This is a genomic window from Streptomyces sp. CA189, from assembly GCF_056428985.1.
In genome coordinates this window covers 1-113,475 of record NZ_JBWJVM010000007.1, presented here as the reverse complement: position 1 = coordinate 113,475, position 113,475 = coordinate 1, and the positions used below count along the sequence as shown (strand labels likewise).

At 69.3% G+C, this 113,475-nt stretch carries 104 protein-coding genes and 3 pseudogenes (1 of these 107 only partly in view); 60 read left to right on the top strand and 47 right to left on the bottom strand.

Going from position 1 to position 113,475, the window contains the following annotated elements:
* From AC061S_RS08340 to dnaA (AC061S_RS08300), 9 genes and pseudogenes are all read right to left on the bottom strand, one after another.
* Window positions 1–441, bottom strand: the 5' portion of a protein-coding gene (locus AC061S_RS08340) for a DUF3566 domain-containing protein (protein WP_478685193.1). The gene continues 204 nt to the left of window position 1, outside the view; 441 of the gene's 645 nt are visible here — the first part of the coding sequence; its start codon is at window positions 439–441; its stop codon lies beyond the left edge, outside the window.
* 2 nt (window positions 442–443) lie between these two features.
* Window positions 444–3,059 carry a DNA gyrase subunit A gene (gyrA, locus tag AC061S_RS08335; protein WP_478685192.1) on the bottom strand — a complete coding sequence of 872 codons (2,616 nt, stop codon included), beginning with the start codon at window positions 3,057–3,059 and terminating at the stop codon, window positions 444–446.
* Between the two features lie 40 nt (window positions 3,060–3,099).
* Window positions 3,100–5,157: a DNA topoisomerase (ATP-hydrolyzing) subunit B gene (gene gyrB / locus AC061S_RS08330; protein ID WP_478685191.1), complete on the bottom strand. Its 2,058-nt coding sequence runs from the start codon at window positions 5,155–5,157 to the stop codon at window positions 3,100–3,102.
* 516 nt (window positions 5,158–5,673) lie between these two features.
* A complete protein-coding gene (locus tag AC061S_RS08325; RefSeq protein ID WP_478685190.1) occupies window positions 5,674–6,228 on the bottom strand; it encodes a DciA family protein in 555 nt (184 codons plus the stop codon).
* Entirely contained in the window at window positions 6,225–7,361 is a 1,137-nt protein-coding gene (gene recF / locus AC061S_RS08320) for a DNA replication/repair protein RecF (RefSeq protein ID WP_478685189.1), read from the bottom strand. Before recF ends, AC061S_RS08325 begins: the two co-directional genes overlap by 4 nt.
* A 103-nt stretch (window positions 7,362–7,464) precedes the next feature.
* Entirely contained in the window at window positions 7,465–8,340 is an 876-nt protein-coding gene (gene gnd, locus AC061S_RS08315) for a phosphogluconate dehydrogenase (NAD(+)-dependent, decarboxylating) (RefSeq protein ID WP_243331108.1), read from the bottom strand.
* A gap of 303 nt (window positions 8,341–8,643) precedes the next feature.
* Window positions 8,644–9,774: a DNA polymerase III subunit beta gene (dnaN, locus tag AC061S_RS08310; RefSeq protein WP_243331110.1), complete on the bottom strand. Its 1,131-nt coding sequence runs from the start codon at window positions 9,772–9,774 to the stop codon at window positions 8,644–8,646.
* A gap of 879 nt (window positions 9,775–10,653) precedes the next feature.
* A complete protein-coding gene (dnaA, locus tag AC061S_RS08305) occupies window positions 10,654–11,889 on the bottom strand; it encodes a chromosomal replication initiator protein DnaA (RefSeq protein WP_478685284.1) in 1,236 nt (411 codons plus the stop codon).
* Between the two features lie 281 nt (window positions 11,890–12,170).
* Window positions 12,171–12,471, bottom strand: a pseudogene (dnaA, locus tag AC061S_RS08300) (chromosomal replication initiator protein DnaA); the annotation flags it as partial.
* Window positions 12,472–12,833: 362 nt separating this feature from the next.
* Between dnaA (AC061S_RS08300) and rpmH the strand changes: the two are divergent.
* The 9 genes from rpmH to AC061S_RS08255 all read left to right on the top strand — a co-directional run bounded on the left by rpmH (window position 12,834) and on the right by AC061S_RS08255 (window position 19,293).
* Window positions 12,834–12,971 (top strand): 50S ribosomal protein L34, encoded by a 138-nt coding sequence (rpmH, locus tag AC061S_RS08295; protein WP_100597229.1) that lies wholly within the window; start codon window positions 12,834–12,836, stop codon window positions 12,969–12,971.
* 22 nt (window positions 12,972–12,993) lie between these two features.
* Window positions 12,994–13,368 carry a ribonuclease P protein component gene (gene rnpA, locus AC061S_RS08290; protein ID WP_267754555.1) on the top strand — a complete coding sequence of 125 codons (375 nt, stop codon included), beginning with the start codon at window positions 12,994–12,996 and terminating at the stop codon, window positions 13,366–13,368.
* Window positions 13,365–13,646, top strand: a complete 282-nt coding sequence (gene yidD / locus AC061S_RS08285; RefSeq protein ID WP_076043740.1) for a membrane protein insertion efficiency factor YidD — start codon at window positions 13,365–13,367, stop codon at window positions 13,644–13,646. The genes rnpA and yidD overlap by 4 nt, the downstream gene beginning before the upstream one ends.
* 3 nt (window positions 13,647–13,649) lie before the next feature.
* Window positions 13,650–14,756: a membrane protein insertase YidC gene (gene yidC, locus AC061S_RS08280; protein WP_478685188.1), complete on the top strand. Its 1,107-nt coding sequence runs from the start codon at window positions 13,650–13,652 to the stop codon at window positions 14,754–14,756.
* A 15-nt stretch (window positions 14,757–14,771) separates the two neighbouring features.
* A complete protein-coding gene (locus tag AC061S_RS08275) occupies window positions 14,772–15,281 on the top strand; it encodes a Jag family protein (RefSeq protein ID WP_243331117.1) in 510 nt (169 codons plus the stop codon).
* Window positions 15,282–15,364: 83 nt separating this feature from the next.
* The gene (gene rsmG, locus AC061S_RS08270; RefSeq protein ID WP_478685187.1) at window positions 15,365–16,126 is read left to right on the top strand and encodes a 16S rRNA (guanine(527)-N(7))-methyltransferase RsmG; all 762 of its coding nucleotides are present in this window, start codon (window positions 15,365–15,367) and stop codon (window positions 16,124–16,126) included.
* Window positions 16,127–16,390: 264 nt separating this feature from the next.
* Window positions 16,391–17,482 (top strand): ParA family protein, encoded by a 1,092-nt coding sequence (locus AC061S_RS08265; protein WP_478685186.1) that lies wholly within the window; start codon window positions 16,391–16,393, stop codon window positions 17,480–17,482.
* On the top strand, window positions 17,479–18,573 hold the full coding sequence (locus tag AC061S_RS08260; protein WP_478685185.1) for a ParB/RepB/Spo0J family partition protein: 1,095 nt from the start codon (window positions 17,479–17,481) through the stop codon (window positions 18,571–18,573). The genes AC061S_RS08265 and AC061S_RS08260 overlap by 4 nt, the downstream gene beginning before the upstream one ends.
* 102 nt (window positions 18,574–18,675) lie before the next feature.
* Complete coding sequence (locus AC061S_RS08255) at window positions 18,676–19,293, top strand: GNAT family N-acetyltransferase (protein ID WP_478685184.1); 618 nt, start codon at window positions 18,676–18,678, stop codon at window positions 19,291–19,293.
* Between the two features lie 108 nt (window positions 19,294–19,401).
* On the opposite strand, the gene trxA is transcribed toward AC061S_RS08255, so the two are convergent.
* The 7 genes from trxA to AC061S_RS08220 all read right to left on the bottom strand — a co-directional run bounded on the left by trxA (window position 19,402) and on the right by AC061S_RS08220 (window position 28,896).
* Window positions 19,402–19,740 (bottom strand): thioredoxin, encoded by a 339-nt coding sequence (gene trxA / locus AC061S_RS08250; RefSeq protein WP_243331126.1) that lies wholly within the window; start codon window positions 19,738–19,740, stop codon window positions 19,402–19,404.
* 57 nt (window positions 19,741–19,797) lie between these two features.
* Window positions 19,798–20,757, bottom strand: coding sequence for a thioredoxin-disulfide reductase (trxB, locus tag AC061S_RS08245; protein ID WP_478685183.1), 960 nt, complete (start codon window positions 20,755–20,757; stop codon window positions 19,798–19,800).
* 125 nt (window positions 20,758–20,882) lie between these two features.
* Window positions 20,883–21,833 (bottom strand): anti-sigma factor family protein, encoded by a 951-nt coding sequence (locus AC061S_RS08240; RefSeq protein WP_478685182.1) that lies wholly within the window; start codon window positions 21,831–21,833, stop codon window positions 20,883–20,885.
* Window positions 21,830–22,531 (bottom strand): RNA polymerase sigma factor SigM, encoded by a 702-nt coding sequence (sigM, locus tag AC061S_RS08235; protein ID WP_478685181.1) that lies wholly within the window; start codon window positions 22,529–22,531, stop codon window positions 21,830–21,832. The genes AC061S_RS08240 and sigM overlap by 4 nt, the downstream gene beginning before the upstream one ends.
* 25 nt (window positions 22,532–22,556) lie before the next feature.
* Window positions 22,557–24,284: a protein kinase family protein gene (locus AC061S_RS08230; protein ID WP_478685180.1), complete on the bottom strand. Its 1,728-nt coding sequence runs from the start codon at window positions 24,282–24,284 to the stop codon at window positions 22,557–22,559.
* A 117-nt stretch (window positions 24,285–24,401) separates the two neighbouring features.
* Window positions 24,402–26,579: a murein biosynthesis integral membrane protein MurJ gene (gene murJ, locus AC061S_RS08225; protein ID WP_478685179.1), complete on the bottom strand. Its 2,178-nt coding sequence runs from the start codon at window positions 26,577–26,579 to the stop codon at window positions 24,402–24,404.
* Window positions 26,580–26,625: 46 nt separating this feature from the next.
* On the bottom strand, window positions 26,626–28,896 hold the full coding sequence (locus AC061S_RS08220; protein ID WP_478685178.1) for a DUF6049 family protein: 2,271 nt from the start codon (window positions 28,894–28,896) through the stop codon (window positions 26,626–26,628).
* Between the two features lie 187 nt (window positions 28,897–29,083).
* Between AC061S_RS08220 and AC061S_RS08215 the strand changes: the two genes are divergently transcribed.
* On the top strand, window positions 29,084–30,550 hold the full coding sequence (locus tag AC061S_RS08215) for a CCA tRNA nucleotidyltransferase (protein ID WP_478685177.1): 1,467 nt from the start codon (window positions 29,084–29,086) through the stop codon (window positions 30,548–30,550).
* A gap of 61 nt (window positions 30,551–30,611) precedes the next feature.
* Here the strand turns inward: AC061S_RS08215 and AC061S_RS08210 are convergent, their stop codons facing one another.
* The 3 genes from AC061S_RS08210 to AC061S_RS08200 all read right to left on the bottom strand — a co-directional run bounded on the left by AC061S_RS08210 (window position 30,612) and on the right by AC061S_RS08200 (window position 33,732).
* Entirely contained in the window at window positions 30,612–31,892 is a 1,281-nt protein-coding gene (locus tag AC061S_RS08210; protein WP_478685176.1) for an MFS transporter, read from the bottom strand.
* Window positions 31,893–31,997: 105 nt separating this feature from the next.
* Window positions 31,998–33,080 carry an inositol-3-phosphate synthase gene (locus tag AC061S_RS08205; RefSeq protein WP_250738618.1) on the bottom strand — a complete coding sequence of 361 codons (1,083 nt, stop codon included), beginning with the start codon at window positions 33,078–33,080 and terminating at the stop codon, window positions 31,998–32,000.
* A gap of 49 nt (window positions 33,081–33,129) precedes the next feature.
* Entirely contained in the window at window positions 33,130–33,732 is a 603-nt protein-coding gene (locus AC061S_RS08200; RefSeq protein ID WP_478685175.1) for a PadR family transcriptional regulator, read from the bottom strand.
* A 274-nt stretch (window positions 33,733–34,006) separates the two neighbouring features.
* Here AC061S_RS08200 and AC061S_RS08195 point away from each other — a divergent pair, with 274 nt between their 5' ends.
* A complete protein-coding gene (locus AC061S_RS08195; protein ID WP_478685174.1) occupies window positions 34,007–36,538 on the top strand; it encodes a transglycosylase domain-containing protein in 2,532 nt (843 codons plus the stop codon).
* 89 nt (window positions 36,539–36,627) lie between these two features.
* On the top strand, window positions 36,628–38,088 hold the full coding sequence (locus tag AC061S_RS08190; RefSeq protein ID WP_478685173.1) for a glycosyltransferase family 87 protein: 1,461 nt from the start codon (window positions 36,628–36,630) through the stop codon (window positions 38,086–38,088).
* 1 nt (window position 38,089) lies between these two features.
* Here AC061S_RS08190 and AC061S_RS08185 read toward each other — a convergent pair whose 3' ends face one another.
* From AC061S_RS08185 to AC061S_RS08175, 3 genes are all read right to left on the bottom strand, one after another.
* A complete protein-coding gene (locus AC061S_RS08185) occupies window positions 38,090–39,121 on the bottom strand; it encodes an alanine racemase (protein ID WP_478685172.1) in 1,032 nt (343 codons plus the stop codon).
* Between the two features lie 66 nt (window positions 39,122–39,187).
* Window positions 39,188–40,306 carry a lipid II:glycine glycyltransferase FemX gene (locus AC061S_RS08180; RefSeq protein ID WP_478685171.1) on the bottom strand — a complete coding sequence of 373 codons (1,119 nt, stop codon included), beginning with the start codon at window positions 40,304–40,306 and terminating at the stop codon, window positions 39,188–39,190.
* 129 nt (window positions 40,307–40,435) lie between these two features.
* Window positions 40,436–40,750, bottom strand: a complete 315-nt coding sequence (locus tag AC061S_RS08175; protein ID WP_478685170.1) for a hypothetical protein — start codon at window positions 40,748–40,750, stop codon at window positions 40,436–40,438.
* A gap of 251 nt (window positions 40,751–41,001) precedes the next feature.
* Between AC061S_RS08175 and rpsF the strand changes: the two genes are divergently transcribed.
* The 4 genes from rpsF (at window position 41,002) to rplI (ending at window position 42,715) form a co-directional block, all read left to right on the top strand.
* A complete protein-coding gene (gene rpsF / locus AC061S_RS08170; protein ID WP_015034882.1) occupies window positions 41,002–41,292 on the top strand; it encodes a 30S ribosomal protein S6 in 291 nt (96 codons plus the stop codon).
* A 72-nt stretch (window positions 41,293–41,364) separates the two neighbouring features.
* The gene (locus AC061S_RS08165) at window positions 41,365–41,970 is read left to right on the top strand and encodes a single-stranded DNA-binding protein (protein ID WP_327253815.1); all 606 of its coding nucleotides are present in this window, start codon (window positions 41,365–41,367) and stop codon (window positions 41,968–41,970) included.
* A gap of 43 nt (window positions 41,971–42,013) precedes the next feature.
* Window positions 42,014–42,250: a 30S ribosomal protein S18 gene (gene rpsR / locus AC061S_RS08160; RefSeq protein WP_005315025.1), complete on the top strand. Its 237-nt coding sequence runs from the start codon at window positions 42,014–42,016 to the stop codon at window positions 42,248–42,250.
* Window positions 42,251–42,268: 18 nt separating this feature from the next.
* On the top strand, window positions 42,269–42,715 hold the full coding sequence (gene rplI / locus AC061S_RS08155; protein WP_243331152.1) for a 50S ribosomal protein L9: 447 nt from the start codon (window positions 42,269–42,271) through the stop codon (window positions 42,713–42,715).
* A gap of 131 nt (window positions 42,716–42,846) precedes the next feature.
* Here the strand turns inward: rplI and AC061S_RS08150 are convergent, their stop codons facing one another.
* Window positions 42,847–44,184, bottom strand: coding sequence for an MATE family efflux transporter (locus AC061S_RS08150; protein WP_478685169.1), 1,338 nt, complete (start codon window positions 44,182–44,184; stop codon window positions 42,847–42,849).
* Window positions 44,185–44,636: 452 nt separating this feature from the next.
* On the opposite strand from AC061S_RS08150, the gene dnaB reads away from it, so the two are divergent.
* Window positions 44,637–46,100, top strand: coding sequence for a replicative DNA helicase (gene dnaB / locus AC061S_RS08145; RefSeq protein ID WP_478685283.1), 1,464 nt, complete (start codon window positions 44,637–44,639; stop codon window positions 46,098–46,100).
* A gap of 10 nt (window positions 46,101–46,110) precedes the next feature.
* Window positions 46,111–47,496 carry a serine hydrolase domain-containing protein gene (locus tag AC061S_RS08140; RefSeq protein WP_478685168.1) on the top strand — a complete coding sequence of 462 codons (1,386 nt, stop codon included), beginning with the start codon at window positions 46,111–46,113 and terminating at the stop codon, window positions 47,494–47,496.
* Between the two features lie 10 nt (window positions 47,497–47,506).
* On the opposite strand, the gene AC061S_RS08135 is transcribed toward AC061S_RS08140, so the two are convergent.
* From AC061S_RS08135 to AC061S_RS08125, 3 genes are read right to left on the bottom strand one after another with little or no spacing between them, the layout of a single operon-like run.
* The gene (locus AC061S_RS08135) at window positions 47,507–48,682 is read right to left on the bottom strand and encodes a winged helix DNA-binding domain-containing protein (protein WP_478685167.1); all 1,176 of its coding nucleotides are present in this window, start codon (window positions 48,680–48,682) and stop codon (window positions 47,507–47,509) included.
* Between the two features lie 53 nt (window positions 48,683–48,735).
* Window positions 48,736–49,200 carry an N-acetyltransferase family protein gene (locus AC061S_RS08130; protein ID WP_478685166.1) on the bottom strand — a complete coding sequence of 155 codons (465 nt, stop codon included), beginning with the start codon at window positions 49,198–49,200 and terminating at the stop codon, window positions 48,736–48,738.
* 17 nt (window positions 49,201–49,217) lie between these two features.
* The gene (locus AC061S_RS08125; RefSeq protein WP_478685165.1) at window positions 49,218–50,105 is read right to left on the bottom strand and encodes a GNAT family N-acetyltransferase; all 888 of its coding nucleotides are present in this window, start codon (window positions 50,103–50,105) and stop codon (window positions 49,218–49,220) included.
* Window positions 50,106–50,240: 135 nt separating this feature from the next.
* On the opposite strand from AC061S_RS08125, the gene AC061S_RS08120 reads away from it, so the two are divergent.
* Together AC061S_RS08120 and AC061S_RS08115 are read left to right on the top strand one after the other, a co-directional pair.
* Window positions 50,241–50,891, top strand: coding sequence for an HAD family hydrolase (locus tag AC061S_RS08120; protein WP_478685164.1), 651 nt, complete (start codon window positions 50,241–50,243; stop codon window positions 50,889–50,891).
* Between the two features lie 58 nt (window positions 50,892–50,949).
* Entirely contained in the window at window positions 50,950–52,236 is a 1,287-nt protein-coding gene (locus AC061S_RS08115; protein WP_478685282.1) for a globin domain-containing protein, read from the top strand.
* Between the two features lie 29 nt (window positions 52,237–52,265).
* On the opposite strand, the gene AC061S_RS08110 is transcribed toward AC061S_RS08115, so the two are convergent.
* The 4 genes from AC061S_RS08110 to AC061S_RS08095 all read right to left on the bottom strand — a co-directional run bounded on the left by AC061S_RS08110 (window position 52,266) and on the right by AC061S_RS08095 (window position 54,911).
* Complete coding sequence (locus AC061S_RS08110; protein WP_327253807.1) at window positions 52,266–52,745, bottom strand: NUDIX hydrolase; 480 nt, start codon at window positions 52,743–52,745, stop codon at window positions 52,266–52,268.
* A 118-nt stretch (window positions 52,746–52,863) separates the two neighbouring features.
* On the bottom strand, window positions 52,864–54,027 hold the full coding sequence (locus AC061S_RS08105; RefSeq protein WP_478685163.1) for a cystathionine gamma-lyase: 1,164 nt from the start codon (window positions 54,025–54,027) through the stop codon (window positions 52,864–52,866).
* Complete coding sequence (locus tag AC061S_RS08100; RefSeq protein WP_478685162.1) at window positions 54,024–54,515, bottom strand: low molecular weight protein-tyrosine-phosphatase; 492 nt, start codon at window positions 54,513–54,515, stop codon at window positions 54,024–54,026. Before AC061S_RS08100 ends, AC061S_RS08105 begins: the two co-directional genes overlap by 4 nt.
* A gap of 12 nt (window positions 54,516–54,527) precedes the next feature.
* Window positions 54,528–54,911 carry a phage holin family protein gene (locus AC061S_RS08095; RefSeq protein ID WP_478685161.1) on the bottom strand — a complete coding sequence of 128 codons (384 nt, stop codon included), beginning with the start codon at window positions 54,909–54,911 and terminating at the stop codon, window positions 54,528–54,530.
* A gap of 90 nt (window positions 54,912–55,001) precedes the next feature.
* Here AC061S_RS08095 and AC061S_RS08090 point away from each other — a divergent pair, with 90 nt between their 5' ends.
* The 4 genes from AC061S_RS08090 to AC061S_RS08075 all read left to right on the top strand — a co-directional run bounded on the left by AC061S_RS08090 (window position 55,002) and on the right by AC061S_RS08075 (window position 57,278).
* Complete coding sequence (locus AC061S_RS08090; RefSeq protein ID WP_478685160.1) at window positions 55,002–55,319, top strand: cupin domain-containing protein; 318 nt, start codon at window positions 55,002–55,004, stop codon at window positions 55,317–55,319.
* Between the two features lie 164 nt (window positions 55,320–55,483).
* Window positions 55,484–55,702: a DUF5326 family protein gene (locus tag AC061S_RS08085; protein WP_243331368.1), complete on the top strand. Its 219-nt coding sequence runs from the start codon at window positions 55,484–55,486 to the stop codon at window positions 55,700–55,702.
* A gap of 291 nt (window positions 55,703–55,993) precedes the next feature.
* Window positions 55,994–56,731, top strand: a complete 738-nt coding sequence (locus AC061S_RS08080) for an IclR family transcriptional regulator (protein ID WP_478685281.1) — start codon at window positions 55,994–55,996, stop codon at window positions 56,729–56,731.
* A 97-nt stretch (window positions 56,732–56,828) separates the two neighbouring features.
* A complete protein-coding gene (locus AC061S_RS08075; protein WP_243331178.1) occupies window positions 56,829–57,278 on the top strand; it encodes an SsgA family sporulation/cell division regulator in 450 nt (149 codons plus the stop codon).
* Window positions 57,279–57,525: 247 nt separating this feature from the next.
* Here AC061S_RS08075 and AC061S_RS08070 read toward each other — a convergent pair whose 3' ends face one another.
* Window positions 57,526–58,965 (bottom strand): YibE/F family protein, encoded by a 1,440-nt coding sequence (locus tag AC061S_RS08070; protein WP_478685159.1) that lies wholly within the window; start codon window positions 58,963–58,965, stop codon window positions 57,526–57,528.
* A gap of 178 nt (window positions 58,966–59,143) precedes the next feature.
* On the opposite strand from AC061S_RS08070, the gene thiC reads away from it, so the two are divergent.
* Window positions 59,144–60,940 (top strand): phosphomethylpyrimidine synthase ThiC, encoded by a 1,797-nt coding sequence (gene thiC / locus AC061S_RS08065; protein ID WP_478685158.1) that lies wholly within the window; start codon window positions 59,144–59,146, stop codon window positions 60,938–60,940.
* 102 nt (window positions 60,941–61,042) lie between these two features.
* Here thiC and AC061S_RS08060 read toward each other — a convergent pair whose 3' ends face one another.
* From AC061S_RS08060 to AC061S_RS08050, 3 genes are all read right to left on the bottom strand, one after another.
* Entirely contained in the window at window positions 61,043–61,558 is a 516-nt protein-coding gene (locus AC061S_RS08060; protein ID WP_478685157.1) for an RICIN domain-containing protein, read from the bottom strand.
* A gap of 224 nt (window positions 61,559–61,782) precedes the next feature.
* A complete protein-coding gene (locus AC061S_RS08055) occupies window positions 61,783–62,268 on the bottom strand; it encodes a hypothetical protein (protein ID WP_478685156.1) in 486 nt (161 codons plus the stop codon).
* A 16-nt stretch (window positions 62,269–62,284) separates the two neighbouring features.
* Window positions 62,285–63,739: a helix-turn-helix domain-containing protein gene (locus AC061S_RS08050; protein ID WP_478685155.1), complete on the bottom strand. Its 1,455-nt coding sequence runs from the start codon at window positions 63,737–63,739 to the stop codon at window positions 62,285–62,287.
* A gap of 654 nt (window positions 63,740–64,393) precedes the next feature.
* Between AC061S_RS08050 and AC061S_RS08045 the strand changes: the two genes are divergently transcribed.
* The 4 genes from AC061S_RS08045 to AC061S_RS08030 are packed head-to-tail and all read left to right on the top strand — an operon-like array spanning window position 64,394 to window position 67,473.
* On the top strand, window positions 64,394–64,531 hold the full coding sequence (locus AC061S_RS08045) for a hypothetical protein (RefSeq protein ID WP_478685154.1): 138 nt from the start codon (window positions 64,394–64,396) through the stop codon (window positions 64,529–64,531).
* Window positions 64,532–64,545: 14 nt separating this feature from the next.
* Window positions 64,546–65,733, top strand: a complete 1,188-nt coding sequence (locus AC061S_RS08040) for a cupin domain-containing protein (RefSeq protein ID WP_478685153.1) — start codon at window positions 64,546–64,548, stop codon at window positions 65,731–65,733.
* A complete protein-coding gene (locus AC061S_RS08035) occupies window positions 65,730–66,638 on the top strand; it encodes an aldo/keto reductase (protein WP_478685152.1) in 909 nt (302 codons plus the stop codon). The genes AC061S_RS08040 and AC061S_RS08035 overlap by 4 nt, the downstream gene beginning before the upstream one ends.
* Window positions 66,619–67,473: a hypothetical protein gene (locus AC061S_RS08030; RefSeq protein ID WP_478685151.1), complete on the top strand. Its 855-nt coding sequence runs from the start codon at window positions 66,619–66,621 to the stop codon at window positions 67,471–67,473. The genes AC061S_RS08035 and AC061S_RS08030 overlap by 20 nt, the downstream gene beginning before the upstream one ends.
* A 1,603-nt stretch (window positions 67,474–69,076) precedes the next feature.
* On the opposite strand, the gene AC061S_RS08025 is transcribed toward AC061S_RS08030, so the two are convergent.
* Window positions 69,077–69,526: a GntR family transcriptional regulator gene (locus AC061S_RS08025; protein ID WP_478685150.1), complete on the bottom strand. Its 450-nt coding sequence runs from the start codon at window positions 69,524–69,526 to the stop codon at window positions 69,077–69,079.
* 158 nt (window positions 69,527–69,684) lie between these two features.
* Here AC061S_RS08025 and AC061S_RS08020 point away from each other — a divergent pair, with 158 nt between their 5' ends.
* The 4 genes from AC061S_RS08020 to AC061S_RS08005 all read left to right on the top strand — a co-directional run bounded on the left by AC061S_RS08020 (window position 69,685) and on the right by AC061S_RS08005 (window position 74,029).
* Window positions 69,685–70,080, top strand: a complete 396-nt coding sequence (locus AC061S_RS08020; RefSeq protein ID WP_478685149.1) for an SCO3933 family regulatory protein — start codon at window positions 69,685–69,687, stop codon at window positions 70,078–70,080.
* A 103-nt stretch (window positions 70,081–70,183) separates the two neighbouring features.
* Complete coding sequence (locus AC061S_RS08015) at window positions 70,184–71,608, top strand: FtsK/SpoIIIE domain-containing protein (protein ID WP_478685148.1); 1,425 nt, start codon at window positions 70,184–70,186, stop codon at window positions 71,606–71,608.
* A 45-nt stretch (window positions 71,609–71,653) separates the two neighbouring features.
* Window positions 71,654–72,430: a DUF2637 domain-containing protein gene (locus AC061S_RS08010; RefSeq protein WP_478685147.1), complete on the top strand. Its 777-nt coding sequence runs from the start codon at window positions 71,654–71,656 to the stop codon at window positions 72,428–72,430.
* A gap of 132 nt (window positions 72,431–72,562) precedes the next feature.
* Window positions 72,563–74,029 carry a replication initiator gene (locus tag AC061S_RS08005; RefSeq protein ID WP_478685146.1) on the top strand — a complete coding sequence of 489 codons (1,467 nt, stop codon included), beginning with the start codon at window positions 72,563–72,565 and terminating at the stop codon, window positions 74,027–74,029.
* Between the two features lie 129 nt (window positions 74,030–74,158).
* Here AC061S_RS08005 and AC061S_RS08000 read toward each other — a convergent pair whose 3' ends face one another.
* Window positions 74,159–75,718, bottom strand: a complete 1,560-nt coding sequence (locus AC061S_RS08000; RefSeq protein WP_478685145.1) for a recombinase family protein — start codon at window positions 75,716–75,718, stop codon at window positions 74,159–74,161.
* Between the two features lie 48 nt (window positions 75,719–75,766).
* Here AC061S_RS08000 and AC061S_RS07995 point away from each other — a divergent pair, with 48 nt between their 5' ends.
* The 3 genes from AC061S_RS07995 (at window position 75,767) to AC061S_RS07985 (ending at window position 77,268) form a co-directional block, all read left to right on the top strand.
* Complete coding sequence (locus AC061S_RS07995) at window positions 75,767–75,928, top strand: hypothetical protein (RefSeq protein WP_478685290.1); 162 nt, start codon at window positions 75,767–75,769, stop codon at window positions 75,926–75,928.
* Window positions 75,929–75,991: 63 nt separating this feature from the next.
* Window positions 75,992–76,138 carry a hypothetical protein gene (locus AC061S_RS07990; protein WP_478685144.1) on the top strand — a complete coding sequence of 49 codons (147 nt, stop codon included), beginning with the start codon at window positions 75,992–75,994 and terminating at the stop codon, window positions 76,136–76,138.
* Between the two features lie 80 nt (window positions 76,139–76,218).
* Window positions 76,219–77,268 (top strand): aldo/keto reductase, encoded by a 1,050-nt coding sequence (locus AC061S_RS07985; RefSeq protein ID WP_478685280.1) that lies wholly within the window; start codon window positions 76,219–76,221, stop codon window positions 77,266–77,268.
* Here the strand turns inward: AC061S_RS07985 and AC061S_RS07980 are convergent.
* Window positions 77,265–78,401 (bottom strand): tetratricopeptide repeat protein, encoded by a 1,137-nt coding sequence (locus AC061S_RS07980; protein ID WP_478685143.1) that lies wholly within the window; start codon window positions 78,399–78,401, stop codon window positions 77,265–77,267. The genes AC061S_RS07985 and AC061S_RS07980 overlap by 4 nt on opposite strands.
* Window positions 78,402–78,642: 241 nt before the next feature.
* On the opposite strand from AC061S_RS07980, the gene AC061S_RS07975 reads away from it, so the two are divergent.
* A complete protein-coding gene (locus AC061S_RS07975) occupies window positions 78,643–79,527 on the top strand; it encodes a hypothetical protein (protein WP_478685142.1) in 885 nt (294 codons plus the stop codon).
* A 21-nt stretch (window positions 79,528–79,548) separates the two neighbouring features.
* On the opposite strand, the gene AC061S_RS07970 is transcribed toward AC061S_RS07975, so the two are convergent.
* The 3 genes from AC061S_RS07970 to AC061S_RS07960 form a co-directional block, all read right to left on the bottom strand.
* The gene (locus tag AC061S_RS07970; protein ID WP_478685141.1) at window positions 79,549–80,367 is read right to left on the bottom strand and encodes a hypothetical protein; all 819 of its coding nucleotides are present in this window, start codon (window positions 80,365–80,367) and stop codon (window positions 79,549–79,551) included.
* Window positions 80,368–80,515: 148 nt separating this feature from the next.
* Complete coding sequence (locus tag AC061S_RS07965; RefSeq protein ID WP_478685279.1) at window positions 80,516–81,772, bottom strand: metallophosphoesterase; 1,257 nt, start codon at window positions 81,770–81,772, stop codon at window positions 80,516–80,518.
* A gap of 215 nt (window positions 81,773–81,987) precedes the next feature.
* The gene (locus AC061S_RS07960) at window positions 81,988–83,103 is read right to left on the bottom strand and encodes a LacI family DNA-binding transcriptional regulator (protein ID WP_214954921.1); all 1,116 of its coding nucleotides are present in this window, start codon (window positions 83,101–83,103) and stop codon (window positions 81,988–81,990) included.
* Window positions 83,104–83,465: 362 nt separating this feature from the next.
* On the opposite strand from AC061S_RS07960, the gene hisC reads away from it, so the two are divergent.
* Window positions 83,466–84,548, top strand: coding sequence for a histidinol-phosphate transaminase (hisC, locus tag AC061S_RS07955; protein WP_478685140.1), 1,083 nt, complete (start codon window positions 83,466–83,468; stop codon window positions 84,546–84,548).
* Window positions 84,549–84,579: 31 nt separating this feature from the next.
* Here the strand turns inward: hisC and AC061S_RS07950 are convergent, their stop codons facing one another.
* Window positions 84,580–84,948, bottom strand: a complete 369-nt coding sequence (locus AC061S_RS07950; RefSeq protein WP_243331197.1) for a cyclophilin-like fold protein — start codon at window positions 84,946–84,948, stop codon at window positions 84,580–84,582.
* Between the two features lie 188 nt (window positions 84,949–85,136).
* On the opposite strand from AC061S_RS07950, the gene AC061S_RS07945 reads away from it, so the two are divergent.
* The 4 genes from AC061S_RS07945 (at window position 85,137) to AC061S_RS07930 (ending at window position 93,104) form a co-directional block, all read left to right on the top strand.
* Complete coding sequence (locus AC061S_RS07945) at window positions 85,137–86,642, top strand: cytochrome ubiquinol oxidase subunit I (protein WP_478685139.1); 1,506 nt, start codon at window positions 85,137–85,139, stop codon at window positions 86,640–86,642.
* Window positions 86,643–86,660: 18 nt separating this feature from the next.
* The gene (gene cydB / locus AC061S_RS07940) at window positions 86,661–87,662 is read left to right on the top strand and encodes a cytochrome d ubiquinol oxidase subunit II (RefSeq protein WP_478685138.1); all 1,002 of its coding nucleotides are present in this window, start codon (window positions 86,661–86,663) and stop codon (window positions 87,660–87,662) included.
* A gap of 119 nt (window positions 87,663–87,781) precedes the next feature.
* Window positions 87,782–91,345, top strand: a complete 3,564-nt coding sequence (gene cydD, locus AC061S_RS07935; protein WP_478685137.1) for a thiol reductant ABC exporter subunit CydD — start codon at window positions 87,782–87,784, stop codon at window positions 91,343–91,345.
* A gap of 79 nt (window positions 91,346–91,424) precedes the next feature.
* Window positions 91,425–93,104, top strand: a complete 1,680-nt coding sequence (locus tag AC061S_RS07930; protein WP_478685278.1) for a sensor histidine kinase — start codon at window positions 91,425–91,427, stop codon at window positions 93,102–93,104.
* On the opposite strand, the gene AC061S_RS07925 is transcribed toward AC061S_RS07930, so the two are convergent.
* Window positions 93,105–94,040, bottom strand: coding sequence for an HAD hydrolase family protein (locus AC061S_RS07925; RefSeq protein ID WP_478685136.1), 936 nt, complete (start codon window positions 94,038–94,040; stop codon window positions 93,105–93,107).
* 136 nt (window positions 94,041–94,176) lie between these two features.
* Between AC061S_RS07925 and AC061S_RS07920 the strand changes: the two genes are divergently transcribed.
* Together AC061S_RS07920 and AC061S_RS07915 are read left to right on the top strand one after the other, a co-directional pair.
* Window positions 94,177–94,449, top strand: coding sequence for a hypothetical protein (locus AC061S_RS07920; RefSeq protein WP_478685135.1), 273 nt, complete (start codon window positions 94,177–94,179; stop codon window positions 94,447–94,449).
* A 124-nt stretch (window positions 94,450–94,573) separates the two neighbouring features.
* Window positions 94,574–94,705, top strand: a pseudogene (locus tag AC061S_RS07915) (LLM class flavin-dependent oxidoreductase); the annotation flags it as partial.
* Between the two features lie 141 nt (window positions 94,706–94,846).
* Here the strand turns inward: AC061S_RS07915 and AC061S_RS07910 are convergent.
* The gene (locus AC061S_RS07910; protein WP_478685134.1) at window positions 94,847–95,749 is read right to left on the bottom strand and encodes an LLM class flavin-dependent oxidoreductase; all 903 of its coding nucleotides are present in this window, start codon (window positions 95,747–95,749) and stop codon (window positions 94,847–94,849) included.
* A 51-nt stretch (window positions 95,750–95,800) separates the two neighbouring features.
* Between AC061S_RS07910 and AC061S_RS07905 the strand changes: the two are divergent.
* Together AC061S_RS07905 and AC061S_RS07900 are read left to right on the top strand one after the other, a co-directional pair.
* Window positions 95,801–96,171 (top strand): annotated as a pseudogene (locus AC061S_RS07905) (aminotransferase class I/II-fold pyridoxal phosphate-dependent enzyme); the annotation flags it as partial.
* A 191-nt stretch (window positions 96,172–96,362) separates the two neighbouring features.
* Window positions 96,363–97,313 (top strand): hypothetical protein, encoded by a 951-nt coding sequence (locus AC061S_RS07900; protein ID WP_478685133.1) that lies wholly within the window; start codon window positions 96,363–96,365, stop codon window positions 97,311–97,313.
* 252 nt (window positions 97,314–97,565) lie between these two features.
* Here AC061S_RS07900 and AC061S_RS07895 read toward each other — a convergent pair whose 3' ends face one another.
* From AC061S_RS07895 to AC061S_RS07885, 3 genes are all read right to left on the bottom strand, one after another.
* Complete coding sequence (locus AC061S_RS07895) at window positions 97,566–98,213, bottom strand: DUF4352 domain-containing protein (RefSeq protein WP_478685132.1); 648 nt, start codon at window positions 98,211–98,213, stop codon at window positions 97,566–97,568.
* A gap of 657 nt (window positions 98,214–98,870) precedes the next feature.
* A complete protein-coding gene (locus AC061S_RS07890; protein WP_243341543.1) occupies window positions 98,871–99,095 on the bottom strand; it encodes a hypothetical protein in 225 nt (74 codons plus the stop codon).
* Between the two features lie 181 nt (window positions 99,096–99,276).
* Window positions 99,277–99,720 (bottom strand): hypothetical protein, encoded by a 444-nt coding sequence (locus AC061S_RS07885; protein ID WP_478685131.1) that lies wholly within the window; start codon window positions 99,718–99,720, stop codon window positions 99,277–99,279.
* Window positions 99,721–99,969: 249 nt separating this feature from the next.
* On the opposite strand from AC061S_RS07885, the gene AC061S_RS07880 reads away from it, so the two are divergent.
* From AC061S_RS07880 to AC061S_RS07870, 3 genes are all read left to right on the top strand, one after another.
* On the top strand, window positions 99,970–100,191 hold the full coding sequence (locus AC061S_RS07880) for a DUF6245 family protein (RefSeq protein WP_478685130.1): 222 nt from the start codon (window positions 99,970–99,972) through the stop codon (window positions 100,189–100,191).
* 18 nt (window positions 100,192–100,209) lie between these two features.
* A complete protein-coding gene (locus AC061S_RS07875; protein WP_478685129.1) occupies window positions 100,210–100,854 on the top strand; it encodes a uracil-DNA glycosylase in 645 nt (214 codons plus the stop codon).
* Window positions 100,855–101,640: 786 nt separating this feature from the next.
* Complete coding sequence (locus AC061S_RS07870) at window positions 101,641–102,183, top strand: SMI1/KNR4 family protein (RefSeq protein WP_478685128.1); 543 nt, start codon at window positions 101,641–101,643, stop codon at window positions 102,181–102,183.
* Window positions 102,184–102,249: 66 nt separating this feature from the next.
* On the opposite strand, the gene AC061S_RS07865 is transcribed toward AC061S_RS07870, so the two are convergent.
* A complete protein-coding gene (locus tag AC061S_RS07865) occupies window positions 102,250–102,999 on the bottom strand; it encodes a transposase (protein WP_478685127.1) in 750 nt (249 codons plus the stop codon).
* 499 nt (window positions 103,000–103,498) lie between these two features.
* Here AC061S_RS07865 and AC061S_RS07860 point away from each other — a divergent pair, with 499 nt between their 5' ends.
* The 11 genes from AC061S_RS07860 to AC061S_RS07810 all read left to right on the top strand — a co-directional run bounded on the left by AC061S_RS07860 (window position 103,499) and on the right by AC061S_RS07810 (window position 113,310).
* Entirely contained in the window at window positions 103,499–104,128 is a 630-nt protein-coding gene (locus tag AC061S_RS07860) for a hypothetical protein (RefSeq protein ID WP_478685126.1), read from the top strand.
* Window positions 104,129–104,380: 252 nt separating this feature from the next.
* The gene (locus AC061S_RS07855) at window positions 104,381–105,085 is read left to right on the top strand and encodes a hypothetical protein (RefSeq protein WP_478685125.1); all 705 of its coding nucleotides are present in this window, start codon (window positions 104,381–104,383) and stop codon (window positions 105,083–105,085) included.
* 142 nt (window positions 105,086–105,227) lie between these two features.
* Complete coding sequence (locus AC061S_RS07850) at window positions 105,228–105,890, top strand: HAD-IA family hydrolase (RefSeq protein ID WP_478685124.1); 663 nt, start codon at window positions 105,228–105,230, stop codon at window positions 105,888–105,890.
* A gap of 89 nt (window positions 105,891–105,979) precedes the next feature.
* Window positions 105,980–107,182 (top strand): helix-turn-helix domain-containing protein, encoded by a 1,203-nt coding sequence (locus AC061S_RS07845; protein WP_478685123.1) that lies wholly within the window; start codon window positions 105,980–105,982, stop codon window positions 107,180–107,182.
* Between the two features lie 193 nt (window positions 107,183–107,375).
* Complete coding sequence (locus AC061S_RS07840; protein ID WP_478685122.1) at window positions 107,376–107,819, top strand: recombinase family protein; 444 nt, start codon at window positions 107,376–107,378, stop codon at window positions 107,817–107,819.
* A gap of 276 nt (window positions 107,820–108,095) precedes the next feature.
* Complete coding sequence (locus AC061S_RS07835; protein WP_478685121.1) at window positions 108,096–109,097, top strand: sugar-transfer associated ATP-grasp domain-containing protein; 1,002 nt, start codon at window positions 108,096–108,098, stop codon at window positions 109,095–109,097.
* Window positions 109,098–109,110: 13 nt separating this feature from the next.
* Window positions 109,111–110,016: a hypothetical protein gene (locus AC061S_RS07830; RefSeq protein WP_478685120.1), complete on the top strand. Its 906-nt coding sequence runs from the start codon at window positions 109,111–109,113 to the stop codon at window positions 110,014–110,016.
* A gap of 78 nt (window positions 110,017–110,094) precedes the next feature.
* Complete coding sequence (gene cysS, locus AC061S_RS07825) at window positions 110,095–111,471, top strand: cysteine--tRNA ligase (RefSeq protein WP_478685119.1); 1,377 nt, start codon at window positions 110,095–110,097, stop codon at window positions 111,469–111,471.
* Window positions 111,468–112,088, top strand: a complete 621-nt coding sequence (locus tag AC061S_RS07820) for a 2OG-Fe(II) oxygenase (protein WP_478685118.1) — start codon at window positions 111,468–111,470, stop codon at window positions 112,086–112,088. Before cysS ends, AC061S_RS07820 begins: the two co-directional genes overlap by 4 nt.
* A gap of 427 nt (window positions 112,089–112,515) precedes the next feature.
* On the top strand, window positions 112,516–112,842 hold the full coding sequence (locus tag AC061S_RS07815) for a hypothetical protein (RefSeq protein ID WP_478685117.1): 327 nt from the start codon (window positions 112,516–112,518) through the stop codon (window positions 112,840–112,842).
* A 255-nt stretch (window positions 112,843–113,097) separates the two neighbouring features.
* The gene (locus AC061S_RS07810; RefSeq protein WP_478685116.1) at window positions 113,098–113,310 is read left to right on the top strand and encodes a hypothetical protein; all 213 of its coding nucleotides are present in this window, start codon (window positions 113,098–113,100) and stop codon (window positions 113,308–113,310) included.
* Window positions 113,311–113,475: the final 165 nt, after the last annotated feature.

The following is a 113,475-nucleotide window of genomic DNA, read 5'->3' as shown; positions in this document are numbered from 1 at the left end:
GATCGTGCCGCCGACGCTGGAGAAGATGCCCATGGCGTCCATGACCATCCACAGCACCACCGACGCGACGATCGTGCACACGCCCAGCGCGATCGACAGCAGGAAGCTGACCTTCATCACCGACCACGGGTCGGCCTTGGCCACCCGGAGCCGCGCCTTGCGCGTCCTGGGCGCCATACGGGCCCCCGTGCGCGGCTTGCGCTGCGCGCCGGGGTCGCCCGCCCCGCGCGGCGCCCCGGGGCCCGGGGGCACCGAGTACGCCTGCGGCGGGTGGTACGGCGGCTGAGGGCCGGCCCCCGCCTGAGTCTGATGCGCCTGAGGCGACTGAGGCGGCTGCGGTCCTCGGGTGTCCGTCACGGTTCCCCCCTGGGAGTCCGCGGCGGGGCCACGGGCACCGTTCGCTCCAGTGTTGGCCGGTCCGGCGCCCGTGGCTCCGCTCACGCTTACTCCTCGTGCTCCCCAGCCGAGGGCTCCGTGCCCCCGGCGGCCTCGACGGCCTGTCCTTCGACGGCCGCCTCGGTCCCGATCTCGTTCTCGCTGTCGTCGACCTCGTCAGTTTCCTGACCGGCCTCCGCGTTGCGGGCGATGCCGACGACGGCATCCCGCTTGCCCAGGTTGATCAGCTGGACGCCCATGGTGTCACGGCCGGTCTCCCGTACTTCGTTGACGCGCGTACGAATCACACCACCGCTGAGCGTGATGGCGAGGATTTCGTCCGTTTCATCCACCACGAGCGCCCCGACGAGCGAGCCGCGGTCCTCCACGATCTTCGCGGCCTTGATGCCCAGGCCGCCACGGCCCTGGACGCGGTACTCGTCCACCGGCGTCCGCTTGGCGTAGCCGCCGTCGGTCGCGGTGAAGACGAACGTACCGGGCCGGACCACGCTCATGGAGAGCAGTTCGTCCCCTCCGCGGAAACTCATGCCCTTCACGCCCGAGGTGGCGCGGCCCATCGGGCGCAGCGCGTCGTCGGTCGCCGTGAAGCGGATCGACTGCGCCTTCTTGCTGATGAGCAGCAGGTCGTCCTCGGCGGACACCAGCTCGGCGCCGATCAGCTCGTCGTCGCTGCCGTCCTCCGTCTCCCGGAGGTTGATCGCGATGACGCCACCCGAACGGGGAGAGTCGTAGTCCTTGAGCGCCGTCTTCTTCACCAGGCCGCCCTTGGTGGCCAGGATCAGGTACGGGGCGATCTCGTAGTCGCGGATCGCGAGGATCTGGGCGATCTTCTCGTCCGGCTGGAAGGCCAGCAGGTTCGCCACGTGCTGCCCGCGGGCGTCACGGCCGGCGTCCGGCAGCTCGTACGCCTTGGAGCGGTAGACGCGGCCCTTGTTCGTGAAGAACAGCAGCCAGTGGTGCGTGGTGGACACGAAGAAGTGGTCGACGAGGTCGTCCTGCTTCAGCTTCGTGCCGCGCACGCCCTTGCCGCCGCGCTTCTGCGAGCGGTAGTCCTCGGTCTTGGTGCGCTTGACGTACCCGCCGTGGGTGATCGTGACGACGATGTCCTCTTCGGCGATCAGGTCCTCCATGGACATGTCGCCGTCGAAGGGCACCAGCTTGGAACGCCGGTCGTCGCCGAACTTCTCGACGATGGCCGCCAGTTCCTCGCTGACGATCTGGCGCTGGCGCTCCTCGGAGGCCAGGATCGCGTTGTACTCGTTGATCTTCGCCTGGAGTTCGTCGTGCTCGGCGACGATCTTCTGCCGCTCCAGGGCCGCGAGGCGGCGGAGCTGCATCTCCAGGATCGCGTTCGCCTGGATCTCGTCGATCGACAGCAGGCCCATCAGGCCCTCGCGGGCGATCTCGACCGTGTTGCTGCGCCGGATCAGCGCGATGACCTCGTCGATCGCGTCCAGCGCCTTGAGCAGACCGCGCAGGATGTGGGCGCGCTCCTCCGCCTTGCGCAGGCGGAACTTCGTGCGCCGGACGATGACCTCGATCTGGTGCGTCACCCAGTGGCGGATGAAGGCGTCGATCGACAGCGTGCGCGGCACGCCGTCCACCAGCGCCAGCATGTTCGCGCCGAAGTTCGTCTGCAGGTCGGTGTGCTTGTAGAGGTTGTTCAGCACGACCTTGGCGACGGCGTCGCGCTTGAGGACGATCACCAGGCGCTGGCCGGTCCGGGACGAGGTCTCGTCGCGGACGTCGGCGATGCCGCCGACCTTGCCGTCCTTCACCAGGTCGGCGATCTTCTGCGCCAGGTTGTCGGGGTTGGTCTGGTACGGAAGCTCCGTGACCACCAGGCACTGGCGGTTCTGGATCTCCTCGACCTCGACCACCGCGCGCATCGTGATGGAGCCGCGACCGGTCCGGTACGCCTCCTCGATGCCCTTGCGGCCCACGACCAGGGCGCCCGACGGGAAGTCCGGGCCCTTGATCCGCTCGATGAGCGCGTCCTGGAGCTCCTCGTGCGAGGCCTCCGGGTGCTCCAGCGCCCACTGGGCGCCGGCCGCGACCTCGCGCAGGTTGTGCGGCGGGATGTTGGTGGCCATGCCGACCGCGATGCCGGCGGAGCCGTTGATCAGCAGGTTCGGGAACCGCGCCGGCAGGACCGTGGGCTCCTGGTTGCGGCCGTCGTAGTTGTCCGTGAAGTCGACGGTCTCCTCGTCGATGTCCCGGAGCATCTCCATGGCCAGCGGCATGAGCTTGCACTCGGTGTAGCGCATCGCGGCCGCCGGGTCGTTGCCCGGGGAGCCGAAGTTGCCGTTGGAGTCCACGAGCGGCATGCGCAGCGACCACGGCTGGGCCAGGCGGACCAGGGCGTCGTAGATCGAGGAGTCACCGTGCGGGTGGTACGTACCCATGACGTCGCCGACGACGCGGGCGCACTTGTAGAAGCCCTTCTCGGGCCGGTAGCCGCCGTCGTACATCGCGTACAGCACACGGCGGTGGACCGGCTTGAGGCCGTCCCGTACGTCGGGCAGCGCGCGGGAGACGATGACGGACATCGCGTAGTCGAGGTAGGAGCGCTGCATCTCCGTCTCGAGCCCGACGGGCTCGATGCGTACGACGGGCTGCTCCTCCGCGGATTCCGCGGCGGTGGGGGTGATTTCGTCGGCCATTGCTGGTCAGAAGTCCTTTCGGGCGGTCAGCTGAGCCGACTCAGATGTCGAGGAAGCGAACGTCCTTGGCGTTGCGCTGGATGAAGGAGCGCCGGGCTTCGACGTCCTCACCCATCAGCACCGAGAACAGGTCGTCGGCCTGCGCGGCGTCGTCCAGGGTGACCTGGCCCAGCACGCGGTGGTCGACGTCCATCGTGGTGATGCGCAGCTCCTCGGCGTTCATCTCGCCCAGACCCTTGAAGCGCTGGATCGAGTCTTCCTTGATCCGCTTGCCGTTCTGCTTGCCGAGCGCCACCAGCGCGTCGCGCTCGCGGTCCGAGTACGCGTACTCGAAGTCGTCCCGGCCCCACTTGATCTTGTAGAGCGGCGGACGCGACAGGTACACGTGACCGGCCTCGACCAGCGGCCGCATGAAGCGGAACAGGAAGGTCAGCAGCAGGGTGTTGATGTGCTGGCCGTCGACGTCGGCGTCCGCCATCAAGATGATCTTGTGATACCGGAGCTTCTCGATGTTGAAGTCCTCGTGCACACCGGTACCGAAAGCACTGATCAGAGCCTGGACCTCGGTGTTCTGGAGGATCTTGTCGATCCGCGCCTTCTCGACGTTCAGGATCTTGCCGCGGATCGGCAGGATGGCCTGGTACATCGGGTTGCGGCCGGACTTCGCCGAACCGCCGGCCGAGTCGCCCTCGACGATGAAGATCTCGCACTTGGTCGGGTCGTTGGACTGGCAGTCCGACAGCTTGCCCGGCAGCGAGGCGCTCTCCAGCAGACCCTTGCGGCGGGTGAGGTCGCGGGCCTTACGGGCCGCGACGCGCGCCGTGGCCGCGTTGATCGACTTGCGGATGATGTCCGCGGCTTCGACCGGGTTGCGGTCGAACCAGTCGTTGAGGTGCTCGTGGACGACCTTCTGCACGAAGGTCTTGGCCTCCGTGTTGCCCAGCTTGGTCTTCGTCTGGCCCTCGAACTGCGGCTCGCCCAGCTTGATCGAGATGATCGCCGTCAGACCCTCGCGGATGTCCTCGCCGGCGAGGTTGTCGTCCTTCTCGCGGAGGAACTTCTTCTCGCGCGCGTAGCGGTTGACCAGGCCGGTCATCGCCGCGCGGAAGCCCTCTTCGTGCGTGCCGCCCTCGTGCGTGTGGATCGTGTTCGCGAAGGAGTAGACGCCCTCGGTGTACTGCGAGTTCCACTGCATCGCGATCTCGACCGAGAGCATGCGCTCCTTGTCCTCGGCCTCGACGTCGATGACGGTCGGGTGGATCATCTCGCCCTTGCGCGAGTTGAGGTACTTCACGAAGTCGACGATGCCGCCCTCGTAGTGGTACTTGACCGTGCGCGCCTGCTGGTCGTCGGTCTCCTCGGCGGTGTCCGCGCCCATCGTGGCCTTCGCCGACTCTCGCTCGTCCGTCAGCGAGAGGGTCAGGCCCTTGTTGAGGAAGGCCATCTCCTGGAAGCGGCGCGAGAGCGTCTCGAAGGAGTACTCGGTCGTCTCGAAGATGTCGCCGTCGGCCCAGAAGGTGACCGAGGTGCCCGTCTCGGACGTCTCCTCGTTCTTGGCGAGGGCGGCCGTCGGGACACCGAGCTTGTAGTCCTGGGTCCAGCGGTAGCCGTCGGTCTTGACCTCGACCGCGACCTTGGTCGACAGGGCGTTCACGACGGAGACGCCGACGCCATGCAGACCGCCGGAGACGGCGTAGCCGCCGCCGCCGAACTTGCCGCCCGCGTGCAGGACCGTCAGCACGACCTCGACGGCCGGCTTCCCCTCGGACGGCACGATGCCGACCGGGATACCGCGGCCGTTGTCGACCACGCGCACGCCGCCGTCGGCGAGGATCGTCACGTCGATGGTGTCCGCGTGCCCTGCCAGGGCCTCGTCGACCGAGTTGTCGACCACCTCGTACACGAGGTGGTGGAGCCCGCGCTCACCGGTCGAGCCGATGTACATGCCGGGCCGCTTGCGGACCGCGTCCAGGCCCTCAAGGACCTGGATCGCACTGGCGTCGTACGAGGACGTGACCTCGCCGTTCTGGCCGACTGTGGACTGGTTGTCGTTGGGGTTGCCGGAATCGGCCACGAAGCGCCCTTTCTGGCACAGCACAGGCCGTACTCCGGGCCGGCATGCATGCAAGCGGGAGCGGCTGCGTCGATCTGCGTTGTCAGCGGTGGTCAGCTTTACTCGACTGAATCCCGCGCGTGCGCGGGATTCTCGTTCAGTCTACCGGTATCACCCCCATGAATGGGCGTTTGCCGGTCCCTGAGTCCGCATGTGCCGCCCGGAAACTCCTCTCTCCGACTCCCCATATCCAGGGAGGGGCTCAAAGAGGCTCACACGGGCATTGAGCGCTTCGGGCTGTCAACCTCTCGCTACCGTGAGGGACACCACCCGCACAGCCGTCCGTACGTTCGTCCGCCGGATCCCTACTCACCCGTACGGGTGCCCGCGGCGTGCGGGCTCACGGGCATCGGGCACGGGCCGGCGCACGACCGGAACACGCACGGTCGAGCCCGCTGGTTCAAGCCCGCCGGTTCGGGCGCCCCGCGTTCGCCCCGCCCCGCGTTCGGGCGCCCCGCGTTCGGCGCGCGGAGTCAGGCCCGCGGGGTCAGGCCCGCCGGCTCACCCGTAGGTGTCGCCCGGGCCGGTGCTCCCCGGGGCCCGCCAGGGGCCGTACCGCTTCGGTCCGCCGCCCGGGCCGTGGACCTTGATCAGCCGGACGGTGCCCTGCCCCAGGTCCGCGTTGAGCCGGGCCACCAGCTGCGGGGCCAGCAGCTTCAGCTGCGCCGCCCACGCCGAGGAATCGCAGCGCACCACCAGTTCGCGGTCCTCGTACCGGTCCGGCACGCAGTGCGTGGCGATGTCCTGGCCGACGATCTCCGGCCAGCGCTCCATCACGCCCGCCACCGCCATCGGCATCTCCCAGCCGCGCTCCGTGCGCAGCCGGTCCAGCGCCGCCATCAGCGGCATCGGGTCCCGGCCGTCCGCGCGCGCGCCCGAGCGCAGGCCCGGCTGGTACCGGCCCTTCTTGTTCTGCGCCGCGTTGCCGCGCGCCCGCGCCTGCTCCCGCGCCGCCGCCAGCGCCTGGCGCGCCAGGTCCACTCCGGAGGGCTCGGCCGCCTTGCGCGGCGCATCCTGCGCCTGTTCCTGCGGCGGGTCCTGCTCCTTGCCGCTCACAGCCGGGTCACCTCCCCGCCGGACACCGCGAACCGGGTCCCGACCAGCACCCCGGGCACGTCGTCGTCGACCGCGGCCGTCACCAGCACCTGCTCGCCGGGCGCCACCAGCTCCGCCAGCCGCTCCCGGCGCCGCGCGTCCAGCTCCGCGAACACGTCGTCGAGGATCAGCACCGGCTCGCTGCCCTCCGAGCGCAGCAGCTCGTAGGAGGCCAGCCGCAGCGCCAGCGCGTACGACCAGGACTCGCCGTGGCTCGCGTACCCCTTGGCCGGCAGCTCCCCGAGGCGCAGCACCACGTCGTCGCGGTGCGGGCCGACCAGGGTCACCCCGCGCTCGATCTCCTGCTTGCGCACCTCCGCCAGCGCGCCGAGGAGGACCTCGTACAGCGCCTCGCGGGTGCGGGCCTCGCCGTTGTCCACCTGCTCGCCCGCGGAGGACTTGTAGGCCACGCCGAGCGGTCCGCCGCCGGGCGCGAGCTGCTCGTACGCCTTGTCCGCCAGCGGCAGCAGCGTCGCGATCAGGTCGAGCCGCTGGGCCAGCAGCTCCGCGCCCGTGCGCGCCAGGTGCTGGTCCCACACGTCGAGGGTGGACAGGTCCATGGAGCGGCCGCCGTGCCGGCGGGCCATCGCCGCCGACTTCAGCAGGGTGTTGCGCTGCTTGAGCACCCGTTCGTAGTCCGAGCGGACGGCCGCCATGCGCGGCGAGCGGGCCGTGACCAGCTCGTCGAGGAAGCGGCGCCGCTCGCCGGGGTCGCCCTTGACCAGGGCCAGGTCCTCGGGGGCGAACAGCACCGTGCGCACGATGCCCAGCACGTCCCTCGGCCTGACCTGCGAGGACCTGTTGATCCTGGCCCGGTTGGCGCGGCCCGGGTTCAGCTCCAGCTCGACGAGCTGCTGCCGCTCGCCCTGGGTGACGGCGGCCCGGATGACGGCGCGCTCGGCGCCCATCCGCACGAGCGGAGCGTCCGCGGAGACGCGGTGGCTGCCGAGGGTCGCGAGGTAGCCGATCGCCTCGACGAGATTGGTCTTGCCCTGCCCGTTGGGGCCGACGAAAGCGGTGACGCCCGGGTCGAGGGGAACCTCAGCCCGGGCGTACGAGCGGAAGTCGGCCAACGAGAGATGCGAAACGTGCATACGGCGCCGACCTCCCCCGGCTTCCTGCTGCTCTGCCGTGCTCCGCTCCACAGGCTGTGCACATGTGCACGTGTGGACTGTGGACCTGTGGAGCGGTTGTGGATTACTTCTTCTCGACCGCGTGGCCGCCGAACTGGTTGCGCAGCGCGGCGATCATCTTCATCTGCGGGGAGTCGTCCTGGCGCGACGCGAAGCGCGCGAAGAGCGAGGCCGTGATCGCCGGCAGCGGCACGGCGTTGTCGATCGCGGCCTCGACCGTCCAGCGGCCCTCGCCGGAGTCCTGCGCGAAGCCGCGCAGCTGCTGCAGGTGCTCGTCCTCGTCCAGCGCGTTCACGGCCAGGTCCAGCAGCCAGGAACGGATGACCGTGCCCTCCTGCCAGGACCGGAACACCTCGCGGACGTCGGTGACCGAGTCGACCTTCTCCAGGAGCTCCCAGCCCTCGGCATAGGCCTGCATCATGGCGTACTCGATGCCGTTGTGGACCATCTTCGCGAAGTGGCCGGCGCCGATCTTGCCGGCGTGCACGGCACCGAACTCACCCTCGGGCTTGAGGGCGTCGAAGACGGGCTGGACAGCCGCGACGTGCTCCTTGTCGCCGCCGTACATCAGCGCGTAGCCGTTCTCCAGGCCCCAGACGCCGCCCGAGACGCCGCAGTCGACGAAGCCGATGCCCTTGGCGGCCAGCTCGGCGCCGTGCTTCTCGTCGTCGGTCCAGCGCGAGTTGCCGCCGTCGACGACGATGTCGCCCGGCGAGAGCAGGCCGGCGAGCTCGTCCACGGTGGACTGGGTCGCGGCGCCCGCCGGGACCATCACCCACACCACGCGGGGGGCCTGCAGGCTGTCCACAAGTTCCGACAGGCTGTGGACATCGGCGAGGTCCGGGTTGCGGTCGTATCCGATGACGGTGTGGCCGGCGCGGCGGATGCGCTCGCGCATGTTGCCGCCCATCTTGCCGAGACCGACGAGACCAAGCTCCATCAGGTGGTTCCTTAAGCGTTGTGGCCGTCTGTGCCGGGGTGCACCCCTGCCCGGGGACATCCCTCCGTGCCGAGCCTACGCCGGGCCGTGCCGCCCGGCGCCACGGGCACTCCGGGTGTCGGCGCCGAGGCGGGCGGCGGGCCGCGCACGAGGCTCCGCAGGCCCTCCGTACGGGCTCCCGCGAGGCCGCTGCCGGGCTGCTACGGGGCTGCGCGGGCGGGTGGCGGCGCAACGCCCTCGGGCCCGGTCCCGCGGGAAGCGGGGCCGGGCCCGAGGGGCTGCCGCCGTGCCGGCCGGGCCGGCTCAGCCGGAGAGGCGGACCGGCATGATCAGGTACTTGTACGCCTCGTCGGCCTCGGCGTCGACCGCCGGGCGGCCGCTGAGCAGCGCCGGCTTGGTGGACGTGGTGAAGCTCAGCTGCGCGGCCGGCGAGTCGATCGCGCTCAGGCCGTCCAGCAGGAAGGTCGGGTTGAAGGCGATCGAGATGTCGTCGCCCTCCAGCTTCGCGTCGACGCGCTCCACAGCCTGTGCGTCGTCGGAGGAGCCGGCCTCCAGGATCAGCACGCCCTGCTCGAAGCTGAGGCGGACCGGGGTGTTGCGCTCGGCGACGAGGGCCACGCGCTTGACGGCCTCGACGAACGGCGCGGTCTCGATCACCGCGACGGAGTTGAACTCCGTCGGGAAGAGCGTGCGGTACTTCGGCAGGTCGCCCTCGAGAAGGCGGGTGGTGGTGCGCCGGCCGGCGCCCTCGAAGCCGATGAGGCCCTCGCCCTGGCCGGAGCCCGACAGCGCGATGGTGACCGTGTCGCCGCTGGTGAGCGACTTGGCGGTGTCCAGGAGCGTCTTGGCGGGCACCAGGGCCACGGCCGAGGCCTCCGGGTCCTCGGGCTTCCACAGGAACTCGCGGACCGCGAAGCGGTAGCGGTCGGTGGAGGCCAGGGTGACCTTGTCGCCCTCGATCTCGATGCGGACACCGGTCAGCACGGGCAGCGTGTCGTCGCGGCCGGCGGCGATGGCGACCTGGGCGGCGGCGGAGGCGAAGACCTCGCCGGGCACGGTGCCGGTCGCGGTGGGCATCGTCGGCAGCGCCGGGTATTCCTCCACAGGCAGGGTGTGGAGTGTGAATCGCGAGGAGCCGCAGACCACGGTCGCCCGTACACCGTCTGTGGAAATCTCCACCGGCCGGTTGGGGAGGGCGCGGCAGATGTCGGCGAGCAGCCGGCCGGAGACCAGGACGGTGCCGTCCTCCTCGACGTCCGCCTCGACGGAGACCCGGGCCGAGACCTCGTAGTCGAAGCCGGAGAGGGACAGCTTGCCCTCCTCGGCCTTCAGCAGCAGGCCCGCGAGAACGGGCACCGGCGGCCGGGCCGGGAGGCTACGGGCAGCCCAGGCCACCGCCTCCGCGAGTACGTCGCGCTCCACCCGGATCTTCACCGGAAACCGCCTCCTGCTGTTGCTCGCTCGTCTGCCGGCCTTCGTCGTCGGCTCGTCGATGCCTCGACCGATGCCGGGGACCAGTCTGACGTACGGCGCCGACAGTCGTTGCTGTTGCCGGTCAAGTCGGGAGCGAGGTGTCGGGGAGGGCGATCCACCGAGTTGTGCACAGGACCTGCTTGAAAACCGAAACCGGGCTAACTCTCTATGGGGGTAGTAGTAGGGCCTGTGGAAACGGTGGATAACAGTGTTTTTGCAGGTCAGCCCGTGTTTTTTATCCCCACACCCTGTGGGTGACACCGGTGGACAACCCGGTGTCTCTGTGGAGAACGAAAACTTCTGCACAGGCCGTCCCCAGGTGACCCCGATTACTCCACAGGTGCGTCCCCAGGTTTTCCCGAGTACTCCACAGCCCAAACGTCGACTTCGGTGTGACCGCTTTCACTCGGGGCGGTGACGGAGGGCTTCCCGTTGCCGAACAGTGGACAACGGTGTGGGGAAGTCGTCTGATCCTGTGCACAGGGCGCGGGAAGCTGTGGACCGCCGGTGGACAACGCGGTGGACAGACCTGTGGATGAAAATTTCGTCCACAGCCTGTGGATAGTCGTTGCGCACAATTCCACAGGGGTCTGACCAGCCCTGATGGTGCCTCACACCTGGGCCCTGTGGACAGTCTTGTGGGTAGCGCGGCCCGTCCCCAGGGTGTGGACGGAAGAAAGTCGCCCAATCTGTGGATGAGTTGCCCCCGAGGGGGCGTATTCGAACAGGTCAGGGGCGCACGCACGAAGAAGGGCGCCCCCGAAGTAACCCGGGAGCGCCCTCTTAAAGCGTTTGGAGGGGCTTCGACGGCGCCCGTACGGCACGTACACAGAGCCGGCGTCAGCCGTTCTTGATGCGGTTGGTGAGCTCGGTTACCTGGTTGTAGATGGAGCGGCGTTCCGCCATCAGAGCGCGGATCTTGCGGTCCGCGTGCATGACGGTGGTGTGGTCGCGGCCGCCGAACTGCGCCCCGATCTTGGGCAGCGAGAGGTCCGTGAGCTCCCGGCACAGGTACATGGAGATCTGCCGGGCGGTGACCAGGACCCGGCTGCGCGAGGAGCCGCACAGGTCGTCCACGGTCAGCCCGAAGTAGTCGGCGGTGGCCGCCATGATGTCGGTGGCGGTGATCTCGGGCGAGCTGTCCTCGCCGCCCGGGATCAGGTTCTTCAGGACGTCCTCGGTCAGGCCCAGGTCGACCGGCTGCCGGTTCAGGCTCGCGAAGGCCGTGACCCGGATCAGCGCCCCCTCCAGCTCGCGGATGTTGCGCGAGATGCGGGAGGCGATGAACTCCAGCACCTCCGGCGGGGCGTTGAGCTGCTCCTGGACGGCCTTCTTGCGCAGGATCGCGATGCGGGTCTCCAGCTCGGGCGGCTGGACGTCGGTGATCAGGCCCCACTCGAAGCGGTTGCGGAGCCGGTCCTCCAGGGTGGCGAGCTGCTTGGGCGGCCGGTCGGAGGAGAGCACGATCTGCTTGTTGGCGTTGTGGAGCGTGTTGAAGGTGTGGAAGAACTCCTCCTGCGTCGACTCCTTGCTCGCGAGGAACTGGATGTCGTCGACGAGCAGGATGTCCATCTCGCGGTAGCGCTTGCGGAACGCGTCGCCCTTGCCGTCGCGGATCGAGTTGATGAACTCGTTGGTGAACTCCTCGGAGCTCACGTACCGCACCCGGGTGCCGGGGTAGAGGCTCCGCGCGTAGTGCCCGATGGCGTGCAGCAGGTGCGTCTTGCCGAGGCCCGACTCCCCATAGATGAAGAGAGGGTTGTACGCCTTCGCCGGCGCTTCGGCGACGGCCACCGCGGCGGCGTGCGCGAAGCGGTTGGAGGCGCCGATGACGAAGGTGTCGAAGAGGTACTTGGGGTTCAGCCGGGCGGTCGGCTCCAGCGGGCCCGAGGTGGAGCCGCCGGACGGGGCCGAGGGCGCGGGCCGGCTGGGCGCCTGCCGCGCGGGCGGCTGCTCGTACTGCTGCTGCTCGTACTGGCGGGAGGAGCGCTGCTGCTGGCCCTCGTACTGCTGCTGCTCGTACTTCTGCTGTTCGTAGGAGCCCTGTTCGTAGGAGGAGGGCTCGGACTGCTGCATGTAGCCCGGCTGCGGGGAGGCGTACGGGTCGCGCTCGGGGAAGCCGCCGAGGCGGGGCTGCTGCCAGCCGTAGTCGTCCTGTTGGCCGCCGCGGGGCCAGGCGCCCGGCTCGGAGCGCTGCTGCTGGTAGTCCGGGTAGGCGGGGCGGGCGGTGGGGAGCTGGTCGTCCGCGGGACCGGCGTGGCCGGTATGACCGCCGGGTCCCGTGTGGCCCCCGGGGCCGGTGTGCCCGCCGGGGCGCTGGCCGCCGTACGGTTCGTAGCCGTCGCGCGCGGAAGAAGAGGACGGGGCCGGGGGCGAGGGCTCGCCGGCGGAGTCGTCGACGGTGATGGCGATCCGGATGGGGCGGCCGCACTCACGGCTGAGCGCGTCGCTGATGAGCGGGGCGAGCCGGCCCTCCAGGACCCGCTTGCCGTACTCGTTCGGGACGGCGAGCAGTGCGGTATCGGCCACCAGGGCCAGGGGCTGACAGCGCTCGACCCACTGCTTGTCCTTGGGCTCGATGCTGCTCTGTCCCTCCCCGAGGAGCTTTTCGAGCACCCTTGGCCACACTGCGGCAAGATCGGCAGGTACGTCAGCCACAGAGCACGCTCTCTCAGAGGGGGTCCCACGAATGTGTGGTTCTTTGGGACGGTCGGGACAAAAAATCCGGGGTCAGGCAACGGTAGTCAGGCCGACGGGTACGGTTCAAGTCGTTGTCCACAGCCTGTGCACAGTGTGGGGCACCGTCGGCTCGGTTTGACCGGATGGCGTAGCCGCGCGTACCGTAACGAGGTCGAGTTGTCGATGGCTGCTGCCGCCTGCCTACCGATGGGCGAAGATCACTGATTGTGATCGTTTTGCGGTGCCACTCGGGCGAACACGCGAGTTTTCATCTCCTCGTGGGCGCACGGTGACAGCCAGGCGATGTCCCGCCTAAACGATTTATTCTCTGGAGCCCTCGAGTGAGCAAGCGCACCTTCCAGCCGAACAACCGCCGTCGTGCCAAGACCCACGGCTTCCGTCTCCGGATGCGTACCCGTGCCGGCCGCGCCATCCTCGCGAACCGTCGTGGCAAGGGCCGCGCCGAACTCTCCGCGTAACTGACGGGCGGATCGTGACGTCGTGCTGTCTCCCGAAAATCGGCTGAGGCGGCGCGAGGACTTCGCGAGCGCGGTACGTCGAGGTCGCCGGGCCGGTCGCCCGCTCCTCGTCGTCCACCTACGTACAAGCGGTGCAACGGACCCGCACGCGCCGGGGGAGATCGATCCCTCGACGCGTGCGGGTTTCGTCGTCAGCAAGGCTGTCGGCATCGCTGTCGTACGCAACCGGGTCAAGCGCCGTTTGCGCCATCTCGTCCGCGAGCGGCTGTCTCAGCTGCCCGAAGGTAGCCTGATGGTGGTACGGGCTCTGCCCGGAGCGGGTGATGCCGGTCTCGACGAGCTGGCCCGGGACCTCGACGCCGCATTGCTGCGGCTCTTGGGAGGCGTGGCTCGATGAAGTACCCGCTGCTCGCATTGATCAAGCTGTACCAGTGGACGATCAGTCCGCTGCTCGGGCCGGTGTGCCGCTACTACCCCTCGTGCTCGCACTACGGGTACACGGCCATCGACCGGCATGGTGCGGTGAAGGGGACGGCTCTGACCGCCTGGCGGATCCTGCGGTGCAATCCGTGGTCCCCGGGTGGCGTGGACCACGTCCCACCCCGGAAACGCCCGCGTTGGCACGAGCAGCTGCGCAGTGCGTTGCGTAGATCTCGCAATGCTCAAGGAGCCTGATTAGTGGACACGATTGCCAGTCTGTTCAGCTTTATTACCACGCCTGTCTCGTGGATCATCGTCCAGTTCCACAAGGTGTACGGCGCCATGTTCGGCGCGGACAGTGGTTGGGCCTGGGGCCTGTCCATCGTCTCCCTGGTGATCTTGATCCGCATCTGTCTGATCCCGCTCTTCGTGAAGCAGATCAAGGCGACGCGCGGCATGCAGGCGATCCAGCCGAAGATGAAGGCGATCCAGGAGCGCTACAAGAACGACAAGCAGCGCCAGTCCGAAGAGATGATGAAGCTGTACAAGGAGACGGGTACCAACCCGCTCTCCTCGTGCCTTCCCATCCTGGCGCAGTCTCCGTTCTTCTTCGCGCTCTACCACGTGCTCGCCTCCATCGCCAACGGCACGCCGATCGGCAAGATCGACGGCCCGCTGCTGGAGAGCGCGCGTAACGCGCACATCTTCGGCGCCCCGCTGGCATCCAAGTTCACGGACAGCGCGGACAAGGTCGCCGCTCTCGGCGCAGACATCACCGACGTGCGGATCGTCACCGCGATCATGATCGTGATGATGTCGCTGTCGCAGTTCTACACGCAGCGCCAGCTGATGCAGAAGAACGTCGACCTCTCGGTCAAGACGCCGTTCATGCAGCAGCAGAAGATGCTGATGTACGTCTTCCCCGTGATCTTCGCGGTCATGGGCATCAACTTCCCCGTCGGCGTCCTCGTCTACTGGCTGACCACGAACCTGTGGACCATGGGCCAGCAGATGTTCGTGATCAGCCGGAACCCCACCCCGGGCAGCATGGCCCAGGACCAGTACCTGACGCGCCTGCTGAAGCAGGTCGGTGCGCACGGCGAGCTCAAGGGCCGGGGCAAGAAGAAGATCGTCGCGGCGATCGTGGCCAAGGGCCCGGACCGCAACGACAACGAGCGTAAGTTCATCACCGGTCTGACCAAGCAGGGCCTGGCCGCGCAGGCGGACGGCTCCGTGATGAAGAGCGTCGAGGCGACCGTCGATGCGGACGCGGCCGGCGGTGGTGGCCAGAAGCGCCAGCAGCCCAAGCGGCAGTCGAAGTCTCAGCGTCAGACGCCCCCCAGCAAGCCCTCTCCCAAGAAGTAAGAAGGAGTCCCTCCCGTGACGGAAGGCACCACCACCGCCGCCGCTGAGAGTGGCGACACCCTGACCCGCCTCGAGCAGGAGGGTGAGATCGCGGCCGACTACCTTGAGGGTCTGCTGGACATCGCCGACCTGGACGGCGACATCGACATGGACGTCGAGGCGGACCGCGCCTCTGTCTCCATCGTCAGCGAGTCCGCGCGCGACCTGCAGAAGCTCGTGGGCCGCGACGGCGAGGTGCTGGAGGCTCTGCAGGAGCTGACCCGCCTCGCCGTGCACCGCGAGACCGGGGACCGCAGCCGGCTCATGCTGGACATCGGCGGCTTCCGGGCGAAGAAGCGCGAGGAGCTGACGGCCCTCGGTGCCAAGGCCGCGGAGGACGTGAAGACGTCCGGTGAGCCCCTGAAGCTGGACCCGATGACCCCCTTCGAGCGGAAGGTCGTCCACGACGCCGTGGCGGCCGCCGGTCTGCGGAGCGAGTCCGAGGGCGAGGAGCCGCAGCGCTTCGTCGTCGTGCTTCCGGCCTGACCGGAAGCCTGTGTGTCCGGCCCCGTCTGTCTCGCAGGCGGGGCCGATGTTTGTCAGCCTGGCAGTGACGACGTGGTTTTTTCATGCGGTACGGAAGGACGGTCCCCGTGACGGAGGCAGCTGAGCTTCCCCCGATTCCCGAAGAAGCGCCCGAGGCACCTGAAGAGGCGCGTGTGGTGTTCGGTGAGCACTTCCCGGCCGCCGTGCGGTATGCGGAGCTGCTGGCGGACGCGGGTGTCAAGCGGGGCCTGATCGGGCCGCGCGAGGTGCCGCGACTGTGGGAGAGGCACCTGCTGAACTGTGCCGTGCTCTCGGAAGTGGTGCCCGAAGGCGTCACCGTGTGCGATGTGGGTTCGGGGGCCGGTCTGCCCGGCATTCCGCTGGCCCTGGTGCGCAGGGACCTGAAGATCACGCTGCTGGAGCCGCTGCTGCGCCGCACGAACTTCCTCCAGGAGGTCGTGGAGCTGCTGGGGCTCGACCATGTGACGGTGGTGCGCGGGCGGGCCGAGGAAGTCCTCGGCAAGCTCCAGCCGGTGCACGTGGTGACGGCGCGCGCGGTGGCCCCGCTGGACCGGCTCGCCGGCTGGGGTGTGCCCCTGCTGCGCCCGTACGGCGAGATGCTGGCGCTGAAGGGCGATACCGCCGAGGAGGAGCTGGTGGCGGCGAAGGCCGCGCTGACCAAGCTCGGTGTGGTGAAGACCTCGGTGCTGCACGTCGGTGAGGGAATCGTGGACCCGCTCTCCACCGTGGTGCGGGTCGAGGTCGGGGAAAGCCCCGGCGGGGTGCGGTTCGCGGCGAAGCGGGCCAAGGCCGCCCGGGTGAGCCGTACGCGCCGGCGTCGCTGAGCGCCTGCCGGGCAGTGCGCGCAGGCGTATCGCAGGGGTGTTGAGCCCTATAGGTATGGATTTCGGAGTGTCGTAGCGGCCGGATGACTCCGTCCGGGCATCGTGTTTCACGTGAAACGTCGCTCTCTGCTGCAGGGAATCATCAGCCGCGGTCGTGCGGCCACGTCCCCCCGTCTCCGCAAGGGCGAAGGGGGGACGGAGTTGTCCACATCGGTGGATTCATCCACAGGAGTACGGGCCCCGCTGGTTCGCGACCCCGGTGACATGGCAGGCTCTGTTCATCGCGAGCCTGATGCCGAGGAGAGTGACACCGTGCGGTCAGACGCCAACCTTGCGGGGCCGATGGCCGATCCGGTCCCCGGTCCCCGCTCCGAATTCCCGGGCGACGATGTTTCACGTGAAACATCGGCCCCGCCCCTAGTGGACAACGAAGACACGCCCATCGGCCGAGCCGCCCAGATCGCGGTCGAGGCCCTGGGGCGTGCGGGTGAGGGGCTGCCCAGGCCCCCGAAGACCCGGATCATGGTGGTGGCTAACCAGAAGGGCGGCGTGGGCAAGACCACGTCGACCGTGAACCTGGCCGCATCCCTGGCCCTGCACGGAGCGCGGGTCCTGGTGGTCGACCTCGACCCGCAGGGCAACGCCTCGACGGCGCTGGGCATCGACCACCACGCGGACGTGCCGTCCATCTACGACGTGCTCGTGGACAGCCGACCGCTGATGGAGGTCGTCCAGCCGGTGGCCGACGTGGAAGGGCTCTTCTGCGCGCCGGCCACGATCGACCTGGCGGGTGCCGAGATCGAGCTGGTGTCCCTCGTGGCACGGGAGAGCCGTCTCCAGCGGGCCATCCAGGCGTACGAGCAGCCGCTCGACTACATCCTGATCGACTGCCCGCCCTCGCTGGGCCTGCTGACGGTGAACGCCCTGGTCGCGGGGGCCGAGGTGCTGATCCCGATCCAGTGCGAGTACTACGCGCTGGAGGGTCTCGGACAGTTGCTGCGCAACGTCGACCTGGTGCGGGCCCACCTGAACCCGACGCTGCACGTGTCCACCATCCTGCTGACGATGTACGACGGCAGGACCCGGCTGGCCTCGCAGGTGGCGGAGGAGGTGCGCACCCACTTCGGCAAGGAGGTGCTGCGCACGAGCATCCCGCGGTCGGTCCGCATCTCCGAGGCTCCGAGCTACGGGCAGACGGTGCTGACCTACGACCCGGGTTCCAGCGGTTCCCTCTCCTATCTGGAGGCGGCGCGGGAGATCGCGCTGCGCGGGGCCGGATTCCAGTACGAGCCCCATCACCCCCATCAGGGTGCGGGCCTGAACAACACGCAAAGCATGGCGGAGGGGATCCAGTGAGTGAGCGACGTAGGGGTCTGGGGCGGGGGCTCGGCGCGCTGATTCCCGCGGCTCCCCAGGAGAAGGTGCCGCCGGTGATCGGGGCCGGATCGACGTCTCCGTCGGCGGTGCCGCTGCTGCCCTCGGAGCGGGGCATCGCGGCGGCGAAGTTGGCTTCGCTGACGCAGGCCGATGTTTCACGTGAAACATCGTCGGTGGCCGAGTCCGTGAGAGAGCCGGAGCCGGCCGCGGCTCCGGAGGCCGGGCAGGTGGCGGGGGCTACGTTCGCGGAGCTCCCGATGGACTCCATCACGCCGAATCCGCGGCAGCCGCGCGAGGTGTTCGACGAGGACGCGCTGGCCGAGCTGGTGACCTCCATTCAGGAGGTGGGCCTGCTCCAGCCCGTGGTGGTGCGGCAGTCCGGCCCAGGCCGCTATGAGCTGATCATGGGCGAGCGGCGCTGGCGGGCGTGCCGGGAGGCCGGCCTGGGCCGAATCCCGGCGATCATCCGGGCCACGGACGACGAGAAGCTGCTGCTGGACGCGCTCCTGGAGAACCTGCACCGGGCGCAGCTGAACCCCTTGGAGGAGGCGGCCGCGTACGACCAGCTGCTCCAGGACTTCAACTGCACGCACGACCAGCTTGCCGACCGGATCGGGCGTTCCCGTCCGCAGGTCTCGAACACGCTGCGGCTGCTGAAGCTCTCCCCGCCCGTGCAGCGGCGGGTGGCGGCGGGTGTGCTGTCGGCGGGGCACGCGCGGGCCCTGCTGTCGGTGGACAACTCCGAGGAGCAGGACCGGCTGGCGCACCGGATCGTGGCCGAGGGCCTCTCGGTGCGTGCGGTCGAGGAGATCGTGGCGCTGATGGGTTCGGAGTCGCCGAGTTCGGTGAAGCCGAAGGGCCCGCGGGCGGGTGCCCGGGTCGCCCCGGCGCTCAGCGAGCTGGCCACGCGGTTGTCGGACCGGTTCGAGACGCGGGTGAAGGTGGATCTGGGCCAGAAGAAGGGCAAGATCACCGTCGAGTTCGCTTCGATGGAGGACCTCGAGCGGATTCTGGGGACCCTGGCACCGGGCGAGGGCCGGGTGCTGGACCAGGGCGCTGCCGGGGAGTAACCCACAGCTTGGGGGCGGGTCGTTCCGGCGTGAGCCGGTGCGGCCCGCCCCCTTTGCCTTGCTGCGGTTTCGGGTGATTCGGGCTGTGGATACGATGAGGTCATGGGTCGTCGGCTGGTACCGCTCACGCTGGACAACCTTCAAGACCTGCCCCGGCGTTGCCGGTCCTGCGTCTTCTGGGAGCTGGACCCCGTCAGCGGCGAGGCCGCCGTGAAGGCGGGGAACTCTACTGAGGAGAAGGAGGCGTGGATCTCCGCCGTCCTCTTGGAGTGGGGTTCGTGCGGCCGGGTGGTCTACGTGGACGAGGTTCCCGTGGGGTTCGTTCTGTACGCGCCGCCGGCGTATGTGCCGCGTGCGACCGCGTTCCCGACCAGCCCGGTGTCCCCGGACGCCGTACAGCTCATCACCTCGTGGATCATGCCGGGGTATCAGGGCCAGGGGCTGGGGCGGGTGATGGTCCAGACGGTGGCGAAGGACTTGCTGCGCAGGGGGTTCCGGGCGATCGAGGCGTTCGGCGACGCCCGATGGGAAGGTCCGGCCTGTCTGCTGCCGGCGGATCATCTGCTGGCCGTGGGCTTCAAGACGGTGCGCCCGCATCCGACGCGTCCTCGGTTGCGGCTGGAGCTGCGGTCCACGCTGTCGTGGAAGGAAGACGTGGAGCTGGCCCTGGACCGGTTGCTGGGCGCGGCCCGGAAGGAACCGGCGCTGCGTCCGCTGTGAGACGGCGGCATGCCTGCTCTGGGAGCGGGCTGACATGCGAACGGGGCCGCCCCTGGGAGGGGGCGGCCCCGTGTCACGCGATCGCGTCCGGGTTTGGACGCGGGAGCGTCAGGCCTTGATCGTGACGAAGGCGTCGAGGTCGCGCAGGATGGCGGCCTTCGGCTTGGCGCCGACGATGGTCTTGACGACCTCGCCGCCCTGGTAGACGTTCAGCGTCGGGATGGACATGACGCCGTACTTGGCCGCCGTCTCCGGGTTCTCGTCGATGTTGAGCTTGACGATCTCGATCTCGTCACCGTATTCGGAGGCGATGGCCTCGAGGGACGGAGCGATCTGGCGGCACGGACCGCACCAGGCGGCCCAGAAGTCCACCAGGACGGGCTTGTCGCTCTTGAGGACGTCGTCATCGAAGCTTGCGTCGGTGACGGTCTTGAGGGTGCCGGCCACAGCGGCCTCCTTCTTTTCCTGCGGGGAAGTGGGGTGTGGTGGTGCTGCTTGAGGGTGTCAGACCGCCGCGTGCGCCTTCTCGGCGTCCGCGAGGGCGGCGAGGAAGCGTTCGGCGTCGAGGGCCGCGGAGCAACCCGTGCCCGCGGCGGTGATGGCCTGACGGTAGGTGTGGTCGACGACGTCGCCCGCGCCGAACACACCGGTGAGGCTGGTGCGGGTGGAGGGGGCGTCGACCTTGAGGTAGCCCTCCGCGTCGAGGTCGAGCTGGTCCTTGAACAGCTCGGTGCGCGGGTCGTGGCCGACGGCGATGAAGAGGCCGGTCACGGGCAGCTCGGAGGTCTCACCGGTCTTGGTGTTGCGCAGGGTGAGGCCGGCGAGCTTCTGCTCGCCGTGGATCTCCGCGACCTCGCTGTCCCAGGCGAACTTGATCTTCGGGTCGGCGAAGGCGCGGTCCTGCATGGCCTTGGAGGCGCGCAGGGAGTCACGGCGGTGGACGATCGTGACGGACTTGGCGAACCGGGAGAGGAAGGTGGCCTCCTCGATCGCGGTGTCGCCGCCGCCGATCACGGCGATGTCGTGGTCCTTGAAGAAGAAGCCGTCGCAGGTCGCGCACCAGGAGACGCCGCGGCCGGAGAGGGCGTCCTCGTTGGGCAGGCCGAGCTTGCGGTGTTGGGAACCGGTGGTCACGATCACGGCCTTGGCGTGGTGCACGGTGCCGGCGGTGTCGGTGACGGTCTTGATCTCGCCGGTGAGGTCCACGGCCACGACGTCGTCCGGAATCAGCTCGGCGCCGAAGCGCTCGGCCTGGCCACGCATGTTGTCCATGAGGTCCGGCCCCATGATGCCGTCCTGGAAGCCGGGGAAGTTCTCGACCTCGGTGGTGTTCATCAGCGCGCCACCGGCGGTGACGGCGCCTTCGAAGACCAGGGGCTTGAGCGAAGCGCGTGCGGTGTACAGGGCGGCGGTGTAACCGGCCGGCCCGGAGCCGATGATGATCACGTTTCGTACGTCGCTCACGGGTTGATTCCTCGTCTCTGCGGACTGCCTGCTGCCTACCGGGGGGCCGGTGTGGACTCTCACCCCACCCAACGGATCCTACGGCGCCTGCATTCCCCAGTTGTCCCACCGAGCTTCGCGGCCGCTCAACTCCTCGGGTAGGTGTCGGTGAGCAGGGGCTTTCCGGGGGCGGCCGAGGGGTCGGTGACGCAGGCGGAGCTGACGAGATAGGCGTCCACGACGGCGGGATCGCCGGGGTGGGGCAGGACGATGAGGAAGACGTCCTTGCCCTCGTAGGTGCCGGGCCCGAAGCCCAGGGGGGTCTCCGTGCGGCCGGTGGCTTCCTGTACGCAGGCGGGTGCCCGGGGTGCCTCGCCATCGGCCGGGGCGAGGCTCGGCTCGGACGGGCTGTTCTCCACTCCGAAAGTCTTGTTCCCCTCCCCCGCCGCCTTGTCTCCCGGGCCTCCGGATGCGAGGAGCTCGCGCACCGTGCCCGGAAGCCCCTGGGCGGTGTACTCGGGGGTGCCGGACCTGGACTGGGAGGCGGACGCGTCGCTCCGCGCGGACACGTCCGTCGCGGGGCGGTCGCCGGACATCAGGCCGGCCACCAGGATGCCGGCGGCGCACGCCGCGAGCAGGCCGCCCGCGAGAGCGATCCGGCGGCGTGCGCGGTGCCGGCCGGGGCCGGTTGGGCCGGCCGGGTGACCGGAGGGCCGCCGGGCGCCGGATTCACCGAGCGGTCCGGGCGATGTTTCACGTGAAACATCGGGTCCTGGGGCAGCGTCGGCCCGCTGGGCCGGGCGGTCTGGCCCGGGCTGCCCGTGTGGGGTGGTGGCGTCGAGGAGTGCTTCGGCGGCGAGGGCCGCGTCGATCCGGCCGGAGATGTCCACGGGCATCCGGGCGGGCCCGGGCAGGGTGCCGAGCAGGGCACGGATCTCCTCCAGGGAGGCGCGGACGTCCGCGCACAGGGGGCAGTCGCCGAGATGGCTGCGGACCTCCGCCGTGCGGGACGGGGAGAGGAGGCCTTCCGCCAGCTCGGAGATCTCCGAGACGTCGGGGTGCCCGATCGTGCCGGTCGCGCCGGTTGTGGGGTTCACGCTCGTCCACCTCCGCCCTTCAGTGCGTTGGGATCCGGGGCCGGGTCCCCGCGGTCTGCCGCCGGTGGGACGGTTGTCCCCGGTGTCCGGTTCCTTCCCCGCTCGGTGTCGGTGTTATCCCCGGTATGTGTGCGCAGATGAGTGAGGAGCGGGACGAGTTTCGCCCTGCCGCGGGCGCAGCGGCTCTTCACGGTGCCGACGGGGACGTCGAGGATGCGGGCGGCCTCGGCGACGGGGTAGCCCTGCATGTCGACGAGGACCAGAGCAGCCCGCTGATCGGCCGGGAGGGTGCTCAGGGCCGCGAGCAGCTGCCGGTGGAGGTCCTGGCGCTCCGCGGGTGCCTCGGCGGACTCGTGGGGCTCCAGGAGCCGCTCCAGGCGGTCCGTGTCGTCGAGGGGGGACGTCCTGCGGGAGGCGGCCTTGCGGGCCCGGTCCAGGCAGGCGTTCACGGTGATGCGGTGCAGCCAGGTCGTGACGGCGGATTCGCCGCGGAAGGTGTGCGCGGCCCGGTAGGCGGAGACGAGGGCGTCCTGCACGGCGTCGGCGGCTTCCTCCCGGTCGCCGAGGGTGCGCAGGGCCACGGCCCACAGCCGGTCGCGGTGCCGGCGTACGAGCTCACCGAAGGCGTCCGGGTCTCCGGCGGCGTGCAGCGACAGGAGTTCCTGGTCGCTGCGGCCGCCGGGTGTGGCTTCGTCCAACGCTGGGCCCCTCCCCTGCTGTCCGTCAGCCCGTGAACTTCACGTCCGTGATGGCTTGCTTGAACCCCGCCGTGCTGTACGTGTCGGCGCCCGCTTGCGGCATCGCCGTGATCCAGACGACGACGTAGCGCGTGGTGACCGGTGCGTCGGTGGTCACCTTGAGCGTGCTGTCCGACGTGGTGCCGGTCGCGATCCTCTTCAAGGACCCGAACGGAGTCGACGAGGACAGGGAGTTGGCCGCGTACAGCGTGGCGGTCGTGTGGTTGCCGGCGTACTTCAGCGCTATCGAAGCGCCGTTGACCGCCTGCTCGGAGCCGAGATCGTAGACGATGCCGAGGCCGGCTTTGAAGTCCGTCTTCATCTCGGGGCCGTCGCGATAGCTCTTGGTGCGCCAGTAGGTCGTGGCGTCCCCGTCGAAGGTGTTCTTGACGTTGTCGGCGTCCTGGGAGTTGCCATCGGGGTAGTACTCGTGGGCGGCCTTGATGGAGAGGAGCGTGGGCTCCTTCTTCTCCGGGGTGTCGTCGGCCTTCTCGTGCGTGGTCTGGCTGCCGCTGGTGCTGCCCTGGTTGTTCCGGTTGAGCAGGGCGTCGGCGAGCTGCCAGCTGCCCAGTCCGAGGGCGGCGATCAGCAGGGCCGCGACGCCCCACTTGAGGACCCGGCCGGTACGGCTCTGCAGGGGTGGCGGTGGCGGGACGACGGTGAGGACCTGTGCGGTGGGCATGCCCGAGCCCTGGGGCCTGCCGTAGCTGCCCTGCTGGTACGTGGTGTGCTGGTACTCCGGAGGAGCTGTGAACGTGGGCTCCGGCGGCCGGATGCGGGGCATCGCGGCCACGGCCTTGGAGAGCTCTTCCGGGGTGGTGCAGGCGGGTTCCTGCCGCGAGGCGGTGGCCCCGTCGTTGGCGAGGGCGCGCATGGCCAGCTCGCCCAGACCCCGGTGCACACCCGCGCGGACCTGGTCGGGGGCGACGAGGCCGACGCCCTTGGGCAGGCCGGTGAGACCGTAGGCGTCGTTCTCGTACGGCCACCGCTGGGTCAGCGAGGCGTACAGGAGGGCGCCGATGGCCTCGGTGTCCGAGCGCTGCGGGGTCTCGCTGGTGATGCCGCGCAGGGCGGCGTTCACGGCGAGGCCGCGGATGCGGTACTGGCCCGTGGAGGTGCGCAGTATCGCGCTGGGGGTCAGTCGCAGGTGCGCCAGGCCCTCGCGGTGCGCGGCGGCCATCGCCTGGGAGACCTGGCTGACGAGCTGGTACGCCTCGTGCGGCTCCATGGGGCCCGCGGCGAGGACGGCGGTGAGCTCCGTGGCGTCGGGGAGCCACTCGTGGACGACGTAGACGAGGTCGTTCTCCTCCACGGCGTCGAGGACCTGCACGAACCGGGGGTCGCCGAGCAGGGCGGAGGAGCGGGCGGCGGCCAGGACGGCGCGGGCCCGTGCGTGGTCTGCGGGCAGCAGGTGCACGCCGACGGCCCGGCGCAGCTTCTCGTCCATCGCACGCCAGCTGCTGAATCCGTCCAGACGGGTGACGCACTCTTCGAGCCGGTAGCGTCTGGCCAGCTTGTGGCCGCTGTGCAGCTCGGGTGCGGCAGCTGGTGCCGGGTTCCTGAGGTCGCCGTCCTTCTCGGGCATGGTTCCGTCCGCGGCTTGTCCGTTCTGGGTGTCCACCCCGTCGGCCGTGGCCTGGGCCGTCTCCGCGGCCAGCGGCTCGTCGCCGCCGTTGTCGGCCACGTCGACGGCAGCCGTGCTACGTTCCGCCACCGTCGTCCCCGCCTCCCCATCCGTTGCGCGCTGTCGGCCAGTCTGCGAAGCCATGCCAATTGTGCCCACAGTCCACCGATCTGCACGACACGCCAGAGACGGGGATGGTTGTACGCATCAGCGTCCCAGGCGTCCGCGGACCATTCCGACCATGGCGTTGAGTTCTTCGATGCGCATCCGCCTGGCGGCGACGAGGAACACCGCCGCCAGGGCGATGCCGCCGGCCACCAGGGCGGTGAGGGAACCGAGGGCTCCGTCGCCGATGAAGTGCAGGACGGCGTAGGCGACGGCGCCGGCCACGGCGGCCGCGGGGACGCAGGCGCCGATGAGCCGGGTGTAGGTGCGCATCACGTGCGCCCCGTCGAGGTCGCCGCCGAGGCGGGTGCGCAGTCGGCGCCAGGCGACACCGACGCCCACGGCGTAGCCGAGCCCGTAGGCGGCGGCCATGCCGACGACGGCCCAGCGGGCGGGGAGCACGAAGAAGGCGACGGTGGACATGCCCGCGTTGACGGCGGCCACGATGACCGTGTTGTAGAAGGGCGTCCGGGTGTCCTCGTAGGCGTAGAAGCCGCGCAGGACCACGTACTGGACGGAGTACGGGATCAGTCCGAGGCCGAAGGCCATCAGGATGAAACCGATGTTCTGGGCGCTCCCCGTGCCGGAACCGGCGTAGAGCAGGCCGGCCATCGGGACGCCGAGGGCGAGGAAGGCGAAGGCGCAGGGCACGATCGCGACGGCCGAGGTGCGCAGTCCGTAGGAGATGTCGTCACGGACGGCGGCGGCGTCGCCGTCGTGGGCGGACCGGGAGATGCGCGGCAGGACGGCGGTCATGACGGAGACGGTGATGATGGCCTGCGGCATCTGCCAGAGCAGCAGGGCGTAGTTGTAGCCGGTGATGCCGGTACCGCCGTGGCCCTGCTTGTCGGCCACCTCGCCGGCCCAGGTGGCGAGCTGCGTGACGACGATGAGGCCGAGCTGGTTGGCGAGGACGAAGAAGAACGTCCACTTGGCCAGGCCGGCGGCCTTGCCGAGGCCGTGGCCCTTCCAGTCGAAGCGCAGGCGCGGCTTGAAGCCTGCGTCGCGCAGGTAGGGAAGCATCGCCAGGGACTGGACGACGAGGCCGAGCAGGGTGCCCAGGCCCAGGAGTCGGACCCCCTCGGGGGTGATGCCCGCCTCGGTGACGCCCGTGGTGGTGAATCCGCCGAAGGCCCAGATGAAGGCGCCGAAGGTGGCGATGACGACGATGTTGTTGAGGACCGGGGTCCACATCATGGCGCCGAACCGGCCGCGGGCGTTGAGGATCTGACCGAGGACCACGTGCACACCCATGAAGAACATGGTGGGCAGGCAGTAGTGGGCGAAGGCGACGGCGACGTCCAGCCGTTGCGGGTCGTCGGCGATCTTCTGCGACATCATCCCGATGAACAGCGGGGCCGCGAGGACGCAGACCACGGTGACGGCGCCCAGCAGCACCATGACGAGGGTCAGCAGCCGGTTGGCGTACGCCTCTCCCCCGTCCTCGTCGTTCTTCATCGCGCGCACGAGCTGCGGGATGAAGACGGCGTTGAGGGCGCCGCCGCCGACCAGGACGTAGATCATCGTCGGCAGGGTGTTGGCGACCTGGTAGCTGTCGTTGAGGGTGGCGACGCCGATCGCCCCGGCGATCACCAGGGTCCGCATGAAGCCGGTGATGCGGGAGACGATCGTGCCGGCGGCCATCAGGGCGCTGGACTTGAGCAGGCTGGAGGCGCGTCCGGCGGGCTTGCTCGGTGCCGGGGCGGCTACGGGCGCGTCCTCGGCGGGGGTGCGGGGTGCCGCGTCCTGGTCCCGGTAGAGGTGCGCGAAGGCGTCGGGACGGGGGTCCTGGTCGGCGGCCTTGGTCACGAGGGAGTCCACACCGACGAACTGCGTGGTCGTGGCGTGGTCGCCGTAGGGCAGGTGCCGGGACGGGCCGTCCGGCTCGGGCGGCGGGGTCTGGGCCCAGACCCGCGGGTCCGGGGCGTACGAGGGGGCCGGCGGGGCCGCGTAGAGCGGACCGGGCTCCTGGAAGGTGCCGGGTGGGGGCGGTGGGTGCGAGGCCCGGTCGTACAGGACCTCCGCCACCGGGTCCTGCGCGGAGAGGTCCTGCGCCCGGTACGGGTCGTAGGCGTAGGCGTCCTGGACATAAGGGTCGTGGTCCGGCGCGGGCGCGGGCGCGGGAACCTGTCCCGGCACCGGGGCACCGGGGGCAGTGCTCTGGGAGGGCGCGTGCCCGCCAGTGCCCTGCGCGCGGTCACCTTCGTACGGCGCGTTCATCGAAACCCCACCTCATCGTCCCCAGGCCGACCGGCCACGGCATCGCTCAACGGTCCACTGTCTCACCCGTGCCGGACGGGTCCGCGCTTTGCGGTCCGGTGTCCGGGGACTCGTCACTCTGCTGCGTACTCTCCTCGGCGGCGGCGCGTGCCGCGACGCGCTTGCGGCTCGCGTACATCTTGATGCCGGCCAATACGAGGAGGAGGACACCGCCCGCGATGACGAGCATGACGGTCGGGGTCACTTCGGTGGCTTCTACGGTGAACTTGCGGGCCTTCCCGTAGGGCACGCCGTCGGTGGTGAACAGCTGGGCCGTCACCTCGACCGGGCCGCTGGCGGTGGCGTTGGCGGGGAACTTCACGGTCTGGCTGTGCCCGCCCTGGACCGCGACTTCCTGCTGGGCCTCCCCGCTGTCGCCGAACATCAGCCGGGTCGGGTTGGCGGACCGCACCCGGAGGACCAGGTTGTGGGTGTCCTGGACGAGGCTGTTCTGGACGCTGACCGGGATGGTCGCGCTGTGCCCGGAGAGCGTCGCGTCGGACTTGGGGATGATCTTGACCTTCTCGGTGAGCCGGATCAGGTACCGCTGCACCTGGTCCCTGTAGTCCCACGCCGCGTCGGGGCGGCCGCGCCAGGAGGCGGACATCTCCCGGTTGGTGGTGTTGCCGAAGGGGATCTCGACGCGGTCGGGCGCGGTAAGGATCACCTTGAAGTGGTCGAGGGTGGTCTCGGTGGTACGGATCTTCTCGAAGGCGGAGACCGGGAGTTCCTGCTTGCTCAGGGCCCCGGGGTACTGGCCGGCTCCCGGGACCTGGGTGGCGGCGCGGGGGTCGGGAGTCGCGGCGGCCGCCGCTTCCAGGTCCACGGGCTGGCTCCAGCGGCCCGGCTGCAGACCCCGGATGGCGGCGGCCATCGTCTGCGCCTGGCTGGCGCTGGGCATCCGCTGCGGAGCGACGACGAAGCTGCGCTGGTTGTCAGTCTTCTGCAGGTTCAGGGCGAGGGTCTGGGCGAGGAACTGCTGCACGGCGAGGGTGGAGCTCCCGGAGCGGAGCATGTCGCCCTGGAAGGCGGTGGAGAGATCGGCGTCGGCGACGACGGCCGTGGTGCCCGCGCCGATGGGCCGCGCGGCCGACGGGGTGTAGCCGAGCGCCCCGGTCTCCTGGAGGCTGTCGCTGCGGGTGAGGACGTTGTGGGCACCGGCCGACGTGGCGACGTTGACGATCGACGGGTCGATCGCCCCGTCCACGGGCCAGGAGAAGTCGGTGGTCGCCGGGACGTGCAGGACCGTCTCGACGGCCTGCTTCGCCTTGTCGGTGGCCGGCCGAAGCTGTCCCAGGGCGCCGGAGACGTCCTTGCCCCGGTGGGCGAGCGAGGCGATGTCCGGATCCGCGAAGGGCAGCGCGACGACCTTCTTGCCCTGGACGGCGGCTTCCAGCGAGTTCAGCCACTGCTCGGCGATGGCCTTGTTCTTGCCCGGGACGGTCTTGCCGTCGGGGGTGCGGACCCGGTAGCCCTTGGTCATGGCGTCGACGGTGTAGAGCAGATCCGGGTCGATGACCCAGGTGATGGGAAGGTCCTTGCCGAGGGTGACCATCTGTTCCAGGCGGCCGCCCGGCCTCAGCTCCTCGGCGAGGCTGTCGTCGAGGAAGACGGGGGTCTGCAGCTCGTCCGAGCCGGTTTCCGAGGTCAGGTGCGTGGTGGAGATCAACGGCCACACGTAGGCCAGCTGGGAGCGCTTGGCGGCGGCCTCCGGCTGCCAGGGCAGGAAGGTCCGCCGGATGCCGAGGACCTGCTCGTACTGGCGGCTCGGCGTCTCCCCGGACAGGGAGACGCCGAGCTGGTAGACGCCGTCCTCGTCCAGGTCCAGCTTGTTCACCGGAACCTTGAGCGTGAACGGCTGGCTGACCTTCGAGGGCAGTGAATCGATCTTCACGGCGAACTCGGCGCCGACCTCCGCCGGGTCGGTGCCCGCCCGGAATCCGCCGCGCTCCGCGGCCTCGGCGATGGAGCTGCGGTCCCCAAGCGCCGGTCCGACCCGCAGACCCACGTGTGCGTCGGTGATCTTCTCGCGGCCGTTGTTGATCACGGTGCCCGAGATGGTGAGGGTGTCGCCCTTCACCGGGGCGCTCGGCGCGAAGCCGTCGAGCTGGACGTCGACGGTGGCGGCCGCCGAGTCGGCGGCCTGGGCTTCGGGGGCGTGCGAGTAGACCAGGCCGGCGAGTACCGGCGTCCCGGCGAGCAGGACGACCGCGCGCCTCAGCCAGCGCCGCCGGGCAGGAGCGAGGGGCGCCCCCTGGATGTCTGCCGCCTCGGCCAACGCGCTCGCCCGTCCCTCGAAGTGTCAGTGGTCGTCGTTTGTGCGTCCACGCATGGTAACGAGGCCCGCTGTGCGCGAGTGCCGCGCCTTGCTCCACATGATCGGGTCCGCCCCGGAGCGGCCGCGGGCCGGGGTGGCCGCAAAACACGGGAGCTCCCGGCGGGCCGGGCACGTACCCTTTTCTGTTGTGCCGAACGCCAACGAAGACAACCCCAGTGTCCTGAATCACGGGCAGGCCCGCGCAGTGAGTGAACTGCTGCGGATCGCCCCTGTCGCCGACGAGCTCGGCCGCCGTTTCCAAGAGGCGGGATTCCGCCTCGCCCTGGTCGGCGGGTCCGTCCGCGACGCGCTGCTCGGGCGCCTCGGCAACGATCTCGACTTCACCACCGACGCCCGTCCCGAGGACGTTCTCAAGATCGTCAGGCCGTGGGCCGACTCGGTCTGGGACGTCGGCATCGCCTTCGGAACGGTCGGTGCGCAGAAAGAAGCCCGAGTCGGAGACGCTGATCGAAGCTTCCAGATCGAGGTGACCACGTACCGCTCGGAGTCCTACGACCGGACCTCGCGCAAGCCCGAGGTGGCCTACGGCGACTCGATCGAGGAAGACCTCGTCCGCCGGGACTTCACGGTGAACGCGATGGCCGTCGCGCTGCCCGAGAAGGAGTTCGTGGACCCGTACGGTGGCCTGGAGGACCTCCGGGCCGGCGTGCTGCGCACCCCGGGCGCTGCCGAGGACTCCTTCTCCGACGACCCGCTCCGGATGCTGCGGGCGGCGCGGTTCGCGGCCCAGCTCGACTTCGAGGTCGCCCCGGACGTGGTGGCGGCGATGACGGAGATGTCCGGCCGCATCGAGATCGTCTCGGCCGAGCGGATCCAGGGCGAGCTGAACAAGCTCGTGCTGTCCGCGAACCCGCGCAAGGGACTGGGCCTCCTCGTGGACACGGGGCTGGCCGAGCACGTGCTGCCCGAGCTGCCGGCGCTGCGTCTGGAGAGCGATGAGCACCACCGGCACAAGGACGTCTACGACCACTCGCTGATCGTGCTGGAGCAGGCGATCGCACTGGAGCAGGACGGCCCGGACCTGGTGCTGCGGCTCGCGGCCCTGCTGCACGACATCGGCAAGCCCCGGACCCGCCGGTTCGAGAGCGACGGACGGGTCTCCTTCCACCACCACGAGATGGTGGGCGCGAAGATGACCAAGAAGCGCATGACCGCGCTCAAGTACTCCAACGACATGGTCAAGGACGTGTCCCGGCTGGTGGAGCTGCACCTGCGCTTCCACGGCTACGGGGACGGGGAGTGGACCGACTCGGCCGTGCGGCGCTACGTCCGTGACGCGGGTCCGCTGCTGGACCGCCTGCACAAGCTGACCCGTTCCGACTGCACCACGCGCAACAAGCGCAAGGCGAGCGCGCTCTCCCGCACCTACGACGGGCTGGAGGAGCGCATCGCCCAGCTGCAGGAGAGGGAGGAGCTGGACGCGATCCGGCCCGACCTCGACGGCAACGAGATCATGCGGGTGCTCGAGGTGAGCCCCGGTCCGGTGATCGGCAAGGCCTACGCGTTCCTGCTGGAACTGCGGCTGGAGAACGGTCCCATGGAGCACGACGCGGCGGTCGCCGCCCTCAAGGAGTGGTGGGCCGCACAGGCCTGAGGGACTGAGCGGGGCGATGTTTCACGTGAAACATCGGGGCGGAGAGCCGGTCGTACGGCGGTCAGGGCGATGTTTCACGTGAAACATCGCCCTGACGCATGAGGAGTGCCGCGGTCGCCGCGTAGAGCATCGTCACCCCGAGGATCAAGGGGACGGAGTGCCCGTCGAGGGGGAGCACGAGAGTGGCCACTCCGGCGGCGCCGACGAAGGCGGCGTTGAAGAGCACGTCGTAGACGGAGAAGACGCGGCCGCGGAACGCGTCGTCCACCTGGGACTGCACGACGGTGTCGGTGGAGATCTTGGCGCCCTGGGTGGCCAGGCCCAGCACGAAGGCGGCTGCCAGCATCGGTCCGGGCGCGAAGAACAGGCCGAGCCCCGGCACGAGCACCGCGGCGCCGGCGGCGCAGAGGGTGATGGAGCCGAGAGCGCCCAGCCGGCCCACCATCCAGGGGGTGATGACGGCGGCCGCGAAGAACCCGGCCCCGGACACGCCGACCGTGACGCCCAGCAGGGCCAGCCCGTCGGCCTCGTTGTCCGACCAGGAGTAGCGGCAGAGCATGAGCAGCGTGACGAACAGGGCCCCGTAGCAGAACCGCATGACGGTCATGGCGGTGAGCGCCCGGGCCGCCTCGCGCCGGGAGGCCAGGTGCCGCAGACCCTCGGCCAGGCCCCGCACGGTGAGGGCGACCCCCTGGCCGACCGTCGGGTTGATCCGGCCGGGAGGGTGGTCGGGCCCGAGGAGGTCCAGTGCCAGGCGCAGCGAGACCAGGGCCGCGCACAGGTAGAGGCCGGCTCCGAGGAGCACGACCAGGGCGTCGGAGTCGTCGGCCAGTACGCGGACGAGGAAGGCCAGGCCCCCGCCTGCGACGGCGGCGAGCGTTCCCGCGGTGGGTGAGAGGGCGTTCGCGGTGACCAGTTGGCCGGGTGCTACGACCCGCGGCAGGGAGGCGGCGAGCCCGGCCAGGACGAAGCGGTTGACCGCGGTCACGGACAGGGCCGAGGCGTAGAAGAGCCAGTCGGGGACGTGCGCGACGATCAGCATGCCGGTGACACAGGCGAGGAAGGCCCGCAGGAGGTTGCCGTAGAGGAACACCTGGCGGCGGCGCCAGCGGTCCAGCAGGACGCCCGCGAAGGGGCCGATCACCGAATAGGGCAGCAGGAGTACCGCCATGGCCGAGGCGATGGCAGCGGGAGAGGCCTGCTTCTCCGGGGAGAAGACGACGTAGGCGGCCAGTGCGACCTGGTAGACCCCGTCGGCGGCCTGGGAGAGCAGCCGTACGGCGAGCAGGTTGCGGAAGTCCCGCAGACGCAGGAGTACGCGCAGATCACGTACGACAGCCATGAGGGAAAGGGTCACACACGCGGAGGGTCCCCGGGCACATTGCCCGGGGACCCTCCGCGGAAGAACTGCCGAAGTCCAGGTGTCCTCACGGACGCCGGGGTTCGACTAGCGCTCGACCTCGCCCTTGATGAACTTCTCGACGTTCGCGTAGGCCTCGTCGTCGAAGTACTGCACCGGCGGGGACTTCATGAAGTAGCTCGAAGCCGACAGGATCGGGCCACCGATGCCGCGGTCCTTGGCGATCTTCGCGGCGCGCAGGGCGTCGATGATGACACCGGCGGAGTTCGGGGAGTCCCACACCTCGAGCTTGTACTCGAGGTTCAGCGGGACGTCGCCGAACGCGCGGCCTTCGAGGCGGACGTAGGCCCACTTGCGGTCGTCGAGCCACGCCACGTAGTCGGACGGGCCGATGTGGACGTTCTTCTCGCCGAGCTCGCGGTCGGGGATCTGCGAGGTGACGGCCTGCGTCTTGGAGATCTTCTTCGACTCGAGGCGGTCGCGCTCCAGCATGTTCTTGAAGTCCATGTTGCCGCCGACGTTGAGCTGCATGGTGCGCTCAAGACGGACACCGCGGTCCTCGAACAGCTTCGCCATCACGCGGTGCGTGATGGTGGCGCCGACCTGCGACTTGATGTCGTCGCCGACGATCGGGACACCGGCCTCGGTGAACTTGTCGGCCCACTCCTTGGTGCCGGCGATGAAGACCGGGAGGGCGTTGACGAAGGCGACCTTGGCGTCGATGGCGCACTGGGCGTAGAACTTCGCCGCAGCCTCGGAACCGACCGGCAGGTAGCAGATCAGGACGTCGACCTGGCGGTCCAGAAGGGTCTGGACGATGTCGACCGGGGTCTCGGCCGACTCCTCGATGGTCTCGCGGTAGTACTTACCGAGACCGTCCAGGGTGTGGCCGCGCTGAACGGTCACACCCGCGCTCGGGACGTCGCAGATCTTGATGGTGTTGTTCTCGCTGGCGCCGATGGCGTCCGAAAGGTCGAGGCCGACCTTCTTCGCGTCGACGTCGAACGCGGCGACGAACTCGATGTCGCTCACGTGGTAGTCGCCGAACTGGACGTGCATCAGACCGGGGACCTTGGCCGCCGGGTCGGCGTCCTTGTAGTACTCGACGCCCTGCACCAGCGAGGCGGCGCAGTTGCCTACGCCGACGATGGCTACGCGAACCGAACCCATTCCGGTTGCTCCCTGTTTGTTCTCGGACGAGGCCTGCGAGATGCAGGCCTCACTTTGCAGTTTCGTCGGACGGACCGGGTCGTCTCTGATCCCGTCCCGCCCGCTCACTCTCGATGAGCTCGTTCAGCCAGCGCACTTCGCGCTCCACGGATTCCATGCCGTGGCGTTGCAGCTCGAGCGTGTAGTCGTCGAGCCGCTCGCGTGTGCGGGCGAGCGAGGCGCTCATCTTCTCCAGGCGCTCCTCAAGGCGGCTGCGACGGCCCTCAAGCACCCGCATGCGCACTTCTCGTTCGGTTTGACCGAAGAAGGCGAAGCGGGCGGCGAAGGACTCGTCCTCCCAGGCCTCGGGGCCCGTGTGGGAGAGGAGCTCCTCGAAGTGCTCCTTACCTGCTGCCGTCAACCGGTAGACGATCTTGGCGCGGCGCCCTGCGAGTGAAGCGGCGAGAGCGTCCTCCGGGGCGTTGCCCGGCTCTTCGATCAGCCATCCGTTGGTGACGAGCGTCTTGAGGCAGGGGTAGAGCGTCCCGTAGCTGAACGCCCTGAACACTCCCAGTGAGGTGTTGAGCCGCTTGCGCAGCTCGTAACCGTGCATGGGGGATTCGCGGAGCAGGCCGAGAACAGCGAACTCGAGAATGCCTGAGCGCCTGCTCATCCGCCTGCCCTTCCTCCGCCTCGGAGTCTTTATGTCGAGCTGATGTATCGGCTCGATACATCCAGACGATAGAACGGGTGGCCGCCCGCTACAAGTGGCGACACGGTGACCGGCGTCACATCACCGATTTGCGCGAGGCAAGTTGCCTGATTTGGGGTGACCTTCGGCAGTGATTGGCTTTTGGGCGTGCGTAGTCTGTGCGCCATGACACCGGGGGGACCGGAACTCACCTGCCGCTTCCAGGCCACTCGCCTGCCCGAGGAGTAGTCGTTCGATGAGCGAGCACCGCCGCAAACCGCAACAGCCCCAGGGCGGCGGCCGCGCCGCCGCCCGCAAGGCTGCCCAGCAGCGCCCCGTCAGGGGCGCCGGGTCCGGGCGTGACGTCCCCACCGCGTCACCCAGCGGCCCGTATTCCCAGCAGCCGGGTCACGGCAGCCGATCGGACGCCCGGAGATCCGCCGGCCGCGGCTCGGCGGGCCGGGGCCGGGGTGCCACCGCGGGCGCCGGCCGGCCCAAGCGGTTCATCAACTACCCGCGGGGCGAAAAGGTCGGCTGGAAGCGCTTCGTCCCGTCCTGGAAGCTCGTCGGCGGCACGGCCCTGGGCTTCTTCGCGATCATCACGGCGGGCGCCGGCATCGGCATCGCTTCGGTGAACACACCCGACGTGAACAAGACGGCCGAGGCGCAGAACAACGTCTTCTACTGGGCTGACGGCACCCAGATGGTCGCGACCGGCGGCTCCGTCAACCGCCAGATCGTCCCCATCGGGAAGATCCCCCGGTCCATGCAGAACGCCGTGATCGCGGCGGAGAACGAGTCCTTCGAGTCGGACAAGGGAGTCGACCCGATGGGCATCGCCCGCGCCGTGTGGAACATGGCCAAGGGCGAATCCACCCAGGGCGGCTCGACGATCACCCAGCAGTTCGTGAAGAACCAGTACCTGGACGCGGACCAGACGCTCAAGCGAAAGGTCACCGAGCTCTTCATCTCGATAAAGCTCGGTGTCAACGAGGAGAAGAACGAGATCCTCGCGGGCTACCTGAACACCGCTTACTACGGTCGCGACGCCTACGGGATCCAGGCGGCCGCGCGCGCCTACTTCGGCAAGGACTGCGAACACCTGACGCCCTCCGAGAGCGCCTTCCTCGCCGCCGTGCTCAAGGGGCCCAACCTCTACAACCCCGACGGCGGCATCGGCTCCGCGGCCACTCCCGAACAGAACAGGGACCGGGCCGAGAAGCGCTGGGCCTGGGTCCTGGACCGCGAGGTCAAGGTCGGACGCATGGAGCAGGCGGAGCGGGACAAGTTCAGAGCCTTCCCCACCTTTGTCGATTCCGCGCAGGCCGCCGGCATGTCCGGGCAGATCGGCTACCTGGTCGATACCGCCAACCTGTACCTGACGAAGACCAAGGGCCTCAAGGTCGAGGACCTGGCCAAGGGCGGCTACCGGATCCACACCACCTTCGACAAGAAGAAGGTGGAGGCACTGGTCAAGGCCGTCGAGGGGACCCGCGACGGGATGCTCGACGAGAAGAAGCGGCCCGAGACGGACACCTTCGTCCAGTTCGGCGCGGCCTCGGTGGACGTCAAGACCGGCGCCCTCGTGGCCATGTACGGCGGTCCCGGCATCGACAAGAAGCACTTCAACAACAACGCCAACACCTCGGGTGTCCAGGTCGGCTCGACCTGGAAGCCGTTCGTGCTGGCGGCGGCCATGCAGTACGGAACCCAGAACTCGGACGGCGCGGGGATCTCGGCCGAGAGCAAGTACCAGGCGAACGACCTCACGGTGATCAACAACCGTGCGGGGCAGCCGCTGCGCGACGGCTCCGGCAAGCCGTTCCGGCAGAAGAACGAGAGCCCGACCGCCTACGGCTACGTGACCCTGGACGAGGCGATGGAGAAGTCCATCAACGTCCCCTTCGCCCAGCTCGTCTTCGACGTCGGCCACAGCAAGGTGAAGGCGGTCGCGGAGGCGACCGGCATCCTGCCGGAGTCCTTCGACCCGAACGACAACGCCTCCTTCGCGCTGGGCACCTCGACCCCCAGCGCCATCCGGATGGCCGACTCCTACGCCACGTTCGCCGCCTCCGGCGTCCACCACGACCCGTACTCGGTGAGCAAGGTCCAGAAGAACGGCCGGGACCTGCCCGACTTCGGGCCCCCCAAGGCCCAGCAGGCCATGGACAACTCGATCGCGGACAGCATCACCAAGGTCCTGCGCAACGTCGTCGAGAACGGCACCGGCACGAAGGCCAAGAAGCTCGGCCGGCCGGCCGCGGGCAAGACCGGTACCACCGACAAGAACATGTCGGCCTGGTTCGTCGGCTACACGCCCGAGCTGTCCACCTCCGTGGCCCTGTTCCGCTCGGACCCGAGCGCGAAGAAGAAGGAACTGATCTCGATGAGGGGCGTGGCCGGCATCCCCTCCCTGCACGGTGGTGACATCCCGGCCGAGATCTGGACCAAGTACATGAAGGAGGCGCTGGACGGCGTCCCGGAGTCGGACTTCCCGGAGCCCGACGAGCGCGGTGTCGTCGCGGACGCCTCCGGCGCTCCTTCGCCCTCCCCCTCCGTGGCCCCCTCCCCCTCGCCGTCTCCGTCGAACTCGCCTTCCCCGAGCCCGTCGCCCAGCCCGAGCCCTTCGCGCAGCTCCGGCAAGCCGACCTGCAAGCCGTGGGCGATCTGCGACCCGGACCCCAGCCCCAGTGCGTCCCGGTCGCCCTCGCCGTCGCCCAGCAAGTCGCGTGACAGGCCGAGCGGCGGTGGCGGAGACTTCCCGATAGGGGGCTCCATGGGGGGCTGACCGGACCCCCACGACTCGGCCGGAGAGGGCCGTCGCACCCAGTGCGGCGGCCCTCTCGCATGTTCGGCGTCGTACGGCAGGATGTGCGCATGACGAAGGTGCACGAGGACAGCCCCGTACTGCCCACCCAGCATGACGAGGTGGCCGCCGCGGGGAGCGAGTTCATCGGCGGCCCGATGGGCCGCTACGCCCGGCTGGGCGGCCACTGGCTGACCCCGGTACGGGTCGTCGTGCTCGTCGCCCTGGGGATGTTCGCGCTGGGCATGGTGCAGAAGCTGCCCTGCTACGACTGGGCGTGGTTCCGCGGGGCCGGCTCCCAGTACACCCACGCCTGCTACTCGGACATCCCGCACCTCTACGTCGTACGCGGCTTCGCCGACGGCCTCATCCCGTACTTCGACCGGATCCCCGGCGACATGCAGTTCCTGGAGTACCCGGTGCTCACCGGGCTCTTCATGGAGGTCGCCTCCTGGATGACCCCCGGCAGCGGCTCCATGCAGCACCGGGAGCAGATGTACTGGATGGTCAACGCGGGCATGCTGATGGTCTGCGCCGCCGTGATCGCCGTGTGCGTGGCCCGCACCCACCGCCGCCGGCCGTGGGACGCGCTGCTCTTCGCCCTCGCGCCCGCCTTCGCGCTCACCGCGACCATCAACTGGGACCTGCTGGCCATCGCCCTGACCGCCGCCGCGATGCTCATGTGGTCGCGGGGCCGGGCCCGGTCCTTCGGCATCCTGATCGGCCTGGCCACCGCGGCCAAGCTCTATCCCGTCCTGCTGCTCGGGGCCGTGTTCGTGCTCTGCTGGCGGGCCGGGAAGTGGCGGGCCTTCGGCGAGGCGGTCGGCGGCGCCCTGGTCGCCTGGCTCGTGGTGAACCTGCCGGTCATGCTCTTCGCCTGGGAGGGCTGGCAGAAGTTCTACACCTTCAGCCAGGAGCGGCCCATCGACTTCGGATCCGTGTGGCTGCTGATCTCCCAGCGTTCCGGGAACCCCCTCGAAGGCGCCAACACCTATGCGACGGGCCTGACGCTGCTGCTGTGCGCGGGCGTCGCACTGCTCACGCTCACCGCGCCCCGCCGCCCCCGCTTCGCGCAACTGGCCTTCCTGCTGGTGGCCGCCTTCATCCTGGTCAACAAGGTCTACTCGCCCCAGTACGTGCTCTGGCTCATCCCGCTCGCCGCGCTGGCCCGGCCGCGCTGGCGGGACTTCCTGATCTGGCAGGCCGGCGAGGTCGCCTACTTCCTGGGGATCTGGTTCTACCTCGCCTACACGACCAGCGGGGACAAGCACCAGGGCCTGCCGCTGGAGGGCTACCAGGTGGCGATCGCGGCCCACCTGCTGTGCACGCTCTACCTGTGCGCGGTGGTCGTACGCGACATCCTGCTGCCCGAGCGGGACGTGGTGCGGCGCGACGGCTCGGACGACCCCTCCGGCGGGGTCCTGGACGGTGCGGCGGACGTCTTCACGCTCCCGCGGACGCCGAAGGCGCCGCAGGAAGCGGAGCCTTCGGAGGGTCAGCGGGTGGACTGGGGCGCGCGCCCCGGGGAGTGACTCAGGCGTCGAGCACCCGGTCGAACTGCGTGGTGGTGTGGCGCAGGTGCGCCACCAGCTCGTCGCCGACCTTCGGCTCGGGCGAGTCCGACGGCACGAACAGGATGGACACCTGCATGTGCGGCGGCTCGGCGAACCAGCGCTGCTTGCCCGCCCACACGAACGGCGACAGGTTCCGGTTGACGGTGGCCAGTCCGGCGCGGGCCACGCCCTTGGCGCGCGGCATCACCCCGTGCAGGGCCTTGGGGGCCTCCAGGCCGACTCCGTGGGAGGTGCCGCCGGCGACGACGACCAGCCAGCCGTCGGAGGCGGCCTTCTGCTGCCGGTAGCCGAACCGGTCGCCCTTGGCGACGCGGGTGACGTCGAGCACCGCACCGCGGTACTCGGTCGCCTCGTGGTCGCCCAGCCACAGCCGGGTGCCGATGCGGGCCCGGAAGCGCGTCTGCGGGAACTGCTGTTGCAGCCGCACCAGCTCCGACGCCTTCAGGTGGCTGACGAACATCGTGTGCAGCGGCAGCCGGGCCGCGCGCAGCCGGTCCATCCAGCCGATGACCTCCTCGACGGCGTCCGAGCCGTCCGGGCGGTCCAGCGGCAGGTGCAGGGCGAAGCCCTCCAGCCGGACGTCTTCGATCGCCGAGTGCAACTGGCCGAGGTCCTGCTCGGAGATCCCGTGCCGGCGCATCGAGCTCATGCACTCGATGACCACACGGGCGCCGACCAGGCCGCGCACCCCGTCCAGTGAGGACACCGAGCGGATGACCCGGTCAGGCAGCGGGACCGGCTCCTCACCGCGCCGGAACGGGGTGAGGACGAGCAGGTCACCGCCGAACCAGTCCTTGATGCTGGCGGCCTCGTACGTGGTGCCGACAGCGAGGACGTCGGCACCCATCCGGGTCGCCTCCTCGCAGAGCCGCTCGTGACCGAAGCCGTAGCCGTTGCCCTTGCAGACGGGGATCATCCCGGGGAACTGGTCCTGGATCTGCTTCTGGTGCGCACGCCAGCGCGCGGTGTCGACGTAGAGCGTGAGCGCCATGCCCGTCCGGAGCCTCTCTCGAAAAGCTGCGTGGTGCAGCGGTGCGGTGTGTGTGGATGGGGCGGGTCAGCGACGCGACATGTAGATGTCGAGCGCCTTGTGCAGCAGCTTGTTGAGCGGGAAGTCCCACTCGCCGACGTACTCGACGGCCTCGCCGCCCGTGCCGACCTTGAACTGGATCAGCCCGAACAGGTGGTCGTTCTCGTCCAGGGTGTCACTGATGCCGCGCAGGTCGTAGACGCTTGCGCCGAGCGCGTAGGAGTCGCGCAGCATGCGCCACTGCATCGCGTTCGAGGGACGGACCTCGCGCTTGTGGTTGGCGGAGGCGCCGTACGAGTACCAGACGTGCTGGCCGACGGTGAGCATCGTGGCGGCGGCCAGCGGCTCCCCATCGTGCTTGGCGATGTACAGCCGCATCCGGTTGGGGTCCTCGGCGTTGAGGGCCTTCCACTGGCGCTGGAAGTAGCTGAGGGGACGCGGGCGGAACTTGTCGCGCTCGGCCGTCACCTCGTACAGCTGCTGCCAGGTCGGCAGGTCCTCGTAACCGCCCTGGACGACCTCGACGCCGGCCTTCTCGGCCTTCTTGATGTTGCGGCGCCACAGCTGGTTGAAGCCCTTGAGGACATCGTCCAGCGAGCGGTTGGCCAGCGGTACCTGGAAGACGTAGCGGGGCTGTACGTCGCCGAAGCCGGCACCGCCGTCCTCGGCCTGCTGCCAGCCCATCCGGCGCAGCTTGTCGGAGACTTCGAAGGCGCGGGGCTCGATGACGGAGGCCTCCACGTCGCGCAGGCGCTTGACCTCCGGGTCCTGGATCCCGGCCTTGATGGCGGTCGAGTTCCAGCGGCGGATGACGACGGGCGGGCCCATCTTCACGGTGAAGGCGCCCTGCTGCTTGAGGTGCGCCAGCATCGGCTGGAGCCACTCGTCGAGGTTGGGGGCGTACCAGTTGATGACCGGGCCCTCGGGGAGGTACGCGAGGTACCGCTTCACCTTGGGGAGCTGTCGGTACAACACGAGTGCGGCGCCGACGAGTTCGCCGGACTGGTCGAACCATCCGAGGTTCTCGGAACGCCACTCGTTCTTCACGTCGGCCCACGCCGGGACCTGGCAGTGGCTAGCCGAGGGCAGGCTCTGGAGGTAGCCCAGGTGCTGCTCTCGGCTGATGGTCCTCAGGGACAGGCTCATGCGGGGCGTCTCCTCGGCGGCTTCGCTGGCTATGGCGCGAAGCCTACTGCGACGGGGGCGCCACCCATCTGGGGGACAGGCCGGGCCTGGGCCGGTGGGAGGCCGGCGCCCCGTCGCGGAGGCACCCGGTCAGCCCAGCCAGCCGCCGAAGAGACCGCCGTGCGCCATGCCGAGGAAGAAGCCGATGGCCGCGGCTCCGAGGCCGATGATCAGTGCTGTGCGTTCGCGTGTCGTGGCGGAGATGAACTGGCCGTAGAGGCCGGTGACGATCCCGATCAGCCCGGTCCACGAGCTGAGCAGGTGCAGGTTGTGGAAGAAGGCCGTGACGAACGCCACGGCGCCGAGGACCAGGGTGACCGCCACGAGGGTGTCCTGGAGCGGATGGGGCTTGCCGTCGGTCGCGAAGAGCGAGATGGGGGACTGAGATCGCATTGCCTGTGCCATCGGAAGGCACCTCCTGGCTGCAGCAGAGCGGTGCTGCGGGGCCGCCTCCGGCAGGAGCAGGGGGCCTAGCACCGAGCACACCCGATGCATACAGATTGTGGCCTCCTTGCGCCGGATTTCAACCGGAAGGAGTCGAGGAGGTAGTCTGTACAGCTGCGCGGTGTCTGCTCTGCAGATGCCGTGCGCACGCATCACGACCCTCCTGCCACGGAACGACCGTGGCCGCTGAGTCCAAAGGAGGTGGGTTCCACATGCGTCACTACGAAGTGATGGTCATCCTCGACCCCGATCTCGAGGAGCGCGCTGTCTCCCCGCTGATCGAGAACTTCCTTTCTGTCGTCCGTGAGGGCAACGGAAAGGTCGAGAAGGTCGACACCTGGGGCCGTCGTCGTCTCGCTTACGAGATCAAGAAGAAGCCCGAGGGCATCTACTCGGTCATCGACCTCCAGGCCGAGCCTGCGGTCGTCAAGGAGCTTGACCGACAGCTGAACCTGAACGAGTCGGTTCTCCGGACCAAGGTCCTTCGCCCCGAGACCCACTGAACTTCGGTTCAGCGGTAATCGGGACCGAGTAGCACAGCAGCCCAGCAGCAATCCCCGCCGAGAGGTTCATCCATGGCAGGCGAGACCGTCATCACGGTCGTCGGCAATCTCGTCGACGACCCCGAGCTGCGCTTCACCCCCTCGGGTGCGGCGGTCGCGAAGTTCCGTGTCGCGTCCACTCCCCGCACCTTCGACAAGCAGACCAATGAGTGGAAGGACGGCGAAAGCCTGTTCCTGACCTGCTCGGTCTGGCGCCAGGCGGCTGAGAACGTCGCCGAGTCCCTTCAGCGGGGCATGCGTGTCATCGTGCAGGGCCGGCTGAAGCAGCGGTCGTACGAGGACCGTGAGGGTGTCAAGCGCACGGTCTACGAGCTGGACGTCGAGGAAGTCGGCCCCAGCCTGAAGAACGCTACGTCCAAGGTCACCAAGACCACCGGTCGTGGCGGCCAGGGTGGATACGGCGGCGGTGGCGGCGGTCAGCAGCAGGGCGGCGGCGGTGGCAACTGGGGCGGAGCCCCCAGTGGCGGCGCCCCCCAGGGCGGCGGAGCTCCCTCCGACGACCCCTGGGCGTCCAGTGCGCCGGCCGGCGGCCAGCAGCAGCAGGGCGGCGGCGGTGGCGGTTGGGGCGGAAGCTCCGGCGGCTCCGGCGGTGGCTACTCGGACGAGCCGCCCTTCTAGGGCAGCTCGCACCCCCACTTCTTGATTTCACAGGAGAGACACAATGGCGAAGCCGCCTGTGCGCAAGCCTAAGAAGAAGGTCTGCGCGTTCTGCAAGGACAAGACCGCGTACGTGGACTACAAGGACACGAACATGCTGCGGAAGTTCATTTCCGACCGTGGCAAGATCCGTGCCCGCCGCGTTACCGGCAACTGCACGCAGCACCAGCGTGACGTCGCCACGGCTGTCAAGAACAGCCGTGAGATGGCACTGCTGCCCTACACGTCCACCGCGCGATAAGGAAAGGGTGACCGAATAATGAAGATCATCCTGACCCACGAGGTCTCTGGCCTCGGCACCGCCGGCGATGTCGTCGACGTCAAGGACGGTTACGCTCGCAACTACCTGGTCCCGCGTGGTTTCGCGATCCGCTGGACCAAGGGTGGCGAGAAGGACGTGGCGCAGATCCGCCGCGCCCGCAAGATCCACGAGATCGCGACCATCGAGCAGGCCAACGAGTTCAAGGCCAAGCTCGAGAACGTCAAGGTCCGTCTGGCCACCCGCGCGGGTGACGCCGGTCGTCTCTTCGGTTCCGTCACGCCCTCCGACATCGCCACGGCGATCGAGGCGTCCGGTGGCCCGAAGGTCGACAAGCGCCGCGTCGAGCTGGGCTCCCCGATCAAGACCCTCGGTTCGTACCAGGTCTCCGTGCGTCTGCACGCTGACGTGGCCGCGACCGTGGGCATCGAGGTCGTCGCCGCCTAAGGGCTGCGCATGAAGGGCCGCACCCCGGTGGGGTGCGGCCCTTCTTCGTTGTTTCACGTGAAACACGGACTCGTTCCTCGGCCCTGTTTCACGTGAAACATCGCTCCAGGGCTGCCGCGGGCGGCTGGGGGTTACCGCGTGGCTCCGGCGACCAGCCAGCGGCCCGAGCGTGCGCGCCGCTGGAGGGTGACCATCCGGACCACCATCATCAGGGTCATGGCCCACCAGAGGGCCGTCAGCCCGCCGCCCAGGGCCGGTACGAGCAGGGCGGCCGGGGTGAAGACGGCGAGGGTCAGGAGCATGGCCCAGGCCAGGTAGCGGCCGTCGCCCGCGCCCATCAGGACACCGTCGAGGATGAAGACGATGCCGGAGACGGGCTGCGAGACGGCCACCACGAGGAGGGCCGGCAGCAGGGCGTCCTCGACGGCGGGGTCGCTCGTGAAGAGCGGGATGAACACCGGGCGGGCCGCGATCACGAGGAGGCCCAGGACGATGCCGGAAACGATCCCCCACTGCACCATGCGGCGACAGACGGCCTTGGCGCCCTCGGTGTCGCCCGCGCCGAGGTAGCGGCCGATGATGGCCTGCCCGGCGATCGCGATCGCGTCGAGCGCGAAGGCGAGCAGGCTCCACAGGGCGAGCAGGATCTGATGGGCGGCGATATCGGCGTCGCCGAGGCGTGCGGCCACGGCCGTCGCGATCAGCAGGACGGCCCGCAGGGACAGGGTGCGGACCAGCAGGGGCGCACCGGCCTGTGCGCAGGCCCGGATGCCCTCGGCGTCGGGGCGCAGGGAGGCGCCGTGCCGGCGGGCGCCGCGAACGACCACGATCAGGTAGGCGGCGGCCATGGCGCACTGGGCGATCACCGTGCCCCAGGCGGAGCCGGCGATGCCGAGTCCGGCCCCGTAGACGAGGGCGACGTTCAGGGCTCCGTTGAGGGCGAAGCCGCCGATCGCCACGTAGAGCGGGGTCCGGGTGTCCTGGAGGCCGCGGATGACACCGGTGGCGGCGAGCACCACGAGCATCGCGGGGATGCCGAGGGCGGAGATCCGCAGGTAGGTGATCGCGTAGGGCGCGACGGTGTCGGAGGCCCCGAAGAAGGAAACCAGGGCGGGCGCCGTGGGCAGTACGACGGCGACGACGGCCGCGCCGAGGAGCAGGGCGAGCCAGATGCCGTCCATGCCCTGCCGGATGGCGGCCTGGAGATCGCCCGCGCCGACGCGTCGGGCCACGGCCGCGGTGGTGGCGTAGGCGAGGAAGACGAAGATGCTCACGGCTGTGGTGAGCAGTGCGGCCGCGATGCCGAGACCGGCCAGCTGGGGTGTGCCGAGGTGGCCCACGATGGCGCTGTCGGCCATCACGAAGAGCGGTTCGGCGACGAGTGCGCCGAAGGCGGGGACGGCGAGTGCGAGGATCTCGCGGTCGTGCCGTCTCGGGGCAGCCTTCGGTGCGGTGGGGGCCTGTCTCATGTGCTCAACCTAATCTTCCACAGGTAATAGACGCAAGGGTGCTGGGAGTCTTACCGATGCGTTGATTCGAGCGTTCGTCCCACCTCGTTGGAGGCGATCTCGAGACAGTGGCGAAAAATTTTCTCCCCCACAGTCAGCGGGGGGAGAAACCCCAGGTCAGATCGGGTGTAAGGGTGGGTCGGGTGATTTTGTCCACAGCGCCGTCCCCCGGTCCGTGCACAGCTTCCGGGGAGTTACCCACAGCATTGGCGCCGTCATCCACACCTCATCCACACAGCCTGTGGATAACAAGATTGGCTGACGTCGCTCCCGGCCCTACCGTTGGTCGTTGTCCGACTCGCCGAGAGCCGATTCGGGTGCCCCAAATGTCAGAGCCGTGTCGTAGAAAGAGTGACACGGCAAGGTCCGCGTTGCGGACGGGAGGAGGCGGCCCGGTGAGCATGTCCGAGCCCATGGACGACCCCTGGGCCGACAGCGGTCCAGGTGACCGTCTGCCCGCCCGTCCGCGCCGCAACGGCGAAGGCCGTGGCCGCGGGGACGAACAGAGCGACCGAGGCCGTGAGGGCGGCTCCTGGGACGGCGGTGGCGGCGGCTTCGAGCGGGTCCCGCCCCAGGACCTCGACGCCGAGCAGTCCGTCCTGGGCGGCATGCTGCTGTCCAAGGACGCCATCGCCGACGTGGTGGAGGTGCTGAAGGGGCACGACTTCTACCGTCCGTCGCACGAGACGATCTACCAGGCCATCCTCGACCTGTACGCCAAGGGAGAGCCGGCCGACCCGATCACCGTCAGCGCCGAGCTGACCCGGCGCGGCGAGATCAGCAAGGTCGGCGGGGCCCCCTACCTGCACACCCTCGTCCAGTCCGTCCCCACGGCAGCGAACGCCGAGTACTACGCGGAGATCGTCCACGAGCGGGCGGTCCTGCGCCGGCTGGTCGCCGCCGGTACGAAGATCACGCAGATGGGTTACGCCGCCGACGGGGACGTCGACGAGATCGTCAACAGCGCCCAGGCCGAGATCTACGCCGTCACCGAGCAGCGGACCTCCGAGGACTACCTGCCGCTCGGCGACATCATGGAAGGCGCCCTCGACGAGATCGAGGCGATCGGTTCGCGCAGCGGTCAGATGTCGGGTGTCCCGACCGGCTTCACGGACCTGGACTCGCTGACCAACGGTCTGCACCCGGGCCAGATGATCGTCATCGCGGCCCGTCCCGCCATGGGAAAGTCCACCCTCGCGCTGGACTTTGCCCGTGCCTGCTCCATCAAGGCCAACCTGCCCAGCGTCATCTTCTCCCTCGAAATGGGGCGCAACGAGATCGCGATGCGCCTGCTCTCGGCGGAGGCCCGGGTGGCCCTGCACCACATGCGCTCCGGCACGATGACGGACGACGACTGGACCCGGCTGGCCCGCCGGATGCCGGACGTCTCCGCCGCCCCGCTGTACATCGACGACTCCCCGAACCTGTCGATGATGGAGATCCGGGCGAAGTGCCGCCGCCTCAAGCAGCGAAACGACCTGTCGCTCGTCGTCATCGACTACCTCCAGCTGATGCAGTCGGGCGGCTCGCGCCGGCCCGAGAGCCGCCAGCAGGAAGTCTCGGACATGTCCCGAAACCTCAAGCTCCTGGCGAAGGAGCTGGAGGTCCCCGTGATCGCGCTGTCCCAGCTGAACCGTGGTCCCGAGCAGCGCACCGACAAGAAGCCGATGGTCTCCGACCTGCGAGAGTCCGGCTCGATCGAGCAGGACGCCGACATGGTGATCCTGCTGCACCGCGAGGACGCGTACGAGAAGGAGTCCCCCCGCGCTGGTGAGGCGGACCTGATCGTGGCGAAGCACCGCAACGGCCCGACGGCCACCATCACCGTGGCCTTCCAGGGCCATTATTCGCGGTTCGTGGACATGGCCAACACGTAGCATCCGCACCATGGATGCCGCATTGGAAGATCTTGTCCTCCTGCCCGCGACCCGGCGGGCGCTCGGCCACCGGATCGCGGTCGCGCAGCGCGAAGGCCGGGCGCCGTCCCTGGTGGCGGCCGTGGTGCGGGGCGGAGAGGTGGTCTGGGAGGGGTCCCGGACCATGGTCGAGGGGCACGGTCCCGACGGAAACGTGCAGTACCGGATCGGGTCGATCACCAAGACGTTCACCGCCGTGCTGGTGATGCGGCTGCGGGACGAGGGCCTGTTGGAACTGGGCGACCCGGTCGAGAAGTTCCTTCCGGGTACGGGAGTCGGCGAGGTGACGGTGGGACAACTGCTGTCCCACACGTCCGGGCTGGCGGCGGAGACGCCCGGCGAGTGGTGGGAGCGGACGGCCGGCACGCTGCGGCCGGAGCTTGCGGACGTCCTGGGCGAGCGCCCCTTCCGCTTCGAGCCCGGACGCCGCCACCACTACTCCAACCCCGGCTACACGCTGCTCGGTTCGCTCGTCGAGGCCGTCCGCGCAAGGCCGTGGGAGGACGTGCTCCGCACCGAGGTGCTGGAGCCGCTGGGACTGGGGCGCACCACGGCGCAGCCGGTCGCCCCGCACGCCGGCGGCTGGGCGGTGCACCCGTGGGCGGACGTGATGATGCCGGAACCGCTGGAGGACCTCGGGCTCATGGCCCCGGCCGGCCAGCTGTGGTCCACCACCGGCGATCTGGCGAAGTTCGCCGCCTTCCTCGTACGGGGCGACGCGCGCGTGCTGAGCGCCGAGTCCGTCCGGGAGATGCGGACCTCGGCCACTCCCCCGGAGCCGGGCATCGCCGACCTCGGATACGGGCTCGGTGTGCAGCTGACGCTGAGCGGCGGGCGCAGGCTCGCGGGCCACAGCGGCTCGCTGCCGGGCTTCCTGGCCGGGCTGTGGCTGAGCGAGGCGGACGACGTGGCCGCGGTGGTGCTGGCCAACTGCACTTCGGGGCCGGCGGTTTCGACGCTGGCGGCCGAACTGGTGGGCATCGTCGCGGAGGCCGAGCCGCGGATTCCCGAGCCGTGGCGGCCGCTGCGGGAAGCCGATCCCGTCGCGCTGGAGCTGTGCGGCCCCTGGTACTGGGGCACCTCGGCCCAGGCCGTACGGCTGACCTACGACGGGTTCCTGGAGCTGGGCCCGGTGGGCGCGACCGGCCGGGCTGCCCGCTTCCGGCCGGAGTCGGACGGCAGCTGGACCGGACTGGGCGGCTACTACGCGGGTGAGTCGCTGCGGGCCGTGCGGCGGCCGGACGGATCGGTGAGCCACCTCGACCTGGCCTCGTTCGTGTTCACCCGGGAGCCCTACGACCCGAAGTCCCCGGTGCCCGGCGGGGTCGACCCGCAGGGCTGGCGGGGCATCGGCTAGCGCACTGCCGTCACCCCGCTACGAGTTCACGCTCGAGCGGGGTGCGGAAGCGCGGGGTGATCCGGGCCTCCCCCAGCCAAGCGGCGAGCCGGACGGCCTCGGCGGCGATGGCCTTCTCGGCTTCGCTGCCGGGGTCGCCCAGCAGCCGGTGGACGATCTCGCCGTCGCCGCGCTGGGCCCAGCCGCCGACGATCTCTCCGTTCCACCACACGGTGGGGCCGATGTTGCCGGAGCGGTCGAAGAGGGGTGGCCGGTGGGCGGGGTCGAGATGGAAGCCCCGGTCCACCCAGCCCATCGAGCTCGGGTCGAGGGCGGGAAGCAGGGTGGCCCAGGGCTCCTGCTCGGGTTCGGGCCCGGTGTCCCCGGGGCAGACGAGCGCGGTGGCGCCGTTCTCGAGCCGGACCTCGTCGGGGCCGACGGCCGCGAGGGCCTTGCGGACCTCGGTGAGGGTCCAGCCCGTCCACCACTTGAGGTCGGTCTCGGTCGCCGGACCGTAGGAGTGCAGCCACCGGCGGGCGATCTCTGCGCGGGCCTCGGTCGCGGGCACGGCGGGCCAGGGCTCGGTGTGGACCCAGCGGTACTGACTGGAGGTCCACGATCCCCGGGGCCGGTCCCGGCGGATCCGCCCGTCGGCGGCCAGGAGGCGGATGACACGGGTAGCGACACCGGTCTCGGTCTCGTACTTCTTGCCCCGGCCGTAGACGAACTTCCGGCGCAGGGCGGGGACGGCCGTGGAGAGCTGGCTGCCGGTGGAGGGGCCGTGGGCGTCGAGCGCGTCCAGCACGGCGCTCTCCACCTGGGCCAGCCAGTTCGCGTCGATGCCCTGACCGTCCTCGTCGAGGTGCTTGAGGAAGGTACGGCGCTCCTTCGCGGCGATGCCGCGGGCGGTGGAGGCGTCGACGTACGGGGCGAGCTCGGTGGAGACGGCGAAAAGGGTGTTGCGCATGCTGAGCAGCCGGACGAGGGTCACGTCCTCGTACAGGGCCCGCTCGATCGCGGCGGGCGCGCCTTCGCTCAGCCGGGCGCGGGCGGAGAGGAAGACGGTCGCGGCATCGGTGGCGTGCAGGGCGACGACGCAGTCCGCGGCCTCGGGCACGGTGGCGGCGTGTGCCGACGGGGCCAGGCGGTGCCTGCGTCCGAGGCGCCGGCGGCGCTCCGTGGTGCTGATGAGGGGAAGGCTGCTCATCCTCCCGATCGTAGGCCGGGCCGCCGACAGCGGCCCGGCCCACGGCCGGCGGCTCAGAGCTGGAGTTTGAACCCGACGTGCGAGGCGGTGAAGCCGAGCCGCTCGTAGAAGCGGTGGGCGTCGACGCGGGTCACGTCCGAGGTGAGCTGGACGAGCGCGCAGTTCTCGGTACGGGAACGCTCGATCGCCCATTCGATGAACCGGGTGCCGAGTCCGCTGCCGCGTTCGTCGGCGTGGACGCGTACGCCCTCGATGATCGAACGGGTGCTCCCCTTGCGGGAGAGTCCGGGGACGATCGTCAGCTGGAGGGTGCCGACGACGCGGCCCGCGCGGACGGCGACGACGACGTGCTGGTGGGGGTCGTCCGTCAGCCGCTTGAGCGCCGCCGCGTAGGGGGTGAGGTCGTCCGAGGACTCCCGGGTGGCGCCGAGCGGATCGTCCGCGAGCATCGCGACGATCGCGGGCAGGTCCTGCTCGGTGGCGGGACGGATGAGCAGGCCGGAATCGCTGTCTGCCATGGTCTGGTGCTCCTTGATCAGCCGGCCGCCACGGTGAGCGGGGCCCACCGGCGGGTCCAGTCACCGGGCAGGCCGGGGAGGTCTCGGGTCATGACGGTGTTGAAGGCCACGGAGCCGAGACCACGGTCCTTGAGCCAGCCGAGCAGCTCTTCGTGGCGTACGTCGACATCGGTGCGCAGGGGCCGGTCGGTGGCCGCCGCGAGGGCGGTGACCAGTGCCCGGGCCGCGCCGGTGTCCCGGGCCACCAGCGGTCCGATGACATGGGTCTCCATGTTCGGCCAGATCGCTCCGTATCCGATCAGCTTGCCGGAGGGGTCCTCGGCGATGAGCAGCCGGTCCGTGAAGGCCGGCAGCCGGGTGACCATGTGGGTCCGGTCGGCGCCGAAGACCTCGGCGTCCAGCAGGAGGATCCGCGCGATGTCCTCGGCGCCGGCGGGCCGGACGCGGACGGTGTCCTGCGCGGGCACGGCTGCTTCCGGGCTGAAGGAGCCCCGGAGCATCTCGGCGCGCCCGGTGGTCTCGAAGCCGAGCTCCTCGTAGAGGGGGCGCCCGTACGGGGTGGAGTGCAGGGTGAGCGGAACGCCCTTGAGGACCTCGTCGCAGACGTACGTCATCAGGCGCCGGCCCAGACCCTGGCGGGCGTAGCGCTCGGCGACCAGGACCATGCCGATGGCGGCGAGTTCGGGGTCGGCCAGCGGTGGTCCGTACCGGGTGACCACGCAGGCCGTGGCGAGCCCCTGTCCGTCGGGGGCGTCGATGCCGTAGCCGTGTCCGGCGGCGAGCAGCAGACCCCACTTGTGGTCCTCGCGGGGCCAGCCGCGGTCTTCGGAGAGATCGGCGCAGCGGCGGAGGTCGTCCACGGTCAGTGCGCGGATCGGGAGGGAGGTGAGGTGTGGTGGTGTCACGGCCCCAGACTGGTTCATCGGTGGCGACCCGGTCCAGGGGATTTGGGGTGCATGTTTCACGTGAAACATGCACACGAGGTTCGGTGGGCGGCATTCACTGTTTCACGTGAAACGAACGTACTAGCCTCGACGGTTATGACCCTCCTCCACCTGTTCGACCTCGACGGGACGCTGATGTACGGCTCGGCGTCGCCGGTCGAGATCTCCCGCCAGCTCGGGCTGTCCGACGAGATCGCCGACCTGGAGCGGGCCTTCGCCGCGCGGGAGCTCCAGCCGCACCAGTTCGCGCTGGCGGCGCAGAAGCTCTGGACGGACTTGACCCCGGCGCACGTCCGGGCGGCGTTCGACGGGGCTCCGTGGCTGTCGGGGATCAGGGAGGTCTGGCAGGAGATCCGGGGGCGCGGGGACTACTGCGCGGTGATCTCGCTGTCGCCGTCGTTCTTCGTGGAGCTCCTGCTGGAGTGGGGCGCGCACGCCGCGCACGGCTCGGTCTTCCCGGAAGTGCCCTTCACCCGGCCGGTGGAGGTGGCCGGGATCCTGACCCCGGAGGGGAAGGTGACGGTCGCCGACCGGCTGTGCGCGCGGTTCGGTGTGACCCGGGCCGACTGTGTCGCGTACGGGGACTCCAGTACCGACGTGGCGCTCTTCGAGGCGGTCCCGCTCTCGGTCGCGGTGAACGCCCGGCCCTACCTGGTGGAGCGGGCGACGCACGTCTACGAGGGCCGGGACCTGCGCGAGGCATACCAGCTGACAGGGGTGGCGCGCACGGGAGTTGAGGCATCTTAAGGGGAAAGTGGGTTCGAAACGCGGAATTCCCGCATTTCCCCGCAAGCTCTGGGGCGGACTGGCACGCTGTGAAACCCGGAACCACGGATTCGAAGGCCGTGGCGTGTGCAGACCTACCGAGATGTTCGAAGCGAGGCACCGCATGGACGCTCCGCCCACCAGATCGGCAAGACGGGGGTCATCCCGGATACCGTCCGGGGACGGGGCGCCCGAGCCCTCTCCCGAGCCCTCCCCCGATGCCGTGCTCATCCGCCGGACCCTCGCGGAGATCGCACCCGTCGCCGACAAGGTGACCTCCTATTTCTACGCCGTCGTCTTCACGGGATACCCGGATCTGCGGGGGCTGTTCCCCGCCGCGATGGACGTGCAGCGCGACCGGCTGCTGAAGGCGCTGCTGACGGCGGCCGAGCACATCGACAACCCTGAGGTGCTCACCGCCTACCTGCGCCGGCTGGGCACGGGGCACCGCAAGTACGGAACCCGGCCCGAGCACTATCCGCCGGTGGGAGAGGCCCTGATCGGGGCGCTGGCCAAGTACGCGGAGGCCACCTGGGGACCGGAGACCGAGGCCGCCTGGGTGCGGGCGTACACCGCCATCTCCCAGATCATGATCGACGCGGCGGCCGAGGACGAGCCCAAGGCGCCGCCGTGGTGGCACGCGGAGGTGGTCTCCCACGATCTGCGCACCTCCGACATCGCGGTGCTCACCGTCCGCCCCGACCAGCCCTACCCCTTCCTGGCAGGCCAGTACACGAGCCTGGAGACTCCGTGGTGGCCGCGGATCTGGCGGCACTACTCCTTCGCCTCGGCGCCGCGCGCGGACGGGCTGCTGTCCTTCCACGTCAAGGCCGTTCCGGCGGGATGGGTCTCCAACGCGCTCGTCCGGCACGCCCGGCCCGGAGACGTGCTGCGGCTCGGGCCCCCGGCGGGATCGATGGTGGTCGACCACAGCACCGACAACGGAATGCTGTGCCTGGGCGGAGGCACGGGCATCGCCCCGATCAGGGCCCTGATCGAGGACGTCGCCGAGCACGGAGAGCGGCGCCCGGTGGAGGTGTTCTTCGGGGCGCGCAGCGACGACGACCTGTACGACAAGGACACCCTGCTGGGGCTGCAGCGCTCGCACCCCTGGCTGTCGGTGCGCCCGGTGGTCTGCGACGAGGGCCTGGCCGGACAACTGCCGCAGGCCGTCGGCACGCACGGGCCCTGGAGCTCGTACGACGCGTTCGTCTCGGGGCCGGCCGCGATGATCCGCAGCGGGGTGGACGCGCTGAAGAGGATCGGGATCCCGGGCGAGCGGATCCGCCACGACGAGGTGGAGGAACTGGCGGGCGTCGCCGGCTGATTCCGGCGGCGGCGCCCGCGTGCGGTGGGTCAGCCCAGGTCGGGGGCGTGCATCGCGCGCACGCCCTCGATGTTGCCGTCGAGGTAGTGGCGCAGGGACAACGGGACGAGATGTACCGCGGCGATGCCGACGCGGCTGAAGGGCACGCGGACGATCTCGTACTCGCCCTCCGGCTCGTCGATCTCGGGGCCGTGTCGCTGGCTGGGATCCATGGATTCGAGATGGCAGACGAAGAAGTGCTGCACCTTGACGCCGGTCACTCCCCCGTCGGCGATGTGCTCGACGGTGTCGACGAAGCAGGGCACGACATCGGTGATCTTCGCGCCGAGTTCCTCGTGGAGCTCTCGGTGGAGGGCGTCGACGACGGTCAGGTCCGAGGGCTCCACGCCCCCGCCGGGGGTGAGCCAGTACGGGTCGACGCCGGGTTTGGTCCGCTTGATGAGGATCAGGTCGTCACCGTCGAGCAGGATCGCGCGGGCGGTGCGTTTGACCACTGGACGTTCGGTCATGGGAGAAGAGTGGCCCAGACTTCCGCTTCTGAAACGCGTGCGGGTGAAACCCGCCGGGCGGGGATCCGTGCGGTCCGAGCCGCGGGACAGCGTGCTCGGACCGCTTTCGGACGACCGGTCAGTTCCCCGTGGCTGCCAGGTCGAGTGCCCGCAGCACGTCCTTGACCAGGTCCTCGGTGTCCTCGGCGCCCGCGGAGAAGCGGATGAAGCCCTCCGGAACGGCGTCTCCGCCCCACCGCCGGCGGCGCTCCGCGGTGGAGCGCACCCCGCCGAAACTGGTGGCGTCCTCGACGAGCCGCAGGGCCGCCATGAACCGTTCCGCGTGCGCGCGGTCGGCCAGGGTGAAGGACACCACGGAGCCGAAGCCCCGCATCTGCCGCGCGGCCGTCTTGTGGGACGGGTCCGCCGGCAGGCCCGGGTAGCGCAGCCCGGTGACGTCGCCGCGGTCGGCAAGGGCCTCGGCGACGGCGAGCGCGTTGGCCCACTGGCGCTGGGCGCGAAGCTGGATGGTGGACAGGGACCGGTGGGCGAGCCAGGCCTCCATGGGGCCGGGGATCGCGCCGACCACCTTGCGCCAGCGGCGGATGCCCGCGGCGAGCTCGGCGTCCCGGCAGACGACGTAACCGAGCAGCAGGTCGCCGTGGCCGGTCAGGCCCTTGGTGCCGCTGGCCACCGAGAAGTCGGCGCCCAGTTCGAGGGGGCGCTGGCCGAGCGGGGTGGCGAGGGTGTTGTCGACGGCGACGAGGGTTCCGCCGGCGTGCGCCGCGTCCACGAGGCGTCGTACGTCGCAGACGTCGAGCCCCGGGTTGGACGGGGTCTCCAGCCACAGCAGCCGGGCCCCGTCGAGAACCGCGAGCTGGGCGTCCTCGGCGGTGGGGGCGGTGCGCACGTGGACCCCGTACGCCTCCAGCTGTTCTCGTACGAGGGGCAGCACCTGGTAGCCGTCGTCAGGCAGGACGACGGTGTCGCCGGCGCGTGCCTGGGAGAGCAGGACGGCGGACACCGCGGCCATGCCGGAGGCGAAGACGACCGTATCCACCCCGTCCAGGCCGGGGGCCTCCAGCTCCCCGATGGCCCGCTCCAGCAGGGTCCAGGTGGGGTTGGTGTCGCGGGCGTAGGCGTAGGGGCCCTCTACGTCGCCGGGGAGGTGGAAGTGGGCGGCGAACACGGGGCCGGGCAGCGGCGGCTCGTTCTTGACGGGCTCCGGCAGTCCGGCGCGGACGGCGACGGTGCCGTCGCCGAGCCGCTCCGCCCGCGGAGGCACGTGGTCGGGGGTGTTCATAGGGTGTGCTCCTTCACGGCTTCGCTCACGGCGGCCAGCAGGCCGGGGCTCGCCGCCTCGACCAGGTGCAGGCACTGCTCGAATCCGTCGAGGGTGCCGTAGTAGGGGTCCGGCACGTCGGTCTGCGCCGTGGAGGCCGCCGGGTCGTAGGACCGCAGCAGCCGGACCTTGGCGGCGTCCTCCGGGGTGGGGGCGAGCGCCCTCAGGTCACGCAGGTGCCCGGCGTCGAGCGCGATGACGAGGTCGAGGCCGGCGAACCAGGAGGCCCGGAACTGCCGGGCCCGGTGGCCCGGCTCGTACCCGGCGGCCTCGAGGACGGCCACGGTGCGCGGGTCGGCCCCGTCACCCTCGTGCCAGCCGCCGGTGCCGGCGCTGTCGACCTCTACCAGGCCCGAGAGCCCGGCGTCGGCCACGTGGGAGCGGAAGACCGACTCGGCCATGGGCGAGCGGCAGATGTTGCCGGTGCAGACGAAGCACACGCGGTACATGGGCGCCCGGCTTCAGTTCTTGTCGGGCAGGACCATGTTCATGGCCCAGGAGACGACGGAGATGATCAGGGCACCGACGATCGCCGACCAGAAGAAGTCCTCTACGTGGAAGCTGAGGTCGAACTGCCTCGCCAGCCATGAGGTCAGCAGCAGCATCGCCGCGTTCACCACGATGGTGAAGAGGCCGAGGGTGAGGACGAAGAGGGGCAGCGAGAGCAGCTTCACCACGGGCTTGACGATGAAGTTGACCAGGCCGAAGATCAGCGCGACCAGGATCAGGGAGAGCGCTTGGTGGCCCATGCTGGTGCCGTCGTCCAGCGTGATGCCCGCGACGAGCCAGATGGCGACGGCCAGGGCTACCGCGTTGGCGAGGGTCTTGACTACGAAATTCGTCATGTGTCTGATCGTTGCAGACAAGGTCCCGGTGGAACATCAGCTGATCCGCGGATGCTTGCCGGACGAGAGAGCACAAGGGGTACAAAGAAGATGAAGGCCTTCCGGCTGGACGACCTCGAGGCCGAGCGGGCCGCGAACGAGGGTGCCTACCTGCAGTTCCTGCGCGAGCGGAACATGTCGGTCGGGCTGTACGCGCTGGACGCCGGGCAGAACGATCCCCAACAGCCGCACGGCCAGGACGAGGTGTACTTCGTCGTGAGCGGCCGGGCCTCGATCACCGTCGGGGAGGAGACGACGATGGTGGCGAACGGGAGCGTGGTCTACGTGCCGGCCGGGGTGCCGCACAAGTTCCACCACATCACCGAGAACCTGAAGGTGATGGTCGTCTTCTCTCCGCCGGAAGGGTGAACGGACCCCGGGACTGAGGGTCCGGGTCCCTGTCCCCCTAGGGGTCGGATCAGGGGACTACGGGGGCTCGCGGGGCCCCACCGGGGGCCGTGGCCTCCTAGCATCGAGAGCAGGAGTTCACCGGCTAGACGGACTAGGAAGAAGAGGTCGAGGACATGGAAGGCATCCGAGGGATATTCGAAGGCATGCCCTGGTGGGTCAAGTGGGTCGCCGTTCCACTGCTGGTGCTGTTCGTCTTCGGAGGCGTGATCACCAGCATCATCGGTGCGCTGATCGGCTTCCTCTTCAAGGCGCTGCTCCTCGTGGCCCTCGTCGGAGGCCTGATCTTCGTCGTCAGGAAGTTCAAGGGCACCGAGTCGAAGTCCTCCGCCGGGGAGTGGTAGAACTGGCGCAACCAGGGTCACAGCGGGATTAACCCAGCTGAGGGAACGTGAAGCGCTAAACCGCTCACAGCCCGGGAATCGGCGGATAGAGTGGCAATCTGTGCCGTTCCCTGGGCACCGAACGCCGGTACTGCCGCTCTGACCTGCGGTTCTTTGTTACAGCCACCGAGCACGACCCCCAGGAGTCACGGCACACGCGGGGGCGGCCCCCGCAGGGCGGGCCCCCCCAAGGCTCGCCGCCACGCCTGGGGGTGAGCTTTGTCTTCGGTTCACAATGCCGGTGTGCCGACTCTGATCGGTTCGGTGCAGCGGGCACTGAGGCTGCTCGAAGCGGTGGGTTCCCATAGTGAGGGAGCCCCGGCGAAACAACTGGCGCGCGAGGCCGGGCTCCCGCTTCCCACCGCGTACCACCTGCTGCGCACCCTGACGCACGAGGGCTATCTGCGACGGGAGAGCGGGGTCTTCGTCCTGGGGGACGCCGCGGGCCGACTGGCCGGTGGCGGGCTTCAGCAGAAACGTCGCAGCATGATCCTCGACTCCCTCGCGCACTTCCGCGACGCGGTCGGGGCACCGGTCTACTTCGCGGTCTACCGCGAGGGTGAAATCGAGGTCGTGGGTGTCTCGGACACCCCGGCGAACCCGGCCTGCGAAGAGTGGGCCGATTTCCGTGAGACCGGCCACGCGCACGCCATCGGGCAGTGCCTGCTCGGCCAGCTCGACGAGAAGACGCGCAAGGACTACTACGACCGTCACCCGGTCGAGGCCATCACCGCCTACACCGTGCGGGATCTGCGGGCTCTCGAGCAGCGGATCGGCTCCATGGAGCGGATGCAGCCGGTGACCGAGCGGCAGGAATACGCCCTGGGCACGGTGTGCGCGGCCATCCCCATCACGGCCGGCGACACCGCCGCGACGATGGCGATTTCTCTTCCTCTGCACCAAGAAAATCGATTGCTGTATGCGGTCGATCGGCTACGGAGTGAAGTAGGCGCGCTGTTGAGCACCCTCTCGTTCTCTATCAGTATCTGAAAACTCACTCCTTGTGATCTGCTAGCGCTTCCACCACTCTTGTCAAGAGGGCCTTGGGGGATCATTCCTGGCCACTTCCACTACAGCGGGGTAGGCAATGCGCGAGTCGGTACAGGCAGAGGTCATGATGAGTTTCCTCGTTTCCGAGGAGCTCTCGTTCCGGATCCCGGTGGAACTCCGGTACGACGCTCGTGACCCCTACGCAGTGCGCCTGACCTTCCACCTTCCCGGAGACGCGCCCGTGACCTGGGCGTTCGGCCGGGAGCTCCTTCTCGACGGCATCAACAAGCCGTGCGGTGACGGCGATGTCCACATCGCCCCGACCGATCCGGAGGAACTGTCCGACGTCCACATCCGGCTGCAAGTAGGAGCAGACCGGGCTCTCTTCCGCGCGAGCGCGGCGCCACTCGTGGCGTTCCTCGACCGCACCGACCGGATCGTTCCGCTCGGCCAGGAGCGCAACCTCGGGGACTTCGAGGAGAACCTCGACGAGGCGCTCGACAAGATCCTCGCGGAGTCCCAGCAGAACGAGCAGAACGCGGGCTGACGGAAGCCCGGCCGGACGCCTGCTGACCAGGGCGCGCCGGCAAGCGTCACCGCACCACCTGGATCACCTGCATTACGGCAACGCCGGCACCACATGCACCGTCAGCACCACATGCACCACCGCACGAACGCATCACCGCACGAACGCACCACGGCTCAGCGTGCCGACGCGCTGAGCGCTCCATCTTGCCGTTCCGCACGACCGGCCGTGCGCGCGAACTGACCAGTCGCGCCCGTCGGTCCGCCCTTCAGCGCTTGCGTCGCCGGCCCCGGCCGCCGCGGAGCGGCCCCGAGGCCGCTGTGGCCGCCGGGGATCCCGCGCGGTCGGCGGACACCACGAGCGCGGCCAGCGCCGTCGTCACCGGTACCGAGGCGACCAGCCCGATCGAGCCCACGAGGGTTCGTACGATCTCTTCCGCGACCAGCTCGCTGTTGGCCACCGAACCCATACTGCTGTTCGCGATCGAGAACAGGAGGAGCAGGGGCAACGCCGCGCCCGCGTAAGCCAGTACCAAGGTGTTCACCACCGACGCGATGTGGTCGCGCCCGATGCGGATTCCCGCACGGTAGAGCCCGCGCGGGCCCATCGACGGGTCTGCCTGGTGGAGTTCCCAGACCGCCGAGGTCTGAGTGACGGTCACGTCGTCGAGTACGCCGAGCGATCCGATGATGACACCCGCAAGCAGCAAACCGCTCATGTCGATGTTCGGGTAGAGCCCGTGGATCAGCCCGGTGTTGTCGTCCGTGTTGCCGCTGAGGAACGCCCAGTCGATGAACAGTGAGCCCAGCAGGCCGATCAGTAGCAGCGAGACGAGGGTGCCGAGGACCGCGACCGAGGTGCGGGCCGTCAGTCCGTGGCACATGTAGAGCGCGATCAGCATGATCGCGCTCGCTCCGACCACGGCCACGACCAGCGGATTCGACCCCTGCAGGATCGCGGGGAGGATGAAGAGGGTCAGCACCGCGAAGCTGACGGCGAGGGCGATGAGCGCGAACAGCCCGCGCATCCGCCCGACGAGGACCACCGCGAGGGCGAAGATGCCCGCGAGCAGGGCCATCGGCAGCTTGCGGTTCACGTCGACCACGGAGTACTGGAGGTCCTGGGGTGCGTCCGGGGCGTAGGCGACCACCACTTCCTGGCCGTCCGTCAACTGTCGTGGCGCTCCGGGCTGGACGATCTCCACGAACTCGCGGCCCTTGTCGGGGCCGCTGCCGACCTTGATGGTGGCCTTCTTGCACTCGCCGGTCTGCGAGGCGAGGGCCTCGCGCCCCTCGGGGGTGGAGGTGTCGCCGGTGGCCGGCACCTGCGCGGCGTTCACGGATTTGCAGTCGACGTGCTGGAGTGCGACGACCTTGCCTTGCTGGGTCTGGCGGTCGAAGCCGACCCCGGTGCGCTCGTGGGTCGGCGCGCCACCGGGCCAGAGCACCATCATGCCGATCACGACGGCGGTGGCGAAGGGGATCAGAACGGCTGCGATCACCTTGCGCAGGTGCTTCGAGACGGGGGCCGCCGGGCCATGGCTGTGTGAATGGCCGTGGGAGTGCCCGGGAGACCGGTCGGGCGAGTGACCGGGGTCCGCGTGCGAGTGACCTGCGTGGCCGGCGTGACCAGCGGGATCCGTGGGCTCGGTGGGGGGCTGCGGCGAGGGCGTCACCGGCCGATCATCGCAAGAGATGAGGGGGCCCACTGTTCAGCACGCCACACATGACGCTAGCGTGGGGGCTACTTTGCACAACGCGGGAGCTCGGAGCACCGGGCTGAGAGGGCGCTGATCACCGTTCGCATTCGAATATGCGTACGGGAGGAGGCTGCGTCGACCGCCGAACCTGTTACCGGGTAATGCCGGCGTAGGGAGATTAGGTCTCATGACCATTCAGGACGCACGCACGCCTGCCGCCAGCCAGGACGCCGACGGCCAGCCGACCGAGCGCCAGCCTGGCTGGCACAAGGGATACGTGGCGGGCTCCCGCCCCGACATCCGGGTGCCGGTTCGCCAGGTCCACCTCACCAACGGCAAGGACGTGACGCTCTACGACACGTCCGGGCCGTACACCGACCCGCAGATCGAGACCGACGTGCGCCGGGGCCTGCCGCCCCTGCGCGAGAACTGGATCATCGGCCGCGGCGACACCGAGGAGTACGCGGGCCGCCCCGTGCGCCCCGAGGACGACGGCATCAAGCACACCTCGCCGCGCGGTGGCCTCAAGAACCTCGACGCGGTCTTCCCGGGCCGCCCGCGTCAGCCCCGCCGCGGGCGTGGCGGCGCCACGGTCACGCAGCTCGCGTATGCCCGCCGGGGCGAGATCACCCCGGAGATGGAGTACGTCGCGATCCGCGAGAACGTCTCCCCCGAGGTCGTCCGCGAGGAGATCGCCGCAGGTCGCGCGGTCATGCCGGTCAACGTGAACCACCCCGAGATCGAGCCGATGATCATCGGCAAGCGGTTCCTGGTGAAGGTCAACGCCAACATCGGCAACTCCGCGGTCACCTCCTCGATCGAGGAGGAGGTGGACAAGATGACCTGGGCGACCAAGTGGGGCGCCGACACGGTCATGGACCTCTCGACCGGCCGCAACATCCACACCACCCGCGAGTGGGTGCTGCGAAACTCCCCCGTGCCGATCGGCACCGTGCCGCTGTACCAGGCGCTGGAGAAGGTCGACGGCCGCGCCGAGGACCTGACCTGGGAGATCTACAAGGACACGGTCATCGAGCAGGCCGAGCAGGGCGTCGACTACATGACGGTCCACGCCGGCGTGCTGCTGTCGTACGTGCCGCTGACCGCCCGCCGCAAGACCGGCATTGTCTCGCGCGGCGGCTCGATCATGGCCGCCTGGTGCCTGGCGCACCACAAGGAGAACTTCCTCTACACGAACTTCGAGGAGCTCTGCGAGATCCTCGCGGCGTACGACGTCACGTACTCCCTGGGTGACGGCCTGCGCCCCGGTTCCATCGCGGACGCCAACGACGCGGCGCAGTTCGCGGAGCTGAAGACCCTGGGCGAGCTGAACACGATCGCCAAGCGGTACAACGTGCAGACGATGATCGAGGGCCCCGGGCACGTCCCGATGCACAAGATCAAGGAGAACATCGACCTTCAGCAGGAGATCTGTGAGGAGGCGCCGTTCTACACGCTCGGCCCGCTGACCACCGACGTCGCGCCCGCGTACGACCACATCACCTCGGGCATCGGCGCCGCGATGATCGCCTGGTGGGGCACCGCGATGCTCTGCTACGTCACGCCCAAGGAGCACCTGGGCCTGCCGAACCGCGACGACGTGAAGACCGGTGTCATCACGTACAAGATCGCGGCTCACGCGGCGGACCTGGCCAAGGGCCACCCGGGCGCCCAGGAGTGGGACGACGCCCTGTCGGACGCGCGGTTCGAGTTCCGCTGGGAGGACCAGTTCAACCTGGCCCTCGACCCGGACACGGCCCGTGAGTTCCACGACGAGACCCTCCCGGCCGAGCCGGCCAAGACCGCGCACTTCTGCTCCATGTGCGGTCCGAAGTTCTGCTCGATGAAGATCAGCAGAAGCATCACAGAGCAGTTCGGCGGCGACGTGGACGCCACCCCGGAGGAGATCGAGGCCGGGATGCTGGAGAAGTCGAAGGAGTTCGCGGCCTTGGGCAACCGGGTGTACCTGCCGCTGGCCAACTGACCTGTATAGCCGGGGGCTGATCGGCGCCTTTCCGAGGAATCGCCGATCAGCCCACGTGCGTTCTCTGAACTGGTCTTCGGTGGATGGCTTTAGACCCCGAAGTCAGCGAACGTCGAACGAGTGGGTGCTGTAGGCGTTGGTGGCGTTACAGGCGGAGAAGTAGGCGGTGGAGGGGGCGGTGGTGCTGACAGGGTACAGACACTGGTTGTTGGCCTGGCTCCGCAGCTGGTACCGGCTGGGCTTGCTGGAGGCCACCATGGTGAAGATCTGCTCGTCCCAGCGGGGATCACACGGACGCTGCTGGACGTCGCTGCCGTTGGTGGAGGTGCCTGCGCCCACGACCGTGACACACATGTCGCTGTTGAGGTTGCGCAGCAGGAAAGTGTCGCTGGTGACCGGGTCGATGGCCCACTTCTGAGCCAAGGCGTCGGTGTCGGTCTGGTACTGGATCAGTGCGCCACCGACGGTCGAGTTGCCGGTGACCCCGAGAACGGCACCGGTCTGCCAGTTGCGGATCTTGGTGCCGCTCAGCGGCCCCGTCGCGTCGGCAACCCCTGCCCCCACGGCGGTCATGGCCAGCGCCATGGCGAGGCTGACACATGCGGATCGAATACGCATTGAGAACTCCAGTGCTCGGATCAAGTCGACCAACTGCCACGTTCTGTGAGCAATTGATTACGTAACGTAGTAGATCAACTTTGTGGGTCTGATGCCAACTCCCCGTGACGAGGGAGTGACTCGAAGCCATCCGATCAGGTGCAGGGGGAACCTCGGGCGGTAGATCGTTCCGCAGCACACGGCCCCTGGTTCCCGGCGCTTGGAACCAGGGGCCGTCTGTAGTCCTAGCCCTTCCGGGCGGCACCCTCGGGCCAGATGACCTCAACCAGCAGTCCGTTCGTGCGGGCCTCTGTCACGGTGTCTGCGGTACCGCCTTGGCCGTTGCCCGGCTGGCCGTCCCACACTGCGACGAGCCTGTCCGCTCGGCGGAGGAGTTCGCTGTTCGCGGCCTCGTACGCTTCCCGGTTCGCTTCGGTGTGGGGCATCACGGCTACCTCGGCGGCGGCCTGGTGGAGGCGGTCGAACTCTGCCGCGTAGTCGGGCTTCACCTTGGCCTCCCGGTAGTTCTGGGACGGTACGACGACAATCAGTCGGCCCCCGAGCGACAGAACCGTGTCGGCGAACAGGGCGTCCGCACCCTTGGCGATGCAGGAAACCCCGGTCAGACCTTCCTCGGCGTACGGCCCGAGCAGCGTCACGAGCGCTTCGCGGACCAGCGGCACGCTCTCTTCGGTGAGGTCCATGTGTCCGGTCACCGCAATCACGGTCATGCCGTCCCCCTTCGTGTCAGTTCGCCAGTAGCTCGCGGATGCTATCGCGAGCCTCTCGTACGGCCCTGCTCTCGGAGCGGCCCACGGTGTACTGGTACAGGGCCCCCAACTGCGTCCGGACTCGACTGGACTGAGTGAGGGATGCAGCCGCGACCGCTCGTTGGGTCTCCTCCACTGCGCCCGTGAGGTCGCCCGCGAGAAACCGTGTCTCGGCAAGCCCGATCTGATCGAGTGCGTGAGATCGGCCGGCCTCCGTGCCGCGTGCGTCCAGCGCTGTCCGGATGTGCTCGGCGGCGGATTCCGCGTGGCTGCGAGGGTCAGTTCGGGCCAGATCGAGAAGGCGACCGCCGGTTACGCCCGACAGTTCGGCCTGGTCGAAGTAGCTGATCCAGTGCGGCTCCTCCTTCTGGGGTCCGGCCGACGCTAGCTCTTCCTCGGCCTGTCCGGTCGCGCGTCGGAACGCTGCCGCTCGCCCCATGGCCGCGTACGCCCATGCTTCCCGGGTGTGCAGCATGGCCCGCACCCGTGCGCCGCTGAGCCCGCGGCTTCCGTCCTGTGCCAGACGGATCAGTTCGAGTGCGTCGGTGGGGCGGTCGGTGTACAGCATCTGGCGGGCCATGCCGGCCAGCACATTGGCGCCGAAGGGGATGTCGTCGCCTGCATGGGCCGCGCGTAGGGCAAGCCGGTAGTAGTCCTGTGCCCGTCGCTGGTGGCCGGAGTCCCAAGCCATGGTGGCGGCGGTCCCTGAAAGCTGGGCCATGACGCGGTAGAGCCGCTTCTCGACCTCGGGCGACTGGCGGTCTTCGAGTGCGGCGGCGGTGTCGTTGAGCTGGCCCAGAACGGCCTTCGAGCGAAGACCCCCGCCGAACTGATGGTCCCAACGGCGAAACGCGACTGCGGTCTGTTCAAGCTGGCCAACGTCGTGGGCGCCGAGTCGGCCCGGTCGACGGCGTTCCTCTCCTCGGGCTGGCGCGGCCAACCATCCTTCGAGAGGGTCGAGCAGCGTCGTCCCGGTCAAGGCGGCTGCGGTGAGGAGACGTGTGGCGGTGCGTCTATCCATGGCGAGATCGGTTCCGGTGAGTTGCGCGGCAAGGGCAGTCGTCACCTCCGGGTGCCAGGGCACGTCATCGGCGGGCGAGGAGTCGTGGGAGGTCTCCGGCGGCCCGGAACGCTGTCCCTCCCAGGGCCGTGCCGCTAAGCCGACGAGATGGCCAGGGATGCCCAAGCCGTCCGCGATGCGCGCGATCACGTCGAACGACGCGACCTTCTGGCTGCCGGACATGATCGTGGAGACCTTGCCTGGTGTGAGTTGGCAGGCTGATGCGATCCGGTTCTGAGACAAGCCGCCGTACTTCTTGACGAGCCGAAATGCGGCGGCGAAGTCGTGCTCTGCCAGCGCCAGGCGGAGGTCATCGCGCGCAAGCAGCTCGGCGGACAGCAGGTGGCCTTGGGTGGGGCCGGGATGCGTCATCGGGGCACAGCCTTCGTCGGGAGCGTAGCCGGGAAGATCCTCAAATCACGTAGCGAGGAAGCGTATTACCGCCTAGGTAATACCCGCCGGTCATCGGCTGAGCCTGGCTCCAGAGCAATCCTTTTCATACGCGCTCACCGCACCAATCCGGGCCCCGGCGGCCCCGAGAGAGAGGCAAGCGGCATGGCTGAGAAGACAGATCTGGTGACCTCCTCGTCCGGGGGGTCGCTGGTCCGGAGCTTTGGCGACGAGAAGCCGCGTGCGCTGATGACAATGCGCGTCTCCCGGGACAGCGGTCGGACCTGGGAGCGGGAAGCCGTGGTGCGTGAGGGCGACCCCGTGGCGATCCTCTACGACCCGGGCCGGTACCCGCCCTGCGAATGTGCCCGGTGCGCGGGGCGACGGACGGTTTCGGCGCGATCCCTCCGCCCGGCAGTGGTCCGCCCGGGAGCGGCGTAGTGCATGGCTTCGGTCATTGGGTCCTGCGCCGGTTCGGGCGGTTCGCCGGCCCCCTGTATGTGGCTCTGATCGTCGGCTCGCTGGGCCTGTACGCCGCTTGCATCTACGCCACCGCATAGCGGCTCTTCGGCTCGCCCGACTCCAGTCTTCCCGCCGGGTCTTCCGGAGGGATTTCCCCAGAGAAAGGAAAGTTCGATGGTGGAAGAGAACCAGGGTTCCGTTGTCCCCGAGGGGGGTGGCCTGCTCATCGCGAAGCGGAAGATCGTGGCCGCTCGCACCCGTGCCGAGCAGGAGTCCGACGTCAGTAGCGGACGTTCCGACGGCAACGACTAACGGGGCTGCCCACGATGCTTGATTCCGCCTCGTGGGCGGGGCGTCTGGGCGGGGATACGTTCCTCGCCCAGACGTACCACCGCTCCTACGCGCACTTCCCCGGCGCCACCGATGTGGCGGGCCTCTTCTCCTGGGACGACCTCAACCGGATCATCGCCGCTCAGCGCCTGGAGCCGCCCCGGCTGCGGCTGTCGGTGGACGGCGAGATGGTCCCCGTTCACCGCTACGCGGTCCCGACGACGAACCGGCGCGCGGTGACCTGGTCCCGCATCCAGCCGGCCGAACTGCACACCCAGCTCAAGGACGGTGCCTCACTCGTTCTTGATGCGGTCGAGAAGATCCACCCGCCCGTGGGCATGGCCGCCGAGGGCCTGGAACGCTTCCTCGGCACCTCCGTGCAGGCCAACGTGTACGCGTCGTGGACCGACCGGGAGGGCTTCGGCCTGCACTGGGACGACCACGATGTGGTCGTGATCCAATTGCATGGCTCCAAGCGATGGCGCCTGTACGGGGCGACCCGTGAGGCGCCCACCTTCCGGGACGTGGAGTCGCCGGAGACGCCCGAGGGTGACCCCGTGGCGGACATCGTCCTCGCGCCTGGCGACGTGCTCTATCTGCCGCGCGGCTGGTGGCACGCGGTCACCGCCGACCAAGGGACGGAGTCACTCCACCTCACCTTCGGCATGGTCCCGCACACGGGCGCGGACCTCATGCTCTGGGTCATCGATCAGCTCCGTTCCTCCCTCGCCCTGCGCAAGGACATTCCGCGGTTCGCCTCCCTGCCGGATCAGTCGGACTTCATCGCCGCGCTGCGTCGTGAAGTGCTGGATGAGCTGGCGGACCCCCGGCTGGTGGAGCGGTGGGCGGAGTCGATCGACACGACCGACCTGGGCCACGCCGTTCCCTCACTGCCGTACGTGGATGCTGTCCCCGCGCGTCCGGAGATCTTCGTGCGGCTGACCGCTCCAAGGGCGCGCGTGGTGGAGAACAGCGGGCACGGCACGGTCACGTTCTCGGCGGCCGGTACTGCCTGGGACTTCGCCGACTCCGCCGCGCCGGCCCTTCGCCTGCTGCTGCTCGGCCGACCGGTCACGCTGGGCGATCTCGCCGACTCAGCCGGGCTCGATGTGAAGGATGTGGCCGCACTGGTCTCGGTCCTCATCGAGGGCCAGGCCGTCGCCATCGTGGGGACTGCGCTGTGACGGCGGCCCTAGCCCTGGGCACCTACCGGGTCCGGGATGTGGGCCAAGCGGCCCGTACGGCTCTGCGTGCGGGAACCCCGTGGATCGACACGGCGCCGAACTACGCTGAAGGGATTGCACAACACCACCTCGGGCCGGTCTTGCGGGAGCATCCGGGGGCCACTCGGGTGGCGACGAAGGCGGGGTTCTTCACGCGGAGTCAGGCCCGTACCGCCCTGGCCCTGGACGTCCTTCCCGAAGAGGACGCCGCCGCAGGACACAGCCTCGACCCCCGGTTCATCTGCCATCAGGTCGAAGAGGCGATCACCCAGCTCGGAGGCGTGGACCTGCTGTTCGTGCACAACCCGGAGCGGGCCGTGCAGGGTGCAGACCGGGCGGTGATGCACTGGCGCCTACGGGAGGTGTTCAGCGTCCTGGAAGGGCTGGTGCAGCTCCGGCGGATCGGCGGCTACGGGGTGGCCACCTGGTCGGGTCTGCGGGAAGGGGCTTTCAGCGTCCCTGAGCTGGTGGCGCTCGCCCGGGACGCGGCGGGCTCTGAGGGGCACCACCTGATCGGTCTTCAGATGCCGGTGAGCCTGGTCATGGATGCTCCGATCACTCAGGCTCTCAATGGTGGCGGGCCCCTGGTCCAGGCCCAGGATGCCGGAATGCTCACCTTCGGCTCCGCCCCCCTGCATGGCGGCGACCTCCTCGACGCGATGACACCCGAACTGGTGGATCTGATCCGCCCCGGTCTCACGCCCGGCGCCGCCGGCCTGCTGGCTGCTGCCTCCTGCCCGGCCTTGGACGTCGTGCTGACGTCGGCCAGTAGCCGCGACCACTGGGACGATGCCGCCAAGGCCCTGGCCGCGCCCCTCACCCGCGAACACCTCAGGAGAGTGACCGATGAACTTGCCACCGGATGAGGCCACCCGGACGCTGATGACGGCGGCCCATGACCGGGCGGCCGAGAAGGTCGGCCTGGTCTGTTCGGGACCGGTGGCCTGGGGCTTCGCGGGCTTCACGCTGGGGCGCCGGTCGGGCCCCTACTGGCTGAGGGTCAGTCGGAGTCTGGTGAAGAACGCCGGACGCAAGCACGGGCAAGGAATCGTCGGCGCAGACGTCCTGGTGCCTCGCGACGTACCGCGTCCGGCCGTCCACGGAACCTACGACTGGACCGAGGGCGCGTACGCCTTCGAGGCGGAAGTCTTGGACCTGGTGCCGCACCCCGTCGTGTCCCCTCGGAGCCCGGAGCTGATCCGTAACCCTGCTCTGCCTGACGAGTGGTGGGCGACGCTACGTCGCTCCCTCGACCGCCTGGCGGAAGTGGAGGGCGCCAAGGAGACGGTGCGGGATGACTGGATCGAGCGGGCCTTTCCCCAGTTCCTTGGTATCCCCGCCCCGGCCAAGATCGAGCGCGTCACGGGTCATGGTGACCTTCACTGGGGAAATGTCACCGGAATGCCGCTGACCTTGCTGGACTGGGAGCGCTGGGGCCGTGTCCCCGTGGGCTACGACTCCGGTCTCCTCCACGCGCACAGCCTCCGGGTTCCGCTCGTCGCCACCCGCGTCCGCGTTCGCTTCGGGAACATCCTCAACACCCCCGCCGGCCGTATCGGCGAACTGGCCGCACTTGCGGAGATGCTCCAGGCCGTCGCGCGAGGCTTCTTTCCCAAGCTCGCGCCGCTCCTTCTGGACCGCGCCGAAGAGCTGACCGGCATCCGGCCACCGGTTACAGCCCCGGCGGAGATCACTGCCTGACACCTGCACCCCTTATCCCAGCCCCGGCGCCCCTCTCTCGCGCCGGGGCCTTCGCTTGTCAACTCCACTCCATGGGTTGGCCGTTGGTGAACTCGGCCGGTCACTTTCCCACGCCGGTGGTCGGAGCGGCTTTGGCCGGTGTCCTGTTCGGGTTGGGGTCGGGCATGTTCAGGGGGCCTTACGCTGTCCGGCAACTCGGGCAGGCTTTGATCCTGCCCGGAATTTGATCGAGTGGCCCCCTGGGCTTGCCCGACGCGGGCCCCGAGTCGAACAGGTGGGTAAAGCCGTGGAGGCCGCCGGCCCCGGCCCCGTGTGGGTGGACATCAATCCGCGGTGACCTGTGCGGGCTTGGCGTGCGCCCCGTTCCTGTTGGCTGTGCTCGCCGTCGGGCAGCTCCCGGGGTTCTCCCGGGACACGACTACCCGCTACTTCTGGCTTGCGGCGCGAGTGGGCGGGGGCCGTCGCGGGCGGTGGCGGAGACATGGAGCCAGCGGCGGCCTGGGGCCGCCGCGCCGCGCGGCCCGCGTCAGCGGGCCGCCTTGATCCAGTAAAGAAACTTTCGACAGCTCATCCCTCTGGCCGCTTCGGCCTGTCAGGGGTGGGCTGTTTCGTCATGTCTTGCCCCGGTTCATGCGCAGATTCGATTTTCCGTCCGTTCTTGCCTGGGTTTGTTCGCGGAATCGCCGGATCTTATCCACAGGTTGGCCATGTTTTGCTCTGATCTCGCGAAGTTGTCCACAGGTGGGGGAGTCGGGATGGCCGTTCGGGGGAGGTGTCCGCTTTCGCTGATGACATGCGGGCCGCGCCGGAAAGTCCGGGGCTTGTGTGTGAGCGAAGGGTGGGGCGTGTGACGCAGATCACCAGGGGCGGAGGTCACAGTTTCCCGGTTTTCGACACCTCTATGGGCGATCCGAAAATCCGGCGTGCTTGTAGCACGGGATCCCCGGTCAGCCAAACCGGTGATTCTCCGGATCGTTGTCCTGGCGGGTCCTCGCGGAGCCGTTCCCGAAGGGAGGGGATTGTGTGATGTGCACCACAAAGTGTCACACCGGCACCCGTTTTCGGCACCTGTCCCAGATGAAGGGGCGTGTGCCCGGTGGGGCGGCTTGTAGCAGGCAATCCGTGAATTCCGAATTCCCGGATTCTCCGGACCCTTATGACGAGAGGAGTGAGCGAGTGGAAGCGGTGTCAGTGGTGCGAGGTGACGACATGCCCGGTCCGGGGGCCTCGTCTGCTGCCCGTGTGGCGGGCCGTGATGCCGGCTCTGCTGCTCGTGGGGCGGGGAAGACCGGACCGGCTTCCCGTGGTGCGGGAGATCCCGGTTTTGGCGGTCGACGTATCCGCGGTGGCCCGTCAGGGTGCGTTGTGCCTGGTGGTTCGAGGCGGTCCGTTGGCGGAGTGGTCACGGCCGGTACGGGTCGGTCTCGGGCGTCGCCTGGGGGCGAAGGCGATGGATTTTGCGGCGGGGTACGGGAGAACGGCACGACGATGGGCGGGGAACTGATGGGCGAGTCGGAGATAGCGGAGCTGGAGGCGGACGTAAAGCGTCTCGCGGTCGAGATGGCCGACATGGCCGCGGTGATGCAAGCAGTGGCGGCGAAACTTACTGCTCTCGCATCTCGATGTGGGCTGCCACTGTCTTCATTGTCTTGAGCATCGTGTCCATGTCGCGCTTCATGATCGTGATGGTGTGCTTCATCTCTTCTACTTCCATGGACAGGCGGAAGTAGCGGTCATCGGTAGGGGCCTTGGGGGGCGTTCCGGAAGGTGCGTCCCCTTCGGCCTGCTCGGGGCCCGCCCCGGTCTCTGTCTCTGGGTCGTGCCGGCGGACGAAGCTGCCCCGGCCCTGGATGCCGTACGTCAGTCCTTCGGCCTTGAGCATCCGGAAAGCGTTCTGGACGGTGGCGCTGGCGATCCCGAACTTCTCCTGGAGCTCCCGCGACGTGGGGAGCTGATCGCCGGGGCCCAGGACGCCGCTCTGGATCTGCCGGCGCAGGTACTCGGCCACCTGGACATATGGGGGCCGGTGGTCATGTTCGAGGGGCGATGTCATACCCGCAGGATACGGCGCACTGCCTAGGCAGCGCAGTAGACCAACCAACCTGCAACACCTGAAGCAGTTAGCTGCCGTTGCAGTTAACTCCATCATGTGGTTTCCTTTGGGTGTGGCCGGAACCCCGGCCGATCCCAAATGAAGGGGCGTATTTCGCCATGGCTATGACCCGTATCCGCGTCGGTTTCCTCAAGGCGACGAAGATCATGACCGGTACGCCGCCGGTCCCGAAGTGGACCGACCAGGAGAACGGCATCCGTGCGACCGACCGTGAGACCGGTTCGCCGCTGTTCACGGTGACGCTCTTCCTGATGGAGGAGGACCGCGCGGAAGCACTGAAGATCACCGTCCCGGCGACCGGCCTGCCCAACGGCCTGCACCCGGGCAAGTTCGTCCACCCGGTGGAGCTGTTCGCGACCCCGTGGGCGCGGATCTTCAACGGCAACCTCTCCGAGGGCGTCGCCTACCGCTGCACGGCACTGGAGATCGTGGACGCCCCGGTCGCCCCGGACGAGATCCCGGCCCCGGCCGCCTCGGAGGAGATCGCGGCGTGAGGAACGCGCCCGCTCCCCGCCCCTTCCGCTGCCAGCACGGTTCGGCCCTCGGCCTCCCGTGCTGGCGGCGGGAGTCCGCCCCCTCAAGTGAAGGAGTCCCCCTGTGGAAGATCTGAACGGAGCGTTCGGCTACGCGCCGTACGCCATCGGCCTCGGCCTCGCTGTCTTCGTCATCTGGTCCCTGGTCTGGATCGTGCGCTACGTACGGGCCACGCCCATGAAGCGCGCGAGCATCCGGCAGGCGGTCCGTGTCCGGCGCACCTGGAAGCGCCTGGCCCCGATGGCCGGACTGTCGGTCACCGACAAGACCCCGACGTTCATGGCCGAACTCAGCAACACCGACGGCAAGAAGCAGCACAAGCCCCGGGTTCTGATCCCCGCCCTGAAGGTCTCCCCGGACGAGTTCGGCGTGATGGTGCGGGCGAACTGCCTGCCGAAGGTGGGCCTGGAAGAGTTCAAGAAGGCCGCCCCCTACCTGGCGGACGCCTGGCGCTGCACGCGGGTGTCCGTACTGCCCGACGGGCCCGGAAAGGTGCTGATGCGCGGTGTGCGGGTGGACCCGCTGATCGTCCCGACCGAACACGTCCCCACCGGCCGTCCCCCGAAGGAACTCGCGAAGTGGGAAGTGGGCGTGGACGAGTACGGCACGCCTGTCACCGTGTCACTCAAGGACGTACCCGGTATCACCGTGGGCGGTCTGCCGGGCTACGGCAAGACCTCGCTGATGAACAAGCTGATCTGTGACTGGGCCCCGTCGCCGGCCATCCAGTTCGTCCCCTTCGACGGCAAGGTCAGCCGTGCCCGTGAGGGCGACTACGCCGACCTCGTCCCGAGGGTGTTCGCCTTCTGCGGCGACGACCTGGAGGCCGCGAACAGGCTCCTCAAGCGTCTGGTGGAGCTGCGGCGTGCCCGCTCGGCCTGCATGAAGGATGTCCTGGGCGTCAAGAACATGTGGCACGTCGGCCCCTCGGAGATGTGGCCGCTGATCGTCATCCCCATCGATGAGGCCCACACCTTCTTCCGGGACCACAAGGGCTCCGACCCGAAGACCAAGCGTCTGGCCGCACTCGCGGCGGACAACGCACGCCTGGTGGAAGACCTCACCAAGAAGGGCCGCGCGCTCGGCTTCCTGACGCTCCCCATCACCCAGAAGACCACCGGGGATGCGATCCCCACCTTCATCCGCGACGTGTGCCCCATCGGTCTGTCCTTCGCCCAGAAGACCGCCGAAGCCGCGGTGGCCGCGCTCGGTGAGGACATCCGCCAGTGGCCCGACGCCTCCCCGATCAACCTCCAGGACCCCGCCTATGTCGGCGTGGCGGTCATGTCCGCGCAGGGCCGCCCCGGCTTCGTCCGCATCCGCACCCCCTACGTCCCCGACGAGTACGCCGCCCGCATCGCCGAGGAGACCGCGCACCTGGTCCGCGACCCCTTCAAGCTCCTGGAGGAGCTGACGGGCCAGACGGTCGCAGAGCTCGCCAAGCAGGCGCCCGACGACGAAGACGGCCTCGAACTCCTCGCCGCCTAACCAACACACCACCCCAACACCCCCTGGAAGGAGGTGAAAACCCTCATGACTGAAGACCGGATGACACAGCGCACCGTGACCGTGGTCATGGCGATCATCGCGGCCCTGGCCTTCGTGTTCTCCTTCGGCAACGTCTGGTCCCTGGCCCTGCGCCTGGGCATCCCCGGCCCGATCGCCCCGCTGATCGCCCCCATGGTGGACCTGTCCGTCGTCGGCCTCCTGGTCGCCCTGCGCTACCTCTCCCTGCGCGGCGTACCCGCCGACGACCTGAAGGCGGCCACGCGCCTGATGCACGCCTCCGGCTTCTTCACCCTCGCCCTCAACGTCGCCGAACCGATCATCGCCAAGCACTACGGCCGCGCCTGCGTGGACGCCGTCGCCCCCCTCCTCCTCCTCGGCTGGGGCGCCGTCGGACCCACGCTCCTGCGCCACTTCCACGCCGTCGCCACCCCGGCCCCGGTGCTCGTGGCCGCCCCCGAGCTGGTCACTGAACCCGCACCCGAAAAGGCCCCGGCCGAACCGGCTCCGGAGATTGATCCCGAACCGGCCTTGATGCCCGAACCGGTTCCTGCGCCCGAACCAGCGGCGCCCCTGCCCCCGGCTCCCATTCCGGTGGTGCCTGCTCCAGCTCCTGTTCTGGCGCCCGTCCCGGCCCCGGCTGTGGCGGTCAAGGTGGCTCCGGCTCTGCTGGATGCCGCCCGCGAGATCGCTGACTCCCACACCGCGATCCACGGCCAGCCGATCACCGCAGCACAGCTCAAGGCCCGACTCGGTGTCGGCCTGCCCCTGGCCACTGCCGCGCACGCCGCGCTGTCGGCCTGACCTCCCGCCGGCCTTCCGGCAACCTCCACCCTCCTGGCCCCCGGGCCCGGTCAGTCATGCCCTCGGGCAGCACTCCACCCCCGCAAGAGTGCTGCCCGGGGCCCTCACCTCCAGTACGGAAGGACTCCTCCGATGACCCGCGAACTTGTCCTGCGGCACGTGATCAGCCCCGCCGTACGGGACCTGATCGAACTGGCCAACCTCCAAGACTTCGACCGTGTCCGCGAGCAGGTCACCCGCCTCGGCGGCTGCTCAGCGCCGGTCAACCTCGTCGGCTGGACCGAGACCCGCGACACCAAGACCGACACGGTCATCCGGGCCTACGCGACCGCCGACGAACCCACCGGACGGCTCCTGACCGTATGCAACAACCGGCGCTCCTCGCGCTGCCCGGCCTGCTCCCGCATCTACGCCGCCGACACGTACCACCTCGTCCGGGCCGGACTCTCCGGCGGCAAGAACGTCGCCGAAACCGTCCGCACGCATCCCCGCCTCTTCGTCACCCTCACCGCCCCCTCCTTCGGCCCCGTCCACAACCGGCCCACCGGCGGCGGCAAGCCCCGGCCTTGCCGATGCGGCCAGCACCACAGCGAGGACGCCCCTGTTCTGGGCACGCCTCTGAACCCCCGCACGTATGACTACGCGGGCGCGGTCCTGTGGAACGCCCACGCGGGCGCGCTGTGGACGCGGTTCACGACCTACCTGCGCCGTGAGCTGGCCCAGGGCCTGGGCATCACCCAGAAGAAGCTGAACGACACGGTGCGGGTTTCCTTCGCGAAGGTCGCGGAGTACCAGAAGCGTGGCCTGGTCCACTTCCACGCAGTCATCCGCCTCGACGGCCCCGACGGCCACACCACCACCCCGCCGGCCCTCGCCACGGCGAAAGCGCTGACCGAAGCCGTCCACCGGGCCCGTGACCGCGTCTTCCTCACCCTCAACTCCGACGCCATTGGCGACCGCATCATCCGATGGGGCGCCAAGATCGACGTACGTCCGATCACCGCCCTGGGAGACGGCGAACTCACTGATCAGCGCGTGGCCTCCTACGTCGCCAAATACGCCACCAAGAGCGCTGAAGGCTCCGGCACCGTAGACCGCTCCCTGGTCTGCGCACCCTGCTCGGGCCGTGGCACCGTCGGTGGACGCGTCAAGGACCTGTGCACCCACTGCGAGGGAACCGGCCGCGCCGAACCCTTCACGGATCTCCGCGTCCAGACACACGTCCGCACCATGATCCGAACTGCCTGGACCCTCGGCGGGCTACCTGAGTTCGTGCACCTCAAGCTCACCAAATGGGCGCACATGCTCGGCTTCCGGGGCCACTTCTCCACCAAATCCCGCGCCTACTCCACCACCCTCGGCGCGCTCCGCGACGTACGCCGATCCTGGCGCATCGCCCAAGCAGACGCCGCCCGCGAATGCGCCGGACACCCGGCCCCGGCAGATGCCTCGACCCTCGTCACCGAATCCTCCTGGGCCTTCCTCGCCACCGGCTACCGCCCCGGCGAGGAACTCCTCGCAGCCCAGACCCGCCACGCAACAGAACTCACCCGCGCAGCCAAGGAACGCGCCAAGACCGAAGGGGAGGTATGGGCATGACCCGCCTCGGACAGAACCTCACCTGCGACGAATCCAAGGTCGATGCCTGGATCGAACGGTGCCTCCGCGATGCTCCGCCGCTCGGTGATGCACAGCTCCGCCGGATCGGGGAGATCCTGGGCGTCTCCCTCACACGGAAGACGAGCGCCACACCGGCTTGAGCTGGTCCACGTCGAAGGGCTTCCGGCCCTTCCCGCCGGGCTCCGCTATCACGGCGAAAAGCGCGCTCTGGACCATCTCCCTCTTCTGAGTCAGCGTCTTCGCTTCCCACTCCGTATCTATGTCGGCCGTGGCGGCCTCGGCTGCTGCGACCGTTGCAAGGTGCTTGGCCTGGTCGGCTCTCAGCTCCTTCACCATCTGATCCAAGGGCGGGAGATTGCGAAAGAACGTCTCGTCATCGATCTGGCCCGTCTGCCAGCGCTGCTCAAGGGCGCTGCGGCGGGCCAGAGCCGATTCCAACTCCTCGCCCCGCGTCCAGTCGGGCACGTCCTTCGCGGCTGCGGCGGCGTCCTGCTTGAGCTTGGCCCTTACCAGCGCCGTGACGTGCTTGTCTGTCTCGTCGCCGCGCTTGTACGTCTTGTTGCAGCCACCGTCCACGGTCTTCTTGCACAGGTACCCGTGGCTGTAGCTGACCCAGTCGTTCGCCTTCACCCCGGTCATCTTGCTGTTGCAGGTGGTTCCGTCCTCTTGGACGGCACCGCACCGCAGGACTCCGGTCAGTAGGTACTTGTGGACCACCCCGCCGAGTGACTGGCCCTTCCCCTGGCCGCGCTTCCGGATGGTGGCAACGACTGCGAACCACTGCTTCGGCGTGATGATGGCGTCCCACTCGCCGACGATGGGTTGTCCGTCTTCGCCGTGGACCAACTCGCCCTTGATCTCGCGGTACCCGCAGAGTCGGGCGTTCAGCAGTACCTGCTTCACCGTGGCGTACTGGAAGGGGTTGCCCCGGCTGGTGATGAACCCGGCCTCCTTCCACTCGGTGGTTACCTCGCTGAGCGATGCTCCGGCGAGCACGTCTTTGACGGCCTTCCGGATGGCGTCGGCTTCCGCCGGCCGTAGTGACACCTTGTCGTCGTCCCAGCCGAACGGCCTCCACGCGGAAACCGAGTGTCCGCGGATCGCCCGGTTACGGTGACTGGTGCGGCTGCGTCGCTGCTTCTTCCTCGTCTCGGCGAGCGACATGGCGACCCCGACCAGGCCCTTGACCTCGAACCCCTCGGCATAGAGGTCCTGGTGCCCGTTCGAGTCGTAGTAGACGCGGTCCGTGTGAGACGTGAAGGCGCGGAGGTACCTTTCCCAGTCGCCGGGCCGCCGGTAGAGCCGGTCATCGTTGATCGCCATGACGCCGTGGACGGGGTACCCCTCCGGCGTGTGGCCTGCGGTGAGGTCCACGAGCATCTGCTCGAAGTCGTCCCGCACCACAGATTCCTTGCTCGCGCTCTTGTCGTTGTCGGTGTACCGGTACACGACGAGCCAGCCGAACGCGTTTGCCTGTGCCCCCATCTCGCGGTGCTGGTCTTCGATGCCGTGGGCGTCCTTGGCGCGTCCGTCGAACGAGATGCGCGCGTAGCAGACGACGCACTTCATCTTCGGGTTCGCCGCGAGCATCGCCATGACTTCGGGCACGGTCAGCAGGTCGGCCGGCGTCCCTCGAAGCTTGCTGACTACCGCGTCCCTTGTGGCCATCGGCCCCCCTTGTCGAACTCCTTGGTGGAGTGGAGGGCAATTTAGCATGTGGATCTTTTACTGAAGTTCTGCTCGATGAAGATCTCCCAGGACATCCGCCGCCAGCACGGTGGCGACCTGGGCGCCGAGGAGATCGAAGCGGGCATGGCGGAGAAGTCCGCCGAGTTCGCGGCCGCGGGCAACCGCGTGTACCTGCCGCTGGCCGACTGACCCCCGACCCGGCACGCACGGACGGACGGCCCGCGACACCGAGGGGGGAGTCGCGGGCCGCCGTTGCGTACGCCGTGTCAGCCCAGTGCGGCGAGCGCCACGACCGCTCCCGCGCTGAAATTGGCCGCCAAGGACCTGTTCCTCAAGCGGCCGCCCACCAAGAAGGCGGCCGCCAAGCACACGGTGCCGGGCAACAAGCATCGCGGGTAGTCCCCGAGCCGGTGCCCCCGGAGGCTCCGCCGGGGCTTGTGCTGGAGTGCGCTTCAGCTTTTACAGTGCGGCCCATGAGCATGCGATACCGAATTCTGGGCGGGACCGGGATCGAGGTCAGTGCGCACTGCCTCGGCACGATGATGTTCGGCGCGGTGGGCAATCCGGATCACGAGGACTGTGTGCGGATCGTCCATGCCGCGCTCGACCACGGGATCAATTTCGTCGACACCGCGGACATGTACTCCGCCGGGGAGTCCGAGCAGATCGTGGGCAAGGCCCTCAAGGGCCGGCGGGACGATGTCGTCCTCGCGACCAAGGTGCACTTCCAGATGGGCGAGGGCCGCAACCGGAGCGGGAACTCCCGGCGGTGGATCGTGCGTGCCGTCGAGGACAGCCTGCGCCGGCTGGACACCGATTGGATCGACCTCTACCAGGTGCACCGGCCGGATCACGGGACGGACGTCGAGGAGACCTTGTCGGTCCTCGGCGATCTGGTGCGGGCCGGCAAGATACGGGCCTTCGGCTGCTCCACCTTCCCGGCCGAGGAGATCGTCGAGGCGCAGCACGTCGCCGAACGGCGGGCGCTGCCGCGGTTCCGAACCGAGCAGCCGCCGTACTCGATCCTCGCGCGCGGTATCGAGAGCGGTGTGCTGCCGGTGGCCCGGCGGTACGGGATGGGGGTCTTGACCTGGAGCCCGCTCGCGTCCGGGTTCCTGAGCGGGAAGTACCGGCTCGGCGGGGCCATCGACCTGACCTCGGGGCGTGCGGCGCTGACTCCCGCCCGCTTCGATCCCGCGATTCCGGGCAACGTCGCGAAGCTGGAGGCGGTGGAGGAGCTGGTGGAGCTCGCCGACTCGATCGGCTGCACACTGCCCGAGCTGGCAGTGGCCTTCCCGCTCGCGCATCCTGCCGTCACGTCGGTGATCCTCGGGCCGAGGACCATGGAGCAGCTCGAGTCGCTGGTGAAGGGCGCCGGGCTGGTCCTCGACGACGCGACCCTCGACCGGATCGACGAGATCGTGGAGCCGGGACGGAATCTGTACCACCCGGACGGGGCCTGGCGCCCGCCGGCGCTGGCGGATGTCGCGCAGCGGAGGCGGGCGCGGGGAGACCGGTCCGCCGGTTAGACGGGCGAGCGCTCCGATGTTTCACGTGAAACAGGGATCGATGTTTCACGTGAAACATGGCTCGCGGCGAAGCCGCGGTTGGCTTCGGTCTGGCGGCGGTAGGGCTCGGGCAGGTCGGGGAGGGCGAGCAGCCGGTCGCAGGCCCGTAGCGAGGTGTCCATGTCTCCCACCCAGTAGGCGGTGATGGAGTGCTCGAAGAGCAGCCCCCACCGGTAGACCCAGGGCTGGACGAAGAGCAGGTCGTCGGGGACCGGCCGGTCCAGCGCCGCCCCGGTGATCGCGTGCGCGGCGTGGTGGTGGCCCAGGAGGCGCAGCCTGGCGGCGAGTTCGTAGCAGGCTTCCAGTCGGGTCGGCCGGGATTCCCAGGCGCGGGAGAGTGCGTCCAGGGCGGCGGGGTGGTCTCCTGATTCCCCGTGCAGGATGCCGACTTGAAGCAGGGCGTAGTAGATCTCCTCGTCCCATCCGCCCATGGCGGCGCGGCGTTCGTAGAGCCGGGCGGCCTCCGCGGTGTCGCCCATGTCGCGCATCGTCTGGGCGAGGTAGAAGACGGTGCGCGTGTTCGACGGGTCCCGCTGGAGCTCGGCTCCGAGCAGGCGGGCGTCCCGTTCGAACTTGTCGTGCCGGGAGCCGCCGTCGGCGTAGTCCTCGATCACCAGCGAGTCCAGGTTCTCCTGGACCCCCGGGCGCTGGTCGTTCTCGTCGGGGCGGTCGCAGGTGAGGTACTCGTGGGTGACGCCCTCGTACCGCCAGGGGATGTCGCCGCGGACCAGGCGCTTGATCCGGTACTCCAGCGTGCCTTCGTGGCGCAGCATGTACGAATCCGCGGTGAGCGGGGGCAGCGGTCCGGTGCGGCGCAGGACGAGGTCGGCGTCGAGGAGCAGCAGGTAGTCGGCCCTGTCGCGGGCGTGGCCGATGTTGAGGCTCCGGTTGTGCCCGAAGTTCGTCCAGGGCTCCTCGTGGAGCTCCCCCGGGATCCCGTGCAGGGCCTTGCGGATGAGGTCCTGGGTTCCGTCGGTGGAACCCGTGTCGGAAATGACCCAGGTGTCGATGAGGTCCCGCACGGAGTCGAGGCAGCGCTCGATGACGGCGGCCTCGTTCTTCACGATCATGCAGAGGCAAATGGTCGGCTTCACGGCGGCTGACCCTAGGGAGGGCCCTCGGCCGGATGGGTGCGGCACGCCGGGGCGCCGGGGCTCGAACCCGAGTGGCCGTGTGGCAGACCGCCAAGTGGCGGTGTGCACTGCGCCGTTCCGCTGACCGGTGGGCGCGCCGGTCCGTGTCGCGGCTGCGGGGTCTTCAGGATGGCCCGCGGAGCCCGGTCTTATATCCGGACTTCGCAGATCTGATCCATCCGGTGTGCGCGAGGAGCGGTAGATGAGTTCTGAGAAGAAGGCCCGAAACTACCTGGGGCCGATGCCCCGACGGGCCGCCTGGCTGACGGGAGGCACGCTCGCCTCGGTGGCGCTGGTGCTGGCCGGCCTGGCGTCCCCGGCGGTGGGGCTGGCCTCGACGCCGGTGAGTGCGGACAAGTGCAAGTCGGGGCACCACAGGCCGGACGCGAAGGCCCAGGAGGCGGCGGTCGAGGCCGGGCAGGTCGTACACGGCGACGACAAGTGCAAGGTGGGCCCGACGGGTCCGCGCGGTCCCAAGGGCCACACCGGTGCGACGGGTCCGCGGGGTCCGCAAGGTGTGACGGGTCCGCGGGGTGTGACCGGTCCGCAAGGTGTGACCGGTCCTCAGGGCCTGACCGGTCCTCAGGGCCTGACCGGTCCACAAGGTGTCACCGGTCCGCAGGGTGTCACCGGTCCGCAGGGTGTCACCGGTCCCACCGGACCCTCCCTGTGCGTGGACATCGACTCCGTCCGGGACAACGCCGACCGCGAGTTCAAGGCGGTGCTCCCGGGGGACGGCAATGCGTACGCCGGCATCCGTGAACTCACCATGGGCGGCGCCGGGGTAGGGCCCTGGACCTGGTACGACCTGACCCTCAACCCCATGGGCAGGTATCCGGCCGACGCCTGCGGAATCTCCATCGGCCACCAGAACAACCGGCTGGTGATCGAGACGGTGACGAGTGCGGGCGTCATCTGGGAGACCTTCTGCACCGTCAATCCCGGACCCAACACCCTCACGTGTAACGGCGTGTGGCGCCCGGATGTCCCCCAGCCCGACTCCAACGACCCGGACCTCCGAGCCCGGTCCGCGGGGGCGCCGATCAGCCCGATCGATGCCAACCACCTTCCCAAGGCCCTGAAGTAGGGCCGGGAGGGTGCCCGGAGTTCACTCCGGCTTGGTCTCCGGACCTCCGAAGTCCGGGCTGGTGAAGTCCGGAGACGTGTAACCGGGCCGGGGCCCCTCCGCAGGGGCCCCCGGACTGGTGAAATCGGGCCGGGTGTATCCCAGGTTGGGGATGCGCCCGGCTCCCGGCTTTCGGGGGGCCGGAAAGCCGGCCCCCGCGCTGGGATCGGCCAGCGCGTCCCGGAGGAAGGGCATGATGCCCCGCTCCAGCAGGGCGTTGCGCCAGGCTTCCCGGGCCCGCGCCACCTCGTCGGGTACCGCCTCGGTTTCGTCCGCCGCCACCTCGGTGGAACTGTTGCGGAGGGCCGTCACGAGCAGCCCGACCACGGCGAAGAGCAGTGCGGCGGCGGTGAGCCCGCCGAAGAGCCAGCCCGTCGTCAGCATCGTGTCGGCGAAGGCGGGTTCGGGTTCGATCATCTTCAGGATGTAGCCCACCAGCAGGAAGATCAGCATGGCGGTGCCGGCCAGGACCGGCGCGAGGACCGCGACCACGGCGCTGACGCCCGCGCCACCGCCCGCGCCCTGCCCGTCGCCCTCCTCCCCCGTCGTTCCGGGGGTGGACAGGATCTCGTCCTGCCGCTGCTTGCGGACCTTCACGTAGTGGTCGTACTCGGCCGCGGCCGCGGCCGTCAGCAGCGAGGTGGCCCCCATGGCCATGGTGCGCAGCTGTTCGGCGTTCAGCCGTTCGCCGAGGGCGGCGAGCTCGGGCCTGGCGTTCGCCGTGCGCAGCGCCTCGTCGAGGAGCCGATCGAACTCCGGTCGGTCTTCGGTGAGCAGGTGCGGAGCGCTGGTCATGTGCATCCCCCGATGCTCCGTAGGGACCGGTATGCCCGCGTAGAACGGGGCGCCGGCACAAACGGAGGAGAGCCTGCTACGGATAGAGCGATGGTAGAGCGCCCACGCCGTACGTCGACAGGGGCTTTCCGGAAATACCCAGCTCCAGGAAGCCTCAGTCGTTCAGCGGGAGTTGCACGACGAGTAGTTTGCCCGCCATCGTCACGCCGCCGTCCATCGCGATGGCCAGGCCTTCCGCGTAGACGTGTGGGCCCACGACGGCCTCCGGACCGTGCGCACCGTCCCCGTCCTCGGTGCCCACCTCGCCCAGCAGGTACGGGATCGGGCTGTGGCCGTGCACGACGCGACTGCCGCCGTAGGTGCCGATGAGCTCGCGGACGGCCTGGGGGCCGGTCTCCTCGTCGCGGAAGGCGAAGCGCTTGGTGAACTTGCGGAACAGGTCCCAGGTGATGTCGGCGTCGTTGCGGTTGAGCAGCTCGTGGATGGTGTCGTTGACGTCCTCAACCGAGTCGCCGTAGTCGAGGTAGGCGGTGGTGTCGGAGTGGAGGAGCAGGTGGTCGTCCACCAGGACCGCCGCGTCCAGCCGGGACATCCACTGGAGGTGGACGTCCTGCAGCCGGTCCATGTCGGTGCGCTGGCCGCCGTTGAGGAGCCAGGCGGCCTGGAAGGTGGCGGTGCCGGCGCCGGAGACGACGGGGGTGTCCCCGAACCGCTTGGCGCCGATGAGCAGCAGCTCGTGGTTGCCCATGAGGGCCTTGCAGTAGCCGCCGGCGGCGGCGGCTTCGGCGGAGAGCCGCATGACGAGGTCGATGACCCCGATGCCGTCGGGGCCGCGGTCGGTGAAGTCGCCGAGGAACCAGAGCCGGGCGTTGCCGGCGGACCAGTTGCGGTCGGCGTCGATGAGCCCCTGGAACTGCAGTTCGGCGACGAGTTCGTCGATGTAGCCGTGGACGTCGCCGACGACGTAGAGCGGGCCGGGCCCCTCGCTCGGGGTCTCCTGGGGGACGTACTGGACCTGGACGGTGTCGCCGGGTCCGCCGAGGGCGCCGCGCCCGATGACGGGGAGGTCGCGCTGCGTCGGGGTGTACCCGTCGGGGTCGCCGTCCTCGGAGACGTGGCCCATCGGGCGGCTGGGCTCGCCGAGGGCGGTGGTGGCACCGTACGGGGCTTCGTGGCCGTACCCGTGCTGAGCGGGGACGGGAGCCGGGCCCGCGTCGTAGTACGCGGGGTACTCGCCGTAGACGGGGGCGTCCGCCCCGAGCCCGACGGAGCCGCCCGATCCGGCTGCTGCGGTCCCCGCGGGAACGGTATGCGAGGCGGGTGCGGCGACCGGCAACCGGAAGTCCCGCTCGGTGTCCGTCCGCACCGCGGGTCCCTGACCGGCCCCCTGAGTCATCGACCCCTCCACCACCGTCGCGCTGCCGTACACCTGCGGACCTTGCCCCCTCCGGGGCGGAGGATCCGTGATGTCGTGCGCCCATCATAGGAATGCAGCTCGCGCTCTGTGACGCACCAGGGGTGGTGAATCCTGGTCGGCACTGACCCTTCCTGCCGGTTTCTCCCGATATCGGTGTTGTCGAGTTCCTCGGCGGGGCCGGTGGCCCCGCCGTTGGGCCGACATGGTGGTCAGTCCTGTGCCGGGGATCGGGGCGGGCTGACGGTCGTACGGGGCTGCCTGCGCTGGGACGAGGTACGGATGATCAGCTCGGTCGGGATGACCTGTTCGACGGGTCCGCCCGTGTCGACGCCCTCGATGGCGTCGATGAGCAGCTGGACGACGGCGGTGCCGATGCGGCGCGGTTTGAGGGACAGGGTGGTGATGGGCGGTTCGGTGTTGGCGTACACGGTGGATTCGCTACAGCACACGAGCAGCAGATCCTCGGGAACGCGCAGGCCGTAGCGTCGGGCGGCGGCGAGCAGGTCGGTGCCGTTGGGGTCGAACAGGCCGTAGACGGCGTCGGGCCGGTCGGGCCGGGCGAGCAGTCGGTCGGCGGCGACGGCGCCGGCGCACGGATCGTGGGCGGGGTAGGACTCGTAGACGGGATCCTGGCCCACGCGCTCGCACCAGCGCAGGTAGGCCGTGGTGGAGAGCCGGGTGTAGGTGTCGGTGGTGGTGCCCGTCAGGAGCCCGATACGGCGGGCTCCTGCGGCGGCGAGGTGGTCGAGGAGGCCCAGTACGGCGGCCTCGTGGTCGTTGTCGACCCAGGCGGTGACGGGGAGTGAGCCGGCCGGGCGTCCGTCGGAGACGACGGGCAGACCCTGGCGGACCAGTTCGGTGACGACGGGATCGTGGTCGGAGGGGTCGATGACGACGGTGCCGTCGAGGGCCACGTTGGACCAGACGTCGTGTCGTGAGGTGGCGGGGAGGATGACGAGGGCGTAGCCGCGAGCGAGCGCGGCGGAGGTGGCCGCCCTGGCCATCTCGGCGAAGTACGCGAATTCGGTGAAGGTGAAAGGTTCATCCCCGTACGTCGTCACGGTCAGGCCGATGAGGCCCGACTTGCCGGTACGGAGGGTGCGGGCCGCCGCGGAAGGGCGGTAGCCCAATCGGTCTGCGACCTCGCGAACGTGGCGGCGGGTGGCGTCCGGCAGCCGTCCCTTGCCATTGAGGGCGTCGGAGACGGTCGTGATCGAGACGCCCGCCGCGGCGGCCACGTCCCTGATGCCGGCCCGGCCTTGTCGGCCGGCGGCCCGCCGGGTGGTCTCGGTCCGGCTCACCTGATGCTTCCCTGCTGCTGTCATGGCGAGCCGATAGTAGGGCGCAGTGGGCAGAGCGGTCCGGATGCATATGCACGCGTTGACAGGCACGATTCTGCACGGTTCGCCACCCCCAATGACCTTGGAAATGAAGGCGTTTGGTTGCGCAGAGTGTCTGGTGCCCTTGTCGACGGGACCGTGCATGCCAAAACGGTGCGCTCTCGGGCTCTGCTCAACTCACCTGTACGAGGGACGCGCGCCACGGCGCAGGCCACCGGCGCACGCATATATGCGTGCGCTCTCCCGCATTCCTGGCGCCTGCCGTTCTCGGATGGACGGAATCCTCATAAGGTGAGGAGTATTGAGTCGACGGCGACGTCGTACGGGACGGTCGAGGAGGACCTGCGGTGAGCGAGAAGAGCCCGAAGCTGCGCGCCGAGCTGGACGGCATCCCCACCTACAAGCCCGGAAAGCCCGCGGCAGCGGGCGGCCCGGTCGCTTTCAAGCTGTCCTCGAACGAGAACCCGTACCCGCCCCTGCCTGGGGTGCTGGAGAGCGCGGTCGCGGCGGCCGGTCACTTCAACCGGTACCCGGACATGGCGTGCACGGGCCTGGTGAACGAGCTCGCGGACCGGTTCGGGGTCCCGGTCGAGCACATCGCCACCGGCACCGGCTCGGTCGGGGTCGCCCAGTCGCTGATCCAGTCGACGGCGGGTCCGGGCGACGAGGTCATCTACGCCTGGCGGTCTTTCGAGGCTTATCCGATCATCGTTCAGATCTCGGGTGCGACCTCGGTTCAGGTCCCGCTGGCCGAGGGGGACGTGCACGACCTGGACGCCATGTTCGAGGCGATCACCGAGCGGACCCGTCTGATCTTCGTCTGCAACCCCAACAACCCCACCGGCACCGCCGTGCGCCGTGCCGAGCTGGAGCGGTTCCTGGACCGGGTGCCCTCCGACGTCCTCGTCGTCCTCGACGAGGCGTACAAGGAGTTCGTCCGCGACGTCGAGGTTCCGGACGGCATCGAGCTCTACCGCAGCCGCCCCAACGTCGCCGTGCTGCGTACGTTCTCCAAGGCGTACGGCCTCGCCGGCCTGCGCGTCGGCTTCGCGGTGGCGCACGAGCCGGTGGCCGCGGCGCTGCGCAAGACCGCGGTGCCCTTCGGCGTCAGCCAGCTCGCCCAGGACGCGGCGGTCGCCTCGCTGCGGGCCGAGGACGAGCTGATGGGCCGGGTCGGGTCGCTGGTGGGCGAGCGCGCCCGGGTTTACGGGACGCTGCTGGCCCAGGGCTGGAAGGTGGTGCCCGAGACGCAGGCCAACTTCGTGTGGATGCGGCTCGGGGAGCGCACCGCCGACTTCGCGGCGGCCTGCGAGAAGGCCGGCGTGGTGGTCCGGCCCTTCGCGGGCGAGGGCCTGCGGGTCACGATCGGTGAGCCCGAGGCGAACGACCTCTTCCTGCACACGGCGGAGGCGTTCTTCAAGGAGCTCTAGGGCTCCGGGGAGCCGGTCGGGCCGGTTCCGGTCAGGCCAGTTCCACGCGGATGGGGTCGCCGTCGCGGACGGTGGCCAGCAGGCGGGGGTCGCCGTCGAACGAGCCGAGGACGTTGCACGGGCTCGCCAGGCGGCTCTCGCCCCCGCGGGAGATCGGGGTGGGGCCGTAGGGCAGCGCGAGCGCGTCGCCCTCGGTCCAGAACGCGACCGTGCCGGGCTCGACGACCTGCTGGGCGTCGTGCTCCAAGGCGACGGAGACGCCGGTGTCGAAGTACACCTCCTCGCCCCAGGTGTTGGCGGAGGCGGAAATGGGGAGCGCGTCGGCGAGGGCCTTGGCGGTCGGGGTCTCGTCGAGCGTTGCGGTGAGCTGGCCGGCGGGCCAGAGGAATCGAATCTTCATGGTTCGCATTCAACAATCTGTTGAATTTATTCGCTAGGGGGACCCCCCTGAAAGATGCCGACAGCGGTACGACATAATGCTTGTGAATGTGAACGCGTTCACAAGCGTGTCCTGCTTGCTCCCGGATTGAGTGGGATACAAGAGGCAAACTGCGGCTGTGACCACGGCGAAACGAAGGAGACGACGACGTGGACCTAGCTTTGGCGCCAGAGACCCTGGCGCGATGGCAGTTCGGTATTACCACCGTCTATCACTTCCTCTTCGTTCCCTTGACGATCTCGCTGGCCGCGCTCGTCGCGATCTTGCAGACCGCCTGGGTGCGTTCGGAAAAGGAGAAGTACCTCAAGGCCACCAAGTTCTGGGGCAAGCTCTTCCTGATCAACATCGCGATGGGTGTGGTCACGGGCATCGTGCAGGAGTTCCAGTTCGGCATGAACTGGTCCGACTACTCGCGGTTCGTCGGTGACATCTTCGGAGCCCCGCTGGCCTTCGAGGCACTCATCGCCTTCTTCTTCGAGTCCACCTTCATCGGCCTGTGGATCTTCGGCTGGGACAAGCTGCCGAAGAAGATCCACCTGGCCTGCATCTGGATGGTCTCGATCGGCACCATCCTGTCCGCGTACTTCATCCTCGCGGCGAACTCCTGGATGCAGCACCCGGTCGGCTACCGGATGAACCCCGAGCGGGGCCGTGCCGAGCTCACCGACTTCTGGCTGGTGCTCACGCAGAACACCGCGCTGACCCAGTTCTTCCACACCATGACGGCGGCCTTCCTGGTCGGCGGCGCGTTCATGGTCGGCATCGCGGCCTTCCACCTCGCCCGCAAGAAGCACATCCCGGTCATGCGCACCTCGCTGCGACTCGGCCTGGTCGTCATGATCATCGCCGGTCTGGGGACCGCCCTCAGCGGAGACCTGCTCGGCAAGGTGATGTTCAAGCAGCAGCCGATGAAGATGGCCGCCGCCGAGGCGCTCTGGGACGGCGAGGCGCCGGCCCCCTTCTCCCTCTTCGCCTACGGCGACGTGGAAAAGGGCCACAACACGGTCGCCATAGAGATCCCGGGCCTGCTGTCCTTCCTGGCCAACGACGACTTCACCTCGTTCGTCCCGGGCATCAACGACGTCAACAAGGCCGAGCAGGAGAAGTTCGGGCCCGGTGACTACCGGCCCAACATCCCCGTCGCCTACTGGGGCTTCCGCTGGATGATCGGCTTCGGCATGGCCTCGCTCGGGGTCGGCATGCTGGGGCTCTGGCTGACCCGCAAGAAGTTCATGCTGCCGCCGGGGCTGCGTACCGGTGAGGAAGAGGTCCCGCACCTGGTCCTCTTCAAGAAGGCGCTGAGCCCGAAGTTCACCAACTGGTACTGGATCATCGCGCTCTGGACCATGGGCTTCCCGCTGATCGCCAACTCCTGGGGCTGGATCTTCACCGAGATGGGCCGCCAGCCCTGGGTGGTCTACGGGGTCCTGCGCACCAGGGACGCGGTCTCGCCGAACGTCTCCCAGGGTGAGGTGCTCACCTCGATGATCGGCTTCACGCTGCTCTACGCCGTGCTCGCCGTGATCGAGGTCAAGCTCCTCGTGAAGTACGTGAAGGCCGGCCCGCCCGAGCTCACCGAGGCCGACCTCAACCCGCCCACCAAGATCGGCGGGGACGACAAGAACCCCGACCGGCCGATGGCCTTCTCGTACTGAGGCTGAGGAGACCACACCATGCAACTCCACGACGTCTGGTTCGTGCTCATCGCCGTTCTGTGGATCGGCTACTTCTTCCTGGAGGGCTTCGACTTCGGAGTCGGGGTCCTGACCAAGCTGCTGGCCCGCGACCGTACGGAGAAGCGGGTCCTGATCAACACGATCGGGCCCGTGTGGGACGGCAACGAGGTCTGGCTGCTCACGGCCGGCGGCGCGACCTTCGCCGCCTTCCCCGAGTGGTACGCCACCCTCTTCTCCGGTTTCTACCTGCCGCTCCTGATCATCCTGATGTGCCTCATCATCCGCGGGGTCGCCTTCGAGTACCGGCACAAGCGGCCCGAGGACAAGTGGCAGACCAACTGGGAACACGCGATCTTCTGGACCTCGCTGATCCCCGCGTTCCTGTGGGGTGTGGCCTTCGCCAACATCGTGCGCGGAGTGAAGATCGACCAGGACATGGAGTACGTCGGAACCTTCTTCGACCTGCTCAACGTGTACTCGATCCTCGGCGGCCTGGTCACCCTGACCCTGTTCACCTTCCACGGCGCGGTGTTCACCTCGCTCAAGACGGTCGGTGACATCCGGGACCGCTCGCGCAAGCTGGCCACGCGGCTCGGGGTGGTGACCGCCGTCCTGGCGCTCACCTTCCTGATCTGGACCCAGGTCTCGCGCGGCGACGGCTGGAGCCTGATCGCCATGACCGTGGCGGTACTCGCCCTGGTCGGGGCCCTCGGCTTCAACCTCGTGGGCCGGGAGGGCTGGTCCTTCGGCCTGTCAGGGGTCACCATCGCGGCGGCCGTGGCGATGCTCTTCCTGACGCTGTTCCCGAACGTCATGCCGTCCTCGCTGAACGACGCCTGGAACCTCACGGTCACCAACGCCTCGTCCAGCCCGTACACCCTGAAGATCATGACCTGGTGCGCGGCGGTGGCGACTCCGATCGTCCTGCTCTACCAGGCGTGGACGTACTGGGTGTTCCGCAAGCGCATCGGCACGCAGCACATCGTCGACGTGCACTGAGACGTGCACTGAGACGTGCACTGAGACGTGCACTGAGACGTGCACGAGACGTGCGCTGAGCCGGCTCCGTCGATTCCGTCCGCTCCGCTCCGCCCGATCCTGCCTGGGGGATGTTTCACGTGAAACCGATCGACCCGCGCCTGCTTCGGTACGCCCGGTCCACCCGACTCTTCCTGGGAGCGGTGGTGGCCCTCGGGCTCGCCGGGGCGGGGCTGGTCGTCGGCCAGGCCATGCTGATCGCCGAGATCGTGGTCGGAGCCTTCGAGGACGGACTGGACGGCGGAGCCCTGCGGACCCCCCTGCTGCTGCTCGCGGCGGTGGCGCTCGGCCGGGGCCTGGTCGCATGGCTGACGGAGCTGGCCGCGCACCGGGCGAGCGCGGCGGTCAAGTCGGAACTGCGGGGCCGGCTGCTGGAGCGGGCGGCGGACCTCGGACCCGGCTGGCTGAGCGGACAGCGGACGGGCTCCCTGGTGGCCCTGGCCACCCGGGGAGTCGACGCGCTCGACGACTACTTCTCGCGGTACCTGCCCCAGCTGGGGCTCGCGATCGTCGTCCCCGTGGCGGTGCTCGCGCGGATCGTCACCGAGGACTGGGTGTCGGCGGCCATCATCGTGGTCACGCTCCCGCTGATCCCCCTCTTCATGATCCTGATCGGCATGGCCACCCAGTCCCGGATGGACCGCCAGTGGCGGCTGCTGTCCCGGCTGTCGGGGCACTTCCTGGACGTGGTGGCCGGCCTGCCGACCCTCAAGGTCTTCGGCCGGGCGAAGGCGCAGGCGGAGTCCATCCGCAAGATCACCGATGACTACAGGCAGGCGACGATGCGCACGCTGCGCATCGCGTTCCTGTCCTCGTTCGCGCTCGAACTGCTGGCGACCCTGTCGGTGGCCCTGGTCGCCGTGACCATCGGGATGCGGCTCGTCCACGGTGAGCTGGACCTGTACACCGGCCTGGTCATCCTGGTCCTGGCGCCCGAGGCGTACCTGCCGCTGCGTCAGGTCGGGGCGCAGTACCACGCGGCGGCGGAGGGACTGGCCGCCGCGGAAGAGATCTTCGAAGTGCTGGAGACCCCGGTCGCCGCTTCGCGGGGGACGGCCGCCGCCGCGGTCTCGGGACTGCGGATCGAGCTCGACGGGGTGGCGGTCCGGTACGAGGGCCGGGGCGAGGACTCCCCCGGACCGGTCTCGCTGACTGTGGGACCGGGCGAATGCGTGGCCCTCACCGGGCCGAGCGGCGCGGGCAAGTCCACGGTGCTGCAGGTGCTGCTGGGCTTCGTGACGCCGAGCGCGGGCCGGGTCCGGGTCGGGGGCGTGGACCTGGCCGGGCTGGCGCCCGAGCAGTGGCGGGAGCGGATCGCGTGGGTGCCGCAGCGGCCGCACCTGTTCGCGGGGACGATCGCGGAGAACGTACGGCTCGCGCGGCCGGGCGCCGCCGATGCCGAGGTGACCGCCGCGCTGGTGGACGCCGGGGCACGGGAGTTCGTACGGGCCCTGCCGCGCGGGGCGGACACCCTCCTCGGCGAGGGCGGGGTCGGACTGTCCGCCGGGCAGCGCCAGCGCCTCGCGCTGGCGCGGGCGTTCCTGGCGGACCGGCCGGTGCTCCTGCTCGACGAGCCGACGGCGGCACTGGACGGCGAGACCGAGGCGGCCGTGGTGGAGGCGGTACGCCGCCTCGCGGTCGGCCGGACCGTCCTGCTGGTGGTGCACCGGCCGGCGCTGCTGGCGCTGGCCGACCGGGTCGTGCGGGTCGGGGCCGGCCCCGCCGGCCCCTCCCCCGCCGCGCCCCTCCCCGCCGCGCGGGCGGGACGGGCGGCGCCGGCAGCGCCGCGCGATCCCGGCGAGTGGATCCTCGGGGACGCTCCGGAGCGGGCGGGCGGTACGGGCGGCGGCGATGCCGGCGGCGGCGATCCGCTCAAGCGGGTGCGGGGGGTGGCCAAGGCCTGGCAGGGACGGTTCAGGCTCGGGCTGTTCCTCGGGGCGCTGGCCGTCGGGTGCAGCGTCGGGCTGATGGCCGTCTCCGGATGGCTGATCTCGCGCGCCTCCGAACAGCCGCCCGTGCTCTACCTGATGGTGGCCGTCACCGCCACGCGGGCCTTCGGCATGGGGCGGGCCGTCTTCCGCTACGCGGAGCGGCTCGTGTCCCACGACGCGGTCCTGCGGATGCTCGCCGACCTGCGCGTTTCGGTGTTCCAGCGGCTGGAGCGCATCGCGCCCGCCGGGCTGCGCACCCAGCGGCGCGGGGATCTGCTGACCCGGCTGGTGGCCGATGCCGACGCCCTGCAGGACTACTGGCTGCGCTGGCTGCTGCCCGTCGGCACCGCGCTGCTCGTGAGCACCGGCGCGGTGGCGTTCACCGCCTGGCTGCTGCCCGCGGCCGGGGCGGTGCTCGCCGTCGGGCTGCTGGCCGCCGGGGTCGGGGTCCCGCTCGTCAGCGCGGTCTGCGCCCGCCGGACGGAACGCCGGCTCGCGCCCGCCCGGGGAGAGCTCGCCACCCGTGTGGCGGATCTGCTCACCGGAACCGCGGAGCTCACCGTCGCCGGAGCGCTCGGCGGGCGCAAGGCCGCCGCGAAGGAGAGCGACCGCACGCTGACCGGGATCGCGGCCCGCGCGGCCGCCGTCACCGGGCTCGGGAGCGGGCTGTCGGCCTTCTTGAGCGGACTGACCGTGGTGTGCGCGGCCGCCGTCGGGGCCGATGCCGTCGCCGGGGGCCAGCTGTCCGGGGTGGCCATGGCCGTGGTCGTGCTGACCCCGCTGGCCGCCTTCGAGGCCGTCAGCGGCCTCCCGCAGGCCGTGCAGTACCGCCAGCGGGTCCGGCGCAGTGCCGAGCGGGTCTACGAGGTCATCGACACACCCGTCCCGGTCATCGAGCCGGAGCGGCCGGAATCCCTGCCCGCCTCGCCCTTCCCGCTGCGGCTGACCGGGCTCGCCGCCCGCCACCCCGGGCAGGAGAAGGACGCGCTGAGCGGGCTCGACCTGACCCTGGAGGCGGGCCGCCGCATCGCGGTCGTCGGACCCTCGGGAGCCGGCAAGACCACGCTGGCACAGGTCCTGCTGCGCTTCCTGGACCAGCACGAAGGCTCGTACACCCTGGGCGGGACCGACGCGCGGGCCCTCGACGGGGACGACGTGCGCCGGGTCGTCGGCCTGTGTGCGCAGGACGCGCACATCTTCGACAGCTCCGTACGGGAGAACCTGCGCCTGGCCGCCCCGGGGGCGAGCGAAGCCCGGCTGCGGGAGGCCCTCGCCGCGGCCCGGCTGCTGGAGTGGGCCGAGGGGCTCCCGGACGGGCTGGACACGCTGGTCGGCGAGCACGGCGAGCGGATCTCCGGGGGTCAGCGCCAGCGTCTGGCCCTGGCGCGGGCGTTGCTCGCGGACTTCCCGGTCCTCGTCCTTGACGAGCCGGCCGAGCACCTGGACCTGGCCACCGCCGACGCGCTGACCGCGGACCTGCTGGCCGCGACCGAGGGCCGCACCACCGTGCTCATCACGCACCGGCTGGCCGGTCTGGAAGAGGTCGACGAGGTGCTCGTCCTGGACGGCGGTGCGGTGGTCCAGCGCGGTGCGTACGCGCAGCTGGCGGCGGTCCCCGGTCCGCTGCGCCGGCTGCTGGAGCGGGAACGGGAGGCGGACGGTACGGGCAGCTCTGGGCAGGCTCGACTTTCCTCGCTAAAGGGGACTAACTAGGCTCAAGGGCATGTCAGCGCAGGAGTCCCAGGAATCGCCCGAGTACCCGCCGGAGTCCTCACCCGAATCGCCCGACCCGATGGAGGCCGCGACGGCCGCCACCCGGAGTCTCCAGGGGCTGTCCACCGAGCTCACGGCCCGGGTGCCGCAGTTGCTGGAGGCCATGCGGTCGGTCGGTACCGGCCTCGAACTGCACTCCACGCTGGACCGGATCTGCGAGACGGCCGCCGAGCTCGCGGACGCCCGCTACGCGGCCATCGGCGTGGTCGACACCGAGGGCCGGGGGCTCTCGGACTTCGTCACCTTCGGGATCAGCGACGCCCTGGCGAAGAAGATCGGGCACCGCCCGGACGGGAAGCGCGGCCTGCTCGGCGCGCTGATCTCGCACCCCGACACGGTGCAGCTCGCCGACCTGACCAAGGACCCGCGCTCGGCGGGCTTCCCCGCCCACCACCCGCCCATGAAGACCTTCCTCGGCGTTCCGATCCGGGTCCAAGGGGAGATCTTCGGCAACCTCTACCTGGCGGAGAAGAACGGCGGCGGCGCCTTCAACGACTACGACGTCCACATGGTCCGGGTACTGGCCACCGAGGCGGGCATCGCCATCGGCAACGCCCGGCTCTACGAGGCCGCCACCCAGCGCGAGCGCTGGATCGACGGCTCCGTCGCCGTCACCACGGCCCTGCTGTCGGGCGGGGACGCGGACGACGCGCTCGCGGTCGTCGCCGAACAGGCCCGCCGGCTCGCCGATTCGGCCGCCGGGATCGTGATGCTGCCTGCCGAGGAGGGCGGCATGGAGATCGTCGCCGTCTCCGCGGAGAACCCGGCGACCTCCCTCGGCGTCGTCATCCCGGCCGAGAGCCCGGTGGTGGCCAGGCTGCTGGAGGGCGAGCCCGTCTTCGTGGACGACGCGGCCTCGGACCCGCGCATGATCAGCCGCCTGACCAGCCAGTACGGGGCATGCATGATGCTGCCGCTGCAGAGCGGGGGCCGGGTGCTGGGTGCGCTCGTCACCCCGCGGGCGCGCGGAAAGCGGCCGTTCACCGAGGCGGAGCGGACCCTGGCCACGCAGTTCGCCTCGCAGGCGGCCCTGGCGCTGATGATGGCGGAGGCGCAGCGGGACCGGGAGCGCCTCGCGGTGTTCGAGGACCGCGACCGGATCGCCCGCGACCTGCACGACCTGGTCATCCAGCGGCTCTTCGCCACCGGGATGATGCTGGAGGGCGCCCAGCGCCGCTCCATCGTCCCCGAGGTCCGCGACGGCGTCGGCAAGGCCGTGGACGAGCTCGACGTGACGATCCAGGAGATCCGCACCGCGATCTTCGCGCTCCAGCAGGGACCGGCGGAGGCACCCTCGGGGCTGCGCACCCGGGTACTGCGGGAGATCAACATGGCTGCCGTACCGCTGGGCTTCAAGCCCGCGCACCGCTTCCTCGGACCGATCGACGCGGTCGTCGGGGAGCTCGTCGGGAAGAACCTCATCGCCGCCCTGCGCGAGGCCCTGTCGAACGCGTTCCGGCACTCGGAGGCGTCCCGGATCGAGGTGGTGCTCGACTCCACCGTCAGCCTGGCCGACGGGCGGCCCGGGGTCCGGCTGGAGGTGGCCGACGACGGGGTGGGCATCCCGGAGGGCGGGCGGCGCAGCGGGCTGCGGAACCTGCGCCGGCGGGCCGAATCGCTCGGCGGATCCAGCTCGTACGGCCCCGGCCTCGGCGAGGAGGGCGGCGGGACCACCCTGGTGTGGGAGGCCCCGCTGTGACTAGGCCTCGGTGCGGGCGGTCCGTTCGGCCAGGATGCGCTCGATGACCAGGGCGACGCCGTCCTCGTTGTTGGCGACCGTACGGCCCGACGCGGCCGCGATCACATCCGGATGGGCATTGCCCATCGCGTACGAGGTGCCGGCCCAGCCGAGCATCTCCACGTCGTTCGGCATGTCGCCGAAGGCGACCACCTCGGCCGGAGAGATGCCGCGCTCCTCGCAGCACAGCGCCAGGGTGCTCGCCTTGGACACCCCAGGTCCGCTGATCTCCAGGAGGGAGGTCGGGCTGGAACGGGTGATCGAGGCGTACGCTCCGGCGACGGAGCGGGCCAGGGCCAGGAACTCGTCCGGAGCCAGCTCGGCGTGGTGCGCGAGCACCTTGAGCACGGGCGCCGAATCGTCGTCCGTGGCCTCGTGGAGCAGTTCCTCGGCGGTGGCGACATTGGCGCCGGGGTCCTGGAAGAACGGCGGGTACAGCGGCTCGTAGTTGATGCCGGTGGTCAGCTCGACGGCGAAGGAGGTGCCGGGGGCGGCGGCCCGCAGAGCCTCCACCACCTTGAGTGCGGTGATCCGGGGCAGCGGCCTGACCTGGACGAACTCCCGGCCCGTGGGCCGCACATCGGCGGCGTTCCGGTCGGCGGCGTGCCGGTCGATGGCATGCAGGTCGACGACGGCGGCGCCGTTCGCACAGATGGCGAGGCCGTGGCCCTGGACGTGGTCGCTGACCACACCCATCCAACGGGCCGGGCGTCCGGTCACGAAGAACACCGCGATGCCGGCTTCCTCGGCGGCGGCGAGTGCGGCGACGGTGCGTTCCGAGACGGATTTGTCGTCGCGCAGCAGGGTGCCGTCGAGGTCGGTGGCGATGAGCCGGGTCGCGGGGGTTGGCCCGTCCGGGCGCTGGGGAGCCGAGGTCACGGCTCCATCTTCGCCCATGCCGCCCGTCGGCGATGTTTCACGTGAAACATCGCCACATGGTTGTCAGTGGGTGGTGGAAGGATCTCCTCGCCGGTTCCGCTGTTTTGGCGCTGCCGGCTCGGTGCCGGTTCCGACGACATCACACGGGGGCGACGTGCTCATCCCTTCAGCCCGCACGCCGGACTGCGACGCCTGTGGCGGCCCGCCGGCCAAGTGGATCGCGAGCCTGGCGATGGTCCTGTGCACGGTGTGCGAACGGGCGGGGACCCGCCATCCGGAGCGCGAACCGGTACTGGTGGGCGAGGTACTGGCCGGCGCGGCCGACGCCGCCCGCACCGCGGCTCCGGCCCGCCCCTACTCCGCCGTCCTGCTCGCCCTGTGGCGGAGCGGCGGAGCTGTGAGGGGTGGTAACGCCAGCGGTGCATGAGGCGCGGGGGGGGCATCGCTGCACGGGATGTGATGCGCGACACAAGCGCGCCGAGCGCCCACGTGAGAGCCGTGCGGGGCGGACGTAGGCTCGGGGCATGAGTCTGCGCCTGAGCACCGTGATCCTGTCCTGGCGGACCTTCCGGAACGGGCCGTGGTTCGGCGCGCTGCCGACGCTCACGGGCGCCGCGACAGCTACCGAGCGGCTGCGCCTCGGCACGCTCGTCACCTCAGTCAAGCCTTGTTCACCCATCACGGCCTGACCAGGGAAGATAAGCGGCGCAGCAACTTCTTCACGGCCACCTTCACTCTGCTTGTCGCGGTTGCCACCATTCCCCTCGCCGCGACTGCTTGACTACGCCATAGCAGGGTTTCACCCAGCAAGAGCCATGAGCTGATCAGCCCAGCTGGGCGAGCCCCTCGGTGGCGATGCGCTCGAAGACCTCCTGGTCTGCGGCGAAGTCGGACTCGGGGATCGGCCAGTGGATCACCAGCTCCGTGAAGCCGAGCTCCTGGTGGCGGCCCGCGAAGTCGACGAAGGCGTCCATGGACTCCAGCGGGCGCCCCCGGTCCGGGGTGAAGCCCGTGAGCAGGACCTTGTCCAGCTCCGCCATGTCCCGGCCGGTCTCCGCACACGCCTTGCCGAGCTTGGCGATCTGGCCCCGGAGTGCCTCCACCGAGTCCTCCGGCGTGCCCTCTTCGAAGATCTTCGGGTCACCCGTGGTCACCCACGCCTGTCCGTAGCGCGCGGCGAGCTTCAGGCCGCGCGGGCCGGTCGCGGCGACGGCGAAGGGCAGCCGGGGCTGCTGGACGCAGCCGGGGATGTTGCGGGCTTCCACGGCCGAGTAGAAGGTGCCCTCCTGCGATACGTCCGCCTCGGTGAGCAGCCGGTCGAGCAGTTGCAGGAACTCGCCGAAGCGGTCGGCCCGCTCCTTCGGGGTCCAGGCCTCCTGACCGAGTGCGGTGGCATCGAAGCCGTTGCCGCCGGCCCCGATGCCGAGGGTGATCCGGCCGCCCGAGATGTCGTCGAGGGACATCAGCTCCTTGGCCAGCGTCACTGGATGACGGAAATTCGGGGAGGTTACGAGGGTGCCCAAACGCAAGCGTTCCGTGGCCGTCGCGGCGGCAGTGAGTGTCGGCAGGGCGCCCAACCACGGGCCGTCACGGAAGGTCCGCCAGGACAGGTGGTCGTAGGTGTACGCCGCGTGGAAGCCCAGCTCTTCGGCCCGCTGCCAGCGGTCACGGCCGCCCTCGTGCCAGCGGTTGACGGGAAGGATCACGGTGCTCAGGCGCAAGGTCATACCCACGAGCCTACGACTGCAAGGAGGCATGGACTGTTCCGACCACCGCTCCTTACGTACGTATCGTCGGGCCCGTTCCAGTACGCGGTCGCGGAGGCACTGCGCCTACCGGGCGACTACTTCGCCGGCTACGCGAGAACCTGCGGGCCAAGCGCGGCATCCTCGCCGACGGGCTAACGGAGGCGGGCTTCGAGGTATTCCACCCACAAGGCACGTACTTCATCACCACCGACATCGCCCCCCTCGGCGAGAAGGACGGCTTGACCTTCTGCCGGAGCCTGCCGGAGCGGTGTGGCGTGGTCGCTGTCCCCAACGCGGTCTTCTACGACGACCCGGAGGCCGGCCGCAGCCAGGTCCGCTTCGCCTTCTGCAAGCGGGAGGACGTCCTGCGAGAGGCTGTTTCCCGTCTCCAGCGATGGTGAGCGCCCCCGCCGCTGCCCGCTGACCATCGCCCTGGCTACAGCTCAGAGCGAACGGTCCATCAATCCTCTGGCCAAAGGTGGAAGTTGATGCCTAGCGCAAGCTACGCTCACGCACTCATAACCCCATAAACGCAGGTGACCCCGGCGGTGGTTGCACACCCCGGGGCCCGTCACCGAAGAGGACATCTTCGATGCGCATCAATCGTAGCGCGCGCACGCGCTATTTCACTGTGCTGGGCAACGAGGTCCTACGGGACCGTCGTCTCAGCTTCACCGCCCGCGGCCTCCTCGCCTATCTGCTGTCCCTGCCGGACGGCGCCCGTGAGGACGTTCGCACCCTTGCCGACAAGAACCCCGGCCTTGGCCGCAGAGGCGTGTCCAAGGCCCTCGACGAGCTCGTCGAGGTCGGCTACTACGTCCGTCACACGGTCCGAGACCAGGACAGCGGCCAGGTCCGCACCGACACGTACGTCTTCGACACCCCGCAGGCCACCGGCACTGCCCCGCTTCCCGCACCGGCGGGAACCGGCGAAGCGGACGACGGGAAGGCGGGAACGTTCCCCAAGGGGAACAAGAACCTGGAAGAAGAACCCACCCACCCCGTCGCGGCGGCCACTGGCGCCGAGCCGCCCACGGGGCGGGCGGAGGGAGCAGCTCCAGACGAGACCACCCCTGCCCCCGCATCAGCGGCCACGGGGCCTGGAGCCGCGCTGCTGTCACGCCTGGGCAGCGTCGAGCCCAAGCTGGCTGTGAGCGCCGCAGATGCCCTCACCCTCGCGCCGCTGGCCGCACGGTGGCTGGACGCCGGGGTGTCCGAGCTGGCAGCCCGCTCGCTCCTCACCACCGGGCTGCCCCCAGTGGTCCACAGCGCACGGGCGCTCCTCGCGGACCGCCTCGTGCGCAAGCTGCCCACACCGCGCGCCCGGCAGGATGCCGCCACGCCGACGACGCCGCTGGCGGAGTGCGCCGAGTGCCGCGATCCCCTACCGCGTGACCAGCAGACCGGCATCTGCGCCATCTGCGCGGGCGCAGCGGCCCGCATCGACGAGGTCGCACCCGTCATGGAGACGGTGACCGACCGTGTGGCAGCTCTGCGGTCGGCACTGCGTGCTCGGCCAACGACCGCCACAGTCCGACCTTGACCTCTCGCCTGGCGTGGGCGTGGGCACTCCAGGTTAGGTAAGAGAACTCCCAGTCGAGCCTGAGCCACCGACCTTCGCATTACGAGGCCCCCACAAGATCATCCCGTCCGGACGCTCACGGCCCGCCGGAGCGGGGGCCGGCGCGGAGACGGGCGATGTCATAGCCACACGGTGCCCCGGCCCCGCAGCTCCCGCCACCGGACCCGGCCTGGACTCCCGCCCGCCGAGGAGGTGCCGGGGCCGTTGCCCAAACTAGCGACGGACGGTCAGATCGACCGTGATGCCGCCGCTGAACACCGAGTCGTGCAGCTCGATCCGGACGGGGGTCGCGGTCTTCGGGACGTCGAAGACGACGATGCCGTCGACCGTGTTGCCGGGGTTGATCTGGTTGAGGAACGACTCGCTCTTGTCGAGGTAGAGCGCCGCGCCGGTGTCCGCGCTGTATTCGCTGCCGTTGCGGTCGATGAGCTTCTGGTCGGAGCCGTCGAAGGTCCGGGCCCTGTCCCCGATGTTCCGCACGGTCATGTGGACGAGCAAGAACCGGCCCTGCGCGTCCCGCCCGTACTGACCCCCGATGTTGCCCACCCCGGGCTGGAGCCTGGTGACCGTGAACTCGAACTTCCCGTCCCGGGCCGGCTCGCCCAGTCCCGGCAGGCGCCCGGAATCGGATGCGGGTGCGGATGTGGGAGCGGGCGCGGATGTGGATGTGGTGTCCGTGACGGCCCTGCGCGGCGTGACCTCCGGCTGTCCGCCGATCAGCGTTCCGGCGATCCCGAGGGCGACGATCGCGGCGGTGACGGCGAGCAGCACGGTCAGCAGCGGATGCCGGGCGAACCAACTGCGACGGTCCGGCGGGCGGGATGGGGCCGGGCCCCACTGCGGCGGTGACTGAGGACACATGGCGGCCTCCGGGCTCGGCCCCCCCATTGTCCTGCGGATCACCCCGCACCGCACAACGTAAGGAGCCCCACCGCAAGCGGTGGGGCTCTTCAACGTATTGCCCGGTGAGAGCAATGGCGGAGGTTACGAGATTCGAACTCGTGAGGGGGGTTGCCCTCAACACGCTTTCCAAATGTTGTATGGCTGTCCGGCGGAGGTCGTACTCGTCCTGACCTGGGCCGGAACCTAACCCAGAGGGTTCGCCGGATGGCCCTGGACGGGTGCGAATGAGACCGGAACTGAGACCGGTGTCGGGTCCCTGAGCGAGCTCAGGGACCGGAGCCGTGTCGGACCACGACCTCAGCCGAGAAGCCAGCGTGCCGCAGCGACGCGCCAGCCTCGATAACACCCTCATGCTTCAAGTGGTCCTGGCCGAACCCGAGTGGTCCGACCTGCTGACCCGGGCGACCGGCGCGGCCTGACCCCGCGGTTCTGGGAACATGTACGGCCCTATGGCGAGGTGAAAATGGACATGGGCGCGCGGCTTCGGATCGGCGGCACCGACCTGGGCGGCCTCTGAAGCCACCCACCAGGTGGGGCAGGGGCGCCGACCTGCCCCACCTGACCGCGGAGCTACCCGAACCGCGATCCGCTGTACCGAGGGCTTCGAAGAGGCGATCAGGCCAGCTGGTAAACGGCCTGACCGGGATCCGGCCTCACGATCAGGCCGTCATCGGCGAGCGCGCGCAGGTGCCCGCGGGCTGCTTTGCCCGCGGCCTCGTCACTTGTCTGCTCGTACCCGGCGACACGCAGGGCCAGTACGGCGCGTTGCGTGTCCCAGATGCCGTCCAACGCCTGGATCACTGCGGCCAGCGCCTGCTTGGGTGGCAGCTTCTCAGTCATCTCATTCTCCTTTTCGGTATGCGCCACGGCGCGGTGTCTGCCGGGTTCTGCGACGAGCGTTCCCCAGTGTGAGCGGTTGCGGTGCAGGGAAGTAGAGTCGCGATTGATCATCATCTTCGATGGGGGATTCGGTGTTGGCGTGGCCTTCGGACCGATGACACTGCGGTTGGCTGTAGTGAGGTCAGCGGTCGCGGTTCCACCAGTCCACGGTTTCCATCGCCAGCACCTTCTTCTCCAGGGCTTTGGCTGTCTCGCGGTTGTCGGTGGTGGCCCAGCAGACATGGAGGTCCGCCCACGCCAGGGCGGCCTTGCCCCAGCCGGTTGCTCGCATCGGTTTGCCGGTCTCGACCTCCGCCAACCTCTCCCGCAGCCAGGCGGGATCCGCCAGGGCTCGGTCGAAGACCGCTTCGCCGAGTCCGGAGGCCAGCGCCTTGCCGCTGGTGTAGCGCTGCAACCGGCCGTTCAGCCCTTTGCCTTGGCGTTCCCCGGCCATGCCGACGTACACCACTGGGCCGCTCGTCCCCCGCCGGGCGAGGTAGACACCCGGGGACGTCGGTGCTTCGGCGGCAGCCAGCGGAACCCAGTCCGACCAACTGGCCACGGCCAGTACTTCCCGACTGATCATCAGATCCCCTCTCGAATGGCGCTGGCCTGAGTGTCGCCGATGGCTCTGACACCCCTCTCGCTGGGCCGAGAGGCCGCCCTGTTCTTGTGAAGTAGCGACGAACGGATACGTAGCGCTGGGTCGGGTCCAGAACTGGCGAGCCCCCAAGCCGCCACAGGATGATCTTGAAGCGCGGAGAGGTGCCGGACGCGGTGGGGGTTTCTCGGCTTCGCCCTATGAGGGGCGGGCGGCGTCGATAGCCTGCGAGTTATGAGTGAGCAGATGGGGCGCGGAGAGGACCCGGCCACGGTCGAGCAGGTCGCCGTAGCGATGGCCGCGTTGGGGTTTGGCTCCGGGGAGAACACGCCGAAGGAGCACGCGGAGGAGGCAGCCCGGCTCGGCGGTGAGGACGCTTACCGGGTGCGGATTGCAGGGTTGGTCGAGCAGTCTGCAGCGTCAGATGCTCCCGGTAGGGTCCCCGCGATGGTGTGAGCCGGTGTTGGAGGAAATATGGCGAGACGAATGCGGGACGAGGCGTTCCGGATAGAGCAGGAGCAGGGGCGCTACGCCCCCCACGTACGTCCGATCAATGAGATGGTCGACGCCTTGCGCGACCAGGACGGGCGTGGCTGGATGCCGCACGTCGCCCCCTGGCACGGGGGAGTGGAGGCCCGCGCCCTGTCGATCCTGCGGGACCCGGGCCCCAAGACACAGGAGGGTGTCGGCTCCGGATTTCTGTGCGTGGAGAACGACGATCCCACAGCGGAGCTTCAGGTCCAGCTCTTCGAGGGGGCGGGGATCGCGCCGCGAGACGTCACTCCCTGGAACGCCTACCCCTGGTACATCAACCGCTCGCCGAAGGCGGCCGAGCTTCAGGCCGGCGTCGAGGTCCTGAAGCAGCTGCTGGGGTTGATGCCGAAGACCGAGGTCGTCCTTCTCCAAGGCAGCGAAGCCCAGGACGCCTGGCGCCGCCTGCTCAAGACGCACCCCGGAGTTGTCCGTGAACGAAGTCTGAAGGTGGTCAGCACCTACCACCCGGGACGGCAAGCTCTCTTCGTGCGAGACCGGGATGAACGCGCCCGCCGCGCACAGCACAGAGTCGACTCCTGCCAGACCGTCGGTGACGTGCTCCGTGGGGTGGGCGGGCAGCTGTAGAGCTCGGCCGTGCTGGCGCGGACCAGGCCGTGGATCATCTGGCCGATGGGCGAGGGGTGGCGCCGGGGTAGGTGCCAAAGCCGCCATTAGTGGGGCCTTGGGGACCAGCGGAACAGCCAGTAGCGGGGAGATTGATCTTGAACGGTGAGAGGACCCTGGCAGCACCGCCGGGGCCCTCTTCAGCCCCGGGACATCGGGACAGCCGTTGGCACGCTTGCTCAGCGGCGGGGGCGAGCTGTGCTCCGAGATAGTGTGGGAATGCGATCAGGGCCCCGCCGCCAAGCTGAGAGTTCTGATGGGTTTCCCCGTGGAGGCTCGGCCTGTGTCATCAGGTCGAGCCTTCGGTCTACTCCTGCACCACTTCGCTGATCCGCCGGAGCTTGTCCTGCGCCGTCGAGGTGTTCTCCTCGGCTGCTCGGTGCTCTCGTGGCTGGGTGTCTTTGTAACCGCCTGGACGACCTTGCCGACCGGACCGCCGTTCACATAGAGGATCACTGAGCGTTTTCAGCTTCGCCACTCCAGGGTGACGCCGTGGCCCTCGCTTGAGTCCTGGAAGCTCCTCGGCTGGGCCCGCCGGGCACAGTGGGTTGTCTGTGAAAAGTCGCGGGCGGTCACTTCGCTGAGGGGCCGGTCCTGCGCTTCGGGGCGGAAGGTGATTGCGGGGAGGGATGGAACGCATGCTCGAAGTACCATCCCTGCAAGGTTCTCCGGCCGGTACTTCCCAACCTCCGCAGTGGCGTAGTCGGACGGAGACATCCCTGTAGAGAGGACAGAGGGCAGAGGGCGATGAGTGTGGCTGAGAGTTGGTCGCGTGCGATGAGTCTTCTTCGGGAGCACGCGCCGGCCGATCACGCAGATCTGCCGGGGCCCGCTACGGAGCAGATGCTCGCGGCAGCCGAGGAACGGATGGGGATCTCCCTGCATGGGGACCTGCGGACGTGGCTGTTGCAGAACAATCTGGATCTGCCAGAGGGAGACGTCGACGACGACGTGATGTGCTGCGGCTTCGACGGGTTCCCCGACGAGGGAAGCTTCTTTCTGGGCATCCGGGCGATGGAGAGGCTCTACGCGAATCACCCCTTGTCCGGTGGGAGCGAATGGCGCGAGGAGTGGATCCCGTTCCAGTCGGACCGGGACGGCTGGATGGGACAGTTCATCGACGCGAGGGACGGAGGTATCGGCAGATGGTTCGTGGGTGCGCCCACGGTCACCGGCGAGTACGCGTCACTGGCTCACTACTTCGACTCCGTGGCGGAGATGCTGACGAGGATCGGCGCGGGGGACTATCCGGTCTGTTCCGTTGCCGAAGGGCGACTTGTCTGGTCGTGAGACGGTTCCCAACTGGATGACGGCCATTGCCAATCCGTCCTCACCCTGGAACGGCAATGAGATGCATCAGCGTTGACGTTCCAGGGTGAGGACGGCTGCGGCGATGACGGTCATCCGGTTGGGGCTGCAGCGGGCCCGGCGCAGGATCTGCCAGGACTTGAGTCGCGCGATGCTTCGTTCGACCGGTGCTCGTGCCGCTGACAGGGCTCGGTTGATCGCCCGCTGGGTTGTGGTGAGGTCCTGGCCGGGAAGCCGTCTGATGGGCGTGGTCACCCAGGGGCCGGCCCCGATGTAGGCGCGGTCGGCGAGCACGGGAACGCCCTGGCGTTCGCAGATCCGGATGATGCGGTGGGGGCGGGCCGCGGTCAGGTCGTGGGTGCGGCCGGGCAGCGCGGGTGAGATCCACAGCAGGTTGCCGGTGGGATCGGCCACGACCTGCACGTTCACGCCGTGACGGCGGTGCTTCTGGGAGAAGTCGGCCCGGCTGTCGCCGACCCGGTCGCACTCGGCGAGCGTCCCGTCGAGCAGGACGTGATCAGGATCCGTCTCGCGCAGGACCCGCAGCAGACCGGGTGCCCGGCGGGACAGGTGATCGACGACGGCCGTGACGTAGGCGTGGGCGGTCCCGACGGATATGCCGAAGCCGGCGGCGATCTGCGCGAGCGTCTCGTGCCGGCGCAGGTAGACCAAGCCGACGAGGGCGCGCTGGTGGGGCGGGAGCTTGCAGCGTCGGTCACCCTCACGGGTGACGATGAGCATCGATACCCACTCGACCAGAGCATGAGGCAGGTCGAGTGCGGCAGGACGGGGGACCAACGAGGCTCCTGTGTTGATGAGTTGAGACGTCAAGCACTTCTCTCAACGGCACGGGAGCCTCGTGCGTTGCGGGACGCTGGCCCGTCACCCGATCAGTGGCCACTCTGAAAGAGCTCACTGAGCGCTCCTGGTAAGTCGGCAGCTCTGCCCGCCACGCCTCCGTCCGCTCCCTGGAGCGATATGCCCGCCCCGGAGTCGACGCGGTCGCCCGACACGTCGCCGAGTGCGATCCGGCCGCCCGCCGACGCCAGTGAGCGGGGGGCTGACAAGCATCCGCGTCGGAGCGTGAGATAACCGCTCTCCAGGCCATAGCTTCGGGGCCGCGCGCCCTTGGCATACTGCCGACGTTCACACGAATAGTCGGCAAGGGGTGGGGCGGATGTGGCACTGGGCGGGGTCCAGCGGGGCGTGGCGGTGGGCGGCCTTCGCGTTTGGCGTGCTCCTCGTGAGCGCCCTAGCAAGGGGTCGTGGCGACAACTTGCTAGGGAGCGCAGTCGCGGTGTTCGTGATCTATGTGGGAATTACGTACATGTCTCCGCGGTTCGTGTCCGAGTCGAGCTTCGGCATCTACGCGGCCTGCGCAGTGGCTGTCGTGGTTGCCGCCTTCATGGGGCGATGGCAACTTGCAGGGGCTCTCGCCGTGCAAGGAGTCGCGCACTATGGCTTGAGGCGGCTTGCCTTGAAGACATACGGATACAAGGCGGCCCGCGCAGCCCGTTGGAAGGCGCGGGGCCAGCTCGCCGACGCCCGCAGCGCGGTCGACGCCTGGGCGGCGGAGGCTGCACCGCTGGTCCCGCGCACGTATCCGAACGGTGAACCGTTTCCTGTGGGCGCGGTGCAGCAAGTACAGCGCGTGGCCACTCGCCTGTCTCTGACGAACCACCCTGATCTGAGCGAGCTTCTGATCTCGTGCATGATGCTCTTCCAGCGACTCGCAGCCCTTGCGAAGCCGGAGGGGGAGAACGGCTACACCGTGCACTTTGCTGAGGTCATGATCGCGACGCGGAACTCCCTTCTGCAGGAGGGACTCACCAGCGAGGCTGAGACGCTGAGGGAGGTGTACTTCGCGATCATTGAGTACCACCGGCAGGCGGGGAACATACCCACCCAGGATCGCGAGGACGCGTAGACCTCGACCTGGCATGACCTGTGAGACGCCTACCGTGTCTTGTTGATCCGAGAGCCAAGGGCCCATCCGGATCACGTCGGGCGTGCATGCGCCACCGGTTCGGCGAAGTTCCACCCGGTCGTGTGGATGCGGGCGCACGTTCGGGCACGGCGGTTCTGCTGCCACTGACACTTCGGTTCATGGGGAGGGTGTCCGCGGAGAAGCGCCGGGCGGTCGTCGGAACGACTATCGCGGCTGCCTGAGGACGAGGTGTTGACCGCCGCGCACGTGCGTACGGTCGCGGAGGGTCTGGGCGTCGCGGAGCGGACGGTGCGCTGGCTGGCGCCGCCGAAGCCGGCCGCGCCCGCCACTCGCCCGCCGTACGAGTTGAGCGAGCCCGACCGGGAGGCGCTCGCCTTCTACCGGGGCAACGTCGCCGCGGTGGTCCGCGCCCGGCGCGCGGTGACGGACGGGGACGGCATGACAGCCGGGGCGCCCGTGCCCGACTTCCTAGCCGAGGGGTGGGCCCGTGCCCGGACAGTCCCGGAGCCCACCCTGTACCGGGCGTTCAACACGGAGCTGACCCCGGCAGAGCGTGCGGCGTGGAAGACCGGCGAGGCCGGGCCCCGCGCGGGGTCGGTCTACCTGCGCCGCCCGGACGCGCTGCGCGGCCGGTGCTGGCAGATGAACCACAAGCAGCTCCCGATCCTGGTCGTGCCGCCGAAGGGCAAGGCGCTCGCGCCGTGGCTGACCACGGTCGTCGACGACGGCACCCGGGCCTTGCTCGGCTGGGCCATCGCCGTCACCCCGACCTCCGGCACGGTCCTCACCGCGATGCGCATGGCGCTCACCTACGAGCCGGACCGTTCGCCGTTCGGTGCGGTGCGGTGCCCGAGCTCGTACGCATCGAGCGGGTGCGGCCACGCGGCTACTCACCAGGTAGTGGCTTCTCCCCGTTGCCTCGATGTGCTCCGCTGAACCGGACCAGCGGTGACGGGGAGGACTGGCTCACGCTGGGGAGCGGCAGATCGGCGAGCGCGAGGCCTTCTCGAACGCCCTGTGTATCCGGGCGCGCGGTAGCGTTTCTTGCGAGACCAATCGCGGAGGGGACGGTCACTGGATGCCGCACAGCACTGACACCACCTATGGGCGTGAACAGCTCGGCCTGATCCTCGACTTCGCCGGAGTACTCACTGCCAGCCCTCTCGCTGTCCACCGTGCGTGGTGCGTGTCCGAAGGGCTGGCTCCGGAGGCGTGGCGCAGCACCCTCAACGACCACCCGGAGGGCCGGCGTCTATACGCGGCCCTGGAGGTCGGGGAGATAGGGCAGGCGGAGTGGAGCGAGGGAACTGCCCCCCTGCTGGGTGCGCACGTGGACCCGGTGAACCTGATGGGCCGGGCGTGGGCCGGGGTGCCTGCGGCTCGACGGATGGCTGCCCTTGCCCGTGCGGCACGGGCGGCTGGTCATCGGGTCGCCCTGCTGTCGAACAGCTTCGGCCTTGACCCGTTCAACCCCTACGAGCACGTGGGAATCTGGGACCTGTTCGATGTGCACGTCGTCTCCGAGCTGGTCGGCATGGCCAAGCCCGATCCGGCGATCTACCGGCTGACCCTGGACCGCATCGGCCTACCCGCCGAGCGGTGCGTGTTCGTGGACGATCACGCCGTGAACCTTCCGCCGGCCGCAGAGCTGGGGATCACCACCGTCCACGCCACCGATGAGGACGAGGCCGTTGCGGAGCTTGAGGCCCTTCTGGGGGTCAGCGCGGTTCTTGCCGCGTGACCCCAACTTCCGGCTGATCAAGGGCTGTCGGCCCCACCACTCCTGCCAGTACCGTCCGTATGAGGCCAATCACACGGAGGTGCTGGAACATGCAGTGGTCGGAGTACACCACCTCTGAGCGGTTGAAGACGCTGCGTGGCGGGATGACCCAAGAGCAGTTAGCGGAAGCCGCCGCCGTGTCCGTGGGCGTGGTCCGCAAGCTGGAACGTGGCGGTACCGCGTCGCTCCCGTCGCTGCTGTCCATAGCCGACGCCCTCGGCACGGACATCGCCGTACTCCTCGGCCAGCAGGCACCCCGCCGGTCCATGGACCGCGACGAGCGGGCCGCGCTTCGGATGGTGTCCGCGGCCACCCATGACGCCGCCATCGGCATCCCCGCCGACGTCGAGCCGGGCACCGTTGAGGAGCTGCGCGCTGCCGTTCGCCGGGCGGACGAGGCCTACTGGGCAGGCCGGTACACCGAGCTCGGGACGCTCCTGGGCCAACTCCTCCCCGAGGCAAAGGCCCGGTTCGATGCAGCCGACCACGCTGAGCGGGAGGCCGCCGCCGGTGTCCTGATCGACACCTTCCAGACAGCAGGCATGGCCGCCAACGTGCTGGGCTCACGCGATCTGGCCTACGCGGCGCTGACGTACGGCCGCCAGATCGCGGTGCAGACCGGGGACGACCTCCGGGACGCCCACCTGGCCGCCACGACCGCGTGGGTCAACCTGCGCGACGGCCGCACCACGCAGGGGTTCGCCCTTGCCGCAGCGCAGGCCGACCGGATCGAGCCCAAGATGAGCGAGCACGACCCCGACCGGCTGAGCGTGTACGGGCAGCTCGTCACGAATGCTGCCGTGGCCGCATCCCGGGGCGGTGCGAGCGCGGACAGCGCCCGCGAGTACCTCTCCCAGGCCCACGCCGTGGCCGCCCGCATCGGGGATGAGCACGCCCGCGGCGACCACGCCCAGCCGTACGGGCCCATGTACGCCGCCACACAGGCAATGAGCATCGCCGTGGCCCTTGGCGACACCTCCGGGGCGCTGCGCCTCATGGACACCGTCCGCTTGGACGACACCGTCCCATTGGCCACCCGCGCCCGCTATGGCTTGGATGTTGCCCTCACCCACGTGGAGTGCCGTCGCTGGGAGGCCGCGGCCGACACCCTCGAAGCCGTCTGCACGATGGCTCCCGGCTGGGTGCGCCACCAGATGCTCCCCGGCGTCATCATCGGCCGGCTCGCCGGAGTCTCCGTCGGTCGCCTCCGCGGTCTCGCCAGCGTCGCCGGGGTCCCCCTCGGGGTGCGCTGACCCGCGGCCCGACTACCACGCCCCGTAGCAGTCGGCAGGCCGTAACCTGCCGGACTACTACGGGGCGTTGCACATGCTGGACCGCCGGGTCCTACGCTGCCACGCTCCGTTGCACCCGAACCCGGTACGGACTGTGGTCGCTGCCACGGGCCGTGTCTGGGCCCGCGTACCTCTACACAGCAGCCTTATGGGCATGCCGAACAACCCGATCGGCGGCCTCGGGCACGTACCCGTCGCCGTCTACGCCTGCGCTTCCACCGCCGTCGCGGTCCGAGACGGTGAGAGACGCTGCCGCCACTACGCCAGCGCCCGGCACTGGCATGTTGCCGGTGCGTGGTCCGATCCCGACCCGGCGGTGCCGCTCGCGGAGCGCCCCGGCTGGCAGGCCATAGCGTCCGCCCTGTCCACCGGAATCATCCGGGGAATCATCGTTGGCGCCTTCTCCCACGTCGCCTCCGACGCGGCCCAGTTCGCCGGCCTCGGAGTCCTCATCCGAGACCGGGGCGGGTTCCTCGTGCACGCCGCTGACACCGTGCCCCGCCGCACCCTCGGCCAGCTGCAGAGGCGCCGCGATGTCGCCGACGCCTCCTCGGGGTGGTCCCCGTGGGAAGACACGCCCCAGGCAGACACCCCATGAACACCGGGCGCCTCTGGTCGACCGCGGCCGACAACGTCGAGCCCGCCCGATGAAGCAGCAATTAGCGGTCCTGGCCTACGTCATCGCCGTCACCGCCGTGGTCCTTGCCCTGGCCATCGCCGGAACCCCGGACTACTGAGACATCGGAGGAGCGACATGACCCGCACTGCGAACCGTGGCTTCAACCACCGGCAGGCGATGAGCGAAGAGTGGTTCCGTACCCGGGTTCTTCCCCGTGTATCCGGCCTTCGGTTTCTCCCCTACCAGGTGCGGCAGATGAGCCGCGAGCACCTTCCCGCGATGTTGCGCGACGGGGGCCGGAAGAGCATGGTCCGTATCGCCGGGGATCTGGTGTTGGTCTCCGCGCGGTGGCGCTGCCTGCCGTTCCACTACTTCCGCTACGGCGGGTACCGGCGCGAGGTTTCTTCCGAGCGGGCGTGTGCGTACCTGCCGGAGACCGCCTTGTTCCACCGCCTCCTTCCCCGCGTGAATCGGGACACCATCGACTTGGACGACAAGGTGGTCTGCAAGAAGATCCTTGCCTCCGCCGGCATCCCGCAGCCCCCACTGATCGCGAGCGGTAACGGCTGTGCAGGCGTCACCTCCGATGGTGATGAGGTTTCGCTGGAGGCCGTCCTCGATCACGCTTCCGGCTCTGGGCGCGTGGTGGTCAAGCCCTCCCGCTACTCCAGCGGCGGCTCCGGAGTCGTGATCGTGCGGCCCGGCGAGGGCGGCTTCGATCTCGTGGCCTACGCGGAGCGGTGGGGCACCTGGCTGGTCGAGTACCACGTACCGCAGCACCACGACCTGGACGTGCTTAACCCGTACGCGCTCAACACCTTCCGGGTCATCACCCTGCTGACGAACGGCACCGCCGAGGTGCTCTACATGATGCTGAAGCTTGGCGGCGTCGACAGCACGACGGACAACTCTGCCGATGGCGGCTTGCAGATCCGGGTGCACCCCGACGGGGCACTGGACCGCCACGGCTACGACCGGTACCTCAACGCCCAGACGCGCCACCAGGTCAGCACCGTGCCGTTCGCCGGCCACAAGATCGCCCACATCGGCGAGGTCCGCGAGCTGGCCGCCCGCTGCGCCCGCCTGTTCCCGCAGGTCCCCTTCATCGGCTGGGACATCGCAGTCACTCCGGGGGGACCTGTGGTCATCGAGGGGAACAGCAGCCCTTCGCTCGCACACATCCAGCGCACCCATGGAGGTGTCGCTCCGGATCTCGTCCCGGCGCTCCGCGCCGTGATGGATCGCCCGATCATCTGACAAGGGAGTTCTCGTGGAAGACCTGAAAATGCAGGCCCGCGCCGCAGCCGCCGGCCTCCTCGACACTCTCCAGTCGATGCCCGAGGTCCAGGCGCTCTACGTCCTTTCCTCCTCGGCCGTCGCACCCAACAACGTGACACGGTTCAGCACCGACTCCGACTTCGACCTCGCCATCGTCCTCGACGTCCCGCTCAAGGAGGACGAGTGGAGGCCCTCCCCGGCGGACACGTACGCCCTGGTCCGCGAACGGCTCCCCGCCTGGGTTCCCGAGTTCAGCTTCTACCTGCCGGTTCCCTGGGGGCGCATGGAGGTCAACATCCACCAGCTCCTGTTCCAGTACGAGGCCGACCCGCGCACGACGTGGAACAGCGACAAGTGCGACGCCTACGCGAACAAGGGCGAACCGCTGCTCGACCGCGAGAACGCCTTCGAGGCGCTGATCCTCCGCAAGACGAAAGAGCAGCTCTGGCGGCTGGAGGGCGAGACCCGCCGGCTCCACAACCGGATCACCTGGGACGTCCGCGAGATCCCCCTGCGCATGGCGCGTCGCGTCGGGACACCCACCGGCCACTTCGTCCTGTCGGGCGCCTTGGACGAGATCGTGGACTGGCTGTACGCCCGCTCGGGCCGGCTGCTGCCGAACATGAAGTGGAAGCTGCACTCCCTCGGCGCCCTGGGCCTGATCAGCACCGAGCAGGAAAACCTGCTGATCGAGGCCCAGCAGTGCGACCCCCTGTCGATGGTCGACCTGGAGCGCCGGTGCGAGGCCCTGGAGGCGTTCTGCCGCTCGGCCGGAATGGACCTGAGCACCCGGGCCATCGAGACCGTGCGCAAGGCGTACCAGCGGGCCAACCACCACATTCTCGGGGAACACGCATCCGTCTTCGCTGACCGTCCCTTCCCCCGATTCGTCTCCTGAGGTGAGTACGACGATTCCAATTAGACGCTGTTGTCAGCACGTCAGTACGCTGCGTGATCCGCTCACCCAGGAGGAACGATGGCGATCAAGGTCCACAACACACTGACCGGACGGACGGAGGATTTCCGCCCCGAGCGGGAGACCGAGGTGCGGATGTTCGTGTGCGGACCTACCGTCTACGGCCCCAGCCACGTCGGCCACGCGAAGACGTACACGCAGTTCGACTTCATCGCCGCGTACCTGGAAGCGAGCGGCTACAAGGTCACATACCTCCAGAACATCACCGACGTGGACGACAAGATCATCCGGCGTTCCCGGGAGGAGAACGTGCCTCCGGAGGACATCGCCGCCCTGTTCGAGAAGCAGTACCTGGAGGACATGGCCGCGCTGGGGAACACCCGCGTCGACGTCCACGCACGTGCCCACGATCACATCGACGCGATCGTGGACCAGGTCAAGAGGCTCATCGCCCGCGGCCACGCCTACCAGCTCGATGACGGCTGGTACTTCGACCTCGCCTCGTTCCCCGGATACGGCAAGCTCTCTGGCCGCACCGACCTGCGCCCCGAGGACTCGGTCTCGCGGATTGACGACCACTCCAAGAAGCGCAGCCCAGGTGACTTCGCTCTGTGGAAGGGACGCAAGGACGGCGAACCGTTCTGGGAGACCGAACTGGGGCCGGGCCGACCGGGCTGGCACATCGAGGACACCGCGATCACGGAGACCTTCTTCGGCCCCTCGTACGATCTGCACGGCGGCGCCGTCGACCTCATCTTCCCCCACCACGAAGCCGAGGTGGCCCAGATGGAGGCCGCCTCCGGGATCGAGCCCCTGGCGCGCTACTGGATGCACACCGGTCTCCTGCGCGTCGACGGCGACAAGATGTCGAAGAGCACCGGGAACTTCCTCACCATCCGCGACGCGCTCGCCCGCACGGACTCCCGCACCCTGCGGTACGCGTTCCTCTCCCAGCACTACCGCTCCTCCATGGAGTTGAACGACTCCACGCTGGAGCAGGCCAGGGCGGCACGCCGCCGGATCGAGAACTTCGCCCGGACCATCGACCCCGCGCACACGGACAGCCCGGCGAACACCTCACGGGCGACCGACACCTGGAAGGAGATGCGCGAGCACCTGGACGACGACTTCGACACCCCAGGCGCCCTGGCCGTCCTCTTCCAGTTCATCCGCGAGCAGAACCGCACGCAGGAACCGTCCGGGCCGGCCTCCCTGCGGCTGATCCAGGACGTCAACAACCTCTTCGGGACCTTCGACATTGCCGACGCCGACCAGGGCGACACCGCTGTCGATGACCTCGTCAAGGAACGCGACCGGCTCCGCGCGGCGAGGAACTTCGCCGAGGCCGACGCGATCCGCGACCAGCTCGTCAAGCAGGGCATCACCCTCGAAGACTCGCCCGAAGGCACCCGCTGGTGGAAGGAAAAGACCCAATGACCTGGAAGACCCGGTTACCCCTCCTCGCAGAGAGCGTCATCCCCCTCAGCCTCTGCGGCGCCCTGATGGACCACGTGAAGAGCGAGACCGCCCGGCCGCGCACCTTCCAGGGCGTCGTCGACGAGACGCTGCGCAAGAGCGAGTACGTGGAGATCCCGCGGGCGCTGGAGGAAGCGGTCATCTCCCACTGCGTCCCCTACATCCGCGACCACTTCCAGGCCGTTCCGAAGCGGATACCCACCCAGCCGGCGGTCGTCTACCGCTACGGTCCTGGCGTCGGGTTCGTGGCGCACCACGACGAGGTCACCGACGTCGAGCGCGAGCGGGCCCGGACCAACGGACAGCCCGTCGTCGGCGGCGACCTCACCCTGCTCGTCTGGCTCAACACGCCGGACTCCTACTCCGGCGGCGAGCTGTTCTTCGAGAACCCGGCCCAGGAGATCAAGCCTCCCTGCGGCACCCTGGTCGCCTTCCCGGCCACCCGCGACCACATCCACGGCGTACGGCCGATCACGCGGGGAGAGCGCATCACCCTCGTCATCCGCACCGATGCCGAGAGCCTTGAGGGCCGCCGTACCGCGGCGATCACCGTCGAGGGAGTTCCGGCTCACCGCTGACTCGCTAGCAGCGATTTTTCGGGCAGGGCAAGCGGACCCCGGTGGGAAATGACCCGGCAAGGACAGTGCAACAGCCTCGGGGCCAACGCGTTTCTGCGTTGGCCCCGAGGCTGCTAGCGGGGTTAGGCGGCCCTGGTGGTCAGGTCTGTGCCGAGTGCGTGTGCTTCTGGAGTGAGGCTGATGGCGCGGTGTGCTGAGCGTGTACGGCCTCGACTGGTAGGCGCGCGTGTTGAGGTGTCGCGTATTCCTGATGGTGGGCGGTATCGGCGTCACCGTGCGTGGTCGCCGTGGCATATCGGCTCCAGGTGCCGCCGCGGGGGCGCGGACGATCGCCAGGACGCAGAGGCCGGCACCCCAATCCCAGCAACGCCGGCCCGCAGCTTGGGACACAATGTCCCGAGTCCAACTAACCAGGAGGAGAGCCGACATGACCGTTACACAGGCCGATATCAATGCCCTCACCGCCGCCCACCCGCAGCTGAGCGAGAACGGATACGGTCCCAGCGCCTTCGCCCCGGCGCCTGTCCGTCTCGACGAGGTTCAGGCCGCCTACGCCTGGATCGCTGAGCAGACATGGCTGAAGGCGCCGGGGAAGAGCTCCTCGTACGGCCTCAAGCATGTGATGGAGGACGCGACCGGCACGTACGTCACGAACGGGGCGTTCATCGCGGCGGCACTCCTGCATGCCCCGGCTGGCCTGAAGGTCGAGCTGGACGACCTGAACCCGGCGATCGGGATCAAGACGCAGGGGTAACCCGGCGGCGCCGTCAGACCCGCCGCGTCACCGCCCTCACATCAGCTGCAATGGGCGCCGGTGGACTGGTAGGCCCACATGTTGAGGTGTCGTGTATTCCTCGGTGAAGCCAGTCGTGGTGTCACCGTGTGTGGTCGCCGAAGGTGCCATCATCTGCTGGCCAAGACCCCGGTCGTCCGTTGCCTGTGCGCCGTTCCGTACCATCCGCTGGTGATATCCCGTCCTTTCTCCACGCCGCGTCGCCAAGGCACAGCCGTGCTCACAGTGATGGCCGCCGCCATCGTGTTCGGGTCGTGGGCGCTGTGGCCGGTCTACGACTCGTCGTGCGTCGTCTACTCCGGGGCCTACGTCCCCATGAATGCGCCGAAGGCCGAAACCGACTCCGCCGTGCAGCGGCGCTACGACAAGGCCCTCGCCGACGGCGCGTGCGGTCCCAAGCGGGCGCGCTTCCATAACTGGACTCGGTGAGGTCGGTCCTGGCGTCATGTCAACGGCCACTCAGTTCTGGCTCTGTCGCGAGTTCCGTGAAACTCGAGATGTTGATCTCTGTAGGTCGTGATCATGCCGGGTGTCCGTCGCTGATCTTCTCGCCGTTTTGTTCCCGCACTTCGCCCGTCTGCACATCGAGTTTGT

Coding starts and splice junctions, on each gene's coding strand:
- AC061S_RS08165 (WP_327253815.1), top strand. CDS start 41,365: ATGGCAGGCGAGACCGTCATCACGGTCGTCGGCAATCTCGTCGACGAC.
- yidD (WP_076043740.1), top strand. CDS start 13,365: ATGAAGTACCCGCTGCTCGCATTGATCAAGCTGTACCAGTGGACGATC.
- AC061S_RS08130 (WP_478685166.1), bottom strand. CDS start 49,200: ATGGCAGACAGCGATTCCGGCCTGCTCATCCGTCCCGCCACCGAGCAG.
- AC061S_RS08020 (WP_478685149.1), top strand. CDS start 69,685: ATGGCTATGACCCGTATCCGCGTCGGTTTCCTCAAGGCGACGAAGATC.
- AC061S_RS08090 (WP_478685160.1), top strand. CDS start 55,002: ATGAAGGCCTTCCGGCTGGACGACCTCGAGGCCGAGCGGGCCGCGAAC.
- AC061S_RS07985 (WP_478685280.1), top strand. CDS start 76,219: ATGCGATACCGAATTCTGGGCGGGACCGGGATCGAGGTCAGTGCGCAC.
- AC061S_RS08100 (WP_478685162.1), bottom strand. CDS start 54,515: ATGTACCGCGTGTGCTTCGTCTGCACCGGCAACATCTGCCGCTCGCCC.
- AC061S_RS08030 (WP_478685151.1), top strand. CDS start 66,619: ATGAACTTGCCACCGGATGAGGCCACCCGGACGCTGATGACGGCGGCC.
- AC061S_RS07835 (WP_478685121.1), top strand. CDS start 108,096: ATGAGCCGCGAGCACCTTCCCGCGATGTTGCGCGACGGGGGCCGGAAG.
- AC061S_RS08200 (WP_478685175.1), bottom strand. CDS start 33,732: ATGAGCAGGCGCTCAGGCATTCTCGAGTTCGCTGTTCTCGGCCTGCTC.
- AC061S_RS08055 (WP_478685156.1), bottom strand. CDS start 62,268: ATGACCGTGATTGCGGTGACCGGACACATGGACCTCACCGAAGAGAGC.
- AC061S_RS08195 (WP_478685174.1), top strand. CDS start 34,007: ATGAGCGAGCACCGCCGCAAACCGCAACAGCCCCAGGGCGGCGGCCGC.
- AC061S_RS08120 (WP_478685164.1), top strand. CDS start 50,241: ATGACCCTCCTCCACCTGTTCGACCTCGACGGGACGCTGATGTACGGC.
- AC061S_RS08075 (WP_243331178.1), top strand. CDS start 56,829: ATGCGCGAGTCGGTACAGGCAGAGGTCATGATGAGTTTCCTCGTTTCC.
- AC061S_RS08150 (WP_478685169.1), bottom strand. CDS start 44,184: ATGAGACAGGCCCCCACCGCACCGAAGGCTGCCCCGAGACGGCACGAC.
- AC061S_RS08190 (WP_478685173.1), top strand. CDS start 36,628: ATGACGAAGGTGCACGAGGACAGCCCCGTACTGCCCACCCAGCATGAC.
- murJ (WP_478685179.1), bottom strand. CDS start 26,579: ATGAACGCGCCGTACGAAGGTGACCGCGCGCAGGGCACTGGCGGGCAC.
- recF (WP_478685189.1), bottom strand. CDS start 7,361: ATGCACGTTTCGCATCTCTCGTTGGCCGACTTCCGCTCGTACGCCCGG.
- AC061S_RS07820 (WP_478685118.1), top strand. CDS start 111,468: ATGACCTGGAAGACCCGGTTACCCCTCCTCGCAGAGAGCGTCATCCCC.
- AC061S_RS08265 (WP_478685186.1), top strand. CDS start 16,391: ATGGCAGGCTCTGTTCATCGCGAGCCTGATGCCGAGGAGAGTGACACC.
- AC061S_RS07970 (WP_478685141.1), bottom strand. CDS start 80,367: ATGCACATGACCAGCGCTCCGCACCTGCTCACCGAAGACCGACCGGAG.
- AC061S_RS08095 (WP_478685161.1), bottom strand. CDS start 54,911: ATGACGAATTTCGTAGTCAAGACCCTCGCCAACGCGGTAGCCCTGGCC.
- AC061S_RS07910 (WP_478685134.1), bottom strand. CDS start 95,749: ATGACCTTGCGCCTGAGCACCGTGATCCTTCCCGTCAACCGCTGGCAC.
- AC061S_RS08135 (WP_478685167.1), bottom strand. CDS start 48,682: ATGAGCAGCCTTCCCCTCATCAGCACCACGGAGCGCCGCCGGCGCCTC.
- AC061S_RS07930 (WP_478685278.1), top strand. CDS start 91,425: ATGGAGGCCGCGACGGCCGCCACCCGGAGTCTCCAGGGGCTGTCCACC.
- AC061S_RS08110 (WP_327253807.1), bottom strand. CDS start 52,745: ATGACCGAACGTCCAGTGGTCAAACGCACCGCCCGCGCGATCCTGCTC.
- AC061S_RS08105 (WP_478685163.1), bottom strand. CDS start 54,027: ATGAACACCCCCGACCACGTGCCTCCGCGGGCGGAGCGGCTCGGCGAC.
- AC061S_RS08185 (WP_478685172.1), bottom strand. CDS start 39,121: ATGGCGCTCACGCTCTACGTCGACACCGCGCGCTGGCGTGCGCACCAG.
- AC061S_RS07845 (WP_478685123.1), top strand. CDS start 105,980: ATGCAGTGGTCGGAGTACACCACCTCTGAGCGGTTGAAGACGCTGCGT.
- AC061S_RS08025 (WP_478685150.1), bottom strand. CDS start 69,526: ATGACATCGCCCCTCGAACATGACCACCGGCCCCCATATGTCCAGGTG.
- AC061S_RS08005 (WP_478685146.1), top strand. CDS start 72,563: ATGACCCGCGAACTTGTCCTGCGGCACGTGATCAGCCCCGCCGTACGG.
- AC061S_RS07850 (WP_478685124.1), top strand. CDS start 105,228: ATGCCGCACAGCACTGACACCACCTATGGGCGTGAACAGCTCGGCCTG.
- AC061S_RS08060 (WP_478685157.1), bottom strand. CDS start 61,558: ATGCGTATTCGATCCGCATGTGTCAGCCTCGCCATGGCGCTGGCCATG.
- AC061S_RS08140 (WP_478685168.1), top strand. CDS start 46,111: ATGGATGCCGCATTGGAAGATCTTGTCCTCCTGCCCGCGACCCGGCGG.
- AC061S_RS08010 (WP_478685147.1), top strand. CDS start 71,654: ATGACTGAAGACCGGATGACACAGCGCACCGTGACCGTGGTCATGGCG.
- cydB (WP_478685138.1), top strand. CDS start 86,661: ATGCAACTCCACGACGTCTGGTTCGTGCTCATCGCCGTTCTGTGGATC.
- AC061S_RS07880 (WP_478685130.1), top strand. CDS start 99,970: ATGAGTGAGCAGATGGGGCGCGGAGAGGACCCGGCCACGGTCGAGCAG.
- AC061S_RS07875 (WP_478685129.1), top strand. CDS start 100,210: ATGGCGAGACGAATGCGGGACGAGGCGTTCCGGATAGAGCAGGAGCAG.
- rplI (WP_243331152.1), top strand. CDS start 42,269: ATGAAGATCATCCTGACCCACGAGGTCTCTGGCCTCGGCACCGCCGGC.
- AC061S_RS07925 (WP_478685136.1), bottom strand. CDS start 94,040: ATGGGCGAAGATGGAGCCGTGACCTCGGCTCCCCAGCGCCCGGACGGG.
- AC061S_RS08175 (WP_478685170.1), bottom strand. CDS start 40,750: ATGGCACAGGCAATGCGATCTCAGTCCCCCATCTCGCTCTTCGCGACC.
- AC061S_RS07895 (WP_478685132.1), bottom strand. CDS start 98,213: ATGTGTCCTCAGTCACCGCCGCAGTGGGGCCCGGCCCCATCCCGCCCG.
- AC061S_RS07960 (WP_214954921.1), bottom strand. CDS start 83,103: ATGACAGCAGCAGGGAAGCATCAGGTGAGCCGGACCGAGACCACCCGG.
- dnaB (WP_478685283.1), top strand. CDS start 44,637: ATGGACGACCCCTGGGCCGACAGCGGTCCAGGTGACCGTCTGCCCGCC.
- AC061S_RS08000 (WP_478685145.1), bottom strand. CDS start 75,718: ATGGCCACAAGGGACGCGGTAGTCAGCAAGCTTCGAGGGACGCCGGCC.
- rpsF (WP_015034882.1), top strand. CDS start 41,002: ATGCGTCACTACGAAGTGATGGTCATCCTCGACCCCGATCTCGAGGAG.
- dnaA (WP_478685284.1), bottom strand. CDS start 11,889: ATGCAGCAGTCCGAGCCCTCCTCCTACGAACAGGGCTCCTACGAACAG.
- AC061S_RS07975 (WP_478685142.1), top strand. CDS start 78,643: ATGAGTTCTGAGAAGAAGGCCCGAAACTACCTGGGGCCGATGCCCCGA.
- AC061S_RS08040 (WP_478685153.1), top strand. CDS start 64,546: ATGCTTGATTCCGCCTCGTGGGCGGGGCGTCTGGGCGGGGATACGTTC.
- AC061S_RS07950 (WP_243331197.1), bottom strand. CDS start 84,948: ATGAAGATTCGATTCCTCTGGCCCGCCGGCCAGCTCACCGCAACGCTC.
- AC061S_RS08205 (WP_250738618.1), bottom strand. CDS start 33,080: ATGGGTTCGGTTCGCGTAGCCATCGTCGGCGTAGGCAACTGCGCCGCC.
- AC061S_RS08210 (WP_478685176.1), bottom strand. CDS start 31,892: ATGGCTGTCGTACGTGATCTGCGCGTACTCCTGCGTCTGCGGGACTTC.
- AC061S_RS08180 (WP_478685171.1), bottom strand. CDS start 40,306: ATGAGCCTGTCCCTGAGGACCATCAGCCGAGAGCAGCACCTGGGCTAC.
- gnd (WP_243331108.1), bottom strand. CDS start 8,340: ATGGAGCTTGGTCTCGTCGGTCTCGGCAAGATGGGCGGCAACATGCGC.
- thiC (WP_478685158.1), top strand. CDS start 59,144: ATGACCATTCAGGACGCACGCACGCCTGCCGCCAGCCAGGACGCCGAC.
- AC061S_RS08050 (WP_478685155.1), bottom strand. CDS start 63,739: ATGACGCATCCCGGCCCCACCCAAGGCCACCTGCTGTCCGCCGAGCTG.
- gyrA (WP_478685192.1), bottom strand. CDS start 3,059: ATGGCCGACGAAATCACCCCCACCGCCGCGGAATCCGCGGAGGAGCAG.
- AC061S_RS07815 (WP_478685117.1), top strand. CDS start 112,516: ATGACCGTTACACAGGCCGATATCAATGCCCTCACCGCCGCCCACCCG.
- AC061S_RS07870 (WP_478685128.1), top strand. CDS start 101,641: ATGAGTGTGGCTGAGAGTTGGTCGCGTGCGATGAGTCTTCTTCGGGAG.
- AC061S_RS07900 (WP_478685133.1), top strand. CDS start 96,363: ATGCGCATCAATCGTAGCGCGCGCACGCGCTATTTCACTGTGCTGGGC.
- cysS (WP_478685119.1), top strand. CDS start 110,095: ATGGCGATCAAGGTCCACAACACACTGACCGGACGGACGGAGGATTTC.
- rpsR (WP_005315025.1), top strand. CDS start 42,014: ATGGCGAAGCCGCCTGTGCGCAAGCCTAAGAAGAAGGTCTGCGCGTTC.
- AC061S_RS08255 (WP_478685184.1), top strand. CDS start 18,676: ATGGGTCGTCGGCTGGTACCGCTCACGCTGGACAACCTTCAAGACCTG.
- AC061S_RS07885 (WP_478685131.1), bottom strand. CDS start 99,720: ATGATCAGTCGGGAAGTACTGGCCGTGGCCAGTTGGTCGGACTGGGTT.
- rsmG (WP_478685187.1), top strand. CDS start 15,365: ATGCGGTACGGAAGGACGGTCCCCGTGACGGAGGCAGCTGAGCTTCCC.
- AC061S_RS07890 (WP_243341543.1), bottom strand. CDS start 99,095: ATGACTGAGAAGCTGCCACCCAAGCAGGCGCTGGCCGCAGTGATCCAG.
- AC061S_RS07840 (WP_478685122.1), top strand. CDS start 107,376: ATGCCGAACAACCCGATCGGCGGCCTCGGGCACGTACCCGTCGCCGTC.
- AC061S_RS08045 (WP_478685154.1), top strand. CDS start 64,394: ATGGTGGAAGAGAACCAGGGTTCCGTTGTCCCCGAGGGGGGTGGCCTG.